The following is a 98,157-nucleotide window of genomic DNA, read 5'->3' on the forward strand; positions in this document are numbered from 1 at the left end:
GAAGGAGAACGCGTATGATAACGAAGTTAACTTTTTTTTAATTGTAGGTACTTCGTGAGTCTCGCCACTGATCAACGTTCTTCATCTGTTCCGCTGTCGTCCACTTCCATGCGTATGTTGGAGTTGCGCGAAGTAATTTTTGCGCTTTGGGAACAACGTGTTCGCACTGATGTCTCTCAGGCAGCTTTGCTGCAACATCCGCTCCTAGTGGACACGCTTCCTGCGTTCTACGATAACATCGCCGAGAGTGTAACAGCGGCTTATCCGCGTGCTACAGCCGTCGATGGGACCACGGCAGCGGCGCAGCACGGTGGTGAGCGGGCTCGGTTGACTAACTACGATCATCGCGCCGTCATCGAGGAATACCAGTTGCTCCGATGGGCTATTTTCGAAGTGCTTCATGTGGAGCAGGTGTTGCTCACTCGCGAGGAAATCCACACGATCAACGCTTCCCTGGACGGAGCCATCCAAGAGGCGGTCGAAACCTTTACGCTGGTTCATAGTGGGCTTCGAGAGCGAGTGGCCGCAGCACTGACCCATGACTTGCGCGGCCCACTCAGTGCGGCGTATACAGCACTTCAAATCATCCTTTTGTCTGATGATCTTGCCAAAATCCGACTCGTCGCTGGTAAGGCCATGACCAATATTGATCGCGTGAGCGGCATGGTCGACGAAATGCTTGATACGATGGCTTTTCATGGTGGCCAGAAGCTGCAACTACAGGTGTCGAATTTCGATATCGATGAAGTCATCAAAGAAGTGCAAACCGATGCGATCATGACTCATGGCTTACGTTTTCAAGTGATCGCATGCTCTGTCAAAGGATGGTGGGATCGTTCGGCGCTTAAACGTGCAGTTGAAAACTTAGTATCCAATGCTGTGAAATACGGGAAGCCTGATTCACCGATTAAAATAAAAATTGCTGAAACACATGAGCGCCTGGTTTTGTCGGTGCACAACGAAGGCAATCCAGTTTCTAGAGAAGAACAGGATAGTATTTTTCAAATGTACGGACGCGCTCAGGCCGCTAAGGACGGCGCAAAGGAAGGCTGGGGAATCGGACTGCCATATGTGCGTACAGTGGCTGAAAGCCATGCCGGCAGTGTTTCGGTCGACAGCAGCACGGAACGTGGCACAACATTCCTTATCGACATCCCTGTCGATATCCGTCCGTATCTAGCCTGATCGGTCCACGACCCTGGAAGTCGGGCTGTCCCACATCTTGCGACAGTCATGGACGCGCGTGGTCGAGATATCGGCGTGTCCCAGCCACTGCCGGATCTTGGCAGTCTTCAACGACGGCTACCGGCCGATTCCAGCCGGTCTAACCGCCATAGTTTGTTGTCAAGCATAGGGCTCTTGGAGCGTCACGACAAGCCGCGCCCGATCAATTGCAGAACGATACCCGAGCGCGGCGTCAATCCGAAACTGTTACGTCTTTAATGACCGAATTTTGCATGTTTTATTGTTGAGTTCTAGAGAACCATGCTTACATACATTAAGGAAAAGCTCCTACGGCCTCTACGTGATGCATGTTTAATATTCAGCTTTGCATAAAGACATCGCGCTTCGCAGTGCTTAAATCTTTTCATGACGGAAAACCTCTCTAATAAACTATTACCTTCTGACAATTTTTCGCACTCTTGGCCTGCAGACTACGGCTGGGCTGTCGAGCAAATGCCTTTACCTGCCTTCCTTTGTGACTGGCGCGGTGCCGTTTTGAAGTGCAACGCTTCGGCGGTCGATTTGTGGGGGGGAGCCCCTGATCCTGAAGAGCCGGGACGTTGGCACGGTTGGGAACAGGTACTGGATGCGGACGGTAATCTCTTGGGTGAGAATCCGGTAGCGCGAGCCATAAAACGCGATGCACCGGTGTCAATGGACGTTGTTGTCCAAGCGCGTGGGAACGGCGCAATGCGAGCCACTATTTTCAGTCGCCCCGTACGGGACAGAAGCGGGGAAGTGGTCGGCGCACTCTGTGCAGTCTCAGTCTCTGGCCCCGCCGACTCAAGCCATGCCAAGGAACGCGCCGCTTTTTTGTCGATTCTCTCGCATGAGCTGCGCAATCCACTGTCGCCAATCATGAGCGCCGCCGCCGTCTTGCGCAAAACCACTTCCGATCCGGCGGCAGTCAAAATGGTTGATATCGTTGACCGACAATCTAAGCAGCTTGCTCGCTTCGTTACCGATTTGTTAGACGCCTCGCGCCTTCACCGGTCTGAGGAAGTACCTTGCGAAGTATGCGAAACCCACTTGAGCGCGGTGCTTGACGCCGCCTTGGATCCCATAGGACCCATATTAAAGTCCCGAGGCCAGACCTTATCGGAAAATGTTTTTAACCGCTTCGCGAAACTTCGCTGTGACCCCGCGCGTGTAGCCCAAGCGCTTGCCAATATCTTGCGCAACGCAAGTTCCCACTCTCCAGACGGCGCCGAGATCACGCTAAAGGCGTATTCGGACGGTGACAAACTAATGCTCGTCGTCGACGACCGTGGTGCGGGCATCAACGCCGAATTGGCTAAGCGCGCCGCAGAACCATTTGTCCAGGGCGCTACGCCCATAGGGAGAGCACCTTCGGGAGCAGGGCTCGGATTGGCAATTGCCCGCAGCGTCTGCTTAGCGCATGGAGGTGTAATGACGTTAGATGGCGGAGCAGATGGTTACGGCGCGCATGTTGAGCTCATACTTCCGATAGTGACGAGCTTACCTAATGCTTAAACAGAAACCCGTGGAAAGCGCCTGCGTTTGATGTCAGTTTCTAAAATAGATGCGACACAAGGTACCGCTGTGTCTAGCGAAGTGAAACTGATCCTGTCAATAGCAGCTAGTCCCTACAGGAAGTAATACATGGGCTCTGGTTTAACTTAAAGCTCGACTACGATGATGGGCTTGCCCAGCATGCGAAGTCGTCAGCGGAGCTTAGCTGTTTTGGGATCAATCAGGCATAACAAATGCTCATTTACAGCCCACAATCGACAAGAAGCGCCCATTAACCTACTAGCATCTATGGTAGAAACGACAGATGCTCAAAACCCGTGATCGATAACCAAGCTCAATCCCTCAGTCTCAATACATTGTCAAGCGTCATCGCAGAGTTAGCTATGCATGGAATCAACATAGGATAATTCATGCAGGGTCAGCATAGCGAGTGTTCCTGCAGATAGCAGCGCACGTCGTCGAGCGTATCACGCGTGCGGTCGCTAACCGGAAGCAGGGCGTTTACCTGGCGGGCGAAGTTCTCGGCTGTAAATGCATAGTTGAGAAAGGCGGGCGATCCTGAGAACAAGCTTGCAGCCTTTTGGGCGAGTCGGCTAGCCAGTAATACTTGTAAATCAGGGCATAGCTTATGAGCCTGCTCGGCAAACACGAAGCCATTGGAGCTTCCCAACACGACCGCTGCGATCAGTATATCGAATTTGATGGATTCAAATGCCTGTAGGGCTTTACGTGAGTCCAGAAATGGGACCATAAGATAGCCAGTTTTTTCAAGTACCAAGGTGGTACGGTCTAAAAATTCGCTATCTTCGGATACCACTGCTACTAATGCTTTCATACAAGGCACGCTCAAAACCGTCAATTACATATGATAGCTGATGAGGTAAGTGATGCGGAACAGGTGTAGTGAAGAAGTAACAGGATTCTGATTGCAGCCTTGGACACGAGCGGCTAGTTCTGGCCCGTAGCAAACGGTCGAGTCAACACAGCATGTTGCCGAGCCGAAAAACTCTCCGAGTGTCACCACAGGCTGCTACCGACCCATTGCAGACGTTTGGAGTGCCATCACCTGCCTAAGCTACGTCAGCCTCACGTCAACGAAAGATAGACAACGTTTTCGAGTCCTTTAGCTGCGTAAACGACTTCACGATCCATTCAACAATCGAAAGATTTGACACGAGGTTCCTTAATCTCCCCGGCCCGAATAACAGGCCACTACCTGCACTTAGGCGGCCTCGGCCGTTCGAACTAGGAGAGCGGATTATCAGAACGAGAAGCCATGAATGGTGACGACCGGCAGCTTTCGATCAGAGATCGTAAGACCACGCCAAGAACTCGGCAACTGTATCTTGCGAGCCTAGATCCAGTAATGCTTCTGCAAGCTCGTGTTCACCCTTTGCGGCAGCGATAGCTGATAAGGCACAGGCCATGAAAGGGGTATCCCACTGCATTTTCGGAACACCTGCCGCCAAGGCTGGAACCCGGTTCAACGCGTCGAAGTAAGCTGCAGACAGCTCATCGGCAACGTAGAGGCCGCCCTTATATCGACAAATTTCGATCCAAGCTGCGAAATGAAAATTGACTTCGGTCACGCGTCCTGGTGAGCTAGCAATTGCCTTGATAACATAAGGAACTGCTGCAAACGAAGCCGTGTACATGGGCCTGCTCAGAAGCTGTGACGCACGCCCACATTAGTCGCTCGGTCGCCGGTGCCGGCGTCGCTGTTGTTGCCAACGGTATAAGCTGCGCCGTTCTTGTTTTTCATCATTCCGTACGACGCGTAAGCGCTCGTGCGCTTCGACAGCGCGTAGACATAGCCGAGCGCGTACTGCCGTGCATCCTGGTTCTCCGCCGTTTTGTCGTTCTTGCGGATGTAGGAAGTGATCAGCGTGCCGGCGGTACCAACGGGGATCTGGGCGCCAAGCAGCAGGTCGTCGCCTTCCAAGCTCGGATTGAAGACGCGGCCGTACGGGCGGGGCGTGGCGTTGTTCAACGGCGCGCTATTCATTCCCTTGTCCGCGCTGTAGGCGAAGAAGAGTTTGGCCACCTTGAAGTCGTAGTTGGCGACGAAAAGCGTGTTGTGGCCGATGCTGTTCGTGGTAACCGTGGCAGTGTCGTTATTGCGGTTGTTGTAGGCCAGCCGGGCGCTTAAGGGACCGCTCGCGTAATTGAGGCCAAGGTTGAACTGGCGGCCAGCCGTGCTGTTGCCAGACACTTCGCCAACCGAATACAGGGCTTCAGCCGTGAATCCGTTCGCGGTCGGACTGCTGTAGACGATGGAGTTGTTGGCACGCAGGTTGGCGCCGGCCACAGGAAACAGGTTCTTGGCGCTACCTGCGAGGCCGGCTGCAAACGGGTCGCCAACTTGGCCGAGCGCGTTGTAGGTCAGCGTGTACTGCCGGCCCAACGTTACGGACCCCAGCTTGTTGCTCTTGAGGCCGACGAAGGCCTGGCGGTTGAACGCCTGGCCGGCCACGTCCGACGCGCCGGTATCAATCAGAATGCCGGATTCCAGCACGAACAGGGCTGACAACCCGTTACCCAGGTCTTCCGTCCCCTTGAAACCGAGGCGCGACGCCGACGCGATGCCGCTGCTGACCTTGACAATGTTGCCGGCGGCGCCGCCGCGTTCAGCCTCAATGCCGGCGTCAAGCAGGCCATAGATCGTGACATTCGATTGTGCGAATGAGGTCTGAGTGATGGCACCCAGTAGCGCCGTAATGATGATTGTCTTCCTCAAGAGTCTCTCCTCCATGGGTTCTACAAGAAATTTGCAGGCCGTGCGTCCTCAGTCCGGATGCCCGGGGGCTTCGTGTACGGCCGTGCAGGGATATGACGCCCGGTAGGCCGGGCGCCGGTATCATGTCGATCAGTGTGTGACCGGCGGGCCGTCAAGACCCAGCTAGCAGGCGGGTCCTTACCCGATGTCGATGTCGATGTCGAGGAGTGCAGACCCCAGCGATTTGCCGTGGGCGTCGAGGGCGAGCGAGCGCGTGACGCCACCACCAAGGGCGCCATACATGACAAAGTTCATGGCGCCGAGTCCGGGCAGGAGGAAGCGCTCGACATGGCCATGTACGATGCCCGCAAAGTGGGCTCGGACGCGTTCGGTGGTTACGTGTCGTTCGAGCAGTGCATAGTCTTCGATTCGGTAAGCAATCAGCGACAGGTTCGAAATATCGCCCTTGTCGCCGGCGCGGGCATGTGCAATCTCACGAACTTTCATCTCAGATCTCCTCGAAGTTGATGGCGGGGCGCACCTGTGCCGCCGGTATCATGGTGGAACGCACTGCCACCACTTGGCGTGCGGACTTGGTAGCGCCACCGCCGCCTGCCGGTCCGCAGGTGTACAAGGTCTCGACCTCGTTTCCGACGCGCACCGCCTCCTGCATGCTGTCGGCGCGGCCCGTTACGCGCAGGCGCACCTCATAGGGTTCCGGATGCCCTGCGGTCAATTGGTCGCCGTGGATCGAGTTCAAGCCGATCAGGTCGAAGCGGACTTCGTTCCGCGCCACGCCGGTGATCCTAAACCGTTCGGCGACGATTTCCTGTGCCAGCCGCGCGCGCGCGACAGCGCCCGGTCCCGCGTAGGAAATCTGTCCTTCGCCGACGTAGCTATCGACATAGCCGATGGATACTTTGAGCAGGCCGCTCTTCGGATGGCCGGTGGCGCCGCGGACGGCGATGCGGTCCGGTCCGAGCTGGGTCATGGAAACGCCCGAAAAGTCGGCGACCACGTCGGGCGTGAGGTAGGCCGCCGGATCATGGATCTCGTACAAGAGCTGTTCGGTGCAGGTTGCCGTCGTGACGGCGCCGCCCGACCCGGCCACCTTGGTGATTTCGAGGGAGCCGTCCTCAGACACGACGCCGATGGGAAAGCCGAGGCGCGCGAGGTTCTCCACGTCCTTGTAGCCGGGATCGGCGAAATAGCCGCCGCTGATCTGGCCCCCGCATTCGAGCAGGTGGCCGGCCAGCGTTCCCTGTCCAAGGCGTTCCCAGTCGTCGGCAGCCCAGCCGAATTCGTAAATCAACGGCGCCAGTACCAGCGCCGGATCGGCAACGCGTCCGGTGACGACGACATCGGCTCCCTGCGCCAGCGCATCAACCAGCGCTTGCGCACCAAGGTAGGCGTTGGCTGACAGCAAACGCTCGCCTAGTTCGGCCACTGGTGCCCCGGTGTCGTCCTCGTAGCCGCCGTCCCGCAACTGGTCCAGCACATCGTCACCGACGACGGCTGCAATCTTGAGCTTGGCTAGGCCCAGTGCATGCGCCACCTGCTTGATCTTCGCCACGGCGGCGAGCGGATTGGCCGCGCCCATGTTGGTGACGATCTTAATACCCTTTTTGCTGCAGGTCCGCAGTACGGCAAGCATGCGCTGCTCCAGCAAGGGATCGTAGCCGAGCGCCGGATCGTTCATCCTGGCCTGCTGGGCCAGCGCAATGGTGCGCTCGGCCAAACATTCGAAGACCAAGTAGTCGATGTCGCCCTTTTCGGCCAGTTCCAGCGCCGGCTCGATGCGGTCGCCGGAATATCCGGCTCCGGCGCCGATGCGTATTTGTTTCATGTGATGCTCCTTACAGTGGGAAGACCCCGATGACGATGCAGGTCATGGTCATCAGGATCGACGCCGCAAACAAAAATTTGAAGGTGTATTTCTGGTGGTCGGCCAGGTCGATGCCGGCAAGACCCGCAACCAGAAAAGTCGCCGGGGTCAAGGGGCTGACGGGGAAACCCGTCGTCATCTGGCCCAGCAGCGCGGCCTGCGCCACCTGCACGGGCGGCACGCCCAGCATGTGGCTCACCTCGGCCACGACCGGCAATACGCCGAAATAGAACGAGTCCGGATCGAACAGCATAGACAGGGGCATCGACAGCACGCCCAGCACAGCCGGAATGTGCGATGCCAGTTCCGCCGGTACGAAGCCGACCGCCGTCGCCGCCATCGCCTTAAGCATGCCTGACTGAGTCATAATTCCTGTGAAGACGCCTGCCGCAAACAGGATGCCGGCCATCAGGAGCGCCGCCTTGGCGTGTGCATCGATGCGGGCGCGCTGCTGCTCGACGTTTGGATAGTTGATCATCAGAGCAAGGACTACGCCGACCATGAACATCACAACCGGGTCGACCTTGCCGCTGATCATCACGCCGAGTACGATAGTCGTCAGCACGATGTTCATCCAGAAGTTTCGAGGGCGCCGGATAAGCTTTTCGGCATCGGTCAGTTCATGCGTGTGGGTGAATCCGGTCGGCGCGCCATCGCGAAGGCCCAGACGAATCTCTTCCTTTCGGCCCAACCACCAGGCCGCACCGAAAACGAAGACCAGGCCAACCAGTTGCACGGGGATCAGTGGCATGAAAATGTTGCTGACAGGGATGTGTAGCGAGGCGGAGGCGCGGATCATCGGGCCGGTCCAGGGCAGGAAGTTGACGCCTGCCGCCAGCGAGGCGACGCAGGCTAGGATGCGCTTGTCGATGCCAAGCCGCGTATAAAGCGGCAGCATCGCCGGTATCGTCACTAGGAAGGTCACCGCCCCCGAACCGTCCAGATGGATCAGCAGCGCCAGAAGTGCCGTACCGGGCACGATGCGCGACGGGCGGCTCCCGACCACGCGCAGGATGCCGGTGATGACCGGGTCGAGCATCCCGGCATCCGTGACGATACCGAAAAACAGGATCGCAAAGACGAACATGCCGGCGACTGGTGCGATCTTCGTGATGCCGCCGACGACGAACTTCGAGGTTTCCATGCCAAAGCCGCCAAGCAGCGAGGCGGCAATAGGAATGGAGATCAGCGCCACGAGTGGCGACATCTTTTTAGTGAGTATCGACGCCAGTAACAAGGCGATCGTGGCCAGGCCGAGCACTGCCAGCATAATTGTCTCCGGTTGTATTGTCGTGTGCCGATCGTTGCGGCACTAACAACGAGTCTGGAGTAGAGGTTTTATCTTGTAAAATGAAATCTTTCGATTGATTATCTTGTTTTTCAAATTAATCAGGTGGGGCCGTGCTACCGAATATCTCGACCAAACAGCTGCAAGCCTTCCTGGCGCTGGAGGAATGCCGCCACTTCACCCGCGCGGCGCAGCGTTGCCACCTGTCGCAATCGGCCTTTAGCGTGGTGATCCGAAAACTAGAAGCGGCGGTCGGCGCAAGACTGGTCGAGCGCGACACGCGCAATGTCACGCTGACGTCGGAAGGAACGTTGTTCGTCGCTGTTGCGCGCGCGTTGCTATCGGACCTGGATGCTGCCTTCACCGACATGGGCGACTTCATCGCACGCCGCAAAGGCAGAGTAGCGCTGGCGGCGCTGCCATCGCTGGCGGCCAATGCACTGCCGGCGGTCATCGCCGAATACAAGCAAGCCTATCCCGGCATCACGGTTCAGTTGTTCGATTCTCTCTCGGACCAGTGCCTGCATATGCTTCGGCAGGGGAAGGTCGACCTGGCTCTGACCGCGCCCGGCGCCAATCTGGCGGAATTCGCCACGCGCACACTGTGCAGCGATCCGTTTTACCTCGTGTGCCGGTTCGACCATGCCCTGGCCAATAAAGAAAAGATCGCGCTGGAAGACCTTACCGGTTGCGAGCTGATTCATCTGGCGCCATCGACCAGCGTGCGCCAGCACGTTGACCAACTGACGCACGGCATCGCGGTACATCATTCCGGACTGGAGGTGGAGCATCTGGCGACAGTCGCCGGTCTGATAGGACGCGGTCTGGGGGTGAGCCTGGTACCGGAGCTGACGCTGTTCCAGTTTCGTAGCATGGATTTGGTGGCGATCCCGCTGGACACGGACATCGTTACACGTCCGATCCTGATCGTACAGCACAAGGAACGACCTTTGTCGAACGCTGCACATGGCATGCTAGAGCTCATCGAGATGCGCCTGCGTTCCACCGGGAAGATCCGCCGCGAGCTACTGGGATAGCAGGCTGCCGGCCCAATCAGGTTTTGTCGCGTTAGCAATCTTAGAGTTAGATCCTCCTGGCGAAGAGCGTCCTCTTCAGACTGGACGGACCAGTCCTGCCAGCGCATAGAATTGGTCTGTAACCGACATGGTGGCGACGCCATTGATCGCAAACTGGCCTTTGCGGATCATGTGCATGAGCTCGATCCCAGCGAGCACACTCAAGGCCGCCCGAACCGACTTGAAACCCAGCATCGGCTTGGTCACGCGCTTGATTGCACGATGATCCTGTTCGACGATGTTGTTAAGGTATTTGACCTGGCGTACGGTGATTGGCACTACCATGCCGACATTGATCTCATCGATGGCGGCCTTAATGGCGCCGCTTTTATCCATCGCGATCTTTTCCGGAGTACCGTTCTCACGCATGGCTTTGTCGAAAAACCGCCGGGCGTCCGTGATGTCACGGGTGCCGTCAGCAGGAAATCTACGGTCTTTCCTTCCTTGTTGACAGCACGGTAGAGATACTTCCAGACGCCCTTGACCTTGATGTACGTCTCGTCCATTCGCCAGCTGGAGCCGACCTTGCGCTTGTGCTCGCGTGACAGCTTCTCGATCAGTGGCAGTAAGCGGATGGCCCAGCGGTTGACTGTCGAATGTCGACCGACACGCCTCGCTCTTCCATTATCTCTTCGATGTGCCGGTAGCTCAGCTGGTAGGCCGCGTACCAACGGATGCACACCAGGATGACGTCGATCGGAAAGCGCATTCCTTTGAAGCCGAGCATGTCGGGACGTCGAGTGTTCGAGTGCTGCAGTCTACCCGGTAGCGGACGGTCAGTGCGGCTCAGTGTACCCGGCTGTTGCCTGTAGAGCAATTACATGGTTTTGGTTGACGTCCTACGACATTCCTTCAAGCAGGACAAACGTCCCGCTCGCCGCGCCAGCGCGCAGCTGCCTTGCGGCCCGGTACGCCGGGCTGTCGTAAAAGCGCCTTGCCTCCTCAAATGACTCGAACTCGAACACTACGTGCCGTTCGTGGGTCGAGCCCTCCAGGTTCTCGTACCGTCCGGCAGCGATCAGCTTTGGCGCGAACGGCGCCATCGCCTCGGCCGCGGCTTTTGCGTAAGCCGCATAGGTGTCGGTATCCAAGATGTTGACGTGTCCGATCAAATATCCTTTCGGCATGTCACTCTCCCTGACTGGACCGGAACTGCGTGGCGATCGTTGCAACCCGTGCGCCGTAGTAGCGTGCAGTCTCAAGGTCGCCGGTCGACATCTCCTCGGGCGACGCGTCAGCCGGCGTCTGCGCCATCGGCCCAATGTAGGCGCCCATCCGATTCAAATCGTCGCGCTGCGAAGATTTCAGATTGGCTGGCTTGATGTCCATGCTGACCCAGATGCCGCCGTGCTGCCCGGCGAGCAGGAAAAAGTAGGCGAGGGTGTTGAGCTTGTCGCCATTGATGCTGGCGCTGTTCGTGAAGCCACCAAATATCTTGTTTTGCCAGCGACCTTCGAACCAGGGTTTCGAGGACGCGTCCGCGAATTTTTTGAACTGCCAGCTGGGGCCTCCCATGTAAGTCGGCGAACCGAACAGGATCGCATTGGCGTCGGCGAGCAGGGGCCAAGCCTCGTCGCTGAGGTTACCGTCCTGATCGATGGCGAGCAGGATTGCGCCGGCCCCTTTGGCGACTGCCGCTGCCATGCGAGCGGTATGCCCGTAGCCGGAGTGGTAAACGACGACTGTTTTGATGGTCGAAGAATGTTGCGTCATGAAGGCTCCTTTGTTCTGCATCGTCCCCATGGACGAAATAGGCAATCAGTCTACTGAGCCGGAAATGAGTTATAAAGTACGCCAGAAAGAACGTTCTGTTACTTAATTGGTGAACAATGCAAAACTTGGATGCGCTGTTGATCTTTGCCCGCGTGGCGGAAATGTCGAGCTTCACGCGCGCTGCCGACAGCCTCGGCATCCAGAAAGGGCGCGTCTCGGCCGTGATCCGTCAACTCGAACACGACCTGGGCGTGCCGCTGTTGCACCGTACTACGCGGAGCGTGCAGCTGACCGAAGACGGCCGCGCCTTTTACACGCGCGCATGCGATCTAGTGGCCGAATTCCAGGAACTGGAATCGATGTTTGCGCCGAACGGCGCGCTACTGCGCGGAAAGCTGCGTGTCGACATGCCGACCGAGCTGGCGCAAAGCGTGGTGGTGCCGGCGCTACCGCAGCTGATGGCAGCGCATCCCGAGCTGGAACTGGAACTGTCGAGTACCGACCGGCGCGTCGACTTGGTGCAGGAAGGCTTCGATTGCGTCATCCGGCTGGGGCCAATCGGCGACGAGAGCCTGATTGCGCGGCCGCTTGGCAAGCTGCGTATGATTAACGCGGCTAGCCCGGGCTATTTGGCGCAGTTCGGCACGCCGCAGTCGCTGGAAGACCTGCGCAGCCAAGGACATCGGATGGTACATTACGCACGCACGCTCGGGGCCAGGCCAGCCGGCTGGGAATACCCGGATGGCGACGGTTATGCGGCGCTCGCGCTGCCCGGCACCATGCAATTCAATAATGTGCAGACCTATCATGCCGCCGGCCTGGCAGGCGTTGGCCTGATCCAGGCGGGGTATTCGGCGCTCGCGCACCACCTCGCAGACGGTACTCTCGTGGAGATCCTGCCCGACCTGAGGCCGGAACCGCTTGACGCATGGCTGGTCGTAGCGCACCGGCGCAGTCTGTCGCAGCGCGTGCGGACCTTCATCCGGTGGGTCGAAGAGGTACTGGCGCCGTATTTCGACTGATGTGGACAAAACCCGTTAAGGCCGGAGAAGTCAGCAGGCTTCCGGCTCAGACGCTAGAACAGCCGACCACATCGTGTAGTGGACCAAATACGTCTATACGAGACTAGGTATGCCTTCTACAAACTTTGGGACTGCCACAGTAGGCCGTTTTCGACCCGAAGTGGACCTGCAGGACAGTTATGATGAGGCAAACCACTCGACTCCACCAGCAGAAAAATGCGATTCCCTTCTCTGTCTGGCCCGCGCACTAACGACTGTAGATGAAGTAGGAAACCTGCCAAATCCATTGGGTTCGTGTCGAGTGGCTTCCATGGCAGCAGCTGTGTCCACCGCGCGCCGGCATCCATCAATTCCTCTGCCGAAGCGTCTCTAATTGCAGCCTGCAGGGAGTCGCTGAGTTCGCTGAACGGTTCAGAGGACGCCGGTACTGGGTCAGCAGAAAATACGGCTGTTCCCGTGAGTACTTCGCCTAGCGAAGTCAGCGCACTGGCGTCTGGAATTGTGATGCCGGTACAGGGGAATCGATCACATGCTTCTTCAACGCTGCAAGTAACGATCTGCTCCCTTTTGCTTCCGAAAAAATTAACGGGGATCATGTATGCGCGTCTGGCCTCATTGTCCGGAAAACCATATTAGGCCCGAGGTCCGCTCCTGGCCGGTAGCAGCCGGTTGCAACCAGCATAGCATGTTGTCGGGCGACAATTCTGAATGTCATGACAGACTGATTCCGAACCATTGCAGACGTTGTGCAGCAAAAACTATTGGTTTGGGGGTTCTACATCATGGTTTGACGAGGCGGCGCGTCAAACCCTGGAAGCCTGCCGAACTCCTCCGTCACGAAATCGATAAATAGCCGTGTCCGCACGGGCAGGTAACGACGTGAGGGGTAAAGGAGGTACAGGTCCTGGGGCGGGGCCGACCATGCCGGCAATACCCTTACCAGGTCGCCGCTGTCCAGCAAGTCGCTCACCAGCCAAACCGGACACAGACCGATGCCGCCGCCGAGTACCAGGGCATCGCGGATCGCCATCGCATTATTCGCGCGAAAGCGGCCGGAAACCGGGATTTGCACCCGCTCGCCCGCACTGTGCAGCTCCATGGTATCGCCCGGCGTCCACGCAAATCGAATGACATTGTGTGACGACAGTTCCACCGCTTGCTCAGGTAATCCGTGCCGATCGCGATAGGTGGGAGCGGCCACCAGAAAGCGCGCTGTTCGTGCCAAGTGACGGCCGACCGCATCTGGCGGCAACGTGCCTCCCAGCCTGAAAGCCAGATCGACGCCTTCTTCGACGAGGTCGACGAATCGGTCATTCAAAACCAACTCGATATCGATTCCGGAATGGTCGACCAGGAACCGCTGCACCATCGTATTTAGGCAATGTTGGCCGAGTCCGACCGGTGCATTGATGCGCAGCTGCCCCACCACTTTTCCTGTCAGGCCCTGAACGGCGCCAACCGCGCTGTCGAATTGGTCGAGCAACGCTTTGGTATCCGTGTAAAACCGTTGACCCTGTTCCGTCGGCGCCAGCCCGCGTGTGCTGCGCTCGAGCAAACGGGCGCCGAGCATCTGCTCGAGCTGTCCCAGCATTTTGCTCACGGTTGGCTGCGTCAAGCCAAACACCCGTGCCGCCGCGCTCAAGCTACCCAGCTCGACGGTACGGACAAACACTTCCATGGCGCGGATCCTGTCCATGTTGGCCTATTCGAAACTGGAATGATCAGTCTTCCATTTTAAGGCCTTCAGCGATGTTATGGAATGGCCTATCGTGATGCTCCGAACTATTGAAGGAGAGAAGCAATGACGATGAAGCCCAGTTCAATCGCTGCGCTGGCGCTCGCCGCCGTATGCGGAGCAAACGCCGTGGCAAACGCCGAGGGTGTTCCCGAGACGCGTTGGGTCACATCATGGTACGCCGCACCCCAAGCCGTCTGGGATGACGGGTTCATACTGCCGACGAACGTCCCGCGCTGGCTCGACAACCAAGTCTTGCGCGAAACGGTGCGCCTGAGTGCCGGCGGCCGAGCCGTAAGGATCGTGCTGTCGAATTGTTACGGGAGTGCACAAGTGCAACTGGGTGAAGTGCGGATCGGACTGCGCGATGGTTCCGCGCCGCCGCAACGTCTGACGTTTTCCGGGCATGCCGACGTCGCGATCCCGCCAGGTGCCGACGTGACGAGCGACCCGCTGACGTGGACGGTTCCGCCGCTGGCGCGCTTGTCAATCACTACCTATGTGCCCGGCCGTGCAAGGGTGGCGAGCTTTCACTGGGGCGCACGGCAGACGATCGAGGTCGACCAGGGCAAGGACACACGTACAGGCGCAGGCACGCCTCCCGATGCCGTCGGCCATATCGACGGGCGTCTGTTCCTGAATGCGGTCCTGGTCGAAGGGGAAGGGACGGGGCATACGGTGGTCACGCTGGGCGATTCGATCACCGACGGCAACGGTTCGACGCCGAACACCGACCGGCGCTGGCCGGATTTTCTCGCGCAGCGGCTTGCATCGCATCACATCGGTGTCGCTAACGCCGGCATATCGGGCGCACGCTTGCTGCACGACGGCATGGGACAGAATGCGTTGGCGCGTTTCGAACGGGACGTGCTGGCGCAGCCGGGCGTCTCGGACGTGATCGTCCTGCTGGGTATCAACGATATCGGCTGGCCCGGCAGCCCCTTTGCGCCCGCCGAGCGCGCGGTGACGTTCGACGAACTGACCGTAGGCTACCGGCAGCTGGCCGTGGCCGCTCACCTCCGGAACGTTCGTATCACCGTGGGCACGCTGCCGCCGTTCGAAGGCGCTTTGGAAGGTACTCCGTATGCAGGTCACTACAGCCCTGCCAAGGAGGCCATGCGCACGAGGCTGAACGACTGGATCCGCTCCGCCAGTGCGTTCGACACGGTTGTCGACTTCGATGCGGTCTTGCGCGATCCTGACCATCCGCGCCGTTTGCGCGCCGAGTACGACTCCGGCGACCATCTTCATCCTGGCGATGCCGGCTACCGCAGAATGGCCGAGGCTGTCGACGTCGCACGGTTGGCCGCCAATGGAGGCAAGCCATGAGCGCCGCGTTGTTCCATCCATTCGTGCTCGGCCGGCTGCGTCTGCTGAACCGCATCGTCATGCCGCCGATGACGCGCGCACGTGCTGCCAATGGGGGTGTGCCCACGGCGATGATGGCAGAGTATTACCGTCAGCGCGCATCGGCCGGGTTGATCATCACGGAAGGCACCCAGGTCAGCCGGCGCGGACAGGGATACGCGTGGATCCCTGGCATCCACAACCCCGCGCAGGTGGAAGGCTGGAAACAGGTCACCGCAGCGGTGCATGCCGAAGGCGGACGCATCTTTGCGCAGTTGTGGCATGTTGGGAGGCTGTCCCATGTGTCGCTGCAGCCGAACGGCGCGTCGCCGGTGGCGCTATCGGCGCTGACGGCGCAAGGCGTGCAGGTGTTCATCGACCCGCAAGGCCTCGGCCCTGCAGCCGGAGCCGGCCGGAAAGTACAGCACTCGCCACCGCGTGCACTGGAGACATCCGAGATTGCCGGCATCGTCGATGAATTCGCCGCTGCGGCTAGCCACGCGATGGCGGCGGGTTTCGACGGCGTCGAGTTGCACGCCGCGAACGGTTACCTGATCAACCAGTTCATCGATTCCGGCACCAATCGCCGCAGCGACCGGTATGGAGGTTCCCTTGCCAACCGGCTGCGCTTTCGCGACGAAGTCGCGCGCGCTGTGGCCGCCGTGGCCGGTCCTGAGTGCACCGGCGTCCGCTTCTCGCCGCTGACAACATTGCAAGGCGCTGTCGACGACACCCCGGAGTCGACCTATCTGGCGGCCGCGCGCATGCTGGACGAGATCGGCATCGCCTACCTGCATATCGCCGAGGCCGATTGGGACGATGCGCCCGAGATGCCAATGGCGTTCAGGGAAGCGCTGCGGCTCGTGTATTCGGGTGCGATGCTCTATACTGGCCAATATGACCGCGAGCGGGCAGAAGCGGCCGTCGCCGCCGGCTGGGCCGATTTGATCGGGTTCGGCAGGCCATTCATCGCCAATCCATATCTTCCACGTCGCTTGGCAAGCGATGCAGTATTCAATCGCGGCAACCCGGCAGGGTATTTCGGCGGCGGTGCGGAAGGTTATATCGATTATCCGACAGTGGACGAAGTGCGGTCTTCCGTCTCCTCCTGAAAATGACAGTGCGTCAGCCAGGGTGCTGCGGTATCGCTAGGCCTGCGACATCGCTACCGGTTCGTTCGAACGCATGGCACAGGTCCGCTTCTGGCCGGTAGCAGACGGTCGAGCCAGCATAGCAGGTTGCCAAGTCGACAAACTCTCCAAGTGTCACCACTGGCCGCAACCGACCCGAAGCTGCCGTTCAGTTGCCGAGAAAAAGCATCCTAAGCGACATTGGCGGCCTCATCCTATATCGTCCGGTACCTCGTCACAGTACCGAACGTAGACCGTCCAGATTGTTCCAAACACGAACAGCTAAGCGTTTTGCCAGGGCTCTAAGGTTCAAGATCCCAGCGTCACTCTGCTTCATACGTGTAGCGAAATTTTCCTGGCGGCAGCATTAGGACTGGCATTGGCTTCCCCGCTTCTACCAGAACCATATCGGCTGGAATCTCACCTTTAACGGCATCTACGCGTACTGCTTTGATAAGCCGCCTGCCCTGTACTGGTAATAAATCTGCAGGGATGGAGTGAGGAATACGGCCGGCAATGGTGCGCAACCATGCTGGACGGCCGTCTTGGGGTACATAGCGAGGGAAGATGACCTGCATGTCTACATGGCCATCCATTCCTAGTAAGACTGGATAGCGGCCGTCCTGCGTACGTAAGACGAAAGGTTCTGTTGATGGGAAGGTGTCGACCAGCGCTGCATAGAGTGGCGTTTCCCGAGTATGGTCTGGATGGGCATAGAACAGAGTCTGATCGACGTGCAGCATTTCAAGCCCTGTCATCCGATGCAGATATTCCCCCATCAGTACCGGCATGTTCTTGTCTCTCAATGTCGACTTCAAGAGATGGTGGTAGCCAACATGGATCAATACTTTCGCATTCTTATCTTTATTGAAAATACGTTCCACGAGGTGACGAGCTTGAGCCTGTTCGCGATCGATAAAGCGCTGTGTTAGATCTTCACCGGACTTAGGCGGTTCATCGTCGTCGTAAGGAACCAGTTTCCAACCATCGGCTAAGGCTGCGTCAACAAAGTCGGCAAATACAGGATCGCGCGTGTAATAGCCGGTGTCTAGAGTCACTCGGCCCGATTCGACTCCGGGCACGCTGCCTTTGTCCGATGTGAAAGTTTCGCAAGCAAGATAACTGTAGCCAATCTTTCTCAACTCGGCCGCTAGCTTTTGCGTGAACGCGCGATTCATCGGTACATGGTGTGCCTCGTTGATCAGTACTACGCGCTTACTCCGCGCCTGCTCTACGATGGCGTGTATTGCATCTTCTGTTCGCACTCCATCTGGGACGCTCCACTTCTCGTCTGACCGGGGCGACGCGTTCGCACGCCCGAGCATGTCGAACGCATCGATAGCGCCATCGGTATCACCTACGACGGAACGCTGAACGCCCAGGTCTTGTATTTCATGACTAAGTCTGCGAATCGTCGCGTCCGTCTCGGGCGCCTTCATAGAATTAACGGATGGCAGAGTGATGCCTGAGATTGCCCCCTCTGCGGCGCGCAAATGCTGTAAAAAACCGTCTGTCAAAACGGTGTCGTCTTGCGCCGCAGGTGCGGAACCATGCAACAGAAACAGGGAAATTAAGAGCCTTCGAAATCGACCGTGCACGTGCTATGTCCTCTTCATTAACTTCGGTGTAGAACGCGGTAGTACCCGACATTCCGCTCCTGGCCTAACCTGGCCGTTCAGCTCAGGATAGCAGGTTGCCGTCTAGAAAAAGTCACGAACCGTCACGACCGGCAGCAACCGACCCATTCCGGACGTAGCTTTCTCTGATTAACGTCGTGTAGGCAGATGTTCGATCAGAGCGTCGAGTGTCACAGTGTCCTCATCGCCCTGCGCCAGCGATCGTAAGTCGACACCGCTAACGATGCCGCCATGTCGGAACGCCTTGACTTGCGCTAGTTCCTTTCCATCCTTGACCTTGACAGGAGCCCACTCTACGAACCCTGGTTTCATGTGGACGAGGATGGGCTGATGCGTGATCGGAAAATGTGTACCACCCCATTCGCCGATTCGGGTGTCGAACGTGTGCGGCCCGGGTTGCATGTCGCCAAGCAGTACCCTATCGACCACGAATTCCGTCTTGTCACATCCGCCATCGTTTGAAATGCAGACGTATGTAGTTCCATCGGGATTATGACGACCGCTGGCCGCGCAAAGGTCTGCGCAGTACTGGCCACCGCGCGGTTCCAAAGTGACGCGCTCCACATGGGCGACGAAAAGTGATTCCTGCGCCTTTGCCGAAGTGCATGCGACCCACGACAGAGCCATGCACAAGAATAGTGTTTTCATAACTGCCGCCGATGAAGCACAACGAACATGGGTTTTCCTTTCGAGATTTATGGCCGCTTTTGGCCGAACTCGGCCGTTCGGCTCAGCATATTAGGTTGCCTATGCGAAAGGGAACTAGACTGTTTGGGCTGGCAGAGCGTTTGTGACCACTCTGCGTGCCCTCCTGCGTACAAGTAACGGCGGCATTTGCCCTGCATTACAAGCGTGCTTGAGGCAGACAGTCGCGAAACTAATACGCAAGCATTCCGTGTTGCTGAGCGTACTCGAGCAGCGCGTCGTTCATGCGAGTCTGCCAACCGTCGCCGGTGGCCTTGAACGCGTCGACCACGCGTGCATCAATGCGGATACTGGTAGGGACCTTCCTGACTTCGGCTAGCGGCCTTCCGAGGCGGCGCGCCGGTTTGAATTGAGCCAGTTCGGCGTCCGTCAGCGGTTGGGCGTCCGGATCGGAAAGCGCTGCGGCGGTGATGGCAGCGTCTTCCTCGAGCGTGGGCAGGGTGGTATCAGGTTTAAGCTTCGGCATAGTATCTTGCCTCCCTTGAGTTTGCTTTGCGCAGGCTAATGATGCGGCGGCTGTCGTGCCGATCGACGTACACGACCACATACAGGCGTTCGCCGATATAGCCAATGGCGATCATGCGAGCTTCGCCATAGTTCCTGCGCTCGTCGACACTGACCAATGCGTCATCCCATTCGAAATCGGCCGTCGCAGAAAGCGATACATCATGCTTCTCGACATTGATCTGGTCTTTGGCATGGTCAAAAGTGATTTGCATACACTTATTGTATATACGAGAATTTCTGGTTGCAAGGGATTTTTGTATATACGCGAAAAGGCCGGGTCGCCCCGGCGTCCCGACCTTCGCTGCAGCTGAAACCCTTACAAAGCACGAATGTCACTCGCTAAGTAATGAGTATCGCTCGAAATCGAATGAGTGGTTTCGACCTTGGATTCAACCGGTCGACGCAGCATAGCAGGTTGCTTAAGCGAAAAAGTCACGAACGGTTACGACAGGCTGGAACCGATCCGAAGCAGTCATAGAGTACATATTAAAATCGCACCCATCACGTGTAGTCGTTCAGCCTTATTAGCCACGATACTCAGCAATTTGGCGGGCAAATTTCTGAAGAAAAACCTGAACATGCGGCAGTTAGTTAGTCAACGCAGCCACGTCATAGTTTTTCGCCCAAGCATTTTTTTCGCCTAAGAAAATCTCTTTAATGAAGAAAAAACGGTCCCAAAAAGGGGTTTCTCGAAGTTTTTCGCAGAAGAGTTGGTAGCTCTCATGATCTTTAGCTTCGATCATCCAGATATCGGTAATTGTTGCCGTGTAAAACTCAGTGTCATACCAGTTCAATTTCACACCTGTAGAGAATTCTTCGAGAATAGGTTGAAACGTTCCTCGCGCGTGAGCGAGTCGCTCCTCGAACGAAAAGCCGAGCCACTCTGGAGAAGTCTTAACAAGAAAAAACGCAGTAAATTTTGCATTGAAGTTAACGCTTTGTTGAGTCATTTTTTAACCTAATGTGTGGGAAAAGAGGCTATAGTATGCGAGCTATAACTCACCTTAACAACTCGCTTTCTTGCTCACCATGCCTTTGACTTCTAAGAATCGCCCTATACCCCGCAAGAGCCCCAGGCAGGATCGATCCGCTTACACAGTGAGCACCATCATCGAGGCAGCAGCTCGCATTTTGGAGACAGAAGCTCACAACGGCTTCTCTACCAATGCCGTGGCGCATAAAGCAGGAGTCAGCATCGGCACCCTGTACCAATACTTTCCAAACAAAGAGGCAGTTTTGGGAGCCCTTCTTGCTCGCGAAACCGCTCAGCTTCTCTCACATGCTGAGTTAGCTCTTGAGCAGCCACTTGCCGAAGAGGCTTTTTCGATTCTGATCTCAGCAGCGATCGAGCATCAATTCAAAAGGCCAAGGCTTGCAAGGATTCTGGACTTTGAAGAAGCGCATCTACCCTTTGACGATGCCACACGAAAAATCAACGATGGTGTTACTGATGTTGTCTTGCAAATAATTGGACGCCTTGGCTCCCGCTTTCGGGACACAGACCAGACAGTTGCACAGGATGTGATTGCAATAATTAAGGGACTTGTCGATGCCGCCGGTTCCGCTGCCGAAACTGATTCGGTAGCAGTACAAAAGCGGGTTCGGCGCGCAGTATTTGGATATTTATCGCTTCACGATAAACGCGATTGATCAAGTAGCGATTCGAATGGCTGCTTATGGCCGATTGCTGACGCATTGTAGCGTCCATTGTTGCCCTGGAGCAGACGTTCATGTCAAGTCAGCGACCTGCCATGACAGTTTGCCGGCTGCATACATCCGAAGTATCCCGCCCGCGCTTGAGGCTACTAACGTTGGGTCATTCGCATAAAGGTCTTTAAGGATCGAAATCGCCTTTTCTCTTGTTTCTAGATACTGGAGGAGGAAAACTGACGCAGCTTGCCGCAGCTTAACGTCGGTATCATCAGCGAGAGGACCCAGTGCTTCCAGCGCTATTTTCTGCCTGCGCCACGCCTCAACAATTTTTCCTAGCAGACGGGTTTTGGCGTTAGCCTCTCTGGAGGACCCGTGCTGAATTGCGTGCCACCATGCGGTGACAGCTTCTGTGAACTTTGATCGGTCGAGATTTTCCATTACGATAGATTTGCCATGTGAAACGTCCAGTATTCGACGTCTGCTCCTGGCCGAACTCGGCCGTTCGATTTAGCTTAGCAGGTTGCCGGTCTGGAAATGTCACGAACGGTCACGACAGACAGGCACCGACCCATAGTAGATATACGACGTATATCACTTTCCATGTACTTCAGACTTTGTTCGATCCAAGGGTAGTGTCAAAGTAAGCTGAGTTAAGCAGGATGGACGGCCGGCCTTGGCCTGATTTCTTTACGAGCGGTACTGTACGGTGCCACTAGCCGAGCTAAGATAGACTTCTTAGCTAACCCAGATGGAGAGCGCCAATGACAACTTCAACCAAGCGAATCAGCCTCGGGCTACAAGGAGGCGGTTCGCTGGGCGCCTTTGGATGGGGTGTTCTCGATCGCCTCTTGCAGGAGACGGGGCTTGAAATTGCTGCAATTAGCGGTACAAGTGCCGGTAGTGTAAATGCAGCGGTACTGGCCGACGGCTATGCCTGCGGTGGCGGCAGTGAGGCCGCTCGCGCCGCACTTGAGCGTTTTTGGTACGGGCTGAGCACCATGGCATCGATGGTTAGTCCAACACGCCCGTCGCCAGTCGACTGGGCAACGGGCGGCGGTACCTTAGCCACTTCGCCGGGCTACCAATTGATGCAACTTTTCGCCGGGATCCTGGCGCCGCCTGTCTCGCCGCTGAGCATGAATCCTATGATTCCTCTGCTGAGCACGCTCATAAATTTTGAGCGTGTGCGCGCTTGCGAAGAGGTCGAACTATACGTCCCGGCTACGAATATCCGTAGCGGGACAGGGCGTATCTTCACTCGCGGCGAACTCGATGCGCGCATGATTGCAGCTTCATCCTGTCTGCCGTACGTGTTCGCACCTGTAGTTATCGATGGCGAATCGTACTGGGATGGTAGTTTCGTGGGCAATCCATCGCTGTCGCCCCTTGTTGAAAGAGGCCCGGCTGACATCGTTATCATACAAAATAATCCGATAGCGCGTCCTGGCCTACCAATGACAATGAGCGACATCATGAGTAGAACTAGCGAAATCGCTTTCAACATTAGCTTCGTGCGCGATGTCAGCGAAATACGTCATCTCGGTGGGGTGATCAACGTCGAAGATAGCGACAGCACACATTCAGCGGATGTTCGACTGCATTTAATAAGTGCTAACGAAGAGCTTCAGAAACTTCACTTGTCAAGCAAATTTAACACCGAGTTACCATTTCTGCTCCACCTCCGCGAACTTGAAGCGGCAACAGCAGACGGCTGGTTGAAGCAGAACCTTGACCATATCGGAAAAGTGTCAACGATTAACCCAGTGCTAGTACACGAGGCAAACTTGCTTAATGTAGCCAGTCTTTGAAGTATCCGTAAGTCAATCAATCGGCTCTGCAGCAAATCGTGAGATAGGCACGGTAATCCTCCCATTTTTAGAGCGAACTAAAAGTAGAGGTTAAGCGGCAAGGGCGAATTTCTGTTTTGGTGTGATGCCGCCGAGTGCCATATTAGGCAGGTCGTGGTTGTAGGTCCAAGGCCAGCGGATGGCAAATTCCTGAATCTCATCGAGCGTTCGAAGTACTTGCAGCAAATCGATTTTTGAAGAAGTTGACAGACATGCTGGATCGGGTACAAACAGCCGATGAGGCTAAGCTCCTGGAACTGCGGCGCGTCAACCCAAAGATGCAATCGATGTGCACATGGATCGCAGGTGATGGACAAGAAGCTTTCCAAGGAGCGCTCGGGGCTGCCGGTACCTAAGCCTACAACCGGCAGTAGACCCGCCGCATCTTCAGACGCGTCCCCGGACAGTGAAGGCGAAAAAGAAAAAATGAAGCGTTAAACGTCTGCTTCCGACCCATTGCAGACGTTGACGTGTAATCTAATATCTCTTTGTGAAAGAAAGACTTTGGACTATCTGTTCGCTCGACAGCAGAGTATCTACCTGCTCCTGCGCTGGTGGGAGAAGAGTGCTGTATTCCTCGTCTAGCCAAGAAACGACAGTAGTGACATCCCAAGGCCCAAGTGAAGCCATGTAGTCATCGTACTCATCTTGAATTTCTCGCCAAGACGCGTATGGCTTCCTAGATATCAGGACCCCTTCCTTTCTAGTGAAGATAATGTGTAGTTCATTCATCGAATATCCTGAAACAGCGCAAGTTACTGAGCAAGCCAGATGTCCGCTCCTGGCCGATATCTGCCTTTCGACGCCGACAGTTCTTGACTCGTTGAGGACACTACCGCGCTGAGCGAACGACAGACTGACGTTGAATGTAGCCACACTGCAAGCGTCCACCTTTGTAAGCGCCACTACTCAAAGTTGGCCACGAACTGGATGCTGGATACGTGCGGAGATGTCTCTAGCGCAGTTTTGTAGTCAGGCAGGTCGAAGACGGCTGAGCTGAACATTTCAAAGAACTCTCGACTTTCAGACGTGGGTAGGTTGTAGCCATCTAAGCGAATTATCACGCTTGCGCCTATTGAGTCAGGATAAAGTTCCGCCAGTTTGCCATCGATTGCCACATCAATGCATGTGTAAAGACGGTCTTGCAGACGCCGAAGATTGCCTGAAACGTCATCCCAAGGCCCTTGCTCGACGAGAACCATTTGCCATGGATTTCTAGCTATGAAATCTATAGTAACTTCAGACATAGAACCTTCCTAAAAAAGCAAATTTGGTAGCTCAAGTACAATCGACTGGGCGGTTGGTGAACGACCGCTTTTGGCCGATCTCGGCCGTTCAGATCAGCATAGCATGTTGCCTTAGCGGAAAAGTCACGAACGGTCACGACCGGCCGCAACCGACCCGAAGCGGTCATTAAGCTAACGGCTGCAGCTGCCTAAAAGCTGTCGCTTGCGATCCAAAGAACTTGCATTCATTGTTGGGACCGTAAAATTTTCGATAAAGCACTGTGGTCCCAACCTAGCGTAATGATCGAGGTTTCGCTTTCGGAATTTTGCAGTAGCGACAAGACGCCTCCATTCGAATCAGGAGAGGGAAAGAAGGTTACGCTTTTTAACGGCTTCGCTGACCTCGCAACTTCAACCGGAGGCATATAGACATTTTTCCGTTTAATAAAGGCTGCTACGATGTATGAGTCTAGCATTCTCCAAATTCCAATGCTTAGCGTAGATGATTCACCTTTTATACTGGATTGGTCGACACTTGAAGCCATAATGAAACTAGCATTATTGGTCGAAGGGTAGTGGCTAGGATCAATACTTGACAAAGGCATAAGCTCTGGGTCATTTCTAAAATATACCCATTCCCCGTCGCTGTTTTTACTAAAAACCTCTCCATCGCTAAAAGCGACTTGCCCCATCTTGGATGCATAAATTTCCCCTGCACATGGTCCCTCTAGGGTATTAATTCCTAGAAGGAGTATATTTTTCTGTTGACTAGGGGAGACTTTGAAAAGCAAATCGTCGAAAGATTTTCGTACCTCTAAAATACGTAATCCTGCCGTTCGTTCAGAATTCGTAGCGCAATTCCGAGCATGTTGCGCAGCTTGAGATATATCCGCAGCAAAAACCAGAACCATTGCAGCGAGTGTCGACAATAGAACTTTATGAATAGAGTAATTCATTCTCACGCTCGAATTTTGCTTTTGGAAGTGCGCTTGTGGCCGGTTAAAGACTGTCAGGCCAGCATACCCTGTTGACGAGGTAAAAAATCTTGCGAAGTATCACGGACGTCCGCAACCGACCCAGCACGGATCTTACGTCTGTCTATTCGACTGAACCAGTAAATAGAAGGTATAAGCAAGCGCCCCGAAAACGAAGTAGATGCCAATGTAGCCTGACCACATCATGAACCGTCCTTCCCAACTGCCTTCCTTGCTGAGTTTCGCATAGTAGCTCCACGCATGTCCAGGCTCGTATCGCTTCCGATGTTTGTAGTCGATTATTTGGTTTGGAATACCAAAAATGATCGCAAAAACAACAGTTAGGACTTTTAGTGCAACCATATTTATCTCTCCCGGTCCTGTCCAATCAATAATGTCCGCTTCTGGCCGATCTCGGCCGTTCATTGTACGGCAGCTGCCGACCCAAAGCAGTCTATCAACCGTTCGAAAAGATGAAGTTCACCGCCTGCTCTACCAAGGCTTGGATGGGGTGGTTCAGCTCTTGGTAAAACGACTTCATTACTAAAGAATGAGGCCCGCTTCTTTGACTACAGCGCCTATCTCCTCAGGGTGCGTTTGCACTTCCTGGTAGATCCAGGTGTAGTGATCATGTGACCAGAAATCCAGTACCTCTCTTCCCCTTAGCTCCCCCATTAGACGTTGATCCGCTCTATATTCCAAGTAGCAAACGATCAGGTGCTCATAGTTGCCTTCTTGGTCTCCCGAACCTAGGGGATAGCCAAGCGGTACGTGGGGATAAATTTTTTCGAGACGGGCGATTGCGGCTTTCGCCTCACGAGGGTGAGCAGCAACGAACCAATGCAACTGTTCGTGAACGTATGTAGACAGCAGTAGATCATCGTCCTTCCTATGACGCGTATGAACAGTAAGGATGGGGTGGCTATGAGGAATAGCATCCTCATCGACTATCACTTCTCTCGTAAATGTCCACCTCGCCGTATCGTAAGCGTCAAGAAGACGAACAAGTTGATCTCTTGTCTCTGCTTCGCGTGGACTACCATGTGCCAATCGGATCGAAACATTCCCCGCGCACATTCCACGCTGTCCGATGAGCAGACAGATTATAAAAAGGCAGAACCGGGCGAACTGCTTGTTCGTACAGGCACTCATCTAAACCCCCTGAAGAATAGTAAATGACAGCTCTTGGCCGAACCCGGCCAGCCCAACAAGCATAACATGTTGCCCAGCTGCAAAGTTTACGAACGGTTACGACAGGCCGGAACCGACCCATTGCAGACCTTCGCGGTCGAGGGCGTACAGATGTCAGTCGGTAACGGATAGCTTGATCGGTGTCCCGTCCGGAAGATCGGCAATTTGCTGAGCAATATGGCCGGAAGCTCTGATGAGTTCGTCGAGCGATATCGTCCAAGGTTATCTCCGCCGTACTCACCGCCGAGTACACCGGGAATTTTGAGGCAGTACTTTCGTCCGGGAGCAAGTGCTCCAAGCCGTTGAAAAGCCTGATCCACTAAACCACGCATATACCAGTCACTCAGGAAATCCTGGTCCTTTGACAACCGATCCAGCTCCTCTCGACATCTTGCCACTACTTCACAGCAAAGATCTTCTGGGCATAGACGCCAGTATTGCCCACGTACGTCTTTCAGGATCAGGTTGCCGAAGTCATTGGCATCTATAAGCTCGACTGGCTCAATGCCTACCCATGCCCAAGCGTTTCGAACTTCGTCAAGCGGCTGCATACTGCGTTCCCTTACTCAAGCATTCATGTGTCTGCTTCTGGCCGAATCCGCCTGTCGTTGGCAGCCGGTTACAACCCGAAGCAGACCATGCGACTACCCTCTTTCTACATAAGCGAGCAGTTCCTCGTAGTTACGGAGGACGAGCGCAATGGCCTCGTTCGGATCGTAGCCATGTTCATCGACCGCGTCGTGATAGATGCGGTATAGCGGTCCAGTCGCGCCTTCGGCGGCTCTGATGTAGTAGTAATCTCCACTCCCGCAGAGACACGAACCGACAGGAATGTATCCATCCTTAGCTACCGCAAGCCCCGGCCAAAAATTCGTCGCCTCGTCTATGGATTGTTCCAACGTAAGGAACTTTAGCTCAACACCGAGCCCGGACTGATCGTGCTCCTCCGGCACCTCTACTGTCGCCCCAACGAGTCCATTATCCGAAACGAATCTGACCCAGAAATCTGGAAACATAAGGCCTTTTATCAATGACTGCTTCTGGCCGATTCCAGGCATACGGCTACGTCCGCCTCCTACCCAGAGCTGACGTCCTCGCCTTAGCCCCTTGAGACGACCGATTAACATTAGAGTCTCATCCCTGCTCACAATGCTCTTGAAGATACGTGAGCACTGGCAGGTCAACCTTTACTATTTTAGGTAGATTTTTTACGAATGTACATTTGACATGAGGCACGATGCTTTGGGGAACTAACTTTACTGGCCCATAAAAGTCATCTCCACCGTCTAAAAGGACCCAAACAAATGGTGTGTCTTTAATCTCCGTTGGAACGCCAAGCGCCGAATAAGAGTCACCATCCGGCTTGGCTTCAAGAACAGGAGCATCAATTTTTCGGTCAGCGCGGTGGCTGTACTCGTGATGTTTTAAAGTTTGCCATTTTTTTGCCTGACCGAGTTCTCCATTAGGAATAACATAAAATAGATAGAAGGCTACCATTCCTAAAAAGGCTATGATGCTTGTAAATATAATGGCCATAAATATCTTAGTGGTTTTATCAACTGTCATTTTATATTCGATTGTTTCCTCGAATCATAAGATCAAGGTCCGGTTTTGGCCGATAGCAGCCGAATTGAAGCGTCTACTTCCGACCCGTTGCGGACGTTCCGGCCGCCGCAGGATCAGTCAACGATCTAATTCTTGAGACTGGCCCTGCAGTAGCAGGAATGCAAGAGTTAGTGCGCTTGCCCAAGCTGCCGCAGCACAGCTCCACAAGATCGTCACAAAGGTTGGTTCAAGGCTTGGATAAGTTGGCCCGTAATCAAATAGCCAGGCTCCAACCGCTATCGCAGGCGCACACACTGCCAAGGGCAAAAGCCCTCGACGGTTTCGAAAGCAGACAAGCAGAACGCCGACAAGAGCCATAAGGAAGCCCGCCAGCAACAGAAGATGCCCAGCCGCGTACGCTGGGTTAAGGCCGCCTCTAAGCGCGTCAGGATAGTCGGCTTGGTAACTCTGTGCTTCCGGAGCTAAGAAATTAGGAAAATTCCATTCAGAAAAGCAAGCAAGGCCCAGCAATACAATGCCGCCACATGAGATGGTGCGAAGACAAATCAGGGCCGAACGTGTCAATTTCAAAGCGAACCCCTCAATCGTCGTTATAGACTCGACCAACCTCGACCCAACGGTGTTGCGGTATGCAAGCAAGGTCTGCTGTTGGCCGATTGCAGACCTACGTGTACGTCCGCAACCGACCCATCACAGACCGGGTATGTCGGCGGTAACACTAAGGATGTAAGGTCGCGTGGAACTTTATTTTCGCACCATGATAGTAGTGACTAGCGAGGACGCCTTTGCTAACGGCTTCTACCCTGTTTTTGCCCAGTGCCATCGTCCAAAAATTTGTGGAAATATGCTAGCGAGATAACCATGTACTGAGGCTTTCCCTGCAGTATCCACGACAATTACAACTTCCCAATCATCGGGTTCAAAATAGCCCTCCTTGGCATAGGAAAATCTTTTCTGTCCCATGTCGAATGCGATTGCAGCCCCGACCTCCCCTTTGGGATCGACATACACAGTTGTGGTCTCTCCCGCAGGGATCAAAGCAACTTGTCGCTGGAAGTTAGAGCCGGACACTGTGACATTCTGGAGCGCTTGACCGGAATGATTGGTAATGTAAATCGGGATGTCGTATGAGCATCCATACAACCATACCGCGACAGGAACCGCGATCGCTATGTATCTTTTGAACTTCATTCACAACTCGCCTGTTCGCTTACATTGATGAGTAAGCCAGATACTGGAACTTTCGTTAATAAGCGCTCAAGTAGAGCGCCAGCTATCGACCCGAAGCAGACGTTTCAGTAACCATTTATGGCTTGCTACATACTGTCAGGATACGCACTGAGATCGATTAGTGGTCGGCAATGCGTTTATCGGTCTCGAGCGCAGAGCGACGCAAAATTTTATAACCTAAGTGATTTAGTCAGAAGCTACAAAAGCCGCCCTAACTCTTGGAATGTTTGCTTCGTTATCAAATCTTATATCTAAGAAATAAAGATCCGTTTTACCGTCTTTTAACGAATAATGGATAAGGCCATAGCTCGAATCCTCGAATGAAGGTTTGCCAAGCATTGTATAAACATCTGACTTCGTTTTACCGATAAGCAATTTTTCATCTATCAAATCTCTTGCAAATACGAATCGCTCAGATTCTTTAGCTTCCAACCATTTCCCCTGCTCGAACTTTACTTTGGGCCAAGTCTCGTAACTGTCTCCGCATCCAGATAGCAAGCAAGCTATGGCACACATTCTGATTAATACTCTCATAATACTTCCGTTATTGCTCTCGATTAGGGCCGGTCGTCGAATCAGCCTTATATGTGCGAAACGAAAATTTGAGTGTCTCACGAACGTCTTTAACCGACTCATTGCAGTCATAGCGTTTTGATCATGGCTGACTGCGCTCAGCAAGTAACGCGTCGATCAACGATCTCGTGTACTTGACCTCAGGATCGGTGCTTGCCGGATCGCTCGTATGGCAATATTCACCAGCATCGAATGCCAGATACGGCGTTCGTAATGGTCGGGATCGTCCGGTCGTGATCTGCCCAAAACTCTTCGGAGACGCAGATGGTCCAGAGGGCATTCATTATTGCATCAGCGTCTTCAAAGCCTATTTCTCTTGCCGAGTAGCGCGATGCGACGAGATACGAAACGTCATCTAGCAGCTCGGGGACGGACCGCGTACTCTCCGCAGCAACCTCCTCCACCAGCGTGTACGAGGCGCATCCGTTCTGAGCGGCTTGAAGAAGCCGGAAGTTTGGCGAAGAGTTCGTCATGTATCAAAAAAATAATCAGCTTGAACGTCTGCTTCTGGCCGACTCCTGCCGATCGGCGACAGGCAGGACCCGACCCAGAGCAGACGTATTCTTGCGTCCTTCCACTAAGAGCCAGAAGCTGAGCTTTCGGCTTCACGTATCAGCTGCTCAGCTAAGCCTTCTGGAACTTCAAACGGAGCAACACAGCCTCGAAGGTACGCAATCTTTTCGTGCTGAGTCCATGCTTTCCATGCTGCTTTAGCAGCATCTCGCTGAAGATTTTTCCTCACTACTGGTAGAACGACATTGGACTCAAGCGAAGCTCGCCACTGAAGATGACGTAGCGCATCACCCTTGTTGTCGGCACATCGAAGAAGCGCGTCACCGATTCGCTTGGACAGTGCATGAACGTATGGGCTACTCCAGAGATCTGCGTCGTCAGGATCGGCTTGAAATTTGGCTTCTGCGACGAGTCGCCAAAGTGCTAGCAACTCGTACTCATCCCAGACTTCGAATAGCGGTGCAGTTATTTCGCTCATGGGCAAAGGTCAGTTGATGATGCTGGTTGCAACGTCTGCTCCTGGCCGTTCTCGGCCGGTTGGGCCAGCTTATCATGTTGCCAGAGCGGAAAAGTCACGAACGGTCACGACAGGCAGCTGCCGACCCAAAGCGGCCGTGCTCGCTAACTCATTTTGCGAATGCAGGTGATCCAAGCCCGGCTATTGATTGGTATCGAAAGGCTCTTCGAGGTGTGCGAATTCAGAGAACTCGACGACTAAAGTGCTGCCTCTTTCAAACAAGAGTTCGTGCACAAAGAGGCCGTGTGTTCCGAGCCGAATCTCATGCGTCAGCAGGTCACCATGCGCGGTATGGCTGTAGCGTGGGTCACCAGGCCTAGCAGGTGAGTCAAAAGAATATCGCTCAACTCCCGAGTAAGTGAGATGAATAGTTCGGTCGTGGTACTGCCCAAGAAGGGACAGTTTGACCTCGAGTTTTCTCACCTCATTCCTGCTGCCCGAAGCAAGTTCACGAACGGTGAGCGACTCAAGCCATGCGTCATGAAGCGACGAAGGGGAAGAGAGGTCAAAATGATGCGAATCTGACGCAAAATCGTAAACGTGATCCGGGAGGTCACGCCTAATGGTCTGCAAGTACTCCAGATACCGAGAGTAATCAATTCCCTTTGCCTCGTCGTTAAGAATGTATTGCATCAGTCCTTGATCCTATCGATTTCTACGTCCGCTCTTGGTCTTGGATTCAACTGGTCGACGCAACAAGTTGGCTGAATCGTTCAGCGGGTGTTTGGTATTCTAAAGTCTTCCTTGGCCGCTCATTCAGTTTGCGGGCAACTTCATTGAGTTGAGCCTGCGAGTATGCTGAGACATCGACGCCTTTGGGGAAGTACTGACGCAATAGTCCATTGGTGTTTTCATTACTGCCGCGTTGCCACGGGCTGTGCGGATCACAGAAGTAGACATCGATGTCGGTAGCAAGCGTAAAGCGCTTATGGTCAGCCAGCTCTTTACCCCTGTCCCAAGTGAGTGATTGATAAAGTTCCTGGGGCAATTCGCGCGCGTTATCGATCAATGCGTCGATGACTGTTTCGGTATCTTTGCTGGCGACTTTTACCAACATGACATAACGGGTCTGACGCTCAACCAAAGTGGCGATCTGGCTGTTACGGTCCCCAAACAACAAGTCGCCCTCCCAATGGCCAGGTACCGCTCGATCTTCGACCATGGCAGGGCGTTCGCTGATCGATACGGTATCTTTGATCCTGCCGTGGTTGTCGGTTTTTTGTGTGTGATGACGCGACCGGCGCATGATCCGAGGTCGCCGAAGATGCGCTAACAGCTCTTTTTTCAGCGCACCACGTGCCTGAATGAAGAGGCTACGATAAATCGTTTCGTGCGACACCTGAAAGTCCTCGTCTCCTGGAAACGTATGCTTGAGCCACCCAGCAATTTGCTCTGGTGCCCACTGTAGTTGAAGTTTGGTGGCCACCATTTCTGCCAGCACAGGATTGTCCACCAGCTTACATGTCTTGGGACGTTGGGCACGCTTCCAGGCAGCATCGTCGGCACAGTTTGCTCGATAGCTCGTCTGGCCGCCATTCCGGCTGATCTCGCGGCTAATTGTAGAAGGTGCTCGTCCGAGAAGTTGGGCGATTCGCCGGATCGGATGACCAGCAGCTAACGAACGCGATATCTCTTCCCGCTCTGCCAGCGACAAGGCCAACCTTGACCGCTGCCTTTGCGCAGGGCGAATGCCGCCAGACTCCGCAAGAATTCGCTGTATCGATGAGTGATTTCGATCGAACAGCGCGGCAATTTGATGCAGCGATTCGCCCTTCTTCCAACGCTCCCACATGAGCGCCTTCTGGGTTTCTGTATAGTAGATCCTAGGTCTCTGCTTCATCCGCAACACTCCTTCTGCTCATGCAGAGTTTAGTGTGTTGCATTGACCAGTTGAATCCAAGGCCGAACCCGGCCGTTCGTAAGGCTGAGTGTACAGCCGCGTTGCCAGCCGGGCAACAGCATGGTGTGTCAGCTCCTGGGCTGCCGAGCTAGGTCAAGCCTGTGCGGTGCAAAGTCAGTTTGAGCAGGACGATGTCTTTCGCGCGCGAAAGTCGCCTCTTCAAGGGGATTGATGCGTCTGCATCACAGAACAGCAGTAGAACGGCTGCAGAGCCAACTCGATGTTTACTACAGCGCCTTAGAACGCGTAGCCAAACGCGCAATCAAGATTGAGGTCATTGTTCGCCGGCGAAATCAGGTCCGGATAGCAGGGGAAATCTGAACGTGAAACGCTCAAACTGTTCGGCAAAACTACTCAACATAACGCGGGCTATGTCGAGTATAGGCAGTGCCGGGCGCACCGGTGGTTCGCTGGAAATCCGTTCCCTGAAACGTTTCACGCCTGCGCTCAAGATATCTCTACAGATTCTTAATTAATATGTGCTAAGCAATTGTCGTCATATAGTTATTTCGAAGATGAACATGTTGATGTTATAACTGATCGCCTAAAGCCCTTGCTGGTCGGTCCCATTGGACTAGGTCTCCTGCGTGAAAAGGACTCTGCATAAATGCTTCGACCGCGCGCTCTGAACAAAGATGTTTAAAGGCCCGGTTTGCATAACCATGCTGCGCTGCTAACGCACTTGCAGGGCAGCACCAGTTCATAGTCTCGATAATTTGTTCATGCCGGTGTTGCAATGTCTGTACAACATCACGCAAGCTTGCAGTGGACCTTAGCTTTAATCGGTGCGGCTTCCATATTGGTTCCAGATGCGCAACGGCGTTGCGTAGGTTTTGGATCATGACAAGCGTGTCTATCAATTTTGACACGTTTTCTTGGTAGCTCCAGTGTGAGACCTTAGAGTGGGGATGGTAGGCGAAGGTAGCAACCAAAATGTGGGCGCGGTCTTTTTTCGCTAAACCGCGCAAAAAACTTGGCCAGAATCCAAACGATAAAGAAGCAATAACACCGTCAGGCGAGAGGCCTGGACTTTTTTCCAAAATTTCATCGATCTGCTTCGCGCCTTTTGACGTTGTCTTCAGGCAGCCGGCCACTTGCTGATCATACCAAGGGGAGGAGACGCTTCTACCTTGCGAACTGTACCGTGAAGCTGCCATGTGAACCGAGTTCCTGAGCACAACTTCATACATGCTCAAGCAAGGCCAGAGTGCGTTCGAAACTGCTTGTCCCCAAAGGTAGGCTCCTAGCACTTGTTCGTCTGATACACAGTTAAAAAACGATCTGTACGGAGCGCTGCGTGGGCTACCGATGGTTGCAAGTACTGTGGTTACATCAGCCTGATGTGTATTTTTATTGATCATTCTGTGGTAGATGCGCTATACTTCTTCCCGTAGCCCAGTGTGATCCCACTCCCGCTCCTTTTGCGAGGAACCTAAGCCGGTGATGCCACATTGGCAATAGAGTCTTAAAAGCCACCCACGAGGTGGCTTTTGGCTTTTTAAGCCTTGATTAAACGTAATTTTACAGTTTAGAATTAAAGTTATCCACAGTCTGACGCAGTTTTTTCACTGAAGTGACAGCTTTGGCACTTTTATGACTACCCCCACGTTTAGCGATATTCTTGGCTCAGATGTAGGACGCTATCGGTCACTCTTGTCAGACCGTTTACGTCTAGAAAGAAAGCATCGTGGCCTTACGCAAGAGCAGTTCGCAGGCTTACTTCAGGTATCAAGTCGGACATACAAACGGTTCGAGCTTGGGACGTGTGACTCACTAGAACTATTCTTAAGTATTGTCATAGCAATCGGAAAGACATCAGCATTGGACCTTGTCTTCCCAAATCCGCCTACAGTAGCAAAACCAAGAACCCCGGCGGGTGCGATGGCAAAGTTGAACGAAAAGCGGGCTCTGGAAATGAGAAAGTCAGAAAGAAAGCAAAAAGCCCAAGATGGTTGATTATAGTAGAGCTGCTTTGTCCCTTGCTTGACGATCAGCCTCGCCCCGCACCCTGGACGGCAGCACTGGCACTCTAGGCCGGCTGCGAGGGGATTGGTCGGCGCCAGCAGCCGATCGCCCTGGCGCCCGAACGGCACTTTCAACCCTTTGTCGGGCTTGTCGGTCGTGGCCATTTTAGACGCGGTACCCGGGCATCACACCGCCTTCTTGCGGCGCGCACCCGCCTCGCCGCCCTGTTTGCCGTAGTACTGCTCTGCGGCCTCGGCGATCCGCTTTTCCTTCGCCTTGACGTAGATGGATGTTGTCGCCGCGCTGGCATGGCCGAGTACGTCCTGCACGACGACGATCGGCATGTCATCTTCGACGGCCAGCGTGCCGAACGTATGCCGGAAGGCGTGCGGAGAAGTGTGCTCGAGCTGGACTAGGTCCTCCGGCGTCAGCAGCGGCGCCTCTTGCGACGTGTACTCAACCACGTGCGCCTGCACGCGGCCCAGGGCGCCGGCGATCACGTCATACAGCGAATTTGCGCGATAGCCGTTGGCACCGTTATCCCGGTGCCGTGCCCGGGCCGCAGGCGTGCCCGGTACCACAAGAGGCGCCAGCAGCGGCATGTCCGCTGGCGAGCCGTCGAAGTCGAGTCCGCGATCGCGCCAGTGCGCGCGCAGCGCATCGATGGTGCGCCTGCTGACCGGCACCTTGCGGATCTTGCTGCGCTTGCCGAGCACCGTGAGCATCCACACGCCGCTGGCGTGCTGGCTCGCTCTGAGCTTGTTCTGATGCGCGCTGGCCACCTCGGCGCGGCGCAGGCCCGAGTCCCCCATCAGCAGGATCGCCGCCAGCGCCACCCGGTCCTGCTGGTTGTCGAATGCCGCCGCGCGCAGAGTCAACACCTCGACGACCGTATCCCAGGCATTTCTGCTGAGCGCGCGGTCGACCTGCATGTGCTCGGCCTGCACGATCACCACGGGGTCCTTCACGGCGGTCCACGGATTGCCAGCCAGGTAGCGCACCTTGACCAGCCAGTCGAACATACCGCGCAGGATGAGCACGGCCTGCTTCTGCGATCCCGTGCTCATCGGCTCCTCGGCGAACGGCCGCCACCGCTTGCTGGTCTTGACGGTGCGTGGGCCGCGGAAATCCGGCGTCGGCGCCACCAGGAACTGCTTGTAGCGCTCGCAGTCGTCGACCAGCAGCGACGACATCGGCTTGCATGCCACCAGTGCACACCACAGGATGAATCGCTCCAGCTCCTTTCGGTAGGCCCGTTCCGTGTGGGCCTGGCCCTTGTAGCGCACCAGGTAGGCGTTGATCGCCTCGAGGTCGTTCCGGGCGGCGATGAAGCAGAACGCCGGCGAGCGGTTCGCGCCCTGCAGCCCGGACAGCCATACCGGCAGCTGGAAGGTGCCGAGGGGCGCCAGCGCGGCGCGGCGCGTCGGATCCAGTACCGGCAGCAGGTCGAAATCCTCCGCCGGCCCGGCGTGGGCGCCGTCCAGGTCGATATCCCCCAGCTGGTCCGGCCACTGGCGCAGCCAGCGCAGAATCGCGCCCGCCCGGCCGGCACCCACCCTCGGCACCGAGCGCCACCATCCGGGCCCGCGCCGCTTGATCAGGTCTACCAGCTCGCCGATCGTCAGCACATCCTCTTCCTTCAGCACGCGGGCGGTCTTCGGCCGGAACCATTGTGCAACCGGCTGCGCTCGGCTTGGCGCCGGGCGCGGCATGTCGGCCGCCTTGATCAGGATGTTGAGCGCCTTGTCGGTGATGGCGCCCCCCTGGCGTGCACCCTTCAGGATCTCGGCAAAGGCGGGATTGTGCTCGATCGAGCGCTCTATCAGCGCGTTGCGCATGTCTATAAGCCAGCGTTCCAGGCCTTGCTCGACCTGCGGGCTGTCTTCGCTATAGTACAGGTCGGCGATGCGCTGGATTGGGATTTTAAGCACGTAGGCGCGCAGCGCCGTGTAGTCGGTGCGGTTATAGGCCAGTTCGGGCAGCGCGACGTCGGTATGCTGGGCCATCCTTACGCTCCCCGTTCCCGTGTGGCGGGCGCGCGTTCCTGCTCCTCGGGAAGGTTGGTCACGAACGACGTCACCACCAGGCGCAGCACCAGCCACCAGGCGTAGACGCCATGCACACTGTTGCACAGCGCGCTGTCGGCCATGCCGTGCGCGACGGCGTTGCGCAGGTTCGGCCCCTCCTGTTCGCACATGAGTGAGCGGACGGTGAACGTCAGGTCTTCGCCAAACACTTCGGTCATTTGCGGCCGCTCGACCAGGTTCGACAAGCCGATCTCCATATCCAGCCCGTTCGCGTCGTGCGTCGTCGTCTGAGCGCCGGCGTCCTGCAGCGCAACCCGAACCATGTGTTCGAACTGCGGCACCAGGATGTGGATCGACTGCACGTAGTCCCCGCAGTACCCGGCGTACAGACCCTTGGCGACGACGTCGGCGCGGTCGCGCGGTACGATGCCGGCGTTCCCGGCCAGGTGCTCGAAGTCGAGCGGGGTCAAATAGCACTCCAGCTGCATTGCCTCGAGTGCGGGGCGGATCATCCCATACGCTGTCATGGCCACCATGTCGCAGCAGCCCCTGATGGCCCGCGATTCGACCTGCGCGGCTTCCGCCTCCAGGCCGCTGTCGGCGCCGGCGCGGCGCGCGACGGCACGGCCGTCGCCGGCGAAGGTGACCCCGCCGAACAACCGGCCGACGAAGCTTTGCGCCAGCAGCGCTTGGGCGTCCTGAACCAGTTCGTCGCGTCGCGGGAACGGCTGCAGCGTGCAGAATGCAAGCAACGCCTTCAACAGCGTCTTTCCTTGCACGCGCCGCACGGCTTCGCGCACGGCGTCGGTGAGGTTGATCCGCGGTCCCTGCGCGACACGCATTTCGCCCAGCGCGAGGCGTCCGGCTGCCGCCAGCTTCGCGCGCAGATCGGCGATGATGTCCTCGACCCCGTGCGCAGCGCGGTGCGGACCCGGCACGTCGCGATAGGCTTTGATGGCACGGGTAAGAAATTCTTGACGGGCGATCGCCGATGGGCTTGCGTCCGCCTGCGCCGCGAGGCTGGCGCCGATCAGGGCCTGCATCTCGGTCTGTTTCTCGGATAGGCGGGCCCGTTCGTACCATTTGCCAGCCTCGTCTAAAAAGCCTTCGGCATCCGCGCTGCAGCCGGCGGCGAGGCGTTCGCGCCCCACGCGTTCCAGCTCGCCCGCGATCCTGGGCGCTTGGGCCACGGCGCGCTTTTCCACATACAGGGGGCGCACGTAAAACAGCGGCTCGAAGGTGCCTGCCCCGGACGCCCGGTCGAACGCGGCAAGCAGCACCGCCTCGATGTCCGCGGTCCGGTCTCCGGCGCCGCCGCCGATCGACGCCGCCAGCTGCAGGGCGCGGTGCAGGACCGCCCGGCCGCTCAGGTGCCAGGTATCGAAATCGATGGCATGTATGCGGTAGCCGTCGATGGCAGCATGGGCAAACTCGACCCCCTTGCGCCGGTCCTTGAGCCACACCAGATCGGCCAGCCGGGCGCGCAGCAGCGGATTGGACACGACGTCGACCAGTTGCACGAGCAGGTCGACCTGCGCCGTGCTCAGGTCTTCGGGAAGCATGGTGCGGGTGCCATCGGCCCAGCGCGCGAGCGGCTGGAACGGCGCCGCGCGGGTGTCCGGCTCCAGCATCATCGACGCGATGGCCGCCATGAAGCCTAGGGCGCGGGCGCGTAGCGCCTCGCCAGCGGCGTCCGCGTCGCGGGCGGCCCGGGACAGCAGGCTGTACATTTCACCAGCATCGTGCGTCGACGCCGCGCCCAGCAGATCATTGAGGCCGGCTGCCAGGATGTCGGCTACAGTGAGTTCGAGTGGCTGTGCCGGCGGCGGCGTATCGGGCATGGGGGATGGCCGGAGACGGATATCTCGGCTCCAAGTTAATGGCTGAAAGTACCATCCTAACCCTGTTTCACGGCCAAAACAAGCATAAACGCAACGATGATAATACGCGTTATCATCGAAGATATCGAAGGTTGAAAGTGCAAAAGTTATATTGAATCCGAGCCAAGCCAACATCAAACTAGCCGATACACGCATAGCCCGGCGATGAGTACGCTTGCCCCAATGAGCAGCGTCCTGGCCAGGTTGTCCATGATTAGTCGCTTCCACATCCATGTGACTGGACGTCTGTAGGCGTCGTTTAGCGCTAGAGATACCGCGCGAAACTCCCGCTGGAAAAATCGGCGGTCAGCGCTTAGCATCTTAGCTTCGTTTGTAGAACGTCTGAGGTACGTCACTAGATTATGCTCAGTGATCGACTGTTTCCATGCTGTCACTTCCACCAAGTTGTCCGCCTTCATCGGTTGAGACGACCCGGCGCTCATGCTCGCATCGTCGAAATCGAATTTGATGCCAAATTGCTCATAGAACCGGTTTCGCCTGAGTCGGTTGTCGTTACCGGCATCACCAGCCAACAAGCGGATTTCGCGGACGTCAGTCCCAGGCCATTGTTTTGCCCAGCTGACGACTAAGTTCATCAGGTAGGTGCCAAGGTGTGCTCCTCGCAGCCTCACAGGTTCGACCAGGACGTATCCACCCGTGTCGAGAGAGCCCGACGTGAGAGATAGCAGGTTCCATATCGCTTCGTAGCTTGCAGAAAAGTCACCACTCGGCGCGTCGCGCTGATCGGCACCACCGCTCAGATCCCAATAAAAAATGTTGAGTTTGGCGCGCTGTACCGTTCCCGTATTCAGATCTCGCTCCACTGCCTGGACTTTCTCGACCAATACCCAGTCGACTACTGGCTCGGCCGTGCCGGTTTGCTGGCGACGGACTTCGAGTACATAAATTTCGGGTGGCTGCTGCGTTAGGCCAAAGCCTTGGGATCGTAGTCTTGATGTCGGAGTCGAAAGCATTGGTGAACGTTCCCTTGCAAAACATGGTGGCCAAGTCGCGCGATATATCAAATGCTAGACCGTACGTAAACGGCAACACTGAGCAACACGTGACTTTTGGTGACGCGTCACGCTTAATGTGCGCCCCGCTTGCATGATTACAGCAGTAATCACGTATCAAACGACTGCAGCCTTGGCCTTGGTCTCCTGCTTGATTTGAGCTCGAAAGTGAACTTTTTAGTGTTTGGAGTGAACTTGCGAGATAGACCGGTCGCACTCAAGGCCTGCACATCGTAACACCCACAGCCCGGGAACAGACTCAGTCGTTTACGATCATCGTTCTGGATACATTTGTTTAAATTAGAGGTGGTTTTTTAGTCGTAGGCTTACCGGAGGGGAGTTACATGAAGCTTAAAGGTTTGTTAGTTGCATTTCGTATGGGTAAATGTAGATAATTCAAACTGCTTAAGCACTTCAAAAGGAGCATCGCAACCTACTTCAGATCGTCTGCTTTGCAATAACATGGAAAAACGGGTATAAAATGTTTTTCTACTATCGGTGGGGGATGTATGCCAGATGTGGTATCCAAGGGCGAGTCTGCAGTTCAAGACGCAATTGTCGTAGCACTTGCAGAGTATTGTTATTCAGAGCGCTTGCGATTCAGACATACGCTGCCGTATGCAAATCAACAGGGATTTGAGCCAAATAAGATATGCGCGGACATGGTGGCAATTCTCGCCAATTCGGTTTTACTGGTCTTCGAAATAAAAGCGGCACTCAAATTCCCGCCGAACGCAGCTTTAGCCTCGTTTAAAAAAGACCAGCGTGAAGAATATCTATTTCTTGAAGAAGAATTGAACGTGCCAGTCCACTACGCGTTTAACACTGTTCAGACACTCGCGCATGCATTGCCCGGGCCATTTAGCGCAATGATGTGTGCACAAACACTTACCGAAATAGGCCTTGCTCTACCTTCTTTATTGACTGACGCTGGCAAAGTCAAACAAATCTCATACACTCTTTTTGAATACTTGCGTAAGTCGTTGCAGTTGCGAAACCAATCTGGTGTAACCACACCGACCGCACCAAATATGATAGAGAGGTTAGCGCTGATAATGAATACTTCGCTAACAAATTCGATCATGGTCTTAGCCATTGCTCCAGACTCCAGCATCCTTTCGCTCGATGCGACAGCACTGTCAGATCTCAAAAACGATCTGGACAATATCAGCGAAAATATCGATAAAAACAAGTATCCAGTCCTCGCGGAATATATATCTGCAGTAAAAAGGGTAAACAAGTTGAAGGCGGAGGCTAAAGCGAGGGCAGAGGCTAAAGCGATCGAAAATGCGGAAGCGGTTAAAAGAAAGCGATTAATTGACGAGTTAATAGATACCGAGTCTGAAAAATCGAGAGCAAGCGAGCCAAATGATTCAGTCTCAAAAAAATTGTCTAAACGTCGGGGAGAGCACGAAAGTTTTAAAAAGTTAGGATCAACTGCGCTCGCTGAGAAGGATTCTCAAAGTGCTACGCCAAAAAAGAAAAACTGAGATAAAGTAGCTGATGCTATGAATCCACACGAACAGGTGACGACTTCTCTTGACCAGATCGTTGCACTTGGATTCAGACGAGCTGGCCAATGGGCAAGCGGAGGGGGCATTCTTCAGCTGCACGTGTTACAACCGTACGTCGAGGCCTCCGAGCTGCTGTACGCTTTCGCGGTGAACGACGTCATCACGTACAGTGGCAAGACCAGCCAAGGCCTGGCCAGGCGCATGCAAGGATATCGAACGCCGGCAGCGGCCGCCGAACGTGGTGGATCGACGAACATCCGCAATAACCGGCTCATCAAGGAAGCATTGCTAGAGGGCGCCGCTGTCGAAGTCTACGTTATAGCCCCACCGGCCGGGCAGCACCACGGCGGCTTCCGTATCAACCTCGCGGCCGGCTTGGAAGACAGCTTGATTCGTGAACTGGCGCCGCCGTGGAACGCCGCACGTCTTGCTGATAGAGCGGCGTCAACCCGGTCGGCACAGTTTGCTCGATAGCTCGTCTGGCCGCCATTCCGGCTGATCTCGCGGCTAATTGTAGAAGGTGCTCGTCCGAGAAGTTGGGCGATTCGCCGGATCGGATGACCAGCAGCTAACGAACGCGATATCTCTTCCCGCTCTGCCAGCGACAAGGCCAACCTTGACCGCTGCCTTTGCGCGGGGCGAATGCCGCCAGACTCGGCAAGAATTCGCTGTATCGATGAGTGATTTCGATCGAACAGCGCGGCAATTTGATGCAGCGATTCGCCCGTCTTCCAACGCTCCCACATGAGCGCCTTCTGCGTTTCTGTATAGTAGATCCTAGGTCTCTGCTTCATGCGCAACACTCCTTCTGCTCATGCAGAGTTTAGTGTGTTGCATTGACCAGTTGAATCCAAGGTCCACAGCGGACATTGCGCGCTTAAGTACGCGTAGAGACAGATTCGTAAAGTTTTCTTTCGGCTATCCACGCATCGAGAAGATTTCCCTCTACCTCTTCATATTCTTCCCACTCAGCGTCCCATCGCACTAACCGGTCTCCCTCCTCCAGAAGCATGAACCACGTCGTTCCGGTACCGTTGTCGCCTACCGCAATTGCGTGCTGCAACCACTCGGGAAAGTAATCTTCGCCACGGAAAAATTGCGTGTAGTTGAGCAGTGACTCGCTTCCTGGGGTTGCCCGTTCAAGAACCGGAAAGAGGAAGTTCGCGCCTGTCGGTCCTTGAAATCCGTCGAACTCAAGGTAAAGACTACGGAGCTGGTGCGGTAACTCGTGACCTAGAGCTTGCTCTACCTGGGCAATCACTGCTGCTGTAGCTGGCCCGCGAAAAATACCATTCGCAAATGCCTGACGCACATCTTCTGGTTTAAACATAAGACCCTTTAGTGACCGCTTGTGGCCGGTTGCGGTCGGTCGAGCCAGCATAGCAGGTTGCCGAGCTGACAAACTCTCAGACTGTCACGACCGGCAGCTCTCGACCCAAAGCGGTCGTCCGGTTATTCGCTTCCATAGCTGGCAGTCCAGCTATTCCATGCATCTTCGTTTCGCGCATAGACAGCAATGGGCAGGAAAGTGCGCTGTTGCGGGAAAGGATTGGATGCAAAATCTTCCGAAAACGAAATAGTAGGGCTGAGCGTCGCAAGGACATTGGTCATAACAACGCTCGCACATTCGCGTTCTTCGTCCGTCGGATCGCCATCGAACTCAAAACGCCCGCGTAGCCGTCCATCGTCAGCTATATCGAACGACACAGACCTTAGGCGTGGGGGAACTTCATCGAGCAAGGCACGCTGCGCCGCGAGACGAATTTCGGGCTCCGTTGGAAAAGCTGTTGTTTGCATGACCGATGGCTCGCTCAGGTGTGATGTCCGCTTCTGGCCGGTAGCAGACGGTCGAGCCAGCATAGCAGGTTGCCGAGCTGGCATACTCTCAGACTATCACAACGGGTAGTTTCCGCCCCGAAGCAGACCTTTACTTAACTCTGCTTGCTAGACCACTCCTTCATTACTCTCATTCATTCGCAATTTTTTCTGCCACCTGGTAGCAAATAAAATGCTTTTGCATTGAGATTCACGCTATATTTCCAATAATTTTTGAACGTTTTGATTGCTTACCGCCGCCTGCTTCATAGCCAAACCTTGAAGGGAGTTCCCATGAAGAAACGTATCCGCTCGTTCAGCTGGAAACTGGCACGCATCGGTTGCGCTCTGCATCTGATAGCGTCGGGCGGGTACACGGCAGCGGAGACCATAAAGGGCTCTCCCGATGTGCAGACCAAGGCCCGCATTACCCGCATTGAAAATGGCTTGCTTGAACCCGTCGTCGTGCAGGGTGCGCCAGCTCGCATGATGCGCTTGGCCGACCGCATGCGCGACCTTCACGTACCTGGCGTGAGCGTGGCTTTGATCGACGGTGGTCGTATCGCTTGGGCGCGCGCTTGGGGCGTAGCGGATGCAGCCAGTGGCCGTCCAGTAACTCCCGCCACTCTTTTTCAGGCAGCCTCGATCAGCAAACCCGTCGCGGCCGTCACCACACTCCAACTGGCGGCTCGGCGATTAGTCGACCTGGATGAAAATGTAAATCGCCGCCTGCACCAATGGCATCTGTCGGACAGCCGATTGACGGCGCAACGACCAGTGACAGCGCGCGACCTGATAAGCCACACGGCTGGCCTGTCCGAATACGGCCTGTCTGGCTATGCTGCCGAAAGTTCTTGTCCGACCTTGCTGCAGGTTTTGCAGGGCACTCCTCCAGCGGATAATCCAGAGGTACGGGTCGAAATCGAGCCGGGCACCGGGTACGTCTATTCCAGCCTTGGTTACGCTGTACTCCAGCAATACCTCACCGATGCGACCGGCCGGCCCTTCAATGAACTGGCCCATAACATGGTTCTGGCGCCGCTCGGGATGCATGACTCGATGTTTGCCACAACGTTGCCGTTCAAACTGGCCACGCGAGCAGCTGTCGGACACGAAATGGACGGGACACCGCTGTTCGGCGGCTGGCATCGTTATCCCGAACAGGCGGCCGCCGGCCTATGGACCACTGCGTCCGATTTGGCGCGATTTGCGATCGCGCTGCAAGCGGCAGCCCAAGGCCGCAATGACGATTTCCTGACCCAGCAGCAGACGCGCGAACTATTGACGCCAGTTCGTGGCCAGTACGGGCTCGGGTTTGAGCTTGATCACCAGGGTCAGGAAGCCACGTTCCACCACAGCGGTTCAAATGCAGGATACAAGGCGCTACTATTCGCCTATACTCGGACTGGGCAAGGCGCAGTAATCCTAACGAATGGGGACTATGGTTGGACCTTAATCGAGGAATTCATGCGCAGCATTGCGGCCGAATACGCGTGGCAGGATTGGCACCAGATCGGGCGCGTTGCGGCGCCCGCTAACCCTGCGCTGTACGACCGTTTCACCGGAGAGTATGTCGTGTCCAATACTATGCTGCGCATTACACGCCATGGCAGCCATCTGTATGCGTCCGGGCCGCCGTTCGGACCGGACACGGTCGAGCTGATCCCGGCCGGTGATTATGATTACTTTATTCGCGAAAAGGACGCCAAGCTGCATTTCGATTCAAACGGTGGTGCTCTGGTGCAAACCATCACGTTTGTTGACGGCCGGCCGCGGCCCGGTAAGCGTATCAGCGGCACCCGCACGTCTGCGGCTGGGGCGTCAGAGAATACTGCGTGGGCTCCAGCTCCCGACCAGAGCACGCAATCGCGTCGCCAAGATTAAGTCATCAGAAGAACATTTCGCCACTGTCCCGATCTACAACGGCTACTTGTGGCCGATAGCAGACGGTCGAGCCAGCATAGCATGTTGCCGGGTTGGAAATGTCTCGTACAGTTACGACAGGTGGCACTCGACCGATAGTACGTCATCAAGACCGAGCAGTAGCGTGCCAACAACAATCGCTCGGGTGCGTCCCGGTTGCCGGTTACTTGCTGGCGTCAGCGGCCGGGGGTAAGCCGAGCTGTTGGCGGCAGCTATTACGCATTGCAAGCTGCTCCGCATATGCCTCGGCCCGTTTCTTTTTCTTCGCGGCCTTATCCAGATTAGCCTGCGTGTCCGTATTGGCCTGCATGGCTTGCGCCGCTTTGATGCGTCGCGCCTCGAATTTGCTCATATAGCAGTCGCAATAGGCCGGCAATTTGGCGTTGCCTTTCAAATCTGACTCTCCGAACGGTGCCGGAAAATTGGCGGATTGCAAACAGGCGTTCGAGCCGGTCATGTCTTGGATAGTCTCAGATTGCGCTTGTGCGTTCGGTAGCGAAATGCAAGCCAAAACAGCCGCGCTAAACAACGTGGTAACGATTTTGCTGTACATCGTATGGGCTCCCGTTAGTTCGGAAAATCTAGTGTACGATTTTGTTGTCCACAGTACAAGTTTTAGACTATCGCCCGCTTTTTCCGGTTGTGTTCAGCCCGACCCAGCGACGCTAAGCGTTGTTTAACAGCGAAGAACATCGCGGCACAAGTATTCCTCATTGGCTTTAAAGCACTGATTGACGAAGTTAGGATAATCCTAACGTCCGCCTCTGGCCGAACCCGGCCAGTCGAGCCAGCATAGCAGGTTGCTTCAGGGGAAAGTTCACGGAGTATCACAAACGACCGCAACCGACCCATTCCGGACGTAGCTTTCTCTGATTAACGTCGTGTAGGCAGATGTTCGATCAGAGCGTCGAGTGTCACAGTGTCCTCATCGCCCTGCGCCAGCGATCGTAAGTCGACACCGCTAACGATGCCGCCATGTCGGAACGCCTTGACTTGCGCTAGTTCCTTTCCATCCTTGACCTTGACAGGAGCCCACTCTACGAACCCTGGTTTCATGTGGACGAGGATGGGCTGATGCGTGATCGGAAAATGTGTACCACCCCATTCGCCGATTCGGGTGTCGAACGTGTGCGGCCCGGGTTGCATGTCGCCAAGCAGTACCCTATCGACCACGAATTCCGTCTTGTCACATCCGCCATCGTTTGAAATGCAGACGTATGTAGTTCCATCGGGATTATGACGACCGCTGGCCGCGCAAAGGTCTGCGCAGTACTGGCCACCGCGCGGTTCCAAAGTGACGCGCTCCACATGGGCGACGAAAAGTGATTCCTGCGCCTTTGCCGAAGTGCATGCGACCCACGACAGAGCCATGCACAAGAATAGTGTTTTCATAACTGCCGCCGATGAAGCACAACGAACATGGGTTTTCCTTTCGAGATTTATGGCCGCTTTTGGCCGGTAGCGGACGGTCAGTTCAGCATAGCATGTTGCCGAGTCGAAAAAACAACCGACTGTCGCGAACTTCCGCTGCCGACCCGAAGCAGTCATAGAGTACATATTAAAATCGCACCCATCACGTGTAGTCGTTCAGCCTTATTAGCCACGATACTCAGCAATTTCGCGGGCAAATTTCTGAAGAAAAACCTGAACATGCGGCAGTTAGTTAGTCAACGCAGCCACGTCATAGTTTTTCGCCCAAGCATTTTTTTCGCCTAAGAAAATCTCTTTAATGAAGAAAAAACGGTCCCAAAAAGGGGTTTCTCGAAGTTTTTCGCAGAAGAGTTGGTAGCTCTCATGATCTTTAGCTTCGATCATCCAGATATCGGTAATTGTTGCCGTGTAAAACTCAGTGTCATACCAGTTCAATTTCACACCTGTAGAGAATTCTTCGAGAATAGGTTGAAACGTTCCTCGCGCGTGAGCGAGTCGCTCCTCAAACGAAAAGCCGAGCCACTCTGGAGAAGTCTTAACAAGAAAAAACGCAGTAAATTTTGCATTGAAGTTAACGCTTTGTTGAGTCATTTTTTAACCTAATGTGTCGGAAAAGAGGCTATAGTATGCGAGCTATAACTCACCTTAACAACTCGCTTTCTTGCTCACCATGCCTTTGACTTCTAAGAATCGCCCTATACCCCGCAAGAGCCCCAGGCAGGATCGATCCGCTTACACAGTGAGCACCATCATCGAGGCAGCAGCTCGCATTTTGGAGACAGAAGCTCACAACGGCTTCTCTACCAATGCCGTGGCGCATAAAGCAGGAGTCAGCATCGGCACCCTGTACCAATACTTTCCAAACAAAGAGGCAGTTTTGGGAGCCCTTCTTGCTCGCGAAACCGCTCAGCTTCTCTCACATGCTGAGTTAGCTCTTGAGCAGCCACTTGCCGAAGAGGCTTTTTCGATTCTGATCTCAGCAGCGATCGAGCATCAATTCAAAAGGCCAAGGCTTGCAAGGATTCTGGACTTTGAAGAAGCGCATCTACCCTTTGACGATGCCACACGAAAAATCAACGATGGTGTTACTGATGTTGTCTTGCAAATAATTGGACGCCTTGGCTCCCGCTTTCGGGACACAGACCAGACAGTTGCACAGGATGTGATTGCAATAATTAAGGGAATTGTCGATGCCGCCGGTTCCGCTGCCGAAACTGATTCGGTAGCAGTACAAAAGCGGGTTCGGCGCGCAGTATTTGGATATTTATCGCTTCACGATAAACGCGATTGATCAAGTAGCGATTCCGAATGGCTGCTTATGGCCGGTTGCAGACGGTCGAGCCAGCTTAGCATGTTGCTGGTCTGACAAACTCTCGAACTGTCTTCACAAGCTGCTTCCGACTAAAGCAAACCTTGTCACAGCCCCTATTGGGGCGACTGTGGGAAGTGAGGAATTGCCGGATCAAGGCATACCCATTGCTGCGCATTAGCGGTATAGATGTCGAGCATGGGTTTGAAATCGGCAGTATCATCCAATGAGGGAAATCGGATCGACGTGAATTGTGGATTTGCTTCGCTGGTCGTGAACAAGGGAGTGCCACAGTCGGCGCAAAAGCTACGGGTGGCGAGCCCACCGCTGCTTGCAGTCACAGCGTAGGTTTTCGGTGTACCGCTAACCCGAAGATCTGCGGCCATGACAACGATACCGGACGCAAAAGGAGCGCCACTGGAGAGCTGGCAATCGCTGCAATGGCAATTGATCATGGCAATAGGCTCTCGCGCGCTCGTGTAGCGGATCGATCCGCATGCACATCTACCTGAAATAGGAATTTTCATTTTATGGGTTGTTATCGATAAAATTTAACTGCATCGGCTGACCAGGTAGCCGTCTGCTTCTGGCCGATAGCCGTCTCTGCTGAACGACTTAAAGAGACGTCTGCAGTCTAGGGCCCGCGAATGGCGGTCATTGCGATCGCCATTCGCGTTCGCGGGCGTTCAATGATCAGGCGTAAGCTGTGCTCATATTAAGCGAGCCGTTGGCACCCTTAGGGAAAAATCCGCCCATTGTGACCGACTCCTTGGTGAGATAGACGATGTTAAGAACGTCGCCGGGGGCACGACTAAATGCGATACCGTTAGCATCGGTCGGTACGATGTTCGACATCGTTGCATCGCTAGCATTGACGATACCTTGATCGTCGTCGGTCGAGTTGTCCAGACTGTCGCGCGCGTCTGATATCGCGCCGGCCCCGGCACGGAGAGCAGGTGTTGTCAGCCCTTTCGTGTACAGAACCGTGCGAATTAGCCCAGCGTGATAAGCCTCGACAGCTAGGATGCCTGCGGCGGCTTCCAAAAAGGTTTTGTTTGTGATCAGCGGTGAAGCGCCTTTGTAAGCGGTGACGCCCACGTCTTCAAAGATGAAGGCTCCGAGTAAAAAATTCTCATCGCTAGCGTATGGATTGAAAACTTGGCCTGCTCCGACTAGGCCAGCAGCTCGGGCTGCAGTCGAAAACGCACCGTTCGGGTCGGTGCCGCCAATGTCGATCGCAGGCATGGCGACGGCTGCTGACCCCAGCGCCGTGCGCAGGAAGCCGACGTGAGCCACCTCGTCCTGGGCGATCTCCTTGGCATACTGTGCTACCACCGGATCGTTAAAAGGCACTTTCGTGCCGCCCGTAACTGTTCCCTGCGTCCCGGTGCCTGTGAGCATATTCGATGGCAAGCCAGTACCAAACACCGCATACGAGTAAAACTGCGCTTCGAGATATTCCAAGTTCAATGCAAAATTCAAAATGTCGGTATCAGTAGGTGCCGCAGCTTGCGCAATTGCATCGTGTACTGAGCCACCACAAGCGCTAAGAATTGTGCCACCTACCAAACCGACGCTGAGTCCACCCACGTTCTTAAAAAACGAGCGGCGCTTTTCAAGCTTTTGCTTACGGGATTCCAGCAGTGCAAGAGTTACATTAGTATCCGTCATGGTATTTCTCCTTTGATTAAAAATGGGAAATCATCAGCACATGCAACAGTTTAACGCCGGAAATTGCCCGTTAAATTTGCACTGTGTATGTCGTATACGTAAAAAAACTCAAATCGGATTCAAAATTTTTCTTTTATTTTTTTCTATTAAGAGAAATAATGAAAGGAAACCACTTGCTTCGCTGCGCTTTGTCTACTTAGGGCCCAATCCACCTAAATCTTGTCCATTGGTAAATTTCCAGATTAGAGTGACGGAAGCATTCGATAGAATGCATGAGTTACCGAAAAATCAACGAACAGCAGAGATTGCGCTCCAGACCGTAACGCTCCTGTTTGAGAAAAGCGAGCATGAGAAATATGATGCAAGAGTTAACATCCGATCACGTTTTCAGAAGACGGCATCAATAACTTCTGAATTCGCGCCAAAACATTACGTTCACAGTACACTAAAACGGCAGCGCAACCGGAACGACAACCGGTTTCTTTACATAAAGTTGACGTGCACCGACTATTCGTTGTCGGATGCCGCGTTTAGGCAATATAGGAATCCTTATCAACGCGTTTACCCACTCAACGTTTCAACTCGTCTTGACACCGTATGGGCCGGCATCGCGTTCGGCACAGTTCAAGACGAAGTTCAGGCATGACCCCGCGTCAAAACATTGCGCGATGGCTCGCTGTCACCCGTTCGCATGAACTGACCTGCACGCCGCAACGTGTGACGATGATCGAATCTCGGTCTAGCATCAGCGATGGCGGTGATTGACTGCACCACCGTATGCTGGCGTACCCGCCATACTAGAATTTGCTTCGCGGCGGTGGATGGCGAACCGCTTTCGACAGTCGGCTGGGCATCCTGGCGCGCTCGCTAACCCATTTTGCGAGTACAGGCAATCCAAGCCCGGCTATTGCTCGGCATTGAGAGGCTCTTCACCGAGGCATCGAGTTCACGCTTGCGAGTCTGGAAGAGAGCTGCCGATAGTAATTCGCTACCGCTGAAATTTGCCGAGCGTCCGCTTCTGGCCGATAGCAGACGGTTGAGACAGCATAGAATGTTGCTATGCCGCCACCAATTTCCCTATGCGACCTAGCTGCGACACGAGATGCTCCAAAGGCACTGGTCGGGAGAATAGGTAGCCTTGCATAGCAGGAGCTCCATTTGCGGCGAGAAAGCGTGCTTGAGCAACAGTTTCTACCCCTTCGGCCACGACTTGCAGTCCTAAGTGACCGGCCATAGCGATAATCGATTGAACGATGGCGCTGCCATTGGCCTTGCCATTCTGGCTATTTTCGTCTTCGTTAGCTATATCGTTTATGAAACTGCGGTCGATTTTTAATTCGAATAGAGGCATACGTCTGAGGTAAGCCAAGCTAGAATAACCAGTCCCAAAATCGTCTATCGACATGCGGATTCCAAGCGCAGCAAGTTCGTGCATGCGATCGATAACATTGTCATGTGAATCGACGAACAGGCCTTCGGTTACTTCGAAAATGAGCTGGTCAGCCGGTGTCGCAGTATCGTGCAGCAGCGTCCGAACATCCTCAACAAAATTAGGATGACGAAATTGGGTCGGACTGACATTCACAGATAGTGGCATACTGTGACCTGCTTTGGTCAGTGCGTGCCAAGCAGCGCACGCACTGCGCAGAGCAAATTGGCCCAGAACAATGATCAGACCATTTTCCTCAGCGAGCGGAATGAATAGGTCCGGCGGTACCGTGCTACCGTCGGCACGACGCCACCGCATCAGCAATTCAGCTCCGACGGGACTGCCTTCAGGATTGACTTGCAATTGCAAGTGCATACTCAGTTCGCTATTGTGGAGGGCTGCAGCAAGGTCGTCCTGCAAGGTCAGCCGGAACTCCATTTCGGCACGCATAGTGGCCTCAAACAAGACTACCCGGTTCCGCCCACTGGTCTTGGCACGGTACATAGCTGTGTCGGCTTCCGACAAAAGGTCTTGAACGGTGTTCGTCCGCTTACCCATCAAAGTGACACCGATGCTGGCCGATGACTGGTACTCGTGGCCGTTGATTGCAAACCCTTCGGCAACCGCGTAACGGATCTTTTCTGCCATTGCCAGCGCGGTGACGGTAGCAAGATGCTCATCGTAGCCTAGACCAGCTAGCATCACCACAAATTCATCGCCACCTAACCGCGCCACGGTGTCCCGCGGCCCGACCAGGCCAGATAAGCGCGCACCTGCAGCGGCCAGTAGATTGTCACCAATGGCATGGCCGCGAGCATCGTTGAGCACCTTGAAGTTGTCCAGGTCGATGAACATTATCGCACTAATGCCAGCGCTCGCGTCAGCAACTAGGACTTCCAAGCGTTCCATTAGCAATCGGCGGTTGGGTAGTCCCGTTAGTACATCATAGAACGCTAGCTTATGGATGCTCGTTTCAGACTTTTTGCGCTCTGTGATGTCATGGGCAGTACCGACCCAATGAGTTCGCACCCCACTGGCGTCAGCAAAGGGCTTCAGCTCAAATTCGATCCAATATGAGATACCGTTTTTTGTGTAATATTCCAACTCGCTCGACACTGCAACACCGTTATTGATCGCATCGCGGATGCGAGCTATTTCAAGTGGACTGGAATTGGGGCCCAAGAGTATTCGCCAGCTACCACCTATCATCTCCTCGCGGCTGTATCCCGTGTGCCGTTCAAAAGCATCGTTGACATAAATTATCGGCTGAGCAGCGCCAGGGCTGTCGACAATGCGGGCAATTACTACCATGTCGCTTAGGCCCGATAAAGCGGCAGCAGTCAGGCTCAATTCAGCATTGACTTCATGTAGCTCAAGTTTGCCCTCATGTAGAGAATGAGCGGTCGCGTGCAGTTCCACAAGGGAATCGGCAAGACGTTTCAACAAGAACGAACACGATAGGGTCATTCCTGTACCAAGAAAACTATAGGTAATCGTGATTAACATAGCATAGCCGAAGCCACTCTGGTCAACCCCTGCCAGGTGAACGGTTCCGATCCCGCTATAGCTAATAACGAAAACCGCGACACTGCCAATAGCGGTCGTAAATAAGGCGACTTTTGTACCAAGCAGTAACGTTGCCATGATTGGTCCGGCCAGCAAATAGATCTGGCTGCTCGTGCCAACCGTCACCATCAAACCGCAACCGAATATCAGATTCATAGCTAGAAATTGCATGACTCTGAACCGAAATGAGATGTGCTGTGCCAAGCGTAAAGCGGCTACCCAGCTCAGCGCAATAACATCAAGCACAATCACCGCTTGTAAATTATTACCTAATAAACTTAGGCTAGGAACAGCTGCCATTAGGCCTAGTACAAGCGTAATAGTTAGAATCGCATTAAATAACTGCGTCCGCCAACGTGCCAAATTTTCGAGGGAGTTCAAGTAATAACCTTGTCTGTATCACCACACAATGATGGCGGGCAGATGTTGCTGATCATGTGAACATGAAGTCGTGCAAGCGCAAATATTACAAGAAAAAAACCAATATTTCAATTTAGTAACTGTTTTCAAAAAAAATTTGTTGTTTTCTTCGTTGGGCTCTTTGCTAAATTGGCCATGTTATGTAAATGACGCTCGACCAGCGTAGGACGCATAGGTCTAGTATTTGAATGAAAAATGAACTCGATAGACTACCGCGCTGCTGCCTGGAAGTTGTATAGAAAAGCGTTGACGTTACGAGAACTGGAAGACCTCCGAAGCCGTTGAACTCATGCGGTTCGCTGTTCATATCACGTGACCCGACAATCATGTGGTATGGGCAACTAGCTGTTAGTGCGGACGAAACCAGACGCTCTGTGCAAGGCGATTACAACGCGGTGAGTCAGCGAAAGAAGTCGCTTTAAGTGGTCATCGCCACCGTCCCGACCACGTCAGGGTGGCATATGCTGATCGAGGCTCTGGTGCAAATTATGGACAAAGGCACTCGAACCTGCCGGTGCGCCGGCTGAGTTCACACAGCCAGAACAGCTACCCAGATTTCGGAGGGAGTTTGCCCCTGAGTTCCCATACCTCGTAGGTCGCACTGGCCTACGCGAATGCGATGCATGAGCTCGATGCCTCGAATTGCTATGGCAGCGGAAATGAAGCTTTTTAGGCCCAGCATCGGTTCTAGCCTGGATTTGACATTGCGATGGTCCTGCTCAATCAAATTGTTCAGGTATTTCGACGAGCGGACCTTCGTCAAGTCAGGAAGACATCCCTGCTCTTGAAGTTCACGAACGGCCCTGTGAGAGGCTGCGTAACCGTCCAGCGTAATAGTCTCGGGTGATCAGCGTTGGGAGCGCACAGCCTTGCGAAAGAACGCGTTGGCGGAGGCGACGTTGCATCGCGGACTCAGCCGGAAGTCGACCGTCTTGCCTGATGCATCGACAGCCGGGTAGAGATAAGCCCATCGACCGCGGATCCGTACGTAGGTCGCATCCACTCTCCAGGAGGTGCCAGCCGACGTCGAGAAGCGGCTCCAGCGTTTGTCGAACTCAGGTGCATACCGCTGAACCCAGCGCAGGATTGTCGTGTGAGCGATCGGTACGCCTCGCTCGGCCATCATCTCGAGCAAGTCTGGGTACGAAAGCTTATAGCGCAGATACCAGCGCACGCAGAGGATGATGATCTCTTGTTCGAAGTGTCTACCCTTGAACAGGTCGCTTTTGCTCGGGTGACTACGCATCTTAGGCAAAGGCCGTCATTCTAGCTGAGCTGCAGGTTTGCACCAGAGCCATCCCCAGCTCTCATGGGGGGCTAGTGGGGGCTCCTGCGCCGCAGCAGCTTGACTGTCGAGGTCATGCATGATGCAAAGATCAGCTTTTTCACTCCAAGCTTTTACGTCATGCACATGTCTGTGGAAGTCCTTGATTTCCATCTTCGCTCTTGGCGGCTCTTCGGCGGTTTAATCCACGATGCTAGGTGCAAAGACGAAAACATCACGGAAGCTCATGGATAGGAGAGGTCAACACCTGCAACACCGAGGTCGACGACAAACTATCGAGAATGGCCGTTACACGCCGCTGCAGACTTATTGAACAGGCAAACAACAGATTGACAGCACAATATGCCGAAATTGCGCGCCGCTCAGCCATAGAACGTAACAACGTGGTAAATTATTGCAATAGTTCAATATTGATTATTTATTTATAACATTCTTGGCTCGAGCATCGTCCATGCAACTTAGTTTTCGCGCAAAACTTTATCTACCACTGATCATCAGTTGGCTCTGTCTTTCGGGAATGACAATTTTCCACATCTTCGAAAGCAGGACGCAGCGCTTCGAAGAGCGGCAACTGGCACTCAAATTCGCTACCGATGTCGGTATGGCGACCGTGAAGGAATATGCTGCACTGGCCAAGTCGGGCGCGATCCCGCTGGAGCAAGCCAAGCAAGAGGCGTTAAAGCGTCTGAAGGCAATGCGCTATGGCAAAGATGGCTACTACTCGATTATTAATTCGCATCCAACAATGGTGATGCATCCGTTGAAAGCGTCTCTGATCGGTAAGGACTTGACCGACTTCCAGGATGCGCACGGAACTTATCTTTATCGTGATGCGGCCTTGATCGCAAAGGATACCGGTGAGGGCTGGATCGAGTATGTCTGGCCCAAGCCTGGCAATCCCGACCAGACCATGGTTTTCGACAAGGGCGCTTATGTGCTCACCTATAAACCATGGGACTGGACATTCATCACCGGCCTATATATGGACGATCTGGAGGCCGTCTTCGTGCAAGACCTGTGGCGCGCGGCCATTGCCTTGCTGGTTGTCGGCGTTGCGCTTACTGCGCTCGTGATCGGGGTTATCCGTAGCCTGCGGCGGTCCATCGGCCAGGCAGTCGATGCAGCTAACGCGGTGGCAAACGGCGACTTGACGCATCAAATCCATATCGAGGGCAGCGACGAGATTGCGCGGTTGCTTGCCTCACTCGCAGCCATGCAGGTCAGCTTGACAGGTGTCGTCAGCGAGGTGCGGGAGGGAACGCACATGATCGCTGCTGCTTCGTCGCAGATTGCGGGAGGTAATGAAGATCTGTCATCCCGTACCGAGCAGCAGGCGGGATCGATCGAAATGACGGCACTGTCTCTGGAGGAGCTGGCGCGCAACGTGCGCCAGAACGGTGAGCATGCAGCGGTTGCTACGGCACTGGCGAAGTCCGCATCCGACGTCGCGACACATGGCAGCGTCGTTGTCGGGAATGTCGTGGAGACCATGGCTGCAATCAACGCTTCAGCACGCAAGATCGTCGACATCATCGGCGTCATCGACGGCATTGCGTTCCAGACCAGCATCCTCGCACTGAACGCAGCCGTTGAAGCCGCGCGCGCCGGAGAACAGGGTAGGGGGTTTGCCGTCGTTGCTTCGGAAGTGCGTCACCTAGCGCAACGCTCGGCTGCCGCAGCGAAAGATGTAAAGCTGTTGATTGACGACTCGGTTGCCAAGGTCGATGTGGGGAGCGAACTCGTTAATCAAGCGGGTAGTACGATGAACGAGATTGTTGGCAGTGTAAAACGCGTGACGGAGACGATTGCCGAAATTGCCGAAACGGGCGTGAGCCAGCAGCTTGGCATCGGCAAGATCAATGACGCTGTATCTCACATGGACACGGCGCTGCAGCAAAATGCGGCGCTCGTGGAGGAGGCTGCCGCAACCTCGGCGTCGCTGCATGAGCAGGCCTCGAATCTTGCGCAGTTGGTGAGCGTATTCAAGTTGAACAAAACCGATGAGCGCCTGGCAGCCCTGCAGCAGAGAGGGACTATGCGACTGACTGGCTCCCGGCTTGCTGTCGAGTGACCGATGTTGGACGGTTGCGATCAATCGACCCAGGATAGCAGGTTGCCCAAGCGGAAATGCGCTGACTATCACGAATGTCCGCAACCGACCCAGGCTGTGTAAAAACGCAAAAACTTAAAAGTTCTAGGGGTAGAGTGACCCCTCCCGAGCTCGAGAAAATCGCGTAGCGGCCGTTCTGAGAGGCCGATTTTTTTGTTCGACGATTTTTTCGTGTTTTTACACAGCCTGGGTCGTTAGCGGAAGTACACGTCACGGGCCTAACCGCCCATCTTTTCGCCAACGATGCACCGAAAGGTCACGCTCGCTTCCTTCGCCGATCTTCCAGCAGCGGACACACCATGGAAGCCAGCGAGTCGGTGTACCGACCACAGCCATTTGCACGAAGTAGCGCCCTGGCATTCTCAGCATCGACTAGCTGGCACGACAGGGTGCTCAGCGCCAATGATGTATCAGTCGCACCACATTGTCGTTGCATGGCTAACTAACGCTGGGACTATTTGCTCCGGTTTTCAGCCTTCCACTATGCGACTCCTGTATTCTCGGTGACTTCCATGTCAGACGAGCGCGCCCATCATGCAAATCCCGATTAACCTTCCAGGCAGCGTCACCGCGCTTATGACCTATGTTGACGATGCCGGATGGACTGAGCATGCTGAGCTTATCGTTCAAATTATGATGTCGAGTGTCCATCCTGATCTCGAGTCGTCGGTTGCGATCGCTGCTTTTCTACCTCCTAACGTGCGTGCGAACGTCGCCAGTTTTCTAAGCGCGATCCTGTTGGAAGGTATCAGTAACGAGCAACGGTACACGATATTTTCTTGGACGCAGTGCTGGGCCTTAGCGAGCCTAGAACAGTAGACGCTAAGGCCTTGTTGTAGAGCAAGTGGTCAATTCTTCACTAGAACATTTTACGTTGCGATCACTCGTCTGCTGCGACGGATTGGTCCCCCCAAGTTTGCTTCATAAACTGCACGCAAGGTGAATCGATAAGCGTCCTCTTGCGCGACTATCGAGTCCCTCTGACGAGCGCCATGCAGACTGTAGAGCCCGCCGACGTCGCCAAAGAAAATTAGATATATAGCCCCTTAATACAGGAATGATGATGATCGAAATTCAAGTGATTGATGACATCAGTGCGCCGATTTTGTTCTGCGATGTATGCGGCGGACGCATCGCCGAGGCCGGTAAAGCAGCGATTGTTTTTAACAACTTCCGCATGAATGGTGAGCGCACAGAAATTCTGTATGTCCACAAAGGCAGCATTGATGGAAAGACTTGCCATCGCGATGCAGAGCAAATTATTAAGAGCGCCGGGGGCACGCCAGGTTGGCAGGGATTACAGGATGTTTTCGTTGACTTGGCCCATAACATAGCCTTTCCTCCTGCCCTCATGGCTGACTACGATGAGTAATACAGGAAACCGTTTTGTCGCATTGACGAAGTGGCTAGTCATGTTGGGCAGACTATGACACCTGAAGAATTAAGGTTCTGTCGCATTGCTAAGCGTTAAGCGAAGCGTTTCGGACCGAGCGTGGTCCAGCTTATACTGGACGGACTGTTCCCGCCAGCGCATAGAATTGATCGGCAATCGACGAGGCGACGACATCGATCGCAAACTGACCCTTACGGATCATATGCATGAGATCAATGCCTGCGAGCACATTGCTGGCGGCGCTAAACGACTTGAAGCCCAGCATCGGCTTGGTCACACGCTTAATCGCATGATGGTCTTGTTTGATAATGTTGTTGAGGTACTTGCCCTGGCGAACTACGATCAGGACCGCCGTACTGCTGTTGATCTCATCGATCGCGGTCTTGTCGGCGCCGTTTTTATCCATTGCGATCTTTGTCGGAGCGCCGTGCTCACGCATGGCTTTGTCGAAGAACCGCCGGGTAGCAATGTCACGATGCGCCGTCAAGAGGAAATCGACGGTCTTGCATTCCTTGTCGACAGCACGGTAGAGATACTTCCAGACACCCTTGACCTTCATGTACGTCTCGTCCATTCGCCAGCTGGCTCCAACCTTGCGTTTGTGCTTGCGCGACAGCTTTTCGATCAGCAAAGGCCCGGCAGCTTGGCTTTTTGGTAGAAGGGTTAGATACGGAGACGATCGAAGACTGCCTTTTGCACGTTCAGCGGCTCGCACCCACAACTGATTCCTCGGCCGAACTAGAGTCTTTTATCTACTATTGGCGTTTAGACGCCTTCCTGCCGTATCCGGGTGCTCCCAAACCACCGCCGCCGGGCGTTGCAATCAGCAATTTTTACCGCCAGTTCTACGAAAGCCTTGGCCGGGAAAGAGCATCAAATCCGTGCCGCGTCCAGAACTGCAGGCGTGGCGCGATACAGTACAGTGTCTTGTGTCGAGTTAATCACTTCGAAAGCATTCAGAAAAAGCCATGTCAGTTTAACGACTAGCGAAAGGCCGCTGCGAGTCGGGTGCCGCCTATAGGGCCGGTGCGTTATCTTTTCGTCTCGGCAACATGCTATGCTGGCTCGACCGTCCGCAATCGGCCAGAAGCAGACATGCGACATGTCTTGTCAAATCTGGCAAACGCATCAACCGTGTACAGTTAAAATTAACTACTGATTTATTTCCACTGTCGAGCTCGTGTAGTCATCTATTCTCGAGTGTCAGGAATATGCCCGCGCCGAGCGGGCTTTTTTACGGTTACCGCACTGGGCTGCGCAGCTATACGCCTGCTACAGCGTCGCGAACGGCTAATTCGCTCAGAGCGTGTACACTAGGTTTTCCACCAGCTAGTTAGACAGGTTGGCAGTAACCCAACCTTTCACCTGCGGGCGGCCTATGTTCCCTTTCTACAATTCAATCACATACCATCTTACGCCCCGCGGTTGGCGTGGTGGCAACGTACAGCGAGAAGGTCTTCCATTCCTATGCAGGCCTGCTCCATTGGACAAAGTACTCAGCTTTGTTTACACAACTGCCATAGATAGCGAAGGGTACCGTGCTCAAAGCCGCGAAGAAATCTGGCGCAGTCGCGACGCACATCGGATCTACGTCCTACTGGTCAAGTATGGCCCTGCACCAGACCAGATGTCTTCTGGCTAACCGCGGATGTTTCCTTACTGCGAGCTGGTGTGCTATCACCTTACGCCCCAAGGTTGGTTTGTCGGCGACAAATACGTTCGTTTTGGAATTTGGCTTCGAAAGCCAGCACCTGCGGATCAAGTGCTCAGCGTCGTTAGCAGAACAATAACTGCCCGGAATGGTTTGACTCTACATACGTCACAAGAAATCTGGCGAAGCGGTGATCATGTTCTAGTTATAGGCCTCATGGCACGCTTCGGTGCCATACCCACAGTTTTTTGATTTGCATTTTCGACTACTCATCACCTTTGAGCCTGTACTCATCAAGACACGGTACTGGCGATAGAGGATTACTTCTCAACGATGTTGGCCGTTCCACCCTGTCCAGCGGCGGCAAGCGCCCCTAAGATCATCATCCGGGACTCGTGTGTTTCTGCTAATCCGGACTGGGTGAGGTCGAGCAGTGCTCGAGTAATCGATAGCACTTGTGTAGGGTCAAGCGCATCCGTAAAGATGTCCGTTATTTTCTTTCCGGTAATTTGCATGATCACAAGATTGCTCTTCGGCGGCCCCCCGTTCATAACATCCCTCTTATGTAAATATAATGGTCAGTGAGGGAACGTTTAGCTCAAGCTCCTTATATTCGATAGTACTCTAGGTCGCTAGCAACTGTATTTATAAAGACTCAAGTTGCTTCGGTTTGATGCATGTCAAGCTCCTGTCATGAACTAAGCGCATCGTTAGCTGATGAACCGCAGATCAGACCGCTACAATGCCTTGCTCATCAATGCCGCTATCCATGCTGCTGCTTCGCATGGGGTTGTAGGCGCAGCAAAGGAGCTCCTTAACCTTGGCATCCCTTGGCACGTCGTTATGCGGGTGCTGAGCCGGCCTGGAGAGAGGCGTACCTACTCACGTACCGGCCTAGCCGAGCTCAGCAGCAATTAGCATCACTGCGCCGAGCTGTGTGATTGGCAGCGACGAGCCTGCTGAGGTGTTTGTACTACTTTGATTGCGTTTATCGGTTGAAAAAAAGCTAAGAGCAGCCGTTCGGTAAGCAACGGGCAAAGAGTTGAAAACATTAGTTGCTAGTTTTGAACCATGCGTTTATTTTTAGGCCGTCATCGAAGGTTTCGCTGACCGACTGATACTGTCCGGTGTCGGAAGTACGGGCGATTAGCTTATTGTCTACGTAGAAACGGATCGGACGCTGTGGCTAGTAAATGCCTGGGCACCACGCTGCAAACTGCTTCATCAATGCCACTCTGGCTGACACCGGCATATTTCGTGTTTGCGCACGCCAGTGAAGTCGATGACCGGTTTGACGTCGCTCCAAGTGCCGAAACCTTTCATGCTTGTCCGCTCAGATTTAACGGCTTCAGGATCGCAGGTCGCACATACGTTGGCTGACAACAGGCAACACCGTAGAAGAATTACGTTGCGCACGTTCGTTCCATCCGGTCAAGATGCGTAAGCTTCACAGGCGTCTGTGCGCAAAAACGCGTCCTTTGTCACCGCCGTGGTACTTAGCACAAATGCTATAGTGCTTCGATCTCGCTAAACACACGTCGACCATCGTTACTAGTACGAGCCATCCCAAAGTTAGCTCAATGATCGGGTAACTGTCACTAGCTACGTCTGCTTTGGGTCGGAAGCGGACGGCTGTGTTAGTCTGCAACCGGCCAACAGCGGACGTTCCTTTACATGCTTTACAGATTGGTGAGCAGCTTGAGGTAGCTTCAGGCGGTACCACCGCGCCTGTGTGTTGCGACTTCACAGCTAGCAAGTCGAGCATCGGATTACCACGCCATAATAATCAGCGACGATTTCAATTAGAAAGCAAACATGAATACGTATAGTAGAGAAATGAAAAAGTTCTTTGCGAGGTTTTTAACCTTAGCGGCGCTGCCATTAATCTCTCATGCTCAATATATGAGAGCTGAGGGTAATTTCGTATCGAAATCGGCCGAGTTAAAAACAATTGTCCTTGACTCTCAGAAAGGCGTAGTCGCTGCGTCTGCGGTAGTCACAGCAGGAGCCTGCTCAGGAACTATTGCCGGTATAGGAAAAATGAATGGAACGACGCTTTTGATTGAGCCTTATGAAAAGGTCGAGGGTGGAGAACGATGCGTATTGCGAGTTAATTTCGATTCCGAATGGAAAAAAGCCAAGATGATAGAGGGTGAGAACTGTGCTCCATATCATGGGGATGCTTGCTCTTGGGAAGGCGAGGAGGTAAAGCGAAAAGGGCATTAGCTTACGTATTGATAAGGATAATTGAGGTCGGCAGTTACATATGCGAACATTTACGAACGTCCGGTATGGGTCGATTTCAGCCGGCCGTGAAACTTCGTGAAGTTTTCTTCGCGTCAACCTGCTATGCCGACCTGAACGGCTTCAATCGGCCAATAGCAGTGGTAAATACTCGCTATTTTTGGCGACGTTACTCTACCAGATGAGTGTAGCGGCTTACGGTATGTAGTGTTATGTGATCGTGGTCTAATACAATTATTATCATTTAAAGAAGCCTACCTTCAGCTACCTATCACACGTCAACACCCGCTATCAAGTACGGCTACTTTCGAAGGCGTAATTGTTGTGCTAACAGCCGTTGCCTCCGAATAGATTGCCGTACACGTTGCAGCGGTAGCGGCACCCTTCGGTGACACGATTAGATCTCGGCCATTAACCGTAATCGTCCAATCATCGGTAGTCAGACCCGCCGCTGTCGCGGTTGTCGCAGCTGACGACGGATATCCGATCACTATCGCAACAGCAACGCCTTCCATGTTGACGGAGTTTGTTCCGGAACCATTTATCAACCACTTCCCATGCGTCATGGCACTGACTGTAGCCAAGGAGCCTCCCGCGGCGTGAACGTTGGCCCTTCGGGCATCGCTGCTGAGGTCCGCAAACTTCGGTAGGGCGGTAGCAGCTAAGATTCCTAAGATGACGATAACAGTGATCAGCTCTACTAAGGTAAAACCACTTTGGGCCGTTGAGACAGGAAATTGCCTTGGCTTCACTAAAGCTCCAAGTAAAAAGTTGATCGGGATACATCAGTTTGAGTGCATAGGCGTATCGAAGATAGGCCTAGTACTTACATAGTTCTATGATAGCATTACTAGTTGAATATAATCAACAATGTTGGAACTGAATCTGTTTGAATGCTATATATCGATATGGCACTTCTGTTCTGATGGTCGCTTGAGTGCCTTCGATCAACCGATCGTGATATCTGCGGAATTTCCTTTATTGCAACCTAATGTCCTGCGCCAAAGATCCGTGCCCGCCAGCTACTAGCGTTCAAATGTCGAACGAGCAAGTATGAACAAAAGAAAAGCTGAAAACTCGACATGAGTTCACAAAATTCCGAGTATAAGAAAAGTGATACCGGCTCTGGTACCCAAAGCGATCAAACGCCAGTACTCGCCATCATCTTCGTTGTGTTGATCGCACTCTGCGTTGGTGTACGTCTGTTAATTTGAGTGCGTCTAAATAGTCGAGAACGAACGTCTGCAAGGGGGCGGAAGCGGCCTGTGGCGACAGTCCGAGAGTTTGTCGACGCGGCAACATGCTATGCTGGCTCGGCCGGCCGCAAACGGCCAGGAGCAGACGTACCCGGGCGGAGTGGTTAACTCAACGGGTCTTCAACTAACTGACGCAAAGCATATGAAAATCGTTACTACAAGAGATAGCGTGGCGATGGGCGATGACGTCGATGCCCCGCATGAACAGCAATTCTCATTCCCAGATTCGACGTCCGTTGAACAGGCCATCGATCAGATAGTAAAGTCCGGATACCTAGCAAGCGTGCAAGGTGGAGCAACGTGGTCCGCGGTATCTCGCGTACCCGTAGCTGTCGTGGCACAAGCATGGGGGCAAAGTCGGCCTGTTAGCTGGCGACCACAGGAACTCGGTTCACTCAAATTCGAAGGCGGCTCTATCAGGCTGCATTTCAACTACCATGCCCAGCTAGACCCCGAGATTGTTCTCGAGGTATTGAAGCGGTTGAAATTGGATTTGTCGTAGAGTTGCCGACGTGCGCATTTCGAAAACACCGATCGGCCCTGCTGTCTCCATCAACGTCTGCTCTGGGTCGGGACAGGCCTGTCGTGACAGTCTGAGAGTTTGTCGACTCGGCAACATGCTATGCTGACTCGACCGTCTGCAACCGGCCAGAAGCGGCCCTTGACAGAACTGCCTTGCCTAGGACAAACTTCAGTTTCGAACACCGCGAAAAACGATGGTTTACTTTGCGTGACTGTCATAGTCATACAGCTAGCCCATCGCATACACGCCGCTTAGCACTTCTGTGAGGTAGGCCAGCGTTTCCCCCGACTCCGTCGGAATTTTTTGAGCTTGCGCGCTTTTTGCCGCATACGCTCAGATCGGAATGCGCCAAATGGCTTACCCTGCACGCCCACTTCATTCAACACCCCCATGTATCGCTATTATCGGCGCTGGCTTAGCCGGTTTGACGCTTGCGCGTGTTTTGCACCTCAACGGCATACCATCCGTCATTTACGAGGGCGAAGCTTCGCCTACGGCACGAGCTCAAAGGGGATTACTCGATATCCACGAGTACAACGGACAGCTGGGGCTGAAAGCGGCCGGCCTGCATGAGGCGTTTCTTGCCCTTGCACTACCTGGTGAAAATGCCAAGCGCGTCGTCGACAAGCATGGCACCGTGTTGTTTGACAAGCCCGGCTCGAACTCTAGTGCAAGGCCCGAGGTTGAGCGAGGTGCGTTGCGAGACCTTTTAATCGCTTCGTTGCCGGCCCGTACCATCCAATGGGGAAGCAAGCTCGCACAGGCCATTCCACTTGCTAACGGGCGGCATCAATTAATGTTCGCAAACGGCGCCACGGTCGAAACGGACCTGCTCGTTGGGGCCGACGGTGCATGGTCGAGAGTACGGCCCTTGGTCTCGTCCGCCACGCCACAATATAGTGGCACGTCCTTTATCGAAAACCGCCTATTTAACGGCTCAGCCCAACATCCCGCAAGCGCGATGGCCATTGGCTCAGGTACTTTAATGGCGGTGGCGCCAGGCAGAGCGATCCTGGCGCATCACCATGCGAATGGCATGCTGCATACCTATATTGCTGTGAATAAACCAGAATCATGGATCGCTGCCCTTGATTTCAGCCGGACAACAGACGCGCTTAACAGCATCGCTATAGAATTCGCTGGGTGGAATGCACAGCTTCTAGCGCTGGCAACCGCGAGCGATACCGTGCCAGTCGTGTGGCCCATATATGCGTTGCCAGTGGACCATCGATGGAAACGAATCCCTGGAGTCACGCTGGTTGGTGATGCTGCACATTTGATGTCGCCGTTTGCAGGCGAAGGCGCAAACCTTGCACTGTTTGACGGTGCTGAACTCGCGACCGCGCTTTGCACTTATCCCGATGACATTGAGGCAGCGTTGGCAACCTATGAACTGAAGCTATTTGCACGCAGTTCCGCTGTGGCCCTGGAGAGTGCACAAAATCATCTACGCTTCTTCGGTGACGAAGCGCCCCGAAGCGTGGTTGCGATGTTCACGACGCGTTGAAAGAAAAGCTCAGCGGATAAGTCCGGCACATGTACGCTTCGGGTCGGTTGCGTGCTGCCGCGGGATCTCTGAATTTTCAAAATAGCGACCTGCTATGCTGGGCCGAGAGGGATTCGGCTAAAACCGGTTCTTCAAGGATCACACTCCGTCCTGGCTGACGGGCAGCGATAGTTCCAGTGATTGTGCCGGTTATCTCAGCATTCGTCGTGATATCCTCAAGCGGTCCACATAGCAATGCACGTCGTTAAATTTCCTCTTTTATCAGCGGTGTTGCAATACCCAAAGCCGGCAAGACCACACCGTCGATGATTTCGGCCAGAAAAGCGTAATCAAATGGGCGGCGTTGTATCAGCGCCCGGTACGCGGCCAGCGATGGAATGATCTGGGCAACAGTATCTATTTGCGCGTTAGCGTTCGCCTCGCCGCGTGCGCATGCCCGTTCAATCAAGATGCGGTTCGCAGCGACCCAAGGCGCCACGATCGCATCATGGCCCGCCTCAGCAAGTGCCGGATGTTGCGCTAGCATTGCGGCAACGCCCGCCATCGCCCTCATCTTTTGCTCTGCCTGCTCGACTGACTGTGGCCGGAATAACGCCAGCAGGTCTCCACGCAACGTGCCGGTATCTGGCAACTGGTCCAGGTCGATAAGGCTACGCTTCATCCGGCCCACCGCCTCGACCACCATCTCGCCCTTCGAAGGCCATCTGCGATAAACCGTCGCCTTGCCCGCCTTGGCGCGTACAGCAACCATATCCATGGTCATGCGCTCATACCCAACTTCGGAAAGGATCGCGATCGCCGCCTCGAGAATTGCCTCGTCGCGTGTAGCGTCGCGTGGCCTACCGCCCCCCTCTCGCTGCTGAACTGACAGAGATTGCGTCTCGATATGCACGGGTTCGTGCTGCACTTGTTTCAATTTCATAATTTCGATACTATTCGGTTCCGGAACTATAAAGTTCCGTATAGTGACGGTTGGCTTTTTATTTTGCAACAACAAAGGACAAGATTATGCGTTACAACCTGTTAGGACGGACCGGCTTGTTTGTCTCAGAACTGTGCCTCGGTACCATGACCTTTGGCCAAGCCGGCGGCCGGTATGCAGCCGCGAGTGGCGTTGGACAGCAAGACGTCGACGCAATCGTACATAGGGCATTTGATGCGGGCGTCAACTTCATCGACATGGCCAATGTGTATGCCAACGGCCAGGCCGAAGAAATGGTGGGGAGTGCGCTGAAAACGCTTGGCATTGCCCGCAAGGACGTGGTTTTGGCCACGAAGTTTGAGCATGCGACGGGAGCTGGACCGAACGACGGCGGCGCCTCACGACTCCACATCATGGAAGCCGTCAAGGCCAGCCTGAAGCGCATCGGAACCGACCATATCGACCTATACCAGATGCACGGGTTCGATCCCGCTACGCCGGTCGAGGAAACGCTGCGCGCTCTGGATGACCTGGTGCGTCAAGGGCATGTGCGCTACATCGGCGTGTCTAATTGGGCAGCTTGGCAGGTTAGCCAGGCGTTAGGCGCGGCGGACCGGCTGCAGTTGGCGCGGTTCCAGTCCTATCAATCGTATTATTCGCTGGTTGGCCGAGACGCCGAACGCGACGTCGTTCCTATGCTGCAAGCCGAAGGCCTGGGCATGCTGGTATATAGCCCGCTCGCGGGCGGCTACCTGACCGGCAAATACCGGGATGGCAAGACCACTGGCCGACGCGCTACGGTGCAGTTCCCGCCTGTCGATGAAGCACGAGGCGAACGCCTGCTGCCGGTGATCGACGCCATCGCGACTGCGCATGGTGTGTCGATGGAAGCCGTTGCGCTGGCGTGGCTGCGTCATCAAAGCGTGGTTACCAGCATTACGCTTGGCGTCAAAACGCTGGCCCAGCTTGAAGCGAACCTCGTGGCTGTGAGCGTGTCGTTGACCGACAACGAATTACGTCAACTGGGCGAAGCCTGCGCCCCCGCGCCTGAATATCCGGGCTGGATGCTGGCCAACAGCAGCGCTGCACGCTTGTACCTGCGTGACACGGGCCAGCTCCCGAAGGCAGAAGAGTCGGCCTGATGTTTCATTTCGCATTTGCCATTCCGGCGCTGTACGTCATCGGCCGCACCGTCTGGCCGATGCCGTGGGCGCTCGGCATCAAACTGGCGGTCGCGCTCCTAGTACTGCTCGCATCACAGTACCATTTGTACAGCCGCTGGTCCTCGGGCAGCGTGTTCTCGGCGGAAATGCCGCGCGCAGTGGTCATCGTCTTCAACTGGGCCTTCAGCGCGATCCTGCTACTGGCCGTGTTCCAGATCCTGTTCGATTTGGCCGGGCTGGCGCGCATGCTAGCCACTGGAGACAGCCCGGGTTTTGCATCTACCATGCGCTACGCGATGATAGCTGGCGCGATGCTGCTATCAGCAATTGGCGTGCATGCCGCAATACGGGTGCCGTCTCTAAACGACGTAGAGATCGAGATCGCGAACCTGCCTGCCGAGTTCGAAGGCTACGCAATGCTGCAGCTGACAGATCTGCACATTAGCCGCCTGTTTCCTGAAGCGTGGACAAAGGCGGTTGTCGCTGCGGCGAATGCGCTGCGCGCAGACCTGGTTGTCATCACCGGCGACCTGATTGACGGCACTGTCGCGGACCGGGTGCGCGACGTGGCGCCCCTGCGTGGCCTGCACGCCCCAGACGGCGTGTTTGTCATCCCCGGCAACCATGAATATTTTTTCGATCCGACAGCATGGATGCAGCAGTTCGCGCAGCTCGGCATGACGCCGCTGGAAAACAGTCATGCCATAGTCACGCGGCAAGGCGCGCAGCTGGTACTGGCTGGCGTGACCGACCTGTCGGCCGACGAAACCGGCTTCCCGATGCCCGACCTTGGCAAGGCTCTAGCTGGAGCGCCGAGCACAGCGCCTGTCATCCTGCTGGACCACCAGCCGAAAAACGCCCGGACCGCTGCCGCACGCGGCGTGGCGCTGCAGCTATCGGGACACACGCACGGCGGCCTGGTCGTCGGACTGGAACGCATCTTTGCCTTGGCCAATGGCGGTTATGTGTCAGGACGCTACAACGTGCAAGGCATGACGCTATACGTCAACAACGGGACTGGATTGTGGGGAGGACTGGCGCTTCGCCTCGGTAAGCCATCCGAGTTGACGCGCATCACGCTCAGACGTAGAGCGGGCTGGAACCAGAATGAAGGCAGGGCTATTCAGCTTAGTGGCTTAAATGATTGAATACAATAGCAGCAAAGGAAACAACATGTCCGCTACATATGACGCCGCGTCGCAATACCGTGTCACGGCGTCCCCTGTCCTATCACTCGACCAAATCAAATATGCGTTTGAGAAACGTCTGGCAGAGCTTTTACCGAGCAGCGGCAATCCAGGCGATTTGCTCACTGAAGCGATGCAGTATGCTGTCTTGGGAGGTGGCAAGCGGCTGCGGCCGATGCTATTTTTGTCCATCGTCCGCGACCTTGGCCATAATGCGCCTGCACTGTTCGATCTGGCGGGCGCCATCGAGATCATGCATGCCGCATCGTTGATCTTGGACGATCTTCCATGTATGGACGACGCAAAGCTCCGCCGTGCCCAAGCCACGGTTCATATCAAGTACGGCGAGGATATTGCAATGCTGGCCGCGGTAGCATTACTCAGCCATGCTTTCCATATCGTCGCATGCGCGAAAGACGTTTCGGCTAATGCAAGGATATGTTTTACAAGCATCCTTGCCCAGGCGATTGGTGCGCAAGGTTTAGCCAAAGGCCAGTATCAAGACTTGCATCATGTTCCACAAAGACCTGTAGCCGACGTTGCCCGAACCTATGCACTGAAGACCGGTGCGCTGCTCGGCGTGGCTATCGAGATGGCCACAACCGTCGCGCAAACGAGCGCCGAGACAACGCAATCTCTGCGTCAGTTTGCGGCCGCTGCGGGACAGGCATTTCAGATCAGGGACGATTTGCTTGATGTCGGTGTGGGACCTGCGGCCGCTGAAGGCGAGATCAATAGCAAGGACATTGGGCAGGACGCAAGGAAAGCTACTTTGCCTTCTACATTGGGCATTGTGGCGGCCCACCTCAGAATGGTAAGCGAAGCGACACAGGCATACTTTCACTTGGATGTCGCCCTTGGCCCTCACAATCAGACTCGCTCATTACTTGCAGCGTTGTTTCCGCAGTGCGATGCGCGAAATATACCCGCGCCAGTCAACGATTGACCATGACCTCAGCCACAGGTGGGCGACAAGTTCCTTAGCCTTGCGCCCCTGCGTGCACGCTTTTCTTGGTGACGATCTAAGCAGCAGTATGTAACGCTGCGACTTCGACAAAGATTAGTACCGTGTGGCTGACCGATGCGAGCTTCCAGTCGCGCTTGCCCGCACTACTACGCAAATATCTCGCTAAGCTTCGCTAAGCCATTCCTGTTTTAAACGGCTGCTTTGGGTCGACAGCAGCCGGTCGTGACAGTCCGCGACTTTCCCAGTTCGGCAACCTGCTATGCTGAGCCGAACGGCCGGGTTCGGCCAAAAGCGGTCGCTCGGCTGGAGAACTCGACACTTGACGAAACCGTATCTGCGTTTCCCGTAACGATCTGCGCTCGCGCACGAAGAATGACATATGAAATTTTGAAAATACGCTGCGCTGCCACGGCAATTGTGCTTGCATTAGCTGCCGCCATGACGGCAAACGCGGCAACGCTGATGGAGGCCCGTAAAGCCTACTCAACCCATCTAGTCGTAAGCGTCAAAGCCCCTCAGGAGTACGCATATTCGAGCGTTCCAAACGGGGCACAGGAAGTCACATACGCGTCGGGCGCCTTGCGACTCAAAGGTTGGTTATCGACTGCACGGCCCGGCAAGGTTTCGCCTGCTATCGTCTTCCTGCATGGCGGTTTCGCCATGGACGCCGGCGATTGGGCAGTTGGGCAGCAACTCGTCAAGGAGGGCTACATTGTCTTTATGCCGCAGTTGCGAGCTGAAAATGGCAACGCTGGCAGTTTCGAAATGTTTGGCGGCGAAGTCGATGACGCCATTGCTGCCGGCGTCTATCTACAAGGAGTTCCAGGTGTCGATCCGAAACGGGTCTATGTCGTGGGCCACAGCGTTGGCGGCAGTTTGGCGATCCTAGCGGCACAGATGCCGTCTCCCTATAAAGCCAGCGCATCGCTCAGTGGTTTCGCGCGTCTCACAGAGTGGATCGACCATTTTCCACGAATCGTGCCATTTGATTTAAAGAATGCTAACGAGCGTGCGATTCGAGATCCGTATCTGTACGTGACTTCGGTACAAGTGCCACTGTTCATGTTTACGGAAGTGGCAAATTCATATGCCGTTGAGGCTAACGAGACTTTCTGTCAGACGGTGAACGAGACTTCAAGTTGTCGCCACACCGTCATCAAAGGTGATCATCAAACGATGATCGAGCCAGCGATCCGCGCAACTGTTGCACAGTTTCGCAGCTTGCCGTAAAAGCGCATGGTGAGTTTCGGAATGGCAGCAATGGGCCGGTTGCTGCCTGTCGTGACCGTTCGTGACTTTTTCGCATTGGCGACCTGCTATCCGAAACTGAACGGCCGAGATCGGCCAGAAGCAGACCTTTGATGCTGAGTACTCACATTTGTACCCGACTCTGCAAATTGCCCTTTTTGTATCGATGTTCGAAGCGCCGAAATGCCGAAATGCTCGCGGCAACGACGCTCGTATGGATCCGTCCGCAAATACTCCGGCCTGCTTACCATAAAATGGCACCTTAAAAGAAGAAGGAATACATGAAAAAAGCTATTTTTATTTCATATGCTTGGACATCCGGCACACACCGCGAATGGGTCAGGCTGTTAGCGATTCAGTTGCGATTGTTAGGTTATACGGTACAGATAGATAGCACTGTAGAGTACGGGGCTAGCTTAAGTAATTTCATGCGAGAGGTTACAGAAGCCGATCGGGTGCTGATGATCGTTGACGAAAATTATGTTGAGCGTGCTGACCGGCTTCCCGAGTCAGGGGTAGGTATTGAGAATCGATGGATTAGAAGCGTATTTAAAGAAAAGTCAGCCTCTTGGCTTTCAGTTCTCTTCGTAAACAATCCTAGCTACCTTTTGCCAGCCTGGTTAATTGACCAGCAACCCAAAGGCTTCAACTTCAATTCAAATGCGGATTTGAACAAATTCCCAGGGATTGAACAGATGGACGATCTCTGGCGATGGATAGAGGGACTGCCAGCTGACAAGGCGCACGCGCTTTCGGCAGCACGGCTTCTGGAACGTACGGCGCGGATTGAGAAAATCGACGCCATGCGCGATCCAGCAAACTACGCAAGCCCGGCGTTAGAAGGTCGGGTCACTTTTCAATACAAGGACTACGCGCATTACACATTGGGTCATGGAGAGTATGAGTTCAAAGTGAACTTCAGCGATCGCGGTTTTGGTTCGGTCTACGTGTACATCGATAGTGGCCTTAAAGCTATTGGGCTCGTTACCGCTTCCGATTTTGACCGGCAGACAGTTGAGACTTTCCTGCGGCCAGGGCGAACTGCAGAGCCAAACGTGGGGCAAAGTATCGTAATGATGAACGCGCTAGGGGCGTTGTGCATCATGAAGATCGAAGGGGGGCAGGCAGAGATTAATACGGATGTACACGTTCCTGCAGCGGTAACTTTCAGCTATCAAATCCTCGTCGGAAGATAGAAGATCGTTTCTTCGATGACTTGCTTATAATTTGTAGGCGCAACCAGCTGACAAGTGGCGGTACGAGGTCCGCAAAAGTTCGGTTGCGGTCATTCAGAAGAGACCGCAACCGGCCAGAAGCAGACGTTGGCTGGTACTTGGTTCTGATTCACGAGTAAACTTGAAATCGACGATGGCCCGCATACCAAAAGACCATGTGATAGCAACAGTGCTGGTTGTTGCGCTTTGCTTATTAACGGCAACCGGTTTCTATCTTTATCGACGTGGTGTCGACAGTGAGGGTGAGGCCAACTCAAGCTGTGAACAGTGGCCGCTGCCTTCAGTGGTAAGCCAATCTGGCTGGGCAATATCTGGACATATCACTGGCTGTTCTCCGCCTGCAGCAAGCGTAGTCAACTATGTCTACATCCATCCGCAAGACCAGAAGGAAAGTATCGAATTTATGGTCTTTCGTTATGAAGATGGTTATAAAGGCGACGAAATAACCTACAAGTGGATCGACGCGAGAACTGTTTTAATTTCGTTACGCCGGGCAGGACAAATCACCCGAATGCATAAGTCTGTCGGACCGATCCAAATTCGTTACGACATCGGTGAGGACTACTCGGGTTCGAAGTAACGTTGCTCGCATCAGGACATAAGCATTTTAAGAATTGGCGATTCCGGGTCCATGGCAGCCGAGATAACTCAGGCATCAGAAGGGCCGCTTTGGGTCGAGAGCTGCCTGTCGTGACAGTCTGAGAGTTTGTCAGCTCGGCAACCTGCTATGCTGGCCTGAACGGCCGGGTTCGGCCAAGAGCGGACCATCGCAAGAAGGGCAAGGTATGCGATCGCTGAGCATTTTGTTCGATGAGAAGTACGAGGACGCTACATTTCATGACTCAGAACTTCTGTCATGTGTCGTCGACTTTGCGTGCGCAACTGCAACCTTGGAGTTCAATATCCAGTGTCGTGCGACCGCGCCAGACCAGCAGTTTTCGCTCAGATGCGGGACCCTTGAGTTTTCTGGGCTGTGTTTTTGCTCAGTCGAGCCAACCGTCTTCCAAAAACGGCCGGGAGGCGGCTCGTCATTGTGGATCACGGCGGAGGGCCCATTGCCAGATGACCGCTTGCAGGTAAGCGAGGCTGTATCTGGGAATTTGCCGCCGGAGGCCTTCACGCATTACCTGTATTCGAGTTCAACGAACAGCTTTATTGTCATCGCTGCTACAGGCGTGCAGTTCCGTTGGCGGCACACTGAGACTGAAATTCGTTGAATTGCGAGGTCTGCTTCGGGTCGGTTGCAGTCAGTCGTGAGAGTGAGGTAGCTTTTCACGTGTCAACTTGCCATGCTAGGCCGAGTTTAGACTCGCGTGTTGGACAACGAGCACAGCGCCAGCGTGTAGTATGTCTGCTATTCCTTTTCTCCCTGCCCGCTGTTCAAAATGCCGCTGTCGCTCGGCGGCGCAACCACTCAGCGAATGCCTCGTCTTCTACGCGGTACTCACCAATAGACAGGCGAGTAACCATGTTCTCGGTCTGGAGTCGGCGCAGCGCGTGCGATGCGGTGTTCTTTGTCGCCGCAATACCGAGAATCGACGAAAGTCGTTTGAGACCGGCTGCGCCGTGCAAGTCGGCCTCGCCGCGGGCAATGAGAGTGACAACCGCTTGGTCGGCTGGGCTCATTGCGCTCCACTGCTTCAAGAAATGCTCGTCGGAAAACACGGACGACCTTGTGTGTTCGAGCGCAGCGTCCGCGCCTTCGGTTTGGTACAGCATGTAGCGCTCAACGAAACGTTTGAAAAACTCCGGGGTGTGATGAAGTTCGGTGAAGGCGTGCTTACCCTGCTCACGCGTTAGCTGATGCCTGGCAAGAGTATTCATGAGCGCGATCGTGAAGTCGACGAACTCGTCGCCTAGGAGAGGAAATGGCTCGAGGGGCGCCCAATTGTAAAACGGCTCGGACGCGCGAGCGAACATGGCGCGTAGCGTCGTTTCCGAGCTGCCAGCGAATATCACTTTGATGTGTGCCTTACGCACGTCGAGCGCGGCACGCAGTGCGTGGGCGAAGTTGCTGTGGTTGGCACCGGCTAGCACCTGAGCCTCATCGATGACCAGCAAAAGCGACTTCTTCTGGCCATCCAGCTGCTTGAGCACTTCGCCCAGCTGCGACGCTTTGTTTTCGGCAGAACCGAGCTCGGCTTCAATGGAACCTTCGACCCCGCCAGGAATCTTCGCGCCGGCCTTGAGCTTACGCACTGGGCGGCGCAAGCCAGCGAAAAGCGCTTTCACCCCGTGCGGCTCAAGTGCGTCAGCCAAGGCGGAAACCAGCGCGGCATCTGGCGCCGCCCGGTTATCCCAAAGGTTCGTATAGGCTACAAGATATCCTCGCTCACGCGCCGCTGGAAGAAGATCCTGCTGTAGAAACTCTGTCTTGCCCATACGACGCCTGGCAAACAGGCCGCGCGCTGATGAGAGCTTAAGGTCGAATGCGTCCAGATAGGCCGCAGCCAATACCGGCCTCGGGAAATGCCATGGATCCGGCTTGGCGGCATCGTTCTGTATCATCGGATGTGAGAAGTATCGGAATATGTGATACTGCATGATACCATGTTATGTGCTCTCTTCTTCTGCTATGTCGAACCAGATGCGCGACGAGCACAATCACTTAACCGAACCCTCTCGTTGCTCTACAGGTAACAAGCCAGTACACTGAGCTGAGTTAAACGGCCGAGTTTGGCCAGAAGCAGACAGCGACTGAACAGGAGGAACATGGCAAGTATCGGTGAAGTGTATTTCGTTATGGATGGCGATGACTTCGACCCTGCAGACGTAAGCATCTATGTCGGCTGCGCTGCAACTGACCTGCGCCGTAAGGGACAGCGTCGGACTGATGTTCCCGTTCCTCGATACTTTTCGTGGGCGGTTTCAAAAGGTAGGATCGAAGATGTCTTAAAGGTGTCGAAGCTAATCGCGCAGCGTCCGCATGCTTTCGATGATTTCGGCCGGCCGTAGGCCGACAACCCAGCTTTAGGCCTTTATGCGGTGCGCACTTGGCCACTCACAATTCATGCACCGGCACGCCCAGCACCTTGCCCTTGATGTCCCACAGCGCCTAATCAATGCCGGCGATGGCGCTCATCAGGATGGCGCATCCGCGGTAGAAGCCACCGCAGTACATCATCATTCACAGGTCGTCGATGCGCGCTGGGCCCGGGCCGACCAGCATGTCGGCGAATTCTTGGACAGCCGCCTCCACCGTGCGTGCATCGCTTTCGATAACGAGTTCGTCCCAGCCGAGCATGCCTTCGTCGGTCTCGACTTCAAGAACATCTAGCACGGACACGCGGTAGGTCGTGAATTTAGTGATCTTTATTGAGGAATTCTAGCTCTGGCTGAGGATCGGGGGCTCACACACCGGTTGGCACTCAGTTCAATGAAGCCACATCGCTTCAGACTGAATGACTCAGGGCTATAGGGAATGAAAACCCTCGTCCGGCGGCGCGATCAGGCGGGCCGGATTGCCGATAGCGCGATAGCGATCGTCGACGTTGCGAAAACAGACCGAGCCGGAGGCGAGCTCAACATCCGCCCCGATCGACACGCTGCGAGCGACGACCGCATTCGCACCCAGGACACTGCGTTCGCCAACCCGGGCGTGGCCGCTGATTTTCGCTCCCTGGCCGCAGAACACGTCGGCGCCGACTAGGCTGTCATGGGCGATCGACGCCGTATGCATGACCAGCGTATCGCTGCCGATCCGCGTGCGCGGACCAACGCAAACGAAGTGCCCGATCATCGCGCCGGGCGCCAGTTGCGCGGACGGTGACACCTGGGCGTGCGGCGAGACGAGCGGCGCAGCTCGTTGCAAACCCAGCGCCAGCAGATGGTTGCGCAGGCGTGCGCGTGCGGCATGCCCGGAAAACGCGAGCACGAAATGGGTAGCGACCTGCGCAAGGCGCTCGATGTCGGTCAGCACGGGCAGATCGACCCTGACCTGGGCGGCGTAGGCAGGATCGGTAAAGCAACCGACGAAGCGCTCGTTGCCGAAAATTTCGACCACCTCTTCGGCGACCGCGCCGGTACCGATCAGCACGATCTTTTGCGCCGATGGCCGCGTCACGGCCGCTCCCCAGCCGCACCGGCGCGCGCGTGCCAGTAGGCATGCAGCACCGCGCCCGGCGACGTATCGACGCCGATGGCCGTGATGGCACGCGTCTCAACCGGCGCATGCCCTGCCGGTCGGCGGCGCGCGGCGTCCGGATCGCGCAGGATGCCGATCGCGGTCCTGGCATAGGCGTGCAAGTCGTCGACGCACCACTGCCCAACGCCGTAATGCGCAAGCAGCATCGGATCGATCCGCCCCGACAAGCTGTCGCCGCGCAGGCACACTACTGGGATCCCCAGCTCGAGGCCATCGATGGTGGTGTTGGCGCCGCCAAACGGAAAGCTTTGCAGGATCACGTCGGCTTGAGCCAGCCGTTCGATATAAGCGGCATGGCCGCTGCTGGGCACGACTTCGACGTCGCCGAGCAAGGCCGTCAGGCGTGCCTGCAGGCCCTGATGTTCGACCCCATGGACGTTGGGGAACATCAGCAGGCGCGTCGACACGCCGCAGCTCGCGCGGATCGCTTGCACCAAGTCCAGGAAATCCGCATTCAGCTTGGCCGCCATGGCGTTGATGCAGATGGTGCGCATGTTGGTGCGCACTTCGGCATGCGCCGGGGCGCGCGGCGCCACGGCCGCGCCGGCCGGCAGGAAGCGGTGCTGGTGATAGTAGATCGGATCGGGAAACTCGCCCGGCGCGGGCTTGGGCAAGCCATCGAACAGCAGCGTGGCGTCGATCTCACGGCTGCCGCTCGGCGACGGATGCCCGCTGGAGGCAACTTGCAGCGGCGCCAGCCGCAACAGCGACAACGCGAACGTCAGCATCGACATGCCGATACTGGGATAGAAAATCAGGTCGGGCTGGAGCGCCTGAATGTCCCGGCACCAGCCGGCGACCGGCGCCGCGTCCGGCGCGAAGTAATACTGGCGGTCCGACAGCGCGGCATGGGCGGCGCATTTCGTGTCCTCGTCGGTGTAGAGCACCACTTCGAAATGACTGCGCAATTGCCCGATCAAGTCGGCGAAGAAGCGGTACAGAGCATGGTTCGGCACCAGCTTTTCGGCAATGACGAGCAGGCGTGGACGCGTGCGCGCAGGATGCGGCGCAGCGCTTGCCATGGCGGGCGGCTTGAGTAGCGCGAGCAGCCGCGAGGCCTGTTGCGCCAGCTGCGCCTTGGCCTGATAGCGCAGCGCCGACGGCTGGTAACCCAGCATGAAACAGGCGCGATGCAGCAGGTTGAGCGCGACCGGCGGCAAGGATACCGGCGGCAGCGCCGGTACGTCGCTGATCAGGCGCCGCATGGCATCGGCGTGTGAGTGGTCGAGCGCGCTGTCGTCGACCGCCGCCGCGGCAAACAGCAACGCCAGGCGCGGTTCGCGCGCGGCCCACTGGCCCAGCGTGAAGCCGCGATAGAAAGTGGCGTCGCCAAGCAAGGCCAGCTTGCGGCGCTGCTCGCCCGAGAGCGAGAACAAATCGAATGCCTCGTCCATGCCCAGGGCGTAGCCGAGCAGGTTCGACGGCAGCACGCCGCAGGCCGTCGCCAGTCGCCGCAACGGCAGGCGCGCCTGCATCAGGCGCGCTTCGCCGTCGCCTTCGCCGGCGTCGGCCTGGGCGATCCAGCGCGCCAGCACACCCAGCACCCGCTGTCGCTGCACTGTGTCCAGCGGGTCGCTCTCCCACTGGCCCTTGACAAGGCGTTCGAACACGGCGTTCTGGAACGATACCGGATCCGCCAGCATTGCCGGCGTATCTAGGTGGAGCAGATCGGAATCAATCAAAACCGGATCCTTTTATTTCTCTGGCTTGTGGGCCGACGCGCTCTCATGGCGTCGCCGAAAAATTCATGCTGACGATCTTCGGCGTTCCATCCGATTGCGGAATGCTCACCTGCACGCCCAGGGAGCCGGAAAAATCCGCCGGGGGAGTGCCGCTGAACTTGCCGGTCGCCGCATTGAAGGATAACCAATTCGGCAAAGGCTTGCCGTCCGCTGTCTGCGCCGCCACGCTGGTTCCGGGTGGCAAGGCGGCAGGAATCGCCACGCTCGCGCTGAAGTTACGGGCCGGTCCGGCCTGGATCAGCGTACCGGCGCCGCCCTTGAGCGATACCGTCTGGGTGTCGACCGATGCCCCGGCCTGGGTCAGGCCGATCTGTCCGCTAGCGCTGGTCGCATTCTGGGTGGTCACGCCTTTGGCGGCATTGACAGCGATGCTGCCGGCGCTGGTGGCCTGGGTGCCGGCGAAGCTGGCGCTGCCGCCCGCATTGACGGTGACGTTGCCGCCGGCCTGGATCTCGGCCGCCTGCTTGGTGGTGGCGCCGCTCAACGATGCATTGTTGATGACGGTGTTGGTGGCGCCGATCGAGCCACCGTGCGCGCTGCCGTCGGCGGTGCCGAACGCGACGTTGCCGCCAGCGTTGACGGCGACGTCGCCGGTCCCGCCATCGATCTTGGTCCCGCTGAAGCCGGCGTTGCCGCCCGCCGTGATGTTAAAGCCGTTGCCGGCGCTGATGGTACCCGCCGCCGCAGTGGTCTCGTTCTGTCCTGCCAGGCTGAAGCCGGTCTTGCCTTTGGTCTCCGGCCCCTCCTCGGCTTCGGGCTTCGCCTCGGCCGCGCCGGCCTTGGCGCCCTGGCCTCCCTTGGCGGCCGCCATCGCTGCGCCCGCTCCCGCCGCCGGTTTGGCGGCGCCGCCCGCCGCCGGTTTGGCGGCGCCGCCCGCTGCCGGTTTGGTGGTGCTTTCGTGGCTCGCCTCGAGCGACGCCGAGAAACCGGTGCTGCTGGAGGTGCTCACCGCGGCGGTCACGTTGACGTTGCCGCCAGCGGCGATCGAGGCTTGCCCGCCCACGGCGACGGTGGTGCCTTCCAGCGTGGTGTTGGCCCCCGACGACAGGTTCAGGTTACCGCCCGACGTGATGCTGCCTGCCGTCGCGGTGTTGCTGTTGGACTTCGCATATTCGCCACCCAGGCCGATCTCGCCGGACTTGGTCGTGCCCTCCTTGGCCGAGCTTTCCTTGGACGCCCCGATCGACGCGTCGACGCCAAACGACTGGCTGCTCGCCGTGCTGTGCGCGGCCTGGAACGCCAGGTCGCCCTTGGCGGCGATCGAGGTGTCGCCCTGCGCCGCAATGGTAGTGCCCACGAAGGTGGCGTTGCCGCCCGAGTTGATGGACAAGCCGCCGCCGCTGGTGATGCTGGCGGCTACCGCGTCGCTGCTCTGCGAACTTTCGTTGGTATAGCCGGCGCTCGCATTGAAGCCGCCGCTCTTGCCGCCGCCTTCGCCCTTGCCCACCGTGACGTCAGCCGCCACGCTCAAGCCGTTGCTGGTGTCGCTGCTGGTGTTGGCAGCAGCAGCGAAAGTGACGTTGCCGCCGCTGTTGAGCGTGGTCTTGTCGGTGGAAGCCAGGGTAGTACCGGTGAAATTGGCGTCGCCGGTCGTCGTGATGTCCAGTTTGCCGCCCGAATTAATCGAGCCCACGACCGCCGTGGTCGACGTGCTGGTCGCGTTCGAATTGTCGAAGCTCGCGGCCAGGCCTACGCTCTTCTGCACCAGGTCGACTTTCACTTCGCCCTTGCCGTCGACGCTCTTGTCGCTGCTGCTGGCGGTGTTCTGCGCCGCAGTGTAGTCGAGCGATGCGGCCTTCAGCGAGGCGTCGCCGCCGGAGGTGATGTTGGTGCCTTCGAGCACGGTCTTGCCGGTCGAGGTGCTGTTGAACTTGCCGCCCACGTTGACGGTCGAGACCACGGCGTCGCTGCTCGCGCTGGTCGACTTGGCCTGGCTGTTCTCGTAGGTGGCGTTGATGCCGGCCCCGGCACTGGCCTCGGCCTTGGCATCGGCGTCCGCGGTGTGGCCGCCAATGCCGGCCGAGCCGCTGGCATTCGCCTCGGCCTTGGCGCTGGCTTCCGCATACACGCCGATCTTGGCCGTGTTGGTCACCGAGCTGTCCGAATCGTACGTCGTATTACGGGCGGCCTGGCTGACGATGGTCGTGGCCGATTGGTTGAGGTCGCCGCCTGCGCTGATCGAGGTGCCGACGTCGGTGATCGTGCCGCCCGCGTTGCGCGTCATGTTGCCACCGGCCGACAGCGACGACACTTGGGCAGTGGTGCTGCCGTGCGTCGAGCTGGTGGTCGTATTACTGGCATACACCCCGACACCGACCTTGGCATTCGCCTCGGCCGACGCGTCGGCGCTGGCCGTCATGTTGGCGCCGCCGACCCCGGCGTTGGCCTTGGCAGAGGCGTCGGCGCTGGCGTCGGCGTACAGGCCGACCGAGGTGGTGCTGCTGGTGGTCGAGATCTGGTGCACGTCCTGTGCGGCGTTGAAACTCATGTCTTTCGCCTGCAGGTTCAAATCCTGTCCCGCGCCCAGCGACGAACCGGTGGTGGTCAAGCTCTTGCTCGCGTTGATGCCGAGGTTGCCGCCTGCGCTGATCGATGCGCCCTGGTGCGTGACGTCGAGCGTGTCGGTGGTGCTGGTCGAGGTTTTCATCAGCGCCAGGCGGTTTTCCGACGAGGCGCTGGCGCCGGCTTCCGCGCCAGCCTGCGCGCTCGCCTTGGTCGGATCGAGCCCGGCCGCGCCACTGACGCCGTTCGCACCCGCGTGGCCGCTGGCATACGCGCCCGAGTCCGCGCTGGCGCCCGCGTTGGCATGGGCATTGGCCTGGTTGTCGCTGCTACCCATCAAGCCAATGCTGGTGGTGCTGGTGCTGGTGTGCGAGGTCGACACGTCCTCGGCCGCCAGCGCGTTGACGTTGGTGGCGTTGACGTTGGCGTTGCCGCCGGCCGCCACGCTGCTGCCGACGACGTTGACGTCGTTCTTGGCGTTGATGTTCAGATCGCCGCCCACGTTCAGGCTCGAGCCGACGTGGGTGGTGTTGAGCGTGTCGGTGCGGGTGGTGGAGGTCGACGCCAGCACCAGGCCGCCGCTGCCCTGCGCCGCAGCGCTGGCTTCGGCGTTGGCCTGGGCCGAGGCCTTGGCGCCCTGACCGCCGCTCGAGCTCGCGCTCTTGCCCGCGCTTGCGTCCGCGCTGGCGCTGCCGCTACCGCTGTCCACTTTCAGGAAAGTCGTGGTCTTGGTGGTGGTGTGGGTCTCGTTCGAATCGAGGCCGGCCAACACGTTGACGTTGGTGGCGTTGATGTCGCCGTTGCCCTTGATGTCCGTGGTCGAACCCAGCAGCGTGATGTCCTTCCCGGCCGTCATGCTGGCATTGCCGCCGATGCTCAGGGTCGAGGCCACGTTGCGGTTCGAGACGCTGTCGGTGGTCGTCGTCGAATTGCCGGCCAGGCCGCCGCCCACGCCCAGGCCAGACGTGCTGCTTTCGCTGTGCGTGGTACGCGAGTTGGCGCGCGCCAGCAGGTTGATGTCGCCGCCGGCGTCCAGCTTCGCATTGCCGCCCGCCACGGTGTCGGTGCCGGCCAGGGTGATGTCCTTGCCCGCGCTGATGTTCAGGTCGCCGCCGGCGGTCAGGCCGGACTTGATTTGATCGACCGTGGTCGTGCTGGTGGAGCTGACCGTGGACTTCATGAAGCCAGACTCGGCGCTCGAACTGCTGACGGTCGTCTTCCTGGCAATCGTGTCGAAGGTGACGTTGTTGCCGGCCACCAGGCTGGCGTTGCCGCCCGCAGCCATCTGCGCGCCGATGTTCTTGACGTCCTGTCCGGCATTCAGGCTCAGGTTGCCGGTCGCGACGATACCGGCGGTCTTGCCGACATCGGTCACGTACTGCAGCGCATTACCCGAACCGCTGACGGCAGTCTGGTTGACGATGCTGCCGGCGGTCGACTTGAGGGCGACGTTGCCACCCGTGATCGTGCCGGACCGGTTGGTGATGTCACCCGTCGACGTGATGTTCAGGTTGTTGGTACCGGCGATGACGCCGCCGGTATTGGTCATCGACGTCAGGTTCATGTTGACCTCGCCGCCCGAGATGACCGCCGAGCCGGCGTTCAGGCTGGCCGCGGTGGACGCGGCGAGGTACACCTGCGGCGCCAGCACGGTCTTGCCGTCGACGACGGTACTGACCATCCAGACGATGTCGTGGCCCAGCTTGGCAAGCTGGTCGCTGCTTGGCGGCTGGCCGAACACCAATCCCAGCGACTTACTTTCCGTCACGGCCTGGTTGAGCATGCCCTGCATTTGCGCGGCCAGATTGCTGTAGCCGTCGATCAGATTGTGGCCGGTCTGGGCGATCAGCTGCTGCTGCACCAGGTAGGCTTCGTAATTCGAGTCGCCCAGGCGCAGGCCGATCTGGTCCGGGTTGTAGCCCAGCTGCGTGGCCAGGTAGGACGAGCCGGTCGGGTTCGACGTGACGCCGAACAGCGGGTTGGTCACGACCAGGTAGGAAGCGTTGGGCGCCTTCGAGGTCACGTAATAGCCGTTCGGGTTGGCCGGCAGCGCCAGGTTCAGGCCGCCGTAGGTGATCGCGGTGCTGCTCGCGACCGCCGCCACGCCCGATTGCAGCTGGCCGCCGCCAGCGGTGCCCAGCGTGCTTGTGGACGTGCCGGCGAAGGTCGTGCTGCCGCCGCCGACCAGGTTGCCTGCGGCCGTGCTGGACAGGCCGTGATTCGCGGTCGAGGTCTGGCTGGCACCCGATGCCGGCATCAGGCTGGCTGATTGTGCGCCGGCAGGCCCGCCCTTCGGCGTCGCGGCCTTGTTGAACTGGGCACCGTCGTTCTGCATGCCGTTGGCCAGCGCGAACCCGCTCGCGTTCAGGGCGTCGTGCGCGAAGATGCCGGCGCCGATGCTCGGCAGTGCGACCGTCGTGTGCGTCAGCGAATCGTTATGGTGCGAGTCATCGGTGTACTTGGCCGGACCTTGCGCGATATAGTCGATGTAGTGCTCGTAGGTCTCGGTGTAATCCGTGCGCGTCAGCGTCATCGGATTGTTGGTGAAGTTGGCGCCGCCGCCGTTGCCGGTCAGTTGCACCTGATAGCCCGAAACGATCCCGCCGACGTTGGTGCCGGTGTCGAAGCCCTTGAGCGTGACCGTGCCGCCGCCGATAATGCTCGGCTTGGTCGCCGTCGCCGTGGCGCCGGTGTAGGCCAGGCTTTGCGAGTACGTCGAAGTGTAATACCAGGTCTCTGTGCGGTTCGCGCCATCGCAGTCCGTGCAATCGATGTGGTTGGTCTGGACCGTGACCGGCGTGGTCGCGCTCTGCAGCGTGCGGGTGTCGCCGCCGTAGATATCGTTGTGGATCTTGGATGCGCTGAGTGTCACGTCGCCGCCCGCCGTGATCGTGCTGCTGTTGACGATCGTGCCGGCGGTGAGCGCGATGCCATGCTGGGCATCGATGGTGCCCTGCGGCCCGCTGCCACTGCCCAGGTTCGTGATCGTGCCGGACGCACTCGCGCCCAGGTTGCCGCCGGCGTACAGGGCGCCGGCGTTGCTGATATCGCCGTTCGTCGCGTTCAGGGTCAGGTCGCCTTTGGTGGAAATGCCGCCGGTGCTGGTGTTGGTCAGCGCCGGCGCGGTCAACGCCAGACCCGTCTCGGAATGGATCGCGCCGGGGTTGCTGAATGCGTTGTCGACCCGGATGGTGGCGTTGCCGTTGCCGTTCACGGCCGCCAGGATGACCGACGACGAACCGCCCATCGTCAGCCGGTTGAGCGTCAGGTTCATGTCGTCGAACGACTCGACCTTCGCGCCGTCGTCGATCTGCAGCGTCTGGCCCGACACCGTCAGCTTGTTGCCCAGCAGCGTGCCGCTGCCGTTCAGGTGCACGTTCGCATTGCTGACCGTGACCAGCCCCCCGCCCTGCACGGTCCCGCCGACGCCCAGGGTGTACGGCTGGCTGCCCGACAGCGTCAGGTCGCCGCCGGCCAGCAGCATGCCGCCATTGGTGGCGCCGCCCACGCCCATGGTGGCGACCAGGTTGCCGGAGGCTTCGACGGTGCCGCTGTTGGTCAGGGCGCCCAGGTGCAGGTCCATGTCGCGGTCGGCGTTGACCAGGCCGCTGCCGTCGACGTTGAGCGCAGCCCCGCTGACGCTCAGCACGTTGCCCAGCAATTTGGCGCCGTTTGCAACGCCGATCGTGGCGTTGCCAACGGTCACGTGGCCGCCGCCCTGGAGCGTGCCGCCGATCGCGGCGGCGTACGGATTGGCGCCTGACACGGTCAGGTCGCCGGCCGCCAGCAGCGTGCCGCCGACGCTCAAGCCGCCGCTGCCGATCGTGGCCGTCAGGTTGCCGTTGACCTGCAGGATGCCGGCGTCGTCAAGGCGCGCCACGGCCACAGTGGCGCTGCCGCCGCTGGCGGTGGCCAGCGACATCACGCCGCTGGCCTCGTTCTTGAGCGTCGACGCCGTGCTGACGTTGCTGCTGCGCGTTGCCTGCACCAAGCCGGCATTGTCGACGCTCGCCACGTTGATGGCGAGCGTGTCGCCCACCATCGCCGCGTTCGCGCCGTTGCTCAGGGCGGCATTGCCACTCACGGCCAGCGTTTTTCCGGCGAACAGCACGGCGTTGTTGGACAGGGCCGCGCTGGCGCGGATGGCCAGGTCGTTCTGCGCCTGGAGGATGCCGCTGTTGGTGAGTGTGTCGACGGACAGGTTCATCGCATCGGCGGCGCTGAGCACCGCGCCGGCGTTGACGGTCGCGGCCTGCGCGCCCAGCGTCACTTGCGTGCCGACCAGCTGGCCATGGTTGTTCACGCTGACGGTGGCTGCGTTCCGGATCGCGGCAGTGCCGCCGATCGAATCGAGGACGCCATCGATGACAACGTCATACGGCGCGTTCTGCGCGGCCACGGTCAGGTTGCCGGCACTGACCATCACGCCGCTGTCGTTCAAACCGCCCGCGCCGATGTTGGCCGCTAGCGTGCCGCTGGATTGCAGCTGGCCGGCATTGACCAGCGTGCCTGCCGTCACCGTCGCCGTGCCGGTGTTCAGGCTTGTAAGCGACAGCAGGCCGCTGGCCGCGTTGTTCAGGCGGCCAGTGGTCGTGATGGCGCCGGCCGTGTCCGCCCGCACCGTGCCGGCATTGTCGAGACTGGCGCCAGTGACGGCGAGCGTGTCGCCGAGGATGGCGGCGCCGGCCGCGTTGGTGATCGCCGCGCTGCCGCCGATAGCCAGTGCCTGCCCTGCGTGCAGGGTGCCCGCACCGTTGTTGTCCAGGGTCGAGGCCACGTTGGCGTTCAGGTTGGCGCTGGCTTGCACCGTGCCGCTGTTGGCTAGCGTGCCCAGCGCCATGTCGATGCCGGTGGCGGAACTTACCAGTGCGCCGCCGTCCACGCTCAGCGCAGGACCGTTGACGCTGAGCTGGTTGGCCAGCAGCTGGCCGCTGCCGCTCACGTGGAGATTGGCGTTGTTGATCGTTGCATGGCCGTTGCTCTGCAACATGCCGCCGACCGTCAGGGCATAAGGGGCAGCGCCGGACAGGTCGATATCGCCGACCGCCAGCATCGTGCCGCTGTCGTTCAGGCCGCCGACGCTAACGGTGGCAGCCAGGTTGCCGCCGGCCTGCACGGTGCCGCTGTTGTTCAGGCCGTCCATGGCCAGGCGCATGCCGTGGTTGGCGCTGACCAGGGCGCCAGCATTGACCGTCATCGCATGCGCGCCGACCGCCACCGTATCGCCGACCAGCTGGCCGTGGTTGTTGACGGTCACCGTCGCAGCATTCCGGATCGTAGCCGCACCACCGATCGATTCGAGCACGCCGTCGATGACGACGTTGCCGGGCGCTGCATTCTGCGCCGTGACGCTCAGGTCGCCGACGCTCAGCATCGTGCCGCTGTCGTTCAGGCCGCCGGCACCCACGTTCACGGCCAGCGTGCCCTTCGACTGCAGTTGCCCGGCATTGGTCAAGCTGGCCGCGCTCACCGCCGCACCCGCGCCGTCGGCAGTGGCCAGCGCCATCACGCCGCTAGCTGCATTGTGCAGTTGGCCCGACGTCGTGACGCTACCGCTGGTGGCTTGCAGTACGCCGGCGTTATCCAGGCTGCCCGCCCCGATCGCCATCGTATTGCCGAGCACTTTACCGTCGACGCCGTTCGTCAGCGCCGCATTGCCGGTCACGGTGAGCGCCTGGCCGGCTTGCACGGTCGCCGTGTTGTTCAGGGCCGTGCCCAAGTTGGCCGTCAGGTTGCCGCCGGCGAGCAGCGTGCCCTGGTTGGCAACCGTGTTGGCGGTCAAGGCGAGGTCGCGGTCCGATTGCAGGACACCCTGGTTAGTGAGCGCGCCGCTCACGCCGACCGTGTCGAGCGCACCATGGGTCGACAGCAGCCAGGTGCCTTGGTTGTTCAGGCTGGCGCCCTGGACCGTGCTGCCCGTGTTCGCCTGGATCACGGCGCCGGCCGCGTTGGCAAGCGCCGCGCCGCCAATGCGCATCGATCCGTCTGCCAGCAGTGTACCGGTGTTGCTCAGGTTTTGCGTGGCGCCGCCGTTGCGGTCGGCGATGTCAAGCGTACCGGCCGCGTGGACCGTCCCGCTGTTGCTGACGGTGCCGTTCGCGCGCACGCGCACGCCGCCCGCGTCGGCACTGATCTGGCCGGCGTTGACCAGGCCGCTGGTAGCCGCCAGCGACACGTTGCCATTCGTCGATTCGATGCCCTGGCCGGCGCCGCCGGTCGTGGACAGCTGGCCGACGGCGCTCAGGCTCAGGTCGTTCGTGCTCTTGAGCAGGGCGTTGCCGAGCGCCATGTCGCCCGCATTGGTCGAGAGCGACTCGCTGGTGCCGGCATACACGTGAGTGCTATTGGCGCCCAGCGCCAGGGCGCCGAACTGGCCGTCTAGGGCCTGCACGCTGCTCCAGCTAGTGCCGTCCAGCGTGGCTGCGCCGGCTGACGACAGGTGCATGTTGCGCCCGGCATAGCGCCGGTTGTTGTCGGCCAGGTTGCCTGCGGCGGCCGTGTCGGCCAATGCGCCGACATTGATCGCCACGTCGCGCGACGCGACCATGGCGCCGCCCAGGAGCGCGGCGTTGCCGCTGACGCTGACGTTGATGTCCTGGGAGGCGCTCAGGGACGTGCCGTTCAACTGCAGCGCTTGGGCATCGCCGCTGGTGACGGCTAGGTTCAGGTCGGTCTGCGCCGAAACATGATTTTGCAGAATCACCTTGCCGGCGGACGTGAGCGAGAATTCCGCTGCTGACGCGGCCGCATCGCCTAGCATGCGCACCCCGACGCCCGCCTCGGTGGCGATCAGGCGGATGCGGTTGGCGTAGATGCCGCCCAGTAGCGTGCTGTCAATGGCGCGCGTCGGTGCCAAGCCGGTGGCGTCCGCCGGACCGCTCACGGCGCGGGTCGCGTAGTTCCACTGGTTGGCGCCGGCCACGATGCCGACGTCCTGCGCATTGATCTGGCCATCCAGTACCACCGAGCGCGCCACTAGGTCCAGGACCTGCTGGTTGGTCGCATTCAACCCGCTGCCGGTGATCAGGATGTCGCCGGTGCCGACTTTCAGCAGTCCCATGCTACCGTCGCTGTTCAGTTGCGCCACACCCGTGGTGAGCGTGACGCGCGGGCTGTTAATGAAGCCGCAGCCGGAGCAGGTGATGCCGTACTGGTTGGCGACGATCACGTCGGCCTTGGTGCCCAGCACTTCGGTATAGCCGGCCAGCGTCGTGCGGTTGTTCGACACGACTTCGTTCAGGATGACCGACGCCGGATTGACCAGGTTCAGGTTGGCGGAAACCTGACCGGCCAGTTGCGAGACACGGCTCATCTGGCTGGAGTCGCCATTGTTGAGCACCATGCCGTTCGACTGCACGTTGTACTGGGTAAAGTAGTTGTGCGACAGGCCGGCGCCGTTGGCCGTTGCGATGTTGACGACGGTGACACCGTTCGGCGCGACGTACGACGTCGTGTTGCCGCCGGTTGGTAGCGCCGTAGGCGTGGGCGGTGCGCTGGCGAAGCTGTAAAGCGGCACGCTTAAGGTCAGCGCCACCGCCGCGGTTGCGGTGGCGACGCTCGAGGCGCCGCCGCCGCCGGCGGTCTTGCCGAATTCGGAAACAGCGGTCCAGCAAGCGGTCCTGGCATTCCAGATGACGCGAAAAATCTTGTTCATTCTTGTTCTCTTTATTCGTTATCAGATGCCGTAGGTCAAGCGGAACCAAGTCTGGGCCGACTCGCGTTTCAATTCGTGGGGCAAGGTCAGCGGTGATGATTCGAACAGCTCGACCGTGAAGCGGCGGATCGTCATGGACAGGCCGAAGGTCAAGCCGCTTAGCGTGCCTTCCTGCACGCCATTGGCGGTGCTGATCACGTGACCGTAATCGAAACCGGCACGCAGGCGTCCGGTGGCGGGCTCGCCTCCGATCGTGAACGACTTAGGCATCGATAATTCGTTGCGCAGGTAGTAGCCCTTGTCGCCAAGGATGACGAGGTTATTGAAGCCACGCACCGAATAAATTCCGCCGATGGCGATCTGTTCCGAACCGAACAAGGCTTGGGGCGCATACTGACCATTGAAATGTGTGTTGAACACGAAGTCCTGGCCCAGCGCCGCAAAGCTGCGCGTGAAGTCGAGGTCGAGCGTCCATTTATTGAATTGCGCATGCGGCGATTGTCGCTCCAGGCCGGGCATGTCCTGCAGCGCCTTATCGGCCTTCAGGCCGCGCTGATAGTCGAGCTGCCCGACCATATAGCCGCCACCCAGCGTGACCGAATAATTGGTGCCCAGGTCGAGCACGCTCAGATTGCGGCTGTTCACGCCCAGCAACTGGTCGGCCAGATAATTGTTGGCGCTTTTGGCCGTGAAGGTTTCGGACGTGGACCAGCGGCTGTTCTGGTCACGGTAATTGACCTGGTTGAGGGACACGGAGCGGTTATGGCTGGTGCCGCTGGACAGCAGCTGTTGGCCGCTGGGCGTGACCAGCACGCTCTCGTAGCGCGACGCGCTGGCGTCCAGCGTCAGCAAGTTGTACCCGAAAGGAATGGAAAAGTTAACGTCGTCGGTGGACGACTTGTGCGCGCCGCTCGATGGCACCGAGGTGCGGCGCGTCATGCTGAGGTACTCATCAAAGCCCAGGATGTTGTCGACACCCACGGTGGCCGCAGCCTGGTTGGCGCCAGTCGACACGCTGCCTTGGTTATCGTAGGTTGCCAGACCATGCACTGGAAACGACGGCGCGTTGCGCACGACGACGATGCTTTCGCCGACACCGCTCCCCGGAACAACGTCCATCTGCGCGTTATTCGATGCGAGGCGATTGATCTGATCGATACCCTGCTCGAAATCGCGCAGATTCAGAGGTTTTCCAATCGCACCTGGAAAAATAGTTGGCACCGACACGCTGTGCTTGCCGCCATCTTCGACACTGATCTTTTGCACCTGGCCGATCACGACCTTGATCACTAGGCGATGTGTGCTCAAATCCTGTTCAGGCAAATAAGCGCGGGTGGTGATATAGCCTTTTTCGATATAAAACCGCGTCACGCTGGCCAATATCGCCTCAATGTCTTTTACCGCCAAGCATTTACCGGCGTAATCCTGATTGAGTTGCACGAGTGCCTTCTCGGGAAAGAAAGGCGCATCGATCACTAGGATCTTGCTGATGTTCTGGCAGGTGAGGCTAGCTGTGGGCGCTGCCTTTGGCGGGGCAAGCTGGTTCAGATCGATGCCGTTCGGCGCGAGCGCACGGCGCGCCGCCTGCTGGTCGCGCAGGAGCTGCAGCTGCTGCTGATTTTGAATCGCATCACCCTGTCGCCCCGCCGCATTGATGTCGGACTGGGTCTGGGCACTCACCAGCGCGGGAGAAGATGCCAAAGAGACTACGATAAGAGTGAAAAACCTGACCGGAACACGCATGAAATTTTTTTTCGAAGGCTTGAATTGTTAACTTAAGGCGATGAATGCTGACCCAAGTTTATTGACAGCAACTTTTTTGAAATGGCGCAGTGATTTTACTGACCTTGTTGCTGCTGATCATCAAAAAAAACAAAAATCGGCATTGCCGTTGCGGCGAGGAGACGCAGATGCGAGTACATACGGTGAAAATGTCCTTTTTGCCGTTAAAAGCAAAACAATTCAATTTCCCAAAAAATAACTTTGCAAAATATCGAAGCGTTAAACTTCAATATCTGGAAGCGGACTGTCAATACGATCTATATGTGAGTTAGGATTCGTTGTAATTGGCAAGCCCGCAACTTACATGCAAGCCGGGAGAGACAAGGGTATGTTTATCGACACTCGCTTTCGTAAGCTGGACTTCCCCTACTCTGGTAGACATTTCTGACCTATGATTTGAGCATAGGAGAAATAAATGAGCACGCAGCGTTACACACCGGAATTCAAGGAAGAAGCAGTCAGGCAAGTGGTCGAGCGGGGCTACCCTGTCCCGGAGGTTGCAGCCCGATTGAGGGTATCGGCCCATAGTTTGTACAAGTGGGTCAAAGCAGTGATGCCAACAAAGGACGAGAAGCAAAGTGCCGAGTTGGTCGAAGCAAAAAGCGAGATCCTGCGGCTGCGGTCCCAGATGCGCCGTCTGGAAGAGGAGCGCGATCTGCTAAAAAAAGCCGCACGGTACTTTGCCAGGGAGCCCGAGTAAAGTACCGTTCATGAACGAGCATCGGCACGAGTTTTCGCTTGTGCTTATGTGCCGCATTTTGAAAGTGGCCAGAGCCGGGTTTTATCAATGGCTGCACCAGCCGATATCGGAACGAGCGAAGGAAGATGCTCGCTTGGTCGAGGCAATCCGGCATTCGTATTCGGCAAGCGGCGGTGTCTACGGCGCCAACCGCGTCTTTGGCGATCTGCGAGAAGCCGGCGAGACTTGCGGACGTAATCGTGTAGCGCGGCTCATGCAGGTCAATAAGATCAAGGCTGTACGCGGCTACAAAGCACCCAGAAGGATTGCTGGCCGGCCTTCAATCATTGCTCCAAATCGACTGAATCGAGAATTTACCGTCGATGCGCCTGATCAGGCTTGACCTTGTCGCGCGAGCTGGCGATCGATGCTTTGCTGATGGCAGTCTGGCGACGCAAGCCAAAGAAGCCGGTACTGGTACATTCCGATCAAGGCAGCCAATATGGAAGCGACGACTGGCGCCGCTTCTGCGAGGCCAACAACCTCGAGCCGAGCATGAGCCGACGCGGCAACTGCTGGGATACTCAGTCTATTATGGTCGAGAACGCCTGCCAAATCTGACCCGTGCTGGGATTGGCCTGTTGCCTTTGCGTTGACCTGTCGGTTTGGTCAGAGCGTTCCCCGAGCGTTACCGGGCCAGATGCCTGTGACCTAATAGGAGCTTTGTTCTGCACCGTGAGTGTCCTGTCCAGCAAATGGGATTGGTAATGCGCCTACCTTGAACAAGGAGACGATTTGGATAACCAATCAATGCAAAACGAGGTGATTCTCGGCGTCGATACACACTTGGATACGCATGTTGGCGCGGTAATAAATGATGCAGGAAAGTTGATCGGAACTTTAGTGACGCCGACGACTGCAAGCGGTTACCAGAAATTGTTAGCTTGGGCACGCTCCCTGGGCCGCGTTACACGCGCTGGAGTCGAAGGTACTGGAACTTATGGTGCAGGCCTTGCCCGCGTTTTACGCGAGCAAGGTATCGAAGTTTTAGAGGTCAATCGCCCGGACCGCAGCAAGCGACGGTTGAAAGGAAAATCTGATCCGGCCGATGCAGAAAGTGCTGCACGATCCGTGCTTTCTGGGGACGCCACTGCTATCCCCAAGTCGCATTGCGGAGCTGCTGAAGCGATGCGCATCGTTTCTGTTGCGAGACGAAGCGCAGTCAAGGCCAAGACCCAGGCCATCAATCAGTTGAGGGCAATCCTAGTCAGCGCTCCGCAGGAAATTCGTGAACGACTTTGGAAAGCAAAGGCAGAACAATGCGTTGCGGCATGCGCACATTTGCGGAACTTGGGGACGAGCACACAACTGGAGACATTGACCACGACACTGCGTCTGCTAGCGAAGCGCTGGTTAGCGCTCGCGGCCGAACTAAAGGAGCTTGACAGCTCTCTAGAGAAACTGACAAGCCAGGCGGCGCCACGGCTGCGTGAGCAGTTTGGTATCGGACCACAGACCGCAGCCACACTCATCGCAGTCGCTGGCGACAATCCTGAACGCTTGCATAGCGAGGCAGCACTCGCCGCACTGTGTGGCGTGAATCCGCTACCAGCATCCTCTGGCAAAACAATACGTCACCGACTGAACCGTGGCGGCGACAGACAGGCAAACAATGCACTGTGGACTATCGCCATGGTGCGAATGCGAAGCGAACCTCGAACCCGCGCATACGTCGAACGTCGCACTGCCGAAGGCATGTCGAGCAAGGAAATCCATCGGTGCCTGAAGCGATATATTGTGCGAGAGCTCTACCCACTGATTCTTGTAGATTTGGCATCGGCAGCGAAGACTTCTTGACATAGGAGCGTCAATGCTGTCGCGGAATCGTTCTTCAGCAGTTTGAAAAAGGAGCGCATCCGCAAGCGCATCTACAAAACCCGGGACTTGGCCCGGGCCGATATCTTCGACTACATCGAAGTCTTTTACAATCGAACCAAGCGCCACAGCCATCTGGGCGGTATCAGCCCTGAGGCTTTCGAGCGCGCCTCAGCGTGAGGTCGAGATTTTTCTACTGAACCGGGGGAAGTCCACTTCTGCTCGAAGTGTCGGCCTTGAACAGATTAGTCTTGCTGGGACGGTTGGGCATGCTGGGCAAAGCTCGTCATTCTAGCCGAGCTAAAAGTTTGCACCACAGCCATTGGGAGCACGACTTGCCGCATCCTTGAGAGGATTCGCGATCTGCGGTCCGCTACACTCAAGGACATGGCGCTCCATTTGGTATATCATAACAATTCAAATGGAGGTTTTATGACAAACTCGGCTCAGCAGGAAAAAATGCCACGTAAGCGGACGACCGCGAAGTCAACACTAAACACGTTCGCGGCGCTCCGCCACGACTTGAAGGCAGGTCGCGATCCGGTCGCAGCAATTCGTACCGGCTTCGACGCCGATCTGCTAACCGCCGCCGGCGACTATTTCGAGGTGCCAGCAGCCCGCATACGGGCAATCACACGGGTACCCGATACCACGGCACACAGGCTGATCAAACTCCATGCACTGTTAGACTCGGCAGCTTCCGAACGGCTGTGGCGCCTGGCTGATGTCGCTGCGATGGCAGAAGACGTTTTTGAAGACGAGACCGCGGCCAAACAATGGCTACGTTCGCCCAACCAAGCTTTCCTGGGCGGGGCCCCGCTTGACTATCTGGATACGGAACCTGGAGCGAAAGCCGTACGGCAAGTTCTTAATGCGATCGCCACTGGCGGCGCCGTATGAGGTTGTGGCGCATCGCTCAACGCAAGTATGCGCTTGACCGCTTGTGTGCTGGCTCGGCACTGTACGGCGGGCGTTGGAATCCGGTCGGGATGCCAGCGCTGTACTGTGGCGCATCTATCGCTATCTGCGCACTGGAGAAGTTCGTGCATGTAGGTCAGGCGCCGCTGCCTCCGCTGGTTCTGGTCGCGGTCGACTTTCCGGATGAGTGCGATATCTTCACGCCTGCCGCAAGCGAACTTCCCACCGGATGGGACGAACTGCCAACTTCAACCAGCGTACAGGGCCTTGGGCGAGCCTGGCTCGAGCGCAGTGAAACCTTGGCGATGCGAGTCCCGTCAGTCGTCTTGCCGGAGGAGAGCAATGTCATCGTCAATCCGCTGCACCCGGATTACGTCCGTGTAAAGTTGACGATGCTGCGGCCCTTCACGTTTGATCGGCGCATGTACAAGCAGTAGACGCCGCGAGGCTAGCATGAAAGCGCAGGCTGCGATGACACAACCGCATCGAAATCAGTCGACAATACATTTTCTAATGTCGAGTAAGAATTGTCGGCTGACTAGGTGTGCAAAGCCCGGTATTTTGAGATCAAACTGCCCCACTGCTACCGATAGGTACGACAGCAGCACCGCAACATGCGCCGATAATTTATTGCAGTAAGTCAAGTAACGCGCTAAGGTAAAGCATGATGACAGAACCTGCGATCCCCGACCTCCCCGGTGTCATCCAAGTGCCTCCAGCTGAAGAATCCAACCGATATGCCCTCACCCGAATGGTTCTCATCGACTCCCTGAGCAGCGGGAGAATCGTTGACATGCGGGTCGACGATGGCGCAGTGCTGACCGGCCGGAATGGCGCCGGCAAGACTTTAATGCTGCGGCTGCTACCAGTGTTCTACGGGGAGAGCCCGAATCGGATCGTCACACAAGAGGCCGGGCGCCAATCGTTCGTCGGGTATTACCTGCCCCGAGACACATCCTACATCGTTTTCGAATACGAGCGCCACGGCGAGAAGCGCCAGGTCGCCGTTCATTCGGACCGCAACGGCGAGAAGGTGATCTACCGCTTCATCCGCCACGGCTTCGAGCCGCGCCAATTCGTCCTTCCGGATAGTGAACTGGTGCGCACGCAAGGCGTCGTCAAGCACCTGAAGATGCAGGGCTTCCAGTGCTGCGAGCAGCAGATCGAATCGCTGTCCGAATACCGGCGATCATCCAGGCCATTCCATCGGCCACGCGCGATCGGCAGCGGCAGCGATACTTGCGCGAACTCACGGCGGACTATTCCGTCACGCCGACAAACCGCCCTCTCCCTCAGATCGAGAAGATCGTCGCCGGCATGTTCCGCCGCAAGACCAACTTCGACGACCTGCAGGGGATCGTCGTCGAGTGTGTTGCCGACCACGGAAGCACACTGTCGGTCTCAGGCGATCGCAGGAAGATCGAGGACTGGCCACGGCACTACCACGCCTACACCGATGTGATGACTCTGGCGCCGACTATGGCCGCGGTCGAACAGGCTGATAGCCGCCTGTCTGCGGCGGAGGTGGCCATGGGCGAAGTGAAAGCCAAGTGCATGAGCCTGCTCACGCACCTCGACCTGCGCATCCATGCGACCAGTGCCGAGCTACGGTACTACCAGGCCGCCTTGGTCCAAGAGACCGAAGGATTCACCGTGCAGGCCGGCGAGCTGCGCGGCAAGCAGCAGGCGGCCACAAACGACGCCGGCTTTGCAGAAGCCAGGGCGGGCGACCTCGAGCAGCAGCACGCCGACTTCGAGCGCCACGAACTGAAGAAGAAGGAAGCCTTGGTGGCGCGCTCCCAGCAGCTGCGCGACGAACTTGTACAGCTGGAGGAAAGGCGCCGTGCCCTGCTTGGGGAACAGTCGGAGATCTCCAACAGCTATGAAAGGATGAAGCAGGTCGAAAAGGACAACTTCCGCATTCACAAGGACGCGGCCCAACACCGGCTACGACAGCTGGGCGACCAGTATGATCTGGCATTCGACCAGATCGGTAAAGCCCACCAGGAGGAAGAGGAGCGCGCCGCCGCAGTGCATGACGCCCGCCGGCCGCAGCTCGATAAAGAGCTCCAAGACGCAAGTGCGAACCAGGGCCGCTGGCAGCATGCAGCAAGCCACCCTGCTCCGGACCCGGCCGCGGGTCACGCTCTGCAGGACAAGCAAGACGCTCTCGACAAGCTGCGGGGCAAGCGCGATGCCCTTGACCGACAGCGCCGTGCGCACGAAACGGCGTATTACAAGGTCCAGGGCGCATTCCACAGCCAGGAGACACTTAAAGCCGCCGCTGCGCGCCAGGTGACGGTCGCGCATGAAAAGCTCGAAAACGCCAAGCGCTTGTACATGCCAGAGGATGGCACCCTCCTCTACTTCCTGCGCAGCGAGCATCCAGGCTGGGTGTTCGACATCGCCAAGGTCGTGCGCGAGGACATCCTGACACCCCCCGACCTCTCTATCGATGCTACATCGCCGCCGTGCACGCCCAGGTGGAGCCGTTGTCAGCCCTTGAGTGGAAGCGCCAGCAGTTGGTCTATGCAGACCTGGATGACCGCGCATGGCTTCTGTATGTGATGCACTCGCTCCGAGTCGGCACCGTGCGCGCCGGCGCCACGCGGGGCTTCGAATTCTCCTGGCAAGAGCGCGCGCCGACGCATGCCAGGTCCGGAAACATTGTTGTAGGCGACGTTTTGGCATGGAAAAGAACCTGATCATCAGCTTACTGCGCGTGTATCACAGCGAGAAGTCGCGCTTCACTGCGAGCGCAGTGCTAACCCGTTTTGTCAAGACCTACAGCATTGGCCATGCAAAAGGTGCTTCTATCATGTTCACGGACCGTGACAAGCAGGAAGTAGCCGCGCTGCTGCGCGCGGCCGAGGGGATCGACGCCGCCACGACCACGAGCGCCTCGTGGGACGCCCTATCTCGGGCTGAAAGCCTGGATCTTGGGGGAAACGAGAAGCTCACCCCGGCCGCGGTTAGGCAGGATCGCGTCGCCGTCCGAGCATTGCCTAGCCGGCCCCTGCTCCTCGGCGGCAGGGAGATGCACATGCCAGACGGAGCGAACCTCGACATTGAGTGGCAGCTCGTCAGCCGCGAGAACGGCCACGATGCCGTGCTGGTGGTCGAAAACTGGGAAGCATTCGCGGGCATCGAGCACACGACGTTTGACCTATCTGGGGCCGGTGCTAATCCGCTCGTCCTGTTTCGCGGGAGCCCGGTGTACCGACAGGACCATGTGGTGGCACTGCTCGACCAGCTGGGCCTGCCCGTCCACGCGTTCGTGGACTTTGACCCAGCCGGCCTGGTCATTGCCCTCAGCCTGCCCGGCTTCGTCGACCTGGTGTCGCCAGCCGCCAGCGAACTCCAGCGCGTTTTCACCGCCAGCATGAATACCGAGCGCTACCTCAGCCAACTCCCAGAGGCGCAACGCATCTTGGACGCCACGAGCCATCCGTCGATCGCCACGCACTGGCGTATGCAGAGAGCGCACGGCAAAGCGCTGCCTCAAGAGTACTTCTTGGCAGCGCGGGCCAGGTAGGCGTTATAGTCGCACGCGAACGCGGCCTGTGTCGAGGGCTCACGAGCGCACAAGCAGTGCGCTGGGCGCTTACACGCAACCGACTACTTGGCGAAGCGTCCTCGTGCACTATAGCTGGGCTGGAAAGATTACTGGCGACCAGTAACACAAGTCCTTGACCGTTGGCGGCAGTTCTGCGAGCGCAACTCGTATGATTCTGTCGCATTGTTGAACACGCAGCAGATTTTCCGGGCCGAATATGCCGCGACTGGCTTTAGTGGAAATTTTGGATAAGGGACGCGTCAAGTGGCTATATGTGCAGGCAGCTCATGCAGCGAGCACAGCTGCCCAGATTTCAGGCGTAGTTTGCCCCTGAGTTACCAGATCTTATAGGTCGAACTGGCCTTTGCGGATGCGATGCATGAGCTCGATGCCTCGAATTGTCGTGGCGGCGGAAGTAAAACCTTTCAGGCCCAGCGTCGGTCCTAGTTTGGATTTGACGTTGCGATGGTCCTGCTCGATCAGATTGTTCAGGTATTTCGACGAGCCAAGCTTCGTCAAGTCAGGTAGCTGCCCTTGCTCTTTAAGTTCACGAACACCCTGGTGCGAGGCTGCGTAACCATCCAGCGTAATCGTCTCGGGTGGTTGGCGCTGGTAGCGCAGTGCCTTGCGGAAGAACGCTTTCGCTGAGGCGACGTTGCGCCGCGGACTCAGCCGGAAGTCGACCGTCTTGCCTGACGCGTCCACTGCACGGTAGAGATATGCCCACCGGCCACGGATTCTTACGTAGGTCTCGTCTACCCGCCACGAGGTTCCAGCTGATGCCGCGAAGCGGCTCCAGCGTTTGTCGAACTCCGGTACATACCGCTGAACCCAGGGAAGGATTGTCGTGTGAGCGATCGGCAGTCCTCGCTCGGCGATCATCTCGACAACGTCACGATACGACAGCTTGTAGCGCAGGTACCAGCGCACGCACTGGATGATGATCTCTTGTTCGAAGTGTCGACCCTTGAACAGGTCGCTCTTGCTGGTGTAGTTGCGAATGCCGGGGCAAAGGCCGTCATTCTAGCGCAGCTTCAGTTTGCACCAGAGCCACTGGAAGTATCTACCGTGCCGTTGACAAAGAAAGGCAAGCCCGTCGATTTCGTTCTGACAGCGCAGCGCACCGCAATATGACTGCTGCCAAGCAATTCTTCGAAAAAGCCGTGCGCGAGAACGGTGTGCCCGAAAGAATCGTGATGGATAAAAGCGGCGCCAAGAAGGCCGCCATCGACGAGATCAACGCCGTCATGGCTCCCCGGATCCACCGTGCACTGGCCAAGTACCTCAAAACATCGTCGAGCAGGATCATCGTGCGGTCAAGCGCGTAACCAGGCCGATGCTTGGCTTCAAGTCGTTTCGCGCTGACGCCAATGTATTCGCTGGCACCCAGCTCATGCACATGATTCGCAAAGGTCAGTTCGTGATCGATGGCGTCGCCGCGATATCGTTCGCCGACCAATTTCATGCGCTGGCACGACAGTTCCGTCCGGCATAAGCCAAGGTCATGCGCACCAAGGGAAGAACCGCCCTCGCTCGACAATGCGACAAAGCCCCGATCAATTCTATGCGCCGGCCGGACTAGACCGTCCCGGCTAAGGAAAACGCCCCGTTAGGAAAATCGCGACCTCGGACTTTTAATGCGACACAACCGTTGCACGAGGTTTCCGCATCGGCTCTCGACACGGTAGTCCCGACGGCTTGCCATCACCAGGTCCACCTTCATTGAGCAGTCTTGCTCTATCCCCTTGTCGCGCAGGAAACAGCGTTTGGCTCGGCAGAAGCGGGGTACATGAGCTGTTATAAGAGCTAATAACCGGTCGATGAAGCCCAGCCGTCCAACTTCTTGTTGAGAATGGCCGTTATAAGCTGCTTATATTCTTACGATAAAAACGGGAGGCGGTTCGGCGCTGGCTGCGAGACGCATGTGGCGTTGGCGAGCGGGGGAAAAGCGTCACCCAAGTGTATAGACGGCTTGTGAACGG

The 98,157-nt window shown here is 56.6% G+C and carries 80 protein-coding genes and 9 pseudogenes; 37 read left to right on the forward strand and 52 right to left on the reverse strand.

Annotated elements, in window-relative coordinates; translation table 11 throughout:
• Window positions 1-54 precede the first annotated feature (54 nt).
• Entirely contained in the window at window positions 55-1,185 is a 1,131-nt protein-coding gene (locus tag FA90_RS25980) for a sensor histidine kinase KdpD (RefSeq protein WP_239701102.1), read from the forward strand.
• A 405-nt stretch (window positions 1,186-1,590) separates the two neighbouring features.
• Window positions 1,591-2,718, forward strand: coding sequence for a PAS domain-containing sensor histidine kinase (locus FA90_RS25985; protein WP_081934149.1), 1,128 nt, complete (start codon window positions 1,591-1,593; stop codon window positions 2,716-2,718).
• A gap of 418 nt (window positions 2,719-3,136) precedes the next feature.
• On the opposite strand, the gene FA90_RS24360 is transcribed toward FA90_RS25985, so the two are convergent.
• The 6 genes from FA90_RS24360 to FA90_RS24380 form a co-directional block, all read right to left on the reverse strand.
• Window positions 3,137-3,553: a hypothetical protein gene (locus FA90_RS24360; RefSeq protein ID WP_156116919.1), complete on the reverse strand. Its 417-nt coding sequence runs from the start codon at window positions 3,551-3,553 to the stop codon at window positions 3,137-3,139.
• A gap of 469 nt (window positions 3,554-4,022) precedes the next feature.
• Window positions 4,023-4,373, reverse strand: coding sequence for a hypothetical protein (locus tag FA90_RS26740; protein WP_156116920.1), 351 nt, complete (start codon window positions 4,371-4,373; stop codon window positions 4,023-4,025).
• An 8-nt stretch (window positions 4,374-4,381) separates the two neighbouring features.
• Window positions 4,382-5,455, reverse strand: a complete 1,074-nt coding sequence (locus FA90_RS24365) for a porin (protein ID WP_036177384.1) — start codon at window positions 5,453-5,455, stop codon at window positions 4,382-4,384.
• A 177-nt stretch (window positions 5,456-5,632) separates the two neighbouring features.
• Window positions 5,633-5,941, reverse strand: a complete 309-nt coding sequence (locus FA90_RS24370) for a hypothetical protein (RefSeq protein ID WP_036177388.1) — start codon at window positions 5,939-5,941, stop codon at window positions 5,633-5,635.
• Between the two features lies 1 nt (window position 5,942).
• Window positions 5,943-7,280 carry an acyclic terpene utilization AtuA family protein gene (locus FA90_RS24375; RefSeq protein WP_036177392.1) on the reverse strand — a complete coding sequence of 446 codons (1,338 nt, stop codon included), beginning with the start codon at window positions 7,278-7,280 and terminating at the stop codon, window positions 5,943-5,945.
• A gap of 10 nt (window positions 7,281-7,290) precedes the next feature.
• The gene (locus FA90_RS24380; protein WP_036177397.1) at window positions 7,291-8,589 is read right to left on the reverse strand and encodes a CitMHS family transporter; all 1,299 of its coding nucleotides are present in this window, start codon (window positions 8,587-8,589) and stop codon (window positions 7,291-7,293) included.
• Between the two features lie 131 nt (window positions 8,590-8,720).
• Here FA90_RS24380 and FA90_RS24385 point away from each other — a divergent pair, with 131 nt between their 5' ends.
• A complete protein-coding gene (locus FA90_RS24385; RefSeq protein ID WP_036177400.1) occupies window positions 8,721-9,644 on the forward strand; it encodes a LysR family transcriptional regulator in 924 nt (307 codons plus the stop codon).
• Window positions 9,645-9,719: 75 nt separating this feature from the next.
• Here FA90_RS24385 and FA90_RS24390 read toward each other — a convergent pair.
• The 3 genes and pseudogenes from FA90_RS24390 to FA90_RS24400 form a co-directional block, all read right to left on the reverse strand.
• Window positions 9,720-10,410: pseudogene (locus FA90_RS24390) on the reverse strand (IS6 family transposase).
• Between the two features lie 112 nt (window positions 10,411-10,522).
• A complete protein-coding gene (locus FA90_RS24395; protein WP_036177403.1) occupies window positions 10,523-10,810 on the reverse strand; it encodes a DUF1330 domain-containing protein in 288 nt (95 codons plus the stop codon).
• A gap of 1 nt (window position 10,811) precedes the next feature.
• On the reverse strand, window positions 10,812-11,396 hold the full coding sequence (locus FA90_RS24400; RefSeq protein ID WP_036177593.1) for a flavodoxin family protein: 585 nt from the start codon (window positions 11,394-11,396) through the stop codon (window positions 10,812-10,814).
• Window positions 11,397-11,512: 116 nt separating this feature from the next.
• On the opposite strand from FA90_RS24400, the gene FA90_RS24405 reads away from it, so the two are divergent.
• On the forward strand, window positions 11,513-12,418 hold the full coding sequence (locus FA90_RS24405) for a LysR family transcriptional regulator (RefSeq protein WP_036177408.1): 906 nt from the start codon (window positions 11,513-11,515) through the stop codon (window positions 12,416-12,418).
• 775 nt (window positions 12,419-13,193) lie between these two features.
• Here the strand turns inward: FA90_RS24405 and FA90_RS24410 are convergent.
• Complete coding sequence (locus FA90_RS24410; protein ID WP_239701104.1) at window positions 13,194-14,096, reverse strand: LysR family transcriptional regulator; 903 nt, start codon at window positions 14,094-14,096, stop codon at window positions 13,194-13,196.
• A gap of 123 nt (window positions 14,097-14,219) precedes the next feature.
• Between FA90_RS24410 and FA90_RS24415 the strand changes: the two genes are divergently transcribed.
• Both FA90_RS24415 and FA90_RS24420 read left to right on the forward strand, forming a co-directional pair.
• The gene (locus FA90_RS24415; RefSeq protein WP_036177415.1) at window positions 14,220-15,482 is read left to right on the forward strand and encodes an SGNH/GDSL hydrolase family protein; all 1,263 of its coding nucleotides are present in this window, start codon (window positions 14,220-14,222) and stop codon (window positions 15,480-15,482) included.
• Window positions 15,479-16,612, forward strand: coding sequence for an alkene reductase (locus FA90_RS24420; protein ID WP_036177418.1), 1,134 nt, complete (start codon window positions 15,479-15,481; stop codon window positions 16,610-16,612). The genes FA90_RS24415 and FA90_RS24420 overlap by 4 nt, the downstream gene beginning before the upstream one ends.
• A 341-nt stretch (window positions 16,613-16,953) precedes the next feature.
• Here the strand turns inward: FA90_RS24420 and FA90_RS26745 are convergent, their stop codons facing one another.
• The 5 genes from FA90_RS26745 to FA90_RS24445 form a co-directional block, all read right to left on the reverse strand.
• Complete coding sequence (locus FA90_RS26745; protein ID WP_156116921.1) at window positions 16,954-18,228, reverse strand: hypothetical protein; 1,275 nt, start codon at window positions 18,226-18,228, stop codon at window positions 16,954-16,956.
• Window positions 18,229-18,396: 168 nt separating this feature from the next.
• Complete coding sequence (locus FA90_RS26750) at window positions 18,397-18,915, reverse strand: hypothetical protein (RefSeq protein ID WP_156116922.1); 519 nt, start codon at window positions 18,913-18,915, stop codon at window positions 18,397-18,399.
• A gap of 229 nt (window positions 18,916-19,144) precedes the next feature.
• Window positions 19,145-19,438 carry a BrnA antitoxin family protein gene (locus tag FA90_RS24435; RefSeq protein WP_036177430.1) on the reverse strand — a complete coding sequence of 98 codons (294 nt, stop codon included), beginning with the start codon at window positions 19,436-19,438 and terminating at the stop codon, window positions 19,145-19,147.
• Entirely contained in the window at window positions 19,425-19,691 is a 267-nt protein-coding gene (locus FA90_RS24440; protein ID WP_036177435.1) for a BrnT family toxin, read from the reverse strand. Before FA90_RS24440 ends, FA90_RS24435 begins: the two co-directional genes overlap by 14 nt.
• Before the next feature lie 375 nt (window positions 19,692-20,066).
• Window positions 20,067-20,429 (reverse strand): darcynin family protein, encoded by a 363-nt coding sequence (locus FA90_RS24445; protein WP_036177439.1) that lies wholly within the window; start codon window positions 20,427-20,429, stop codon window positions 20,067-20,069.
• Window positions 20,430-20,577: 148 nt separating this feature from the next.
• Here FA90_RS24445 and FA90_RS25990 point away from each other — a divergent pair, with 148 nt between their 5' ends.
• The gene (locus FA90_RS25990) at window positions 20,578-21,129 is read left to right on the forward strand and encodes a TetR/AcrR family transcriptional regulator (protein ID WP_239701107.1); all 552 of its coding nucleotides are present in this window, start codon (window positions 20,578-20,580) and stop codon (window positions 21,127-21,129) included.
• Between the two features lie 78 nt (window positions 21,130-21,207).
• On the opposite strand, the gene FA90_RS26755 is transcribed toward FA90_RS25990, so the two are convergent.
• Window positions 21,208-21,570 carry a hypothetical protein gene (locus tag FA90_RS26755; RefSeq protein WP_156116923.1) on the reverse strand — a complete coding sequence of 121 codons (363 nt, stop codon included), beginning with the start codon at window positions 21,568-21,570 and terminating at the stop codon, window positions 21,208-21,210.
• Between the two features lie 323 nt (window positions 21,571-21,893).
• On the opposite strand from FA90_RS26755, the gene FA90_RS25995 reads away from it, so the two are divergent.
• Window positions 21,894-22,940: a patatin-like phospholipase family protein gene (locus FA90_RS25995; protein ID WP_081934152.1), complete on the forward strand. Its 1,047-nt coding sequence runs from the start codon at window positions 21,894-21,896 to the stop codon at window positions 22,938-22,940.
• A 90-nt stretch (window positions 22,941-23,030) separates the two neighbouring features.
• Here the strand turns inward: FA90_RS25995 and FA90_RS26760 are convergent.
• The 11 genes and pseudogenes from FA90_RS26760 to FA90_RS26020 form a co-directional block, all read right to left on the reverse strand.
• Window positions 23,031-23,147, reverse strand: a pseudogene (locus tag FA90_RS26760) (IS3 family transposase); the annotation flags it as partial.
• 737 nt (window positions 23,148-23,884) lie between these two features.
• Entirely contained in the window at window positions 23,885-24,226 is a 342-nt protein-coding gene (locus tag FA90_RS24450; protein WP_156116924.1) for a DUF6572 domain-containing protein, read from the reverse strand.
• Window positions 24,227-24,450: 224 nt separating this feature from the next.
• The gene (locus FA90_RS26765) at window positions 24,451-25,161 is read right to left on the reverse strand and encodes a hypothetical protein (protein WP_156116925.1); all 711 of its coding nucleotides are present in this window, start codon (window positions 25,159-25,161) and stop codon (window positions 24,451-24,453) included.
• A 1,256-nt stretch (window positions 25,162-26,417) separates the two neighbouring features.
• Window positions 26,418-26,921: a T6SS immunity protein Tdi1 domain-containing protein gene (locus tag FA90_RS27615; protein WP_307172527.1), complete on the reverse strand. Its 504-nt coding sequence runs from the start codon at window positions 26,919-26,921 to the stop codon at window positions 26,418-26,420.
• Window positions 26,922-27,014: 93 nt separating this feature from the next.
• Entirely contained in the window at window positions 27,015-27,428 is a 414-nt protein-coding gene (locus tag FA90_RS26010; protein WP_197065394.1) for a hypothetical protein, read from the reverse strand.
• Between the two features lie 76 nt (window positions 27,429-27,504).
• Window positions 27,505-27,936, reverse strand: a complete 432-nt coding sequence (locus FA90_RS26770; protein WP_156116926.1) for a hypothetical protein — start codon at window positions 27,934-27,936, stop codon at window positions 27,505-27,507.
• A gap of 798 nt (window positions 27,937-28,734) precedes the next feature.
• On the reverse strand, window positions 28,735-29,127 hold the full coding sequence (locus FA90_RS26775) for a hypothetical protein (protein ID WP_156116927.1): 393 nt from the start codon (window positions 29,125-29,127) through the stop codon (window positions 28,735-28,737).
• 225 nt (window positions 29,128-29,352) lie between these two features.
• Window positions 29,353-29,598, reverse strand: a complete 246-nt coding sequence (locus FA90_RS26780) for a hypothetical protein (RefSeq protein ID WP_239701110.1) — start codon at window positions 29,596-29,598, stop codon at window positions 29,353-29,355.
• A gap of 1,312 nt (window positions 29,599-30,910) precedes the next feature.
• Entirely contained in the window at window positions 30,911-31,402 is a 492-nt protein-coding gene (locus tag FA90_RS26790) for a hypothetical protein (RefSeq protein WP_156116930.1), read from the reverse strand.
• 46 nt (window positions 31,403-31,448) lie between these two features.
• Complete coding sequence (locus FA90_RS26015) at window positions 31,449-32,609, reverse strand: IS30 family transposase (RefSeq protein WP_081934173.1); 1,161 nt, start codon at window positions 32,607-32,609, stop codon at window positions 31,449-31,451.
• 590 nt (window positions 32,610-33,199) lie between these two features.
• Window positions 33,200-33,826, reverse strand: a complete 627-nt coding sequence (locus FA90_RS26020; protein ID WP_373994645.1) for a hypothetical protein — start codon at window positions 33,824-33,826, stop codon at window positions 33,200-33,202.
• 436 nt (window positions 33,827-34,262) lie between these two features.
• Here FA90_RS26020 and FA90_RS27775 point away from each other — a divergent pair, with 436 nt between their 5' ends.
• Entirely contained in the window at window positions 34,263-34,625 is a 363-nt protein-coding gene (locus FA90_RS27775; protein ID WP_081934156.1) for a helix-turn-helix transcriptional regulator, read from the forward strand.
• 194 nt (window positions 34,626-34,819) lie between these two features.
• Here FA90_RS27775 and FA90_RS24475 read toward each other — a convergent pair whose 3' ends face one another.
• The 3 genes from FA90_RS24475 to FA90_RS26795 form a co-directional block, all read right to left on the reverse strand.
• On the reverse strand, window positions 34,820-36,640 hold the full coding sequence (locus tag FA90_RS24475) for a phage integrase family protein (RefSeq protein ID WP_036177454.1): 1,821 nt from the start codon (window positions 36,638-36,640) through the stop codon (window positions 34,820-34,822).
• 2 nt (window positions 36,641-36,642) lie between these two features.
• Entirely contained in the window at window positions 36,643-38,502 is a 1,860-nt protein-coding gene (locus FA90_RS24480) for a DUF4209 domain-containing protein (RefSeq protein WP_036177456.1), read from the reverse strand.
• A 173-nt stretch (window positions 38,503-38,675) separates the two neighbouring features.
• Window positions 38,676-39,515 carry a hypothetical protein gene (locus tag FA90_RS26795; RefSeq protein WP_051972266.1) on the reverse strand — a complete coding sequence of 280 codons (840 nt, stop codon included), beginning with the start codon at window positions 39,513-39,515 and terminating at the stop codon, window positions 38,676-38,678.
• Between the two features lie 548 nt (window positions 39,516-40,063).
• On the opposite strand from FA90_RS26795, the gene FA90_RS26800 reads away from it, so the two are divergent.
• Window positions 40,064-41,044 (forward strand): hypothetical protein, encoded by a 981-nt coding sequence (locus FA90_RS26800; RefSeq protein WP_156116931.1) that lies wholly within the window; start codon window positions 40,064-40,066, stop codon window positions 41,042-41,044.
• An 18-nt stretch (window positions 41,045-41,062) separates the two neighbouring features.
• Window positions 41,063-41,542, forward strand: a complete 480-nt coding sequence (locus FA90_RS27045) for a GIY-YIG nuclease family protein (protein WP_197065399.1) — start codon at window positions 41,063-41,065, stop codon at window positions 41,540-41,542.
• Here FA90_RS27045 and FA90_RS26030 read toward each other — a convergent pair.
• The 3 genes and pseudogenes from FA90_RS26030 to FA90_RS26805 all read right to left on the reverse strand — a co-directional run.
• Window positions 41,521-41,862 (reverse strand): annotated as a pseudogene (locus FA90_RS26030) (helix-turn-helix domain-containing protein); the annotation flags it as partial. The gene FA90_RS27045 and the pseudogene FA90_RS26030 overlap by 22 nt on opposite strands.
• Window positions 41,863-41,945: 83 nt before the next feature.
• A complete protein-coding gene (locus FA90_RS24495; RefSeq protein ID WP_197065395.1) occupies window positions 41,946-42,398 on the reverse strand; it encodes an SMI1/KNR4 family protein in 453 nt (150 codons plus the stop codon).
• A gap of 122 nt (window positions 42,399-42,520) precedes the next feature.
• On the reverse strand, window positions 42,521-42,865 hold the full coding sequence (locus tag FA90_RS26805) for a hypothetical protein (RefSeq protein ID WP_156116933.1): 345 nt from the start codon (window positions 42,863-42,865) through the stop codon (window positions 42,521-42,523).
• Between the two features lie 312 nt (window positions 42,866-43,177).
• Here FA90_RS26805 and FA90_RS26035 point away from each other — a divergent pair, with 312 nt between their 5' ends.
• Entirely contained in the window at window positions 43,178-44,767 is a 1,590-nt protein-coding gene (locus tag FA90_RS26035; RefSeq protein WP_081934159.1) for a serine hydrolase, read from the forward strand.
• A gap of 202 nt (window positions 44,768-44,969) precedes the next feature.
• Here the strand turns inward: FA90_RS26035 and FA90_RS24505 are convergent, their stop codons facing one another.
• The 3 genes from FA90_RS24505 to FA90_RS24515 all read right to left on the reverse strand — a co-directional run bounded on the left by FA90_RS24505 (window position 44,970) and on the right by FA90_RS24515 (window position 46,828).
• A complete protein-coding gene (locus FA90_RS24505) occupies window positions 44,970-45,359 on the reverse strand; it encodes a hypothetical protein (RefSeq protein WP_036177463.1) in 390 nt (129 codons plus the stop codon).
• A gap of 320 nt (window positions 45,360-45,679) precedes the next feature.
• Window positions 45,680-46,198 carry a hypothetical protein gene (locus tag FA90_RS26810; RefSeq protein WP_156116922.1) on the reverse strand — a complete coding sequence of 173 codons (519 nt, stop codon included), beginning with the start codon at window positions 46,196-46,198 and terminating at the stop codon, window positions 45,680-45,682.
• Window positions 46,199-46,465: 267 nt separating this feature from the next.
• The gene (locus FA90_RS24515; RefSeq protein ID WP_036177439.1) at window positions 46,466-46,828 is read right to left on the reverse strand and encodes a darcynin family protein; all 363 of its coding nucleotides are present in this window, start codon (window positions 46,826-46,828) and stop codon (window positions 46,466-46,468) included.
• A gap of 148 nt (window positions 46,829-46,976) precedes the next feature.
• Here FA90_RS24515 and FA90_RS26040 point away from each other — a divergent pair, with 148 nt between their 5' ends.
• Complete coding sequence (locus tag FA90_RS26040) at window positions 46,977-47,528, forward strand: TetR/AcrR family transcriptional regulator (protein ID WP_239701113.1); 552 nt, start codon at window positions 46,977-46,979, stop codon at window positions 47,526-47,528.
• 134 nt (window positions 47,529-47,662) lie between these two features.
• Here FA90_RS26040 and FA90_RS27780 read toward each other — a convergent pair whose 3' ends face one another.
• From FA90_RS27780 to FA90_RS26815, 5 genes and pseudogenes are all read right to left on the reverse strand, one after another.
• Window positions 47,663-48,073 carry a GFA family protein gene (locus tag FA90_RS27780; RefSeq protein ID WP_081934161.1) on the reverse strand — a complete coding sequence of 137 codons (411 nt, stop codon included), beginning with the start codon at window positions 48,071-48,073 and terminating at the stop codon, window positions 47,663-47,665.
• Window positions 48,074-48,239: 166 nt separating this feature from the next.
• A complete protein-coding gene (locus tag FA90_RS24520; RefSeq protein WP_036177468.1) occupies window positions 48,240-49,217 on the reverse strand; it encodes a ferritin-like domain-containing protein in 978 nt (325 codons plus the stop codon).
• 1,057 nt (window positions 49,218-50,274) lie between these two features.
• Window positions 50,275-52,593, reverse strand: a complete 2,319-nt coding sequence (locus FA90_RS24525) for a bifunctional diguanylate cyclase/phosphodiesterase (protein ID WP_036177471.1) — start codon at window positions 52,591-52,593, stop codon at window positions 50,275-50,277.
• A gap of 568 nt (window positions 52,594-53,161) precedes the next feature.
• Window positions 53,162-53,878: pseudogene (locus tag FA90_RS24530) on the reverse strand (IS6 family transposase).
• Between the two features lie 15 nt (window positions 53,879-53,893).
• Window positions 53,894-54,070: a hypothetical protein gene (locus tag FA90_RS26815; RefSeq protein ID WP_156116934.1), complete on the reverse strand. Its 177-nt coding sequence runs from the start codon at window positions 54,068-54,070 to the stop codon at window positions 53,894-53,896.
• A 298-nt stretch (window positions 54,071-54,368) separates the two neighbouring features.
• Between FA90_RS26815 and FA90_RS27560 the strand changes: the two genes are divergently transcribed.
• From FA90_RS27560 to FA90_RS24545, 3 genes are all read left to right on the forward strand, one after another.
• The gene (locus tag FA90_RS27560; protein WP_156116935.1) at window positions 54,369-55,988 is read left to right on the forward strand and encodes a methyl-accepting chemotaxis protein; all 1,620 of its coding nucleotides are present in this window, start codon (window positions 54,369-54,371) and stop codon (window positions 55,986-55,988) included.
• 573 nt (window positions 55,989-56,561) lie between these two features.
• Complete coding sequence (locus tag FA90_RS27435) at window positions 56,562-56,846, forward strand: hypothetical protein (RefSeq protein ID WP_036177473.1); 285 nt, start codon at window positions 56,562-56,564, stop codon at window positions 56,844-56,846.
• A gap of 238 nt (window positions 56,847-57,084) precedes the next feature.
• Window positions 57,085-57,399 carry a hypothetical protein gene (locus FA90_RS24545; protein WP_036177475.1) on the forward strand — a complete coding sequence of 105 codons (315 nt, stop codon included), beginning with the start codon at window positions 57,085-57,087 and terminating at the stop codon, window positions 57,397-57,399.
• 130 nt (window positions 57,400-57,529) lie between these two features.
• Here FA90_RS24545 and FA90_RS24550 read toward each other — a convergent pair.
• Together FA90_RS24550 and FA90_RS24555 are read right to left on the reverse strand one after the other, a co-directional pair.
• Window positions 57,530-58,048 (reverse strand): annotated as a pseudogene (locus FA90_RS24550) (IS6 family transposase); the annotation flags it as partial.
• Between the two features lie 1,343 nt (window positions 58,049-59,391).
• Entirely contained in the window at window positions 59,392-59,592 is a 201-nt protein-coding gene (locus FA90_RS24555; RefSeq protein ID WP_156116937.1) for a hypothetical protein, read from the reverse strand.
• A gap of 1,294 nt (window positions 59,593-60,886) precedes the next feature.
• On the opposite strand from FA90_RS24555, the gene FA90_RS26820 reads away from it, so the two are divergent.
• Complete coding sequence (locus tag FA90_RS26820; RefSeq protein WP_156116938.1) at window positions 60,887-61,297, forward strand: hypothetical protein; 411 nt, start codon at window positions 60,887-60,889, stop codon at window positions 61,295-61,297.
• Between the two features lie 296 nt (window positions 61,298-61,593).
• On the opposite strand, the gene FA90_RS26050 is transcribed toward FA90_RS26820, so the two are convergent.
• Window positions 61,594-62,067: a type II secretion system protein gene (locus FA90_RS26050; protein ID WP_197065396.1), complete on the reverse strand. Its 474-nt coding sequence runs from the start codon at window positions 62,065-62,067 to the stop codon at window positions 61,594-61,596.
• Between the two features lie 1,379 nt (window positions 62,068-63,446).
• Between FA90_RS26050 and FA90_RS24560 the strand changes: the two genes are divergently transcribed.
• Complete coding sequence (locus FA90_RS24560; RefSeq protein WP_051972282.1) at window positions 63,447-64,601, forward strand: NAD(P)/FAD-dependent oxidoreductase; 1,155 nt, start codon at window positions 63,447-63,449, stop codon at window positions 64,599-64,601.
• Window positions 64,602-64,845: 244 nt separating this feature from the next.
• Here FA90_RS24560 and FA90_RS24565 read toward each other — a convergent pair whose 3' ends face one another.
• Window positions 64,846-65,523, reverse strand: a complete 678-nt coding sequence (locus FA90_RS24565; RefSeq protein ID WP_051972272.1) for a TetR/AcrR family transcriptional regulator — start codon at window positions 65,521-65,523, stop codon at window positions 64,846-64,848.
• Between the two features lie 86 nt (window positions 65,524-65,609).
• Here FA90_RS24565 and FA90_RS24570 point away from each other — a divergent pair, with 86 nt between their 5' ends.
• The 6 genes from FA90_RS24570 (at window position 65,610) to FA90_RS26825 (ending at window position 71,903) form a co-directional block, all read left to right on the forward strand.
• Window positions 65,610-66,665, forward strand: a complete 1,056-nt coding sequence (locus FA90_RS24570) for an aldo/keto reductase (protein WP_036177482.1) — start codon at window positions 65,610-65,612, stop codon at window positions 66,663-66,665.
• A complete protein-coding gene (locus tag FA90_RS24575; protein ID WP_051972273.1) occupies window positions 66,665-67,834 on the forward strand; it encodes a metallophosphoesterase in 1,170 nt (389 codons plus the stop codon). Before FA90_RS24570 ends, FA90_RS24575 begins: the two co-directional genes overlap by 1 nt.
• Complete coding sequence (locus FA90_RS24580; RefSeq protein ID WP_081934165.1) at window positions 67,827-68,819, forward strand: polyprenyl synthetase family protein; 993 nt, start codon at window positions 67,827-67,829, stop codon at window positions 68,817-68,819. Before FA90_RS24575 ends, FA90_RS24580 begins: the two co-directional genes overlap by 8 nt.
• A gap of 243 nt (window positions 68,820-69,062) precedes the next feature.
• Window positions 69,063-70,070: a S9 family peptidase gene (locus tag FA90_RS24585; RefSeq protein ID WP_156116939.1), complete on the forward strand. Its 1,008-nt coding sequence runs from the start codon at window positions 69,063-69,065 to the stop codon at window positions 70,068-70,070.
• A 299-nt stretch (window positions 70,071-70,369) separates the two neighbouring features.
• Complete coding sequence (locus FA90_RS24590; protein WP_036177504.1) at window positions 70,370-71,284, forward strand: toll/interleukin-1 receptor domain-containing protein; 915 nt, start codon at window positions 70,370-70,372, stop codon at window positions 71,282-71,284.
• Between the two features lie 160 nt (window positions 71,285-71,444).
• Window positions 71,445-71,903: a hypothetical protein gene (locus tag FA90_RS26825; protein ID WP_156116940.1), complete on the forward strand. Its 459-nt coding sequence runs from the start codon at window positions 71,445-71,447 to the stop codon at window positions 71,901-71,903.
• Between the two features lie 800 nt (window positions 71,904-72,703).
• Here the strand turns inward: FA90_RS26825 and FA90_RS24595 are convergent.
• On the reverse strand, window positions 72,704-73,831 hold the full coding sequence (locus tag FA90_RS24595) for a hypothetical protein (protein ID WP_036177509.1): 1,128 nt from the start codon (window positions 73,829-73,831) through the stop codon (window positions 72,704-72,706).
• Between the two features lie 204 nt (window positions 73,832-74,035).
• On the opposite strand from FA90_RS24595, the gene FA90_RS26830 reads away from it, so the two are divergent.
• A complete protein-coding gene (locus FA90_RS26830) occupies window positions 74,036-74,278 on the forward strand; it encodes a DUF4279 domain-containing protein (protein WP_156116941.1) in 243 nt (80 codons plus the stop codon).
• 103 nt (window positions 74,279-74,381) lie between these two features.
• Here FA90_RS26830 and FA90_RS27785 read toward each other — a convergent pair.
• The 5 genes and pseudogenes from FA90_RS27785 to FA90_RS24620 form a co-directional block, all read right to left on the reverse strand.
• Window positions 74,382-74,639, reverse strand: a pseudogene (locus tag FA90_RS27785) (D-galactonate dehydratase); the annotation flags it as partial.
• 96 nt (window positions 74,640-74,735) lie between these two features.
• Entirely contained in the window at window positions 74,736-75,386 is a 651-nt protein-coding gene (locus tag FA90_RS24605; RefSeq protein WP_156116942.1) for a hypothetical protein, read from the reverse strand.
• Entirely contained in the window at window positions 75,383-77,149 is a 1,767-nt protein-coding gene (locus tag FA90_RS24610; RefSeq protein WP_156116943.1) for a hypothetical protein, read from the reverse strand. Before FA90_RS24610 ends, FA90_RS24605 begins: the two co-directional genes overlap by 4 nt.
• Before the next feature lie 43 nt (window positions 77,150-77,192).
• Entirely contained in the window at window positions 77,193-87,365 is a 10,173-nt protein-coding gene (locus tag FA90_RS24615) for a hemagglutinin repeat-containing protein (RefSeq protein WP_036177525.1), read from the reverse strand.
• Between the two features lie 21 nt (window positions 87,366-87,386).
• Window positions 87,387-89,108 carry a ShlB/FhaC/HecB family hemolysin secretion/activation protein gene (locus tag FA90_RS24620; RefSeq protein ID WP_081934167.1) on the reverse strand — a complete coding sequence of 574 codons (1,722 nt, stop codon included), beginning with the start codon at window positions 89,106-89,108 and terminating at the stop codon, window positions 87,387-87,389.
• Window positions 89,109-89,148: 40 nt separating this feature from the next.
• On the opposite strand from FA90_RS24620, the gene FA90_RS26840 reads away from it, so the two are divergent.
• From FA90_RS26840 to FA90_RS24655, 9 genes and pseudogenes are all read left to right on the forward strand, one after another.
• Window positions 89,149-89,346: a hypothetical protein gene (locus FA90_RS26840; RefSeq protein ID WP_156116944.1), complete on the forward strand. Its 198-nt coding sequence runs from the start codon at window positions 89,149-89,151 to the stop codon at window positions 89,344-89,346.
• 216 nt (window positions 89,347-89,562) lie between these two features.
• A pseudogene (locus FA90_RS26060) lies at window positions 89,563-90,408 on the forward strand (IS3 family transposase); the annotation flags it as partial.
• Window positions 90,409-90,621: 213 nt separating this feature from the next.
• A complete protein-coding gene (locus tag FA90_RS26065; protein WP_239700675.1) occupies window positions 90,622-91,683 on the forward strand; it encodes an IS110 family transposase in 1,062 nt (353 codons plus the stop codon).
• Window positions 91,684-91,695: 12 nt separating this feature from the next.
• Window positions 91,696-91,881: pseudogene (locus FA90_RS26070) on the forward strand (IS3 family transposase); the annotation flags it as partial.
• A 252-nt stretch (window positions 91,882-92,133) separates the two neighbouring features.
• A complete protein-coding gene (locus tag FA90_RS24635) occupies window positions 92,134-92,601 on the forward strand; it encodes an antitoxin Xre/MbcA/ParS toxin-binding domain-containing protein (RefSeq protein ID WP_036177540.1) in 468 nt (155 codons plus the stop codon).
• Window positions 92,598-93,056 (forward strand): RES family NAD+ phosphorylase, encoded by a 459-nt coding sequence (locus tag FA90_RS24640; protein WP_036177544.1) that lies wholly within the window; start codon window positions 92,598-92,600, stop codon window positions 93,054-93,056. The genes FA90_RS24635 and FA90_RS24640 overlap by 4 nt, the downstream gene beginning before the upstream one ends.
• Before the next feature lie 314 nt (window positions 93,057-93,370).
• Window positions 93,371-93,793, forward strand: a pseudogene (locus FA90_RS27790) (ATP-binding protein); the annotation flags it as partial.
• The gene (locus tag FA90_RS24650; protein WP_081934169.1) at window positions 93,766-95,187 is read left to right on the forward strand and encodes an ATP-binding protein; all 1,422 of its coding nucleotides are present in this window, start codon (window positions 93,766-93,768) and stop codon (window positions 95,185-95,187) included. The pseudogene FA90_RS27790 and the gene FA90_RS24650, both read left to right, overlap by 28 nt.
• A gap of 121 nt (window positions 95,188-95,308) precedes the next feature.
• The gene (locus tag FA90_RS24655) at window positions 95,309-96,154 is read left to right on the forward strand and encodes a hypothetical protein (protein WP_036177557.1); all 846 of its coding nucleotides are present in this window, start codon (window positions 95,309-95,311) and stop codon (window positions 96,152-96,154) included.
• Window positions 96,155-96,520: 366 nt separating this feature from the next.
• Here FA90_RS24655 and FA90_RS25345 read toward each other — a convergent pair whose 3' ends face one another.
• Window positions 96,521-97,177 (reverse strand): IS6 family transposase, encoded by a 657-nt coding sequence (locus FA90_RS25345; RefSeq protein ID WP_051972277.1) that lies wholly within the window; start codon window positions 97,175-97,177, stop codon window positions 96,521-96,523.
• On the opposite strand from FA90_RS25345, the gene FA90_RS27445 reads away from it, so the two are divergent.
• From FA90_RS27445 to FA90_RS27570, 3 genes are read left to right on the forward strand one after another with little or no spacing between them, the layout of a single operon-like run.
• A complete protein-coding gene (locus FA90_RS27445; RefSeq protein ID WP_239701117.1) occupies window positions 97,124-97,309 on the forward strand; it encodes a hypothetical protein in 186 nt (61 codons plus the stop codon). The two genes, FA90_RS25345 and FA90_RS27445, sit on opposite strands and share 54 nt — an antisense overlap.
• The gene (locus FA90_RS27565) at window positions 97,237-97,503 is read left to right on the forward strand and encodes a DDE-type integrase/transposase/recombinase (RefSeq protein ID WP_081934170.1); all 267 of its coding nucleotides are present in this window, start codon (window positions 97,237-97,239) and stop codon (window positions 97,501-97,503) included. The genes FA90_RS27445 and FA90_RS27565 overlap by 73 nt, the downstream gene beginning before the upstream one ends.
• Before the next feature lie 8 nt (window positions 97,504-97,511).
• Window positions 97,512-97,670 carry a hypothetical protein gene (locus FA90_RS27570; RefSeq protein WP_373994646.1) on the forward strand — a complete coding sequence of 53 codons (159 nt, stop codon included), beginning with the start codon at window positions 97,512-97,514 and terminating at the stop codon, window positions 97,668-97,670.
• The last annotated feature ends 487 nt before the right edge of the window (window positions 97,671-98,157 follow it).

It is taken from the genome of Massilia sp. 9096, from assembly GCF_000745265.1.
GTDB lineage: Bacteria > Pseudomonadota > Gammaproteobacteria > Burkholderiales > Burkholderiaceae_D > Telluria.

What these genes read in the sequence shown, in the direction of transcription:
- FA90_RS26830 (WP_156116941.1), top strand. Translation starts at nt 74,036, where the DNA reads ATGGCAAGTATCGGTGAAGTGTATTTCGTTATGGATGGCGATGACTTC.
- FA90_RS24560 (WP_051972282.1), top strand. Translation starts at nt 63,447, where the DNA reads ATGGCTTACCCTGCACGCCCACTTCATTCAACACCCCCATGTATCGCT.
- FA90_RS27615 (WP_307172527.1), bottom strand. Translation starts at nt 26,921, where the DNA reads ATGCAGCCGCTTGACGAAGTTCGAAACGCTTGGGCATGGGTAGGCATT.
- FA90_RS26740 (WP_156116920.1), bottom strand. Translation starts at nt 4,373, where the DNA reads ATGTACACGGCTTCGTTTGCAGCAGTTCCTTATGTTATCAAGGCAATT.
- FA90_RS26820 (WP_156116938.1), top strand. Translation starts at nt 60,887, where the DNA reads ATGAATACGTATAGTAGAGAAATGAAAAAGTTCTTTGCGAGGTTTTTA.
- FA90_RS24370 (WP_036177388.1), bottom strand. Translation starts at nt 5,941, where the DNA reads ATGAAAGTTCGTGAGATTGCACATGCCCGCGCCGGCGACAAGGGCGAT.
- FA90_RS26035 (WP_081934159.1), top strand. Translation starts at nt 43,178, where the DNA reads ATGAAGAAACGTATCCGCTCGTTCAGCTGGAAACTGGCACGCATCGGT.
- FA90_RS24515 (WP_036177439.1), bottom strand. Translation starts at nt 46,828, where the DNA reads ATGACTCAACAAAGCGTTAACTTCAATGCAAAATTTACTGCGTTTTTT.
- FA90_RS24580 (WP_081934165.1), top strand. Translation starts at nt 67,827, where the DNA reads ATGATTGAATACAATAGCAGCAAAGGAAACAACATGTCCGCTACATAT.
- FA90_RS24380 (WP_036177397.1), bottom strand. Translation starts at nt 8,589, where the DNA reads ATGCTGGCAGTGCTCGGCCTGGCCACGATCGCCTTGTTACTGGCGTCG.
- FA90_RS26750 (WP_156116922.1), bottom strand. Translation starts at nt 18,915, where the DNA reads ATGAAAACACTATTCTTGTGCATGGCTCTGTCGTGGGTCGCATGCACT.
- FA90_RS24475 (WP_036177454.1), bottom strand. Translation starts at nt 36,640, where the DNA reads ATGGCCCAGCATACCGACGTCGCGCTGCCCGAACTGGCCTATAACCGC.
- FA90_RS24400 (WP_036177593.1), bottom strand. Translation starts at nt 11,396, where the DNA reads ATGACGCAACATTCTTCGACCATCAAAACAGTCGTCGTTTACCACTCC.
- FA90_RS24440 (WP_036177435.1), bottom strand. Translation starts at nt 19,691, where the DNA reads ATGCAAATCACTTTTGACCATGCCAAAGACCAGATCAATGTCGAGAAG.
- FA90_RS24590 (WP_036177504.1), top strand. Translation starts at nt 70,370, where the DNA reads ATGAAAAAAGCTATTTTTATTTCATATGCTTGGACATCCGGCACACAC.
- FA90_RS26770 (WP_156116926.1), bottom strand. Translation starts at nt 27,936, where the DNA reads ATGACAGTTGATAAAACCACTAAGATATTTATGGCCATTATATTTACA.
- FA90_RS24445 (WP_036177439.1), bottom strand. Translation starts at nt 20,429, where the DNA reads ATGACTCAACAAAGCGTTAACTTCAATGCAAAATTTACTGCGTTTTTT.
- FA90_RS27570 (WP_373994646.1), top strand. Translation starts at nt 97,512, where the DNA reads ATGCTTGGCTTCAAGTCGTTTCGCGCTGACGCCAATGTATTCGCTGGC.
- FA90_RS25985 (WP_081934149.1), top strand. Translation starts at nt 1,591, where the DNA reads ATGACGGAAAACCTCTCTAATAAACTATTACCTTCTGACAATTTTTCG.
- FA90_RS24495 (WP_197065395.1), bottom strand. Translation starts at nt 42,398, where the DNA reads ATGTTTAAACCAGAAGATGTGCGTCAGGCATTTGCGAATGGTATTTTT.
- FA90_RS24405 (WP_036177408.1), top strand. Translation starts at nt 11,513, where the DNA reads ATGCAAAACTTGGATGCGCTGTTGATCTTTGCCCGCGTGGCGGAAATG.
- FA90_RS24565 (WP_051972272.1), bottom strand. Translation starts at nt 65,523, where the DNA reads ATGAAATTGAAACAAGTGCAGCACGAACCCGTGCATATCGAGACGCAA.
- FA90_RS24545 (WP_036177475.1), top strand. Translation starts at nt 57,085, where the DNA reads ATGATGATGATCGAAATTCAAGTGATTGATGACATCAGTGCGCCGATT.
- FA90_RS24595 (WP_036177509.1), bottom strand. Translation starts at nt 73,831, where the DNA reads ATGATACAGAACGATGCCGCCAAGCCGGATCCATGGCATTTCCCGAGG.
- FA90_RS24420 (WP_036177418.1), top strand. Translation starts at nt 15,479, where the DNA reads ATGAGCGCCGCGTTGTTCCATCCATTCGTGCTCGGCCGGCTGCGTCTG.
- FA90_RS24480 (WP_036177456.1), bottom strand. Translation starts at nt 38,502, where the DNA reads ATGCCCGATACGCCGCCGCCGGCACAGCCACTCGAACTCACTGTAGCC.
- FA90_RS24615 (WP_036177525.1), bottom strand. Translation starts at nt 87,365, where the DNA reads ATGAACAAGATTTTTCGCGTCATCTGGAATGCCAGGACCGCTTGCTGG.
- FA90_RS24620 (WP_081934167.1), bottom strand. Translation starts at nt 89,108, where the DNA reads ATGCGTGTTCCGGTCAGGTTTTTCACTCTTATCGTAGTCTCTTTGGCA.
- FA90_RS26805 (WP_156116933.1), bottom strand. Translation starts at nt 42,865, where the DNA reads ATGCAAACAACAGCTTTTCCAACGGAGCCCGAAATTCGTCTCGCGGCG.
- FA90_RS26015 (WP_081934173.1), bottom strand. Translation starts at nt 32,609, where the DNA reads ATGAAGCAGAGACCTAGGATCTACTATACAGAAACCCAGAAGGCGCTC.
- FA90_RS26790 (WP_156116930.1), bottom strand. Translation starts at nt 31,402, where the DNA reads ATGCAATACATTCTTAACGACGAGGCAAAGGGAATTGATTACTCTCGG.
- FA90_RS26020 (WP_373994645.1), bottom strand. Translation starts at nt 33,826, where the DNA reads ATGGCAGCTTCACGGTACAGTTCGCAAGGTAGAAGCGTCTCCTCCCCT.
- FA90_RS27780 (WP_081934161.1), bottom strand. Translation starts at nt 48,073, where the DNA reads ATGAAAATTCCTATTTCAGGTAGATGTGCATGCGGATCGATCCGCTAC.
- FA90_RS26795 (WP_051972266.1), bottom strand. Translation starts at nt 39,515, where the DNA reads ATGCTTTCGACTCCGACATCAAGACTACGATCCCAAGGCTTTGGCCTA.
- FA90_RS27435 (WP_036177473.1), top strand. Translation starts at nt 56,562, where the DNA reads ATGCAAATCCCGATTAACCTTCCAGGCAGCGTCACCGCGCTTATGACC.
- FA90_RS24450 (WP_156116924.1), bottom strand. Translation starts at nt 24,226, where the DNA reads ATGTCTGAAGTTACTATAGATTTCATAGCTAGAAATCCATGGCAAATG.
- FA90_RS26755 (WP_156116923.1), bottom strand. Translation starts at nt 21,570, where the DNA reads ATGGAAAATCTCGACCGATCAAAGTTCACAGAAGCTGTCACCGCATGG.
- FA90_RS27045 (WP_197065399.1), top strand. Translation starts at nt 41,063, where the DNA reads ATGAATCCACACGAACAGGTGACGACTTCTCTTGACCAGATCGTTGCA.
- FA90_RS24635 (WP_036177540.1), top strand. Translation starts at nt 92,134, where the DNA reads ATGACAAACTCGGCTCAGCAGGAAAAAATGCCACGTAAGCGGACGACC.
- FA90_RS26815 (WP_156116934.1), bottom strand. Translation starts at nt 54,070, where the DNA reads ATGGAAATCAAGGACTTCCACAGACATGTGCATGACGTAAAAGCTTGG.
- FA90_RS24395 (WP_036177403.1), bottom strand. Translation starts at nt 10,810, where the DNA reads ATGCCGAAAGGATATTTGATCGGACACGTCAACATCTTGGATACCGAC.
- FA90_RS24520 (WP_036177468.1), bottom strand. Translation starts at nt 49,217, where the DNA reads ATGACGGATACTAATGTAACTCTTGCACTGCTGGAATCCCGTAAGCAA.
- FA90_RS26765 (WP_156116925.1), bottom strand. Translation starts at nt 25,161, where the DNA reads ATGAATTACTCTATTCATAAAGTTCTATTGTCGACACTCGCTGCAATG.
- FA90_RS24375 (WP_036177392.1), bottom strand. Translation starts at nt 7,280, where the DNA reads ATGAAACAAATACGCATCGGCGCCGGAGCCGGATATTCCGGCGACCGC.
- FA90_RS27775 (WP_081934156.1), top strand. Translation starts at nt 34,263, where the DNA reads ATGACTACCCCCACGTTTAGCGATATTCTTGGCTCAGATGTAGGACGC.
- FA90_RS26810 (WP_156116922.1), bottom strand. Translation starts at nt 46,198, where the DNA reads ATGAAAACACTATTCTTGTGCATGGCTCTGTCGTGGGTCGCATGCACT.
- FA90_RS26775 (WP_156116927.1), bottom strand. Translation starts at nt 29,127, where the DNA reads ATGAAGTTCAAAAGATACATAGCGATCGCGGTTCCTGTCGCGGTATGG.
- FA90_RS24410 (WP_239701104.1), bottom strand. Translation starts at nt 14,096, where the DNA reads ATGGAAGTGTTTGTCCGTACCGTCGAGCTGGGTAGCTTGAGCGCGGCG.
- FA90_RS24505 (WP_036177463.1), bottom strand. Translation starts at nt 45,359, where the DNA reads ATGTACAGCAAAATCGTTACCACGTTGTTTAGCGCGGCTGTTTTGGCT.
- FA90_RS26840 (WP_156116944.1), top strand. Translation starts at nt 89,149, where the DNA reads ATGAATGCTGACCCAAGTTTATTGACAGCAACTTTTTTGAAATGGCGC.
- FA90_RS24575 (WP_051972273.1), top strand. Translation starts at nt 66,665, where the DNA reads ATGTTTCATTTCGCATTTGCCATTCCGGCGCTGTACGTCATCGGCCGC.
- FA90_RS27560 (WP_156116935.1), top strand. Translation starts at nt 54,369, where the DNA reads ATGCAACTTAGTTTTCGCGCAAAACTTTATCTACCACTGATCATCAGT.
- FA90_RS26800 (WP_156116931.1), top strand. Translation starts at nt 40,064, where the DNA reads ATGCCAGATGTGGTATCCAAGGGCGAGTCTGCAGTTCAAGACGCAATT.
- FA90_RS24640 (WP_036177544.1), top strand. Translation starts at nt 92,598, where the DNA reads ATGAGGTTGTGGCGCATCGCTCAACGCAAGTATGCGCTTGACCGCTTG.
- FA90_RS24570 (WP_036177482.1), top strand. Translation starts at nt 65,610, where the DNA reads ATGCGTTACAACCTGTTAGGACGGACCGGCTTGTTTGTCTCAGAACTG.
- FA90_RS24415 (WP_036177415.1), top strand. Translation starts at nt 14,220, where the DNA reads ATGACGATGAAGCCCAGTTCAATCGCTGCGCTGGCGCTCGCCGCCGTA.
- FA90_RS25995 (WP_081934152.1), top strand. Translation starts at nt 21,894, where the DNA reads ATGACAACTTCAACCAAGCGAATCAGCCTCGGGCTACAAGGAGGCGGT.
- FA90_RS24360 (WP_156116919.1), bottom strand. Translation starts at nt 3,553, where the DNA reads ATGAAAGCATTAGTAGCAGTGGTATCCGAAGATAGCGAATTTTTAGAC.
- FA90_RS24435 (WP_036177430.1), bottom strand. Translation starts at nt 19,438, where the DNA reads ATGCCGAAGCTTAAACCTGATACCACCCTGCCCACGCTCGAGGAAGAC.
- FA90_RS24655 (WP_036177557.1), top strand. Translation starts at nt 95,309, where the DNA reads ATGGAAAAGAACCTGATCATCAGCTTACTGCGCGTGTATCACAGCGAG.
- FA90_RS26010 (WP_197065394.1), bottom strand. Translation starts at nt 27,428, where the DNA reads ATGCCTGGAATCGGCCAGAAGCAGTCATTGATAAAAGGCCTTATGTTT.